The organism is Alcaligenes sp. LTN-3, assembly GCF_059735605.1.
The window spans coordinates 57672-171578 of the sequence record NZ_JCAPDN010000002.1 but is presented as its reverse complement, the minus strand read 5'-3'; the positions used below and the strand labels follow the sequence as shown (position 1 = coordinate 171578).

At 57.1% G+C, this 113907-nt stretch carries 108 protein-coding genes, 1 tRNA gene and 2 riboswitches (2 of these 111 running past the window's edge); of the genes, 51 read left to right on the top strand and 58 right to left on the bottom strand.

Annotation, left to right across the window (positions count from 1 at the left end):
* Window positions 1-412 carry the 5' portion of a dihydroxy-acid dehydratase gene (ilvD, locus tag AC6I6N_RS09020; protein WP_094195484.1) on the bottom strand. The gene continues 1448 nt to the left of window position 1, outside the view, so 412 of the gene's 1860 nt are visible here — the first part of the coding sequence; it begins with the start codon at window positions 410-412; the stop codon falls past the left edge of the window.
* Window positions 413-575: 163 nt separating this feature from the next.
* Between ilvD and ppc the strand changes: the two genes are divergently transcribed.
* Window positions 576-3410: a phosphoenolpyruvate carboxylase gene (ppc, locus tag AC6I6N_RS09015; RefSeq protein WP_497943434.1), complete on the top strand. Its 2835-nt coding sequence runs from the start codon at window positions 576-578 to the stop codon at window positions 3408-3410.
* A gap of 139 nt (window positions 3411-3549) precedes the next feature.
* Entirely contained in the window at window positions 3550-4332 is a 783-nt protein-coding gene (locus tag AC6I6N_RS09010) for a sulfite exporter TauE/SafE family protein (RefSeq protein ID WP_321267568.1), read from the top strand.
* Between the two features lie 89 nt (window positions 4333-4421).
* Here the strand turns inward: AC6I6N_RS09010 and AC6I6N_RS09005 are convergent, their stop codons facing one another.
* The gene (locus AC6I6N_RS09005) at window positions 4422-4991 is read right to left on the bottom strand and encodes a class I SAM-dependent methyltransferase (RefSeq protein ID WP_230018928.1); all 570 of its coding nucleotides are present in this window, start codon (window positions 4989-4991) and stop codon (window positions 4422-4424) included.
* Between the two features lie 118 nt (window positions 4992-5109).
* On the opposite strand from AC6I6N_RS09005, the gene AC6I6N_RS09000 reads away from it, so the two are divergent.
* Window positions 5110-5331 carry a hypothetical protein gene (locus AC6I6N_RS09000; protein WP_121737825.1) on the top strand — a complete coding sequence of 74 codons (222 nt, stop codon included), beginning with the start codon at window positions 5110-5112 and terminating at the stop codon, window positions 5329-5331.
* Window positions 5332-5335: 4 nt separating this feature from the next.
* Window positions 5336-6550, top strand: coding sequence for a class I SAM-dependent methyltransferase (locus tag AC6I6N_RS08995; protein WP_346549227.1), 1215 nt, complete (start codon window positions 5336-5338; stop codon window positions 6548-6550).
* A 210-nt stretch (window positions 6551-6760) separates the two neighbouring features.
* Here AC6I6N_RS08995 and AC6I6N_RS08990 read toward each other — a convergent pair whose 3' ends face one another.
* Both AC6I6N_RS08990 and AC6I6N_RS08985 read right to left on the bottom strand, forming a co-directional pair.
* On the bottom strand, window positions 6761-7903 hold the full coding sequence (locus AC6I6N_RS08990; protein WP_238988592.1) for a tRNA nucleotidyltransferase/poly(A) polymerase-related protein: 1143 nt from the start codon (window positions 7901-7903) through the stop codon (window positions 6761-6763).
* Window positions 7904-7914: 11 nt separating this feature from the next.
* Complete coding sequence (locus AC6I6N_RS08985; RefSeq protein WP_230018922.1) at window positions 7915-10017, bottom strand: lytic transglycosylase domain-containing protein; 2103 nt, start codon at window positions 10015-10017, stop codon at window positions 7915-7917.
* Here AC6I6N_RS08985 and AC6I6N_RS08980 point away from each other — a divergent pair.
* Complete coding sequence (locus AC6I6N_RS08980; RefSeq protein WP_094195478.1) at window positions 10016-10645, top strand: 5-formyltetrahydrofolate cyclo-ligase; 630 nt, start codon at window positions 10016-10018, stop codon at window positions 10643-10645. The two genes, AC6I6N_RS08985 and AC6I6N_RS08980, sit on opposite strands and share 2 nt — an antisense overlap.
* Window positions 10646-10822: 177 nt before the next feature.
* On the opposite strand, the gene metF is transcribed toward AC6I6N_RS08980, so the two are convergent.
* The 4 genes from metF to metK all read right to left on the bottom strand — a co-directional run bounded on the left by metF (window position 10823) and on the right by metK (window position 14963).
* Window positions 10823-11662: a methylenetetrahydrofolate reductase [NAD(P)H] gene (gene metF / locus AC6I6N_RS08975; RefSeq protein WP_108728208.1), complete on the bottom strand. Its 840-nt coding sequence runs from the start codon at window positions 11660-11662 to the stop codon at window positions 10823-10825.
* A complete protein-coding gene (locus AC6I6N_RS08970; protein WP_094195476.1) occupies window positions 11659-11997 on the bottom strand; it encodes a phage holin family protein in 339 nt (112 codons plus the stop codon). Before AC6I6N_RS08970 ends, metF begins: the two co-directional genes overlap by 4 nt.
* A gap of 42 nt (window positions 11998-12039) precedes the next feature.
* Window positions 12040-13437, bottom strand: a complete 1398-nt coding sequence (gene ahcY / locus AC6I6N_RS08965) for an adenosylhomocysteinase (RefSeq protein ID WP_094195475.1) — start codon at window positions 13435-13437, stop codon at window positions 12040-12042.
* A gap of 74 nt (window positions 13438-13511) precedes the next feature.
* Window positions 13512-13603, bottom strand: a riboswitch (S-adenosyl-L-homocysteine riboswitch).
* Window positions 13604-13799: 196 nt separating this feature from the next.
* Complete coding sequence (gene metK, locus AC6I6N_RS08960) at window positions 13800-14963, bottom strand: methionine adenosyltransferase (protein ID WP_108728209.1); 1164 nt, start codon at window positions 14961-14963, stop codon at window positions 13800-13802.
* 237 nt (window positions 14964-15200) lie between these two features.
* Here metK and AC6I6N_RS08955 point away from each other — a divergent pair, with 237 nt between their 5' ends.
* From AC6I6N_RS08955 to AC6I6N_RS08935, 5 genes are read left to right on the top strand one after another with little or no spacing between them, the layout of a single operon-like run.
* Complete coding sequence (locus tag AC6I6N_RS08955; protein WP_497943433.1) at window positions 15201-16055, top strand: lysophospholipid acyltransferase family protein; 855 nt, start codon at window positions 15201-15203, stop codon at window positions 16053-16055.
* Window positions 16052-16942, top strand: a complete 891-nt coding sequence (locus AC6I6N_RS08950) for a lysophospholipid acyltransferase family protein (RefSeq protein WP_094195472.1) — start codon at window positions 16052-16054, stop codon at window positions 16940-16942. The genes AC6I6N_RS08955 and AC6I6N_RS08950 overlap by 4 nt, the downstream gene beginning before the upstream one ends.
* Window positions 16943-16949: 7 nt before the next feature.
* Entirely contained in the window at window positions 16950-17873 is a 924-nt protein-coding gene (gene dapF / locus AC6I6N_RS08945; RefSeq protein ID WP_123050935.1) for a diaminopimelate epimerase, read from the top strand.
* 2 nt (window positions 17874-17875) lie between these two features.
* A complete protein-coding gene (locus tag AC6I6N_RS08940; protein WP_094195470.1) occupies window positions 17876-18553 on the top strand; it encodes a DUF484 family protein in 678 nt (225 codons plus the stop codon).
* On the top strand, window positions 18541-19581 hold the full coding sequence (locus AC6I6N_RS08935) for a tyrosine recombinase XerC (RefSeq protein WP_395013708.1): 1041 nt from the start codon (window positions 18541-18543) through the stop codon (window positions 19579-19581). The genes AC6I6N_RS08940 and AC6I6N_RS08935 overlap by 13 nt, the downstream gene beginning before the upstream one ends.
* A gap of 1 nt (window position 19582) precedes the next feature.
* Here the strand turns inward: AC6I6N_RS08935 and AC6I6N_RS08930 are convergent, their stop codons facing one another.
* From AC6I6N_RS08930 to AC6I6N_RS08915, 4 genes are read right to left on the bottom strand one after another with little or no spacing between them, the layout of a single operon-like run.
* Window positions 19583-20605, bottom strand: a complete 1023-nt coding sequence (locus tag AC6I6N_RS08930) for a metal ABC transporter substrate-binding protein (protein WP_497943432.1) — start codon at window positions 20603-20605, stop codon at window positions 19583-19585.
* Window positions 20605-21504 carry a metal ABC transporter permease gene (locus AC6I6N_RS08925; RefSeq protein ID WP_094198243.1) on the bottom strand — a complete coding sequence of 300 codons (900 nt, stop codon included), beginning with the start codon at window positions 21502-21504 and terminating at the stop codon, window positions 20605-20607. Before AC6I6N_RS08925 ends, AC6I6N_RS08930 begins: the two co-directional genes overlap by 1 nt.
* Window positions 21504-22226: a metal ABC transporter ATP-binding protein gene (locus AC6I6N_RS08920; protein WP_094195467.1), complete on the bottom strand. Its 723-nt coding sequence runs from the start codon at window positions 22224-22226 to the stop codon at window positions 21504-21506. The genes AC6I6N_RS08925 and AC6I6N_RS08920 overlap by 1 nt, the downstream gene beginning before the upstream one ends.
* 4 nt (window positions 22227-22230) lie before the next feature.
* The gene (locus tag AC6I6N_RS08915) at window positions 22231-22380 is read right to left on the bottom strand and encodes a hypothetical protein (protein ID WP_162988085.1); all 150 of its coding nucleotides are present in this window, start codon (window positions 22378-22380) and stop codon (window positions 22231-22233) included.
* Between the two features lie 81 nt (window positions 22381-22461).
* Here AC6I6N_RS08915 and AC6I6N_RS08910 point away from each other — a divergent pair, with 81 nt between their 5' ends.
* The 6 genes from AC6I6N_RS08910 to hslU all read left to right on the top strand — a co-directional run bounded on the left by AC6I6N_RS08910 (window position 22462) and on the right by hslU (window position 27423).
* The gene (locus AC6I6N_RS08910) at window positions 22462-22953 is read left to right on the top strand and encodes a Fur family transcriptional regulator (RefSeq protein WP_094195466.1); all 492 of its coding nucleotides are present in this window, start codon (window positions 22462-22464) and stop codon (window positions 22951-22953) included.
* Window positions 22954-23152: 199 nt separating this feature from the next.
* Window positions 23153-24247 (top strand): CobW family GTP-binding protein, encoded by a 1095-nt coding sequence (locus AC6I6N_RS08905; RefSeq protein ID WP_094198242.1) that lies wholly within the window; start codon window positions 23153-23155, stop codon window positions 24245-24247.
* A gap of 82 nt (window positions 24248-24329) precedes the next feature.
* Window positions 24330-24767 carry an RNA polymerase-binding protein DksA gene (gene dksA / locus AC6I6N_RS08900; protein ID WP_026484112.1) on the top strand — a complete coding sequence of 146 codons (438 nt, stop codon included), beginning with the start codon at window positions 24330-24332 and terminating at the stop codon, window positions 24765-24767.
* 248 nt (window positions 24768-25015) lie between these two features.
* Window positions 25016-25363 (top strand): hypothetical protein, encoded by a 348-nt coding sequence (locus tag AC6I6N_RS08895; protein WP_159063889.1) that lies wholly within the window; start codon window positions 25016-25018, stop codon window positions 25361-25363.
* A gap of 171 nt (window positions 25364-25534) precedes the next feature.
* On the top strand, window positions 25535-26068 hold the full coding sequence (gene hslV / locus AC6I6N_RS08890) for an ATP-dependent protease subunit HslV (RefSeq protein WP_094195464.1): 534 nt from the start codon (window positions 25535-25537) through the stop codon (window positions 26066-26068).
* A gap of 17 nt (window positions 26069-26085) precedes the next feature.
* Window positions 26086-27423 (top strand): ATP-dependent protease ATPase subunit HslU, encoded by a 1338-nt coding sequence (gene hslU, locus AC6I6N_RS08885; RefSeq protein ID WP_108728214.1) that lies wholly within the window; start codon window positions 26086-26088, stop codon window positions 27421-27423.
* A gap of 282 nt (window positions 27424-27705) precedes the next feature.
* On the opposite strand, the gene AC6I6N_RS08880 is transcribed toward hslU, so the two are convergent.
* Window positions 27706-27963 (bottom strand): copper-binding protein, encoded by a 258-nt coding sequence (locus AC6I6N_RS08880; protein ID WP_234354420.1) that lies wholly within the window; start codon window positions 27961-27963, stop codon window positions 27706-27708.
* 159 nt (window positions 27964-28122) lie between these two features.
* Here AC6I6N_RS08880 and AC6I6N_RS08875 point away from each other — a divergent pair, with 159 nt between their 5' ends.
* Window positions 28123-28647 (top strand): GNAT family N-acetyltransferase, encoded by a 525-nt coding sequence (locus AC6I6N_RS08875; RefSeq protein ID WP_094195461.1) that lies wholly within the window; start codon window positions 28123-28125, stop codon window positions 28645-28647.
* An 8-nt stretch (window positions 28648-28655) separates the two neighbouring features.
* Window positions 28656-29219 (top strand): cob(I)yrinic acid a,c-diamide adenosyltransferase, encoded by a 564-nt coding sequence (locus AC6I6N_RS08870; RefSeq protein ID WP_321267546.1) that lies wholly within the window; start codon window positions 28656-28658, stop codon window positions 29217-29219.
* Window positions 29220-29285: 66 nt separating this feature from the next.
* On the opposite strand, the gene AC6I6N_RS08865 is transcribed toward AC6I6N_RS08870, so the two are convergent.
* On the bottom strand, window positions 29286-30323 hold the full coding sequence (locus tag AC6I6N_RS08865; RefSeq protein WP_094195459.1) for a C45 family autoproteolytic acyltransferase/hydrolase: 1038 nt from the start codon (window positions 30321-30323) through the stop codon (window positions 29286-29288).
* A gap of 5 nt (window positions 30324-30328) precedes the next feature.
* Complete coding sequence (locus tag AC6I6N_RS08860) at window positions 30329-31189, bottom strand: MurR/RpiR family transcriptional regulator (protein WP_094198241.1); 861 nt, start codon at window positions 31187-31189, stop codon at window positions 30329-30331.
* 181 nt (window positions 31190-31370) lie between these two features.
* Here AC6I6N_RS08860 and AC6I6N_RS08855 point away from each other — a divergent pair, with 181 nt between their 5' ends.
* Window positions 31371-32696, top strand: coding sequence for an aspartate aminotransferase family protein (locus AC6I6N_RS08855; protein WP_497943431.1), 1326 nt, complete (start codon window positions 31371-31373; stop codon window positions 32694-32696).
* Window positions 32697-32816: 120 nt separating this feature from the next.
* Entirely contained in the window at window positions 32817-33341 is a 525-nt protein-coding gene (locus AC6I6N_RS08850) for a carboxymuconolactone decarboxylase family protein (RefSeq protein WP_460196452.1), read from the top strand.
* Here the strand turns inward: AC6I6N_RS08850 and AC6I6N_RS08845 are convergent.
* The gene (locus AC6I6N_RS08845; protein ID WP_094195456.1) at window positions 33338-34279 is read right to left on the bottom strand and encodes a LysR family transcriptional regulator; all 942 of its coding nucleotides are present in this window, start codon (window positions 34277-34279) and stop codon (window positions 33338-33340) included. The two genes, AC6I6N_RS08850 and AC6I6N_RS08845, sit on opposite strands and share 4 nt — an antisense overlap.
* Window positions 34280-34365: 86 nt before the next feature.
* Between AC6I6N_RS08845 and AC6I6N_RS08840 the strand changes: the two genes are divergently transcribed.
* Together AC6I6N_RS08840 and AC6I6N_RS08835 are read left to right on the top strand one after the other, a co-directional pair.
* Complete coding sequence (locus AC6I6N_RS08840; RefSeq protein ID WP_125277369.1) at window positions 34366-35004, top strand: alanyl-tRNA editing protein; 639 nt, start codon at window positions 34366-34368, stop codon at window positions 35002-35004.
* Between the two features lie 394 nt (window positions 35005-35398).
* Window positions 35399-36058: a LysE family translocator gene (locus AC6I6N_RS08835; RefSeq protein WP_321267539.1), complete on the top strand. Its 660-nt coding sequence runs from the start codon at window positions 35399-35401 to the stop codon at window positions 36056-36058.
* 142 nt (window positions 36059-36200) lie between these two features.
* On the opposite strand, the gene AC6I6N_RS08830 is transcribed toward AC6I6N_RS08835, so the two are convergent.
* The 5 genes from AC6I6N_RS08830 to AC6I6N_RS08810 form a co-directional block, all read right to left on the bottom strand.
* Window positions 36201-36323: a putative transporter small subunit gene (locus AC6I6N_RS08830; RefSeq protein WP_094195454.1), complete on the bottom strand. Its 123-nt coding sequence runs from the start codon at window positions 36321-36323 to the stop codon at window positions 36201-36203.
* Window positions 36324-36355: 32 nt separating this feature from the next.
* Window positions 36356-38053 carry a sodium:solute symporter family protein gene (locus AC6I6N_RS08825; protein ID WP_497943430.1) on the bottom strand — a complete coding sequence of 566 codons (1698 nt, stop codon included), beginning with the start codon at window positions 38051-38053 and terminating at the stop codon, window positions 36356-36358.
* A 511-nt stretch (window positions 38054-38564) separates the two neighbouring features.
* Window positions 38565-39377, bottom strand: a complete 813-nt coding sequence (locus AC6I6N_RS08820; RefSeq protein ID WP_125277367.1) for a winged helix-turn-helix domain-containing protein — start codon at window positions 39375-39377, stop codon at window positions 38565-38567.
* A gap of 653 nt (window positions 39378-40030) precedes the next feature.
* Window positions 40031-40810 carry a response regulator transcription factor gene (locus tag AC6I6N_RS08815; protein WP_125277366.1) on the bottom strand — a complete coding sequence of 260 codons (780 nt, stop codon included), beginning with the start codon at window positions 40808-40810 and terminating at the stop codon, window positions 40031-40033.
* Between the two features lie 347 nt (window positions 40811-41157).
* Complete coding sequence (locus AC6I6N_RS08810; protein ID WP_497943429.1) at window positions 41158-42033, bottom strand: ATP adenylyltransferase family protein; 876 nt, start codon at window positions 42031-42033, stop codon at window positions 41158-41160.
* Between the two features lie 116 nt (window positions 42034-42149).
* Between AC6I6N_RS08810 and AC6I6N_RS08805 the strand changes: the two genes are divergently transcribed.
* From AC6I6N_RS08805 to AC6I6N_RS08790, 4 genes are all read left to right on the top strand, one after another.
* Entirely contained in the window at window positions 42150-42527 is a 378-nt protein-coding gene (locus tag AC6I6N_RS08805) for a RidA family protein (RefSeq protein ID WP_094195448.1), read from the top strand.
* Window positions 42528-42619: 92 nt separating this feature from the next.
* Window positions 42620-43117, top strand: a complete 498-nt coding sequence (locus tag AC6I6N_RS08800) for a RidA family protein (RefSeq protein WP_125277364.1) — start codon at window positions 42620-42622, stop codon at window positions 43115-43117.
* Window positions 43118-43263: 146 nt separating this feature from the next.
* Window positions 43264-43614, top strand: coding sequence for a CidA/LrgA family protein (locus AC6I6N_RS08795; protein ID WP_108728227.1), 351 nt, complete (start codon window positions 43264-43266; stop codon window positions 43612-43614).
* Window positions 43614-44348: an LrgB family protein gene (locus AC6I6N_RS08790; protein ID WP_121737795.1), complete on the top strand. Its 735-nt coding sequence runs from the start codon at window positions 43614-43616 to the stop codon at window positions 44346-44348. Before AC6I6N_RS08795 ends, AC6I6N_RS08790 begins: the two co-directional genes overlap by 1 nt.
* A 21-nt stretch (window positions 44349-44369) precedes the next feature.
* On the opposite strand, the gene AC6I6N_RS08785 is transcribed toward AC6I6N_RS08790, so the two are convergent.
* The 4 genes from AC6I6N_RS08785 to metX all read right to left on the bottom strand — a co-directional run bounded on the left by AC6I6N_RS08785 (window position 44370) and on the right by metX (window position 48113).
* Window positions 44370-44987 carry a trimeric intracellular cation channel family protein gene (locus tag AC6I6N_RS08785; RefSeq protein WP_094195444.1) on the bottom strand — a complete coding sequence of 206 codons (618 nt, stop codon included), beginning with the start codon at window positions 44985-44987 and terminating at the stop codon, window positions 44370-44372.
* An 8-nt stretch (window positions 44988-44995) separates the two neighbouring features.
* A complete protein-coding gene (locus AC6I6N_RS08780; protein ID WP_108728229.1) occupies window positions 44996-46225 on the bottom strand; it encodes a muropeptide transporter in 1230 nt (409 codons plus the stop codon).
* A gap of 17 nt (window positions 46226-46242) precedes the next feature.
* Window positions 46243-46872, bottom strand: a complete 630-nt coding sequence (gene metW, locus AC6I6N_RS08775; RefSeq protein ID WP_094195442.1) for a methionine biosynthesis protein MetW — start codon at window positions 46870-46872, stop codon at window positions 46243-46245.
* Window positions 46869-48113: a homoserine O-succinyltransferase MetX gene (gene metX, locus AC6I6N_RS08770; protein ID WP_125277363.1), complete on the bottom strand. Its 1245-nt coding sequence runs from the start codon at window positions 48111-48113 to the stop codon at window positions 46869-46871. The genes metW and metX overlap by 4 nt, the downstream gene beginning before the upstream one ends.
* Window positions 48103-48181: riboswitch (SAM riboswitch) on the bottom strand. (Overlaps the previous gene by 11 nt.)
* 203 nt (window positions 48182-48384) lie before the next feature.
* On the opposite strand from metX, the gene AC6I6N_RS08765 reads away from it, so the two are divergent.
* A complete protein-coding gene (locus AC6I6N_RS08765; protein WP_094198239.1) occupies window positions 48385-48660 on the top strand; it encodes a response regulator transcription factor in 276 nt (91 codons plus the stop codon).
* Here AC6I6N_RS08765 and AC6I6N_RS08760 read toward each other — a convergent pair.
* Complete coding sequence (locus AC6I6N_RS08760) at window positions 48590-49120, bottom strand: hypothetical protein (protein WP_346549222.1); 531 nt, start codon at window positions 49118-49120, stop codon at window positions 48590-48592. The two genes, AC6I6N_RS08765 and AC6I6N_RS08760, sit on opposite strands and share 71 nt — an antisense overlap.
* Before the next feature lie 194 nt (window positions 49121-49314).
* Between AC6I6N_RS08760 and gshA the strand changes: the two genes are divergently transcribed.
* The 3 genes from gshA to AC6I6N_RS08745 all read left to right on the top strand — a co-directional run bounded on the left by gshA (window position 49315) and on the right by AC6I6N_RS08745 (window position 54080).
* Window positions 49315-50898 carry a glutamate--cysteine ligase gene (gene gshA, locus AC6I6N_RS08755; protein WP_094195439.1) on the top strand — a complete coding sequence of 528 codons (1584 nt, stop codon included), beginning with the start codon at window positions 49315-49317 and terminating at the stop codon, window positions 50896-50898.
* A gap of 360 nt (window positions 50899-51258) precedes the next feature.
* Window positions 51259-53307, top strand: coding sequence for a TonB-dependent receptor domain-containing protein (locus tag AC6I6N_RS08750; protein ID WP_497943428.1), 2049 nt, complete (start codon window positions 51259-51261; stop codon window positions 53305-53307).
* Window positions 53304-54080: a class I SAM-dependent methyltransferase gene (locus AC6I6N_RS08745; RefSeq protein WP_497943427.1), complete on the top strand. Its 777-nt coding sequence runs from the start codon at window positions 53304-53306 to the stop codon at window positions 54078-54080. Before AC6I6N_RS08750 ends, AC6I6N_RS08745 begins: the two co-directional genes overlap by 4 nt.
* 429 nt (window positions 54081-54509) lie before the next feature.
* Here AC6I6N_RS08745 and AC6I6N_RS08740 read toward each other — a convergent pair.
* A tRNA-Arg gene (locus AC6I6N_RS08740) sits at window positions 54510-54584 on the bottom strand.
* A 243-nt stretch (window positions 54585-54827) separates the two neighbouring features.
* Between AC6I6N_RS08740 and AC6I6N_RS08735 the strand changes: the two genes are divergently transcribed.
* The gene (locus AC6I6N_RS08735; RefSeq protein WP_094195436.1) at window positions 54828-55721 is read left to right on the top strand and encodes a c-type cytochrome; all 894 of its coding nucleotides are present in this window, start codon (window positions 54828-54830) and stop codon (window positions 55719-55721) included.
* 250 nt (window positions 55722-55971) lie between these two features.
* Here AC6I6N_RS08735 and AC6I6N_RS08730 read toward each other — a convergent pair whose 3' ends face one another.
* Together AC6I6N_RS08730 and AC6I6N_RS08725 are read right to left on the bottom strand one after the other, a co-directional pair.
* Complete coding sequence (locus tag AC6I6N_RS08730) at window positions 55972-57507, bottom strand: 3-hydroxyacyl-CoA dehydrogenase (protein WP_497943426.1); 1536 nt, start codon at window positions 57505-57507, stop codon at window positions 55972-55974.
* A 31-nt stretch (window positions 57508-57538) separates the two neighbouring features.
* Window positions 57539-58771, bottom strand: a complete 1233-nt coding sequence (locus AC6I6N_RS08725) for a CaiB/BaiF CoA transferase family protein (protein ID WP_395029214.1) — start codon at window positions 58769-58771, stop codon at window positions 57539-57541.
* Between the two features lie 245 nt (window positions 58772-59016).
* Between AC6I6N_RS08725 and AC6I6N_RS08720 the strand changes: the two genes are divergently transcribed.
* From AC6I6N_RS08720 to AC6I6N_RS08700, 5 genes are all read left to right on the top strand, one after another.
* Complete coding sequence (locus tag AC6I6N_RS08720) at window positions 59017-59988, top strand: NAD(P)H-dependent flavin oxidoreductase (RefSeq protein WP_094195433.1); 972 nt, start codon at window positions 59017-59019, stop codon at window positions 59986-59988.
* Between the two features lie 14 nt (window positions 59989-60002).
* Window positions 60003-60746 carry an enoyl-CoA hydratase/isomerase family protein gene (locus tag AC6I6N_RS08715; RefSeq protein ID WP_108728238.1) on the top strand — a complete coding sequence of 248 codons (744 nt, stop codon included), beginning with the start codon at window positions 60003-60005 and terminating at the stop codon, window positions 60744-60746.
* A gap of 220 nt (window positions 60747-60966) precedes the next feature.
* Window positions 60967-65700 (top strand): glutamate synthase-related protein, encoded by a 4734-nt coding sequence (locus AC6I6N_RS08710; RefSeq protein ID WP_094195431.1) that lies wholly within the window; start codon window positions 60967-60969, stop codon window positions 65698-65700.
* Window positions 65701-65733: 33 nt separating this feature from the next.
* Entirely contained in the window at window positions 65734-67206 is a 1473-nt protein-coding gene (locus AC6I6N_RS08705) for a glutamate synthase subunit beta (RefSeq protein WP_094195430.1), read from the top strand.
* Between the two features lie 741 nt (window positions 67207-67947).
* Window positions 67948-68184 (top strand): hypothetical protein, encoded by a 237-nt coding sequence (locus AC6I6N_RS08700; RefSeq protein ID WP_230018900.1) that lies wholly within the window; start codon window positions 67948-67950, stop codon window positions 68182-68184.
* A 325-nt stretch (window positions 68185-68509) separates the two neighbouring features.
* On the opposite strand, the gene AC6I6N_RS08695 is transcribed toward AC6I6N_RS08700, so the two are convergent.
* The 13 genes from AC6I6N_RS08695 to AC6I6N_RS08635 form a co-directional block, all read right to left on the bottom strand.
* A complete protein-coding gene (locus tag AC6I6N_RS08695; RefSeq protein ID WP_230018898.1) occupies window positions 68510-70585 on the bottom strand; it encodes a UvrD-helicase domain-containing protein in 2076 nt (691 codons plus the stop codon).
* Between the two features lie 307 nt (window positions 70586-70892).
* Entirely contained in the window at window positions 70893-72986 is a 2094-nt protein-coding gene (locus tag AC6I6N_RS08690; protein WP_497943425.1) for a primosomal protein N', read from the bottom strand.
* Window positions 72987-73271: 285 nt separating this feature from the next.
* Entirely contained in the window at window positions 73272-74348 is a 1077-nt protein-coding gene (hemE, locus tag AC6I6N_RS08685) for a uroporphyrinogen decarboxylase (RefSeq protein ID WP_094195425.1), read from the bottom strand.
* Between the two features lie 31 nt (window positions 74349-74379).
* Window positions 74380-75183 carry a hypothetical protein gene (locus AC6I6N_RS08680; protein WP_094195424.1) on the bottom strand — a complete coding sequence of 268 codons (804 nt, stop codon included), beginning with the start codon at window positions 75181-75183 and terminating at the stop codon, window positions 74380-74382.
* Window positions 75184-75298: 115 nt separating this feature from the next.
* Window positions 75299-76249 (bottom strand): AraC-like ligand-binding domain-containing protein, encoded by a 951-nt coding sequence (locus tag AC6I6N_RS08675; protein WP_108728242.1) that lies wholly within the window; start codon window positions 76247-76249, stop codon window positions 75299-75301.
* A gap of 117 nt (window positions 76250-76366) precedes the next feature.
* Window positions 76367-76867, bottom strand: a complete 501-nt coding sequence (locus tag AC6I6N_RS08670) for a cytochrome c family protein (protein ID WP_108728243.1) — start codon at window positions 76865-76867, stop codon at window positions 76367-76369.
* 139 nt (window positions 76868-77006) lie between these two features.
* Window positions 77007-77558, bottom strand: a complete 552-nt coding sequence (locus tag AC6I6N_RS08665) for a methylamine dehydrogenase light chain (RefSeq protein ID WP_108728244.1) — start codon at window positions 77556-77558, stop codon at window positions 77007-77009.
* Window positions 77542-78183, bottom strand: a complete 642-nt coding sequence (mauD, locus tag AC6I6N_RS08660; protein ID WP_094195420.1) for a methylamine dehydrogenase accessory protein MauD — start codon at window positions 78181-78183, stop codon at window positions 77542-77544. The genes AC6I6N_RS08665 and mauD overlap by 17 nt, the downstream gene beginning before the upstream one ends.
* A 9-nt stretch (window positions 78184-78192) precedes the next feature.
* Entirely contained in the window at window positions 78193-78735 is a 543-nt protein-coding gene (locus AC6I6N_RS08655; protein WP_094195419.1) for a MauE/DoxX family redox-associated membrane protein, read from the bottom strand.
* Window position 78736: 1 nt separating this feature from the next.
* Entirely contained in the window at window positions 78737-79909 is a 1173-nt protein-coding gene (locus tag AC6I6N_RS08650) for an amine dehydrogenase large subunit (protein ID WP_125277354.1), read from the bottom strand.
* A gap of 31 nt (window positions 79910-79940) precedes the next feature.
* Entirely contained in the window at window positions 79941-80813 is an 873-nt protein-coding gene (locus AC6I6N_RS08645) for a transporter (RefSeq protein WP_108728247.1), read from the bottom strand.
* A gap of 91 nt (window positions 80814-80904) precedes the next feature.
* Window positions 80905-82395, bottom strand: a complete 1491-nt coding sequence (locus AC6I6N_RS08640; protein ID WP_125277353.1) for an aldehyde dehydrogenase family protein — start codon at window positions 82393-82395, stop codon at window positions 80905-80907.
* 125 nt (window positions 82396-82520) lie between these two features.
* Window positions 82521-83078, bottom strand: coding sequence for a methylated-DNA--[protein]-cysteine S-methyltransferase (locus AC6I6N_RS08635; protein WP_125277352.1), 558 nt, complete (start codon window positions 83076-83078; stop codon window positions 82521-82523).
* Window positions 83079-83707: 629 nt separating this feature from the next.
* Here AC6I6N_RS08635 and AC6I6N_RS08630 point away from each other — a divergent pair.
* Window positions 83708-83848, top strand: a complete 141-nt coding sequence (locus tag AC6I6N_RS08630; RefSeq protein WP_497943424.1) for a hypothetical protein — start codon at window positions 83708-83710, stop codon at window positions 83846-83848.
* Between the two features lie 76 nt (window positions 83849-83924).
* Here the strand turns inward: AC6I6N_RS08630 and AC6I6N_RS08625 are convergent, their stop codons facing one another.
* The 6 genes from AC6I6N_RS08625 to AC6I6N_RS08600 form a co-directional block, all read right to left on the bottom strand.
* Window positions 83925-84830 (bottom strand): dihydrodipicolinate synthase family protein, encoded by a 906-nt coding sequence (locus AC6I6N_RS08625; RefSeq protein ID WP_125277351.1) that lies wholly within the window; start codon window positions 84828-84830, stop codon window positions 83925-83927.
* 14 nt (window positions 84831-84844) lie between these two features.
* On the bottom strand, window positions 84845-85513 hold the full coding sequence (locus tag AC6I6N_RS08620) for an amino acid ABC transporter permease (RefSeq protein ID WP_094195413.1): 669 nt from the start codon (window positions 85511-85513) through the stop codon (window positions 84845-84847).
* Window positions 85514-85525: 12 nt separating this feature from the next.
* A complete protein-coding gene (locus AC6I6N_RS08615; RefSeq protein WP_108728251.1) occupies window positions 85526-86197 on the bottom strand; it encodes an amino acid ABC transporter permease in 672 nt (223 codons plus the stop codon).
* A gap of 8 nt (window positions 86198-86205) precedes the next feature.
* On the bottom strand, window positions 86206-86937 hold the full coding sequence (locus tag AC6I6N_RS08610; protein WP_108728252.1) for an amino acid ABC transporter ATP-binding protein: 732 nt from the start codon (window positions 86935-86937) through the stop codon (window positions 86206-86208).
* An 86-nt stretch (window positions 86938-87023) separates the two neighbouring features.
* Window positions 87024-87983: a substrate-binding periplasmic protein gene (locus AC6I6N_RS08605; RefSeq protein WP_497943423.1), complete on the bottom strand. Its 960-nt coding sequence runs from the start codon at window positions 87981-87983 to the stop codon at window positions 87024-87026.
* Between the two features lie 245 nt (window positions 87984-88228).
* A complete protein-coding gene (locus AC6I6N_RS08600) occupies window positions 88229-89137 on the bottom strand; it encodes a LysR family transcriptional regulator (RefSeq protein WP_094195409.1) in 909 nt (302 codons plus the stop codon).
* A gap of 150 nt (window positions 89138-89287) precedes the next feature.
* Between AC6I6N_RS08600 and AC6I6N_RS08595 the strand changes: the two genes are divergently transcribed.
* From AC6I6N_RS08595 to AC6I6N_RS08555, 9 genes are all read left to right on the top strand, one after another.
* On the top strand, window positions 89288-90301 hold the full coding sequence (locus tag AC6I6N_RS08595; protein ID WP_497943422.1) for an ABC transporter substrate-binding protein: 1014 nt from the start codon (window positions 89288-89290) through the stop codon (window positions 90299-90301).
* 62 nt (window positions 90302-90363) lie between these two features.
* Window positions 90364-91125, top strand: a complete 762-nt coding sequence (locus AC6I6N_RS08590) for an ABC transporter ATP-binding protein (protein WP_108728254.1) — start codon at window positions 90364-90366, stop codon at window positions 91123-91125.
* Window positions 91125-91949 (top strand): ABC transporter permease, encoded by an 825-nt coding sequence (locus AC6I6N_RS08585; RefSeq protein ID WP_094195406.1) that lies wholly within the window; start codon window positions 91125-91127, stop codon window positions 91947-91949. The genes AC6I6N_RS08590 and AC6I6N_RS08585 overlap by 1 nt, the downstream gene beginning before the upstream one ends.
* Complete coding sequence (locus tag AC6I6N_RS08580; protein WP_108728255.1) at window positions 91946-93454, top strand: amidohydrolase family protein; 1509 nt, start codon at window positions 91946-91948, stop codon at window positions 93452-93454. Before AC6I6N_RS08585 ends, AC6I6N_RS08580 begins: the two co-directional genes overlap by 4 nt.
* Window positions 93455-93576: 122 nt before the next feature.
* Window positions 93577-94944, top strand: coding sequence for a hydantoin-5-propionate amidohydrolase (ertD, locus tag AC6I6N_RS08575; RefSeq protein ID WP_094195404.1), 1368 nt, complete (start codon window positions 93577-93579; stop codon window positions 94942-94944).
* Window positions 94941-96197 carry an N-carbamyl-l-glutamate amidohydrolase ErtE gene (gene ertE, locus AC6I6N_RS08570; protein ID WP_497943421.1) on the top strand — a complete coding sequence of 419 codons (1257 nt, stop codon included), beginning with the start codon at window positions 94941-94943 and terminating at the stop codon, window positions 96195-96197. The genes ertD and ertE overlap by 4 nt, the downstream gene beginning before the upstream one ends.
* A gap of 1 nt (window position 96198) precedes the next feature.
* Window positions 96199-96837: a flavin reductase family protein gene (locus AC6I6N_RS08565; protein WP_249460953.1), complete on the top strand. Its 639-nt coding sequence runs from the start codon at window positions 96199-96201 to the stop codon at window positions 96835-96837.
* Between the two features lie 7 nt (window positions 96838-96844).
* Entirely contained in the window at window positions 96845-97510 is a 666-nt protein-coding gene (locus AC6I6N_RS08560) for an aspartate/glutamate racemase family protein (RefSeq protein WP_497943420.1), read from the top strand.
* Window positions 97511-97516: 6 nt separating this feature from the next.
* The gene (locus AC6I6N_RS08555; RefSeq protein ID WP_497943419.1) at window positions 97517-98287 is read left to right on the top strand and encodes a fumarylacetoacetate hydrolase family protein; all 771 of its coding nucleotides are present in this window, start codon (window positions 97517-97519) and stop codon (window positions 98285-98287) included.
* 170 nt (window positions 98288-98457) lie between these two features.
* On the opposite strand, the gene AC6I6N_RS08550 is transcribed toward AC6I6N_RS08555, so the two are convergent.
* Both AC6I6N_RS08550 and AC6I6N_RS08545 read right to left on the bottom strand, forming a co-directional pair.
* Entirely contained in the window at window positions 98458-98895 is a 438-nt protein-coding gene (locus AC6I6N_RS08550; protein WP_497943418.1) for an acetyltransferase, read from the bottom strand.
* Window positions 98896-98943: 48 nt separating this feature from the next.
* Entirely contained in the window at window positions 98944-99555 is a 612-nt protein-coding gene (locus AC6I6N_RS08545) for a TetR/AcrR family transcriptional regulator (RefSeq protein ID WP_199827852.1), read from the bottom strand.
* A gap of 76 nt (window positions 99556-99631) precedes the next feature.
* Between AC6I6N_RS08545 and AC6I6N_RS08540 the strand changes: the two genes are divergently transcribed.
* Both AC6I6N_RS08540 and AC6I6N_RS08535 read left to right on the top strand, forming a co-directional pair.
* A complete protein-coding gene (locus AC6I6N_RS08540; protein ID WP_108728263.1) occupies window positions 99632-100738 on the top strand; it encodes a DUF418 domain-containing protein in 1107 nt (368 codons plus the stop codon).
* Between the two features lie 112 nt (window positions 100739-100850).
* Window positions 100851-101693 carry a branched-chain amino acid aminotransferase gene (locus AC6I6N_RS08535; RefSeq protein WP_108728264.1) on the top strand — a complete coding sequence of 281 codons (843 nt, stop codon included), beginning with the start codon at window positions 100851-100853 and terminating at the stop codon, window positions 101691-101693.
* Between the two features lie 92 nt (window positions 101694-101785).
* On the opposite strand, the gene AC6I6N_RS08530 is transcribed toward AC6I6N_RS08535, so the two are convergent.
* Genes AC6I6N_RS08530 through AC6I6N_RS08515 form a run of 4 tightly spaced genes read right to left on the bottom strand, consistent with a single transcriptional unit; the run spans window position 101786 to window position 106295 of the window.
* A complete protein-coding gene (locus tag AC6I6N_RS08530; protein WP_125277340.1) occupies window positions 101786-102718 on the bottom strand; it encodes a DUF6999 family protein in 933 nt (310 codons plus the stop codon).
* Between the two features lie 3 nt (window positions 102719-102721).
* Window positions 102722-104632 (bottom strand): beta-ketoacyl-ACP synthase III, encoded by a 1911-nt coding sequence (locus AC6I6N_RS08525; RefSeq protein ID WP_094195394.1) that lies wholly within the window; start codon window positions 104630-104632, stop codon window positions 102722-102724.
* Between the two features lie 14 nt (window positions 104633-104646).
* Window positions 104647-105561, bottom strand: coding sequence for a fatty acid desaturase (locus AC6I6N_RS08520; protein WP_094195393.1), 915 nt, complete (start codon window positions 105559-105561; stop codon window positions 104647-104649).
* Window positions 105558-106295, bottom strand: a complete 738-nt coding sequence (locus tag AC6I6N_RS08515) for a sterol desaturase family protein (protein ID WP_094195392.1) — start codon at window positions 106293-106295, stop codon at window positions 105558-105560. The genes AC6I6N_RS08520 and AC6I6N_RS08515 overlap by 4 nt, the downstream gene beginning before the upstream one ends.
* Window positions 106296-106556: 261 nt before the next feature.
* Between AC6I6N_RS08515 and AC6I6N_RS08510 the strand changes: the two genes are divergently transcribed.
* Window positions 106557-106907 (top strand): hypothetical protein, encoded by a 351-nt coding sequence (locus tag AC6I6N_RS08510; protein WP_159063888.1) that lies wholly within the window; start codon window positions 106557-106559, stop codon window positions 106905-106907.
* Between the two features lie 71 nt (window positions 106908-106978).
* Window positions 106979-108538, top strand: a complete 1560-nt coding sequence (locus AC6I6N_RS08505; RefSeq protein WP_094195391.1) for a TerC family protein — start codon at window positions 106979-106981, stop codon at window positions 108536-108538.
* Between the two features lie 34 nt (window positions 108539-108572).
* Here the strand turns inward: AC6I6N_RS08505 and AC6I6N_RS08500 are convergent, their stop codons facing one another.
* The gene (locus tag AC6I6N_RS08500) at window positions 108573-109547 is read right to left on the bottom strand and encodes a FecR family protein (protein ID WP_108728266.1); all 975 of its coding nucleotides are present in this window, start codon (window positions 109545-109547) and stop codon (window positions 108573-108575) included.
* Window positions 109548-109717: 170 nt separating this feature from the next.
* Window positions 109718-110614 (bottom strand): LysR family transcriptional regulator, encoded by an 897-nt coding sequence (locus AC6I6N_RS08495; protein ID WP_497943417.1) that lies wholly within the window; start codon window positions 110612-110614, stop codon window positions 109718-109720.
* 89 nt (window positions 110615-110703) lie between these two features.
* Between AC6I6N_RS08495 and AC6I6N_RS08490 the strand changes: the two genes are divergently transcribed.
* Window positions 110704-111273 (top strand): DMT family transporter, encoded by a 570-nt coding sequence (locus AC6I6N_RS08490; protein WP_125277333.1) that lies wholly within the window; start codon window positions 110704-110706, stop codon window positions 111271-111273.
* Between the two features lie 6 nt (window positions 111274-111279).
* On the opposite strand, the gene AC6I6N_RS08485 is transcribed toward AC6I6N_RS08490, so the two are convergent.
* Together AC6I6N_RS08485 and AC6I6N_RS08480 are read right to left on the bottom strand one after the other, a co-directional pair.
* Window positions 111280-112473 carry a multidrug effflux MFS transporter gene (locus AC6I6N_RS08485; protein WP_094195387.1) on the bottom strand — a complete coding sequence of 398 codons (1194 nt, stop codon included), beginning with the start codon at window positions 112471-112473 and terminating at the stop codon, window positions 111280-111282.
* Window positions 112474-112645: 172 nt separating this feature from the next.
* On the bottom strand, window positions 112646-113907 hold the final stretch of the coding sequence (locus AC6I6N_RS08480) for a helicase-related protein (protein ID WP_497943416.1). The gene runs 1939 nt beyond the window's last position; only the last 1262 of its 3201 coding nucleotides appear in the window; its start codon lies off the right edge, out of view; the stop codon is at window positions 112646-112648.

The following is a 113907-nucleotide window of genomic DNA, read 5'->3' as shown; positions in this document are numbered from 1 at the left end:
TATTCAGGCGCATGGCGGCCATCAACATACCGGGGGTGATTTTGTCGCAGTTGGAGATACACACCATGGCATCCGCACAGTGGGCATTGACCATGTATTCCACCGAGTCGGCGATCAGTTCGCGCGAAGGCAGGGAGTACAGCATGCCGCCGTGGCCCATCGCGATTCCGTCGTCTACCGCAATGGTGTTGAACTCTTTCGCCACACCGCCGACCGCTTCAATTTGACGGGCAACCAGTTGGCCCATGTCTTTCAGGTGTACGTGACCCGGTACGAATTGCGTAAAGGAGTTCACCACCGCAATGATCGGTTTGGAGAAATCCTCGTCTTTCATACCGGTGGCGCGCCACAGGGCACGCGCGCCGGCCATATTACGACCGTGGGTCGAGGTACGGGAGCGATATTGGGGCATGACTACTCTCTGAACAGGAAAATTATGTAAAGATACCTATCATAAACGTCCCAAGGCGCTTTGTGCGCGTCAAGATCGGGCAGGCGTCTTACCGTCGGGCGGCTACCGATCTGGCACCCCGAATCCTTTGCAGCAAAACCCCTTAGTTCACAGGAGATATCTTATGCCGCAGGCCGTGCCTGACCTTTCCAACCTGCTCAGACAGGACATCCGCTTTCTGGGCAAGGCCCTGGGAGAGGTGATTCGTGATAGCGAGGGAAAGGCGACCTTCACGCTGATTGAAGCCCTGCGCCGGGCTGCTGTCAGTTTCAGACGTGAACACGATCCGCAACAAGCACGGATTCTGGAAAAAGACATTCCCAAGCTGAACGATGCGCAGGCCCGCTCCGTGGCCCGTGCCTTTGCCTACTTTTTGCACCTGTCCAATATTGCCGAGGACCGCGACCAGAACCGTCGCCGCGAAGAGCAGGACCCCGAGCAATTGCTGGGCAGCCTGCAACACGCTATTCAGACCTTGATGGATCAGGGCCTGAGCGCCAAGAAAATTCGCCGCTATTTGCAAGAAGCGTGTGTGATGCCGGTGCTGACGGCCCACCCCACCGAGGTCCAGCGCCAAAGTACGCTGGCCGTGCATATGGCCATTGCCGATGAGCTAAACGGTCTGGATCACAAGGCCAGCGCCACACAATCGGCCCGCACCCAGGAAAAGCTGACCGGTCTGGTGTCCCTGCTGTGGCAAACCCGCATGCTGCGCGATCACAAGCTGACCGTGATGGACGAGATCGACAATGCGTTGGCCTATTACGGGTCCACTTTTCTGCCTACGATTCCCCAGCTCTACCACGACCTGGACCGCTTGCTGGAGCCCGGCAAGAAAAGCCTGCTGGATCAGAAAACCCGCGCTTTGCCCGCCTTTTTGCGCATGGGCAGCTGGATTGGCGGTGACCGCGACGGCAACCCCAATGTAGGCCCTGAAACGGTTGAGCAAGCCGTGCTGCGTCAATCGACACGCGCGCTGCAACACTATCTGGAGCAGATTCGTTTGCTGGGTACGGAAATCTCCGTATCGGACGCATTGAACCGCGTCAGCAAAGACCTGGCGGCCTTGTCCGCCAGCAGCCAGGACCCCTCGCCACACCGCGTAGACGAGCCTTATCGCCGCAGCTTTATTCATCTATACGCCCGTATGGCAGCCACGGCGCAAACCTTGCTGGGCCGTGATCTGGCCGATCGCCCCACTTACACCGCCCCGCCCTACACCAGCCCACAAGAGTTCAAGGCTGATCTGCAAATCATTGCCGATTCCCTGGCAGAGAACAAAGGTGGTGCCATTGCGGGCCTGCGCTTGAATGAATTGATTCAAGCCGTAGAGGTTTTTGGCTTCCACCTGGCTACCTTGGATCTGCGCCAAAGCTCGGACGTACACGAGCGCGTGCTGGACGAGTTGTTCCGTGTGGCGGGCACACTGTACAAAGACGAACCCGTCAATTACCGCCAGTTGTCCGAAGAAGACCGCATCACATTGCTGCGCTCGGAGTTGCGTCACCATCGCCCCCTGGTTTCACCCTGGTATCGCTACTCGGAAGAAACCGAGAAAGAGCTGTCTATTCTGCGCAAAGCCGCCGACTGCCGTCGCCGCTTTGGTGCGCGTGCGCTGGAGCAAACCATTGTGTCGCACACCGAAACACTTAGCGACTTGCTGGAAGTGCTGGTGCTGCAACAGGAAACCGGCCTGATCGTGCCCAACTCCAACGAGCCGGAGCACCAAGGTCTGATGGTCGTGCCCTTGTTCGAGACCATCCCTGACTTGGAGCGTGGCCCGCAAATCATGCAGGAATGGCTGGACATGCCTGAAATCCGCCAGCGTGTGCGTCACGCCCAAAACAGCGTACAGGAAGTAATGCTGGGCTACTCGGACAGTAACAAGGACGGTGGCTATCTGACCTCCAACTGGACGCTGTACCGTGCTGAACGTGAATTTGCACAGGTGTTCTCGCGCCGTAAAGTACGTCTGCGTCTGTTCCATGGCCGTGGCGGCTCGGTAGGCCGAGGCGGTGGCTCCAGTTTCGACGCCATTCTGGCGCAACCTCCCGGCACCGTGAACGGACAGATTCGTCTGACCGAGCAAGGCGAGATGATTCAAGGCCGCTACAAAGATGCGGACGTGGGTCGCTGGCATCTGGAGCTATTTGTCGCCGCCATGCTGGAAGCCAGCCTGGGTTCACGCAAAGGCTCGCCCAATGACGACGAACACCTGGCAGCCTACGGTGAGGCCATGGCCTGGATGTCCGAGCAGGCACACCAAAGTTATCGCCAGTTGGTCTACGGGACGCCAAACTTTGACCAGTACTTCTTCCAGTCCACCCCTATCAAGGAAATTGCCGGCCTGAATATCGGATCGCGTCCCTCGTCACGCAAGGCGACACAAAGCATTGAAGACCTGCGTGCCATCCCCTGGAGTTTTTCCTGGGCGCAATGTCGTCTGCCTATTCCAGGCTGGTACGGCATGGGCACGGCCTTGAACCGCTATCTGGAATCAGGGCTGCCCAACGACGGGCTGAACCGCAAAAAACGCTTGGCCCAACTGCAAACCATGGCGCGTGACTGGGCTTTCTTCCGTACCCTGCTGTCCAATATGGAACAGGTACTGGCCAAGACCGATCTGGATATCGGCCTGAAATACGCCGGCCTGGTCGAAGACGAGGAACTACGCGAAGGTATCTTCACGCAAATCCGGAACGAATTCGAGCTGACACACCGACTGTTCCGTGAAATTACCGGCCACGAGCTGCTGGCACACGATCAGGCCTTGCAAGATGCCCTGGCCGAACGCTTTGCCTACATTGACCCGCTGAACCACTTGCAGGTGGAGCTGCTGCGCCGCCATCGCCGTCAAGGTGACAAAGCCAGCAAACCGACTCGCAGCGGTGTCAACAAGCAGCACGTCATTCACCTGACAATCAACGGTATTGCAGCTGGCCTGCGTAACTCGGGCTAACGCAAAACCATAAAAAGCTTGTCCGTTAATTACTTTTATACATAAGCTAATTTCCAAAAGAAGTTAGGAGAGTACAATAAGCCATTACTACGCTTTTTGAAAAAGGCGTGATCCCCACCGGGGTCACGCCATCTAGCTTATGGCACTCGCAATTATTCTAGGAATTCTGACTGGCCTGTCGCTGGGTCTGACAGGCGCGGGGGGCGGCATTTTGGCCGTGCCCGCTCTGGTGCTGGGCATGGGTTACACCATGACGGCGGCCACGCCTGTGGCCTTGCTGGCGGTGGGTGCAGCCGCCCTGGTGGGCGCACTGGATGGTTTATACAAACATATCGTGCGCTATCGGGCCGCCCTATTTATGGCCGTCACGGGCGCTTTGGTGACGTCCTTGGGGGTACGCATCAGCCATGCCTTGCCGGAAAAAGTACTGGTGACCTTGTTTGTCGTCATCATGCTGTGGATTGCCACCAAGATGCTGCGCCGTCCTACGGACACAGTACCTACCCATACCCCCTGTTGCCTGAATCCAGAAACCGGCCGCCTGCGCTGGACACCAGTGGGCACAGCCACCCTGGCCTCCATCGGAGCGGTAGCGGGTTTATTTTCAGGCATGTTGGGCGTGGGCGGCGGCTTTCTGATCGTGCCTGCCTTAAAGCGTTTCAGCGACCTGTCCATGCACAGCATTGTGGCCACATCACTGATGCTGATCGCCTTGATTTCCTTAAGTGCCTCGGCCATGAGCCTGGTACACGGGGCGGTGATTCCCGTGAGCGGCTGGGTATTTGTGACCGCAGCGATGGTTGGAATGGTAATAGGCCGAAAACTGGCCCCTCATATCCCTCCCCTACGTTTGCAACAAGGCTTCAGCATTCTGACCGTTGTTGTGGCCCTGTCCATGCTGGCACGCACTTATCTGTTTTAAGCCGAAATGCGGCACGCACAATCCCGCTCCAACAACATCGGATACCTCGTTGAGCCAAGCACAGCACTTGGCTCAAAACTGAACACGCTTTATTCGCAGATACTGCCACCACCGTCCTGCGGGTTCAGGCGGTAATCGCTGAAAGAGCCACCTTCACGCGGGCGCACCGCCACAATGCGCTGAACAATATGGTCCGGATCAGCCCGGAAACCATGCTCATACGCCACGATATCCAGCTCTGCACACCAACGCAGCAACTCACCTGCTTGCAATAGAAAATCCGGGTTACGCGGCGTGTTGTACTGCTCGTTGCCCACCCCAAAGGTTTCGTAAACCAGCACCCCGCCCGGCTCCAGGCTTTCCAGCAAGGTAGGCATCAAGGGACGCCACAAATACTTGGTCACCACCAGGGCATTGAACTTGCGCCCGGCAAAAGGCCAGGGACCGTTTTCAATATCAGCCTGGATGATTTCCCCATAAGGTGATGTCGCTGCCACGGCTTCCGGATCCCGATCCACGCCAATCACGGTATTGCCGCGCTCGGCCAACCAGCGGGCATTGCGCCCCCGGCCACAGGCCACATCCAGGACCGTGCCCGGATTCGGAATCAAATGGGCCCAAGCCTGTAACCAGGCGCTGGCCTGTCCCCTGTCGTTCATCCCCACCCCTTTGCTAAACAGACAAAACGCTCATGGTAACGCAGCAGTGGGCAAGCTCAAGCACGCCACTGGCCTAGGCTACAATTGGCCCCGGTTCCACGCTATTTTTTGAGGGTGTATGAAAGTTCTGCTGCAAAAACCCATATTGCTGATGGCCGTTCTGTGTCTGCCTTTATGGTTTATCTACGGCAACTTCATCCTGGCCGCTGCCACCAGCATCCTGATCGGGATGCTGGTGGGCATGATCCGCACCCTGCATCAAGTGACTGAGGCCAAAAAAGCCAGCGCCAAGAGCGCCACCCCGGCTTCTTCCGAGACACCTAACGACGAGCCCAACTGACGCCATGAACGTACTGTCTGCCCCTGCCTTGCCACACGGTTTACCTCCCCTGTCAGACGAGCTGAAAGAACATGTCGCGCAGGTCAACCATTACTTGCTGGATCGCATTGAGGATGAAGGCGGTTTCTTGCCTTTCGATCAATGGATGCACCATGCTCTGTACGCCCCGCATCTGGGCTACTACAGCGGCGGCAGCACCAAGTTTGGCAGCACCCTTCCTACCGGTGACTTTACGACGGCACCTGAACTCTCTCCCCTGTTCGCCCAAACCTTGAGCCGCCAGGTGATGGAAGTGCTGGAAGGCAGCCAAACGCTGAACATTCTGGAATTTGGCGCGGGCAGTGGCGCTTTGGCCCAAGCGCTGATTACCGAGCTGCGCCAGCAAGGTATCGAGCCGCAATACTCGATTCTGGAAGTATCGCCTGACCTGCGTGTGCGTCAGCAAGAGCGTCTGGCGCCCCTGCAAGCGCAAGTGCAATGGCTGGACAGCACACCACACAGCTTCAAGGGCTGCGTGGTGGCCAATGAGGTTCTGGATGCCATGCCAACCAGCCTGTTCACTTTTGATGTGGAAGGCAAGGTGCTGGAAGTGGGTGTTATTGCGGCGGACGACAGCACAGCCCACGGCCTACCGGCGCCTTTTTATCTGGCCACTCGCCCAGCACCCGAGCATCTGGCCACGCTGGTGGCCGAGCGTGTTCAAGCCCAGCCTTTTTACCTGTCGGAAATCAATCTGCAGGCCGAAGCCTGGGTGCGCAGCATAGGCTCTTGGCTGAAACGAGGTGCAGCAATTTTGATTGACTACGGTTTTCCGCAGCGCGAGTACTATCACCCGCAGCGTGACAAAGGCACCTTGATGTGCCACTTCCGCCATTTTGCCCATGCCGAACCGCTGGTTCTGGCTGGCTTGCAGGATATCACCGCCCACGTGGATTTCACGGCCATGGCAGATGCCGCGTTGGAAGCCGGATTGGATGTGCTGGGCTACACCAGTCAGGCACGCTTTCTGATGAACTGTGGCATTACCAATTTCCTGGCCTCGCCCCCAGAAGACCCATCACCCGCCGTCCAGCAGCAATGGGCGCAAACCATGAGTGCCGCCAACAAGCTGCTGTCCGAAGCAGAAATGGGGGAACTGTTCAAGGTAATGATCATTGGGCGTGATGTTTCTGCCCCTATGCTGGGCACGATGAGCGGAGACCGACGCGAACGTCTGTAAGCACATTGCCTGTTTCGGGCGACGGCCACGCTACAAAGGGAATTGTGCCGATCACCCTTCACCTTGCCTGGAAGGCAAGACAGCAAGCTGAATGGCCTATCCACTTCATAATCTAAAGCGGGAACCCGCACACGGCCTCAAACGAAGGAGCAAAAGATAAGCGGCCAATAGGCCGCTTATCTACTTTTGAGCTATCGGTAGCACACAAAACTAAACCGACTGCTCCAGGGCAGCCAATCTAGCCGCACGCACCGCTTCCCGAATTCTGCCGGGTTCAGCCTTGAACTGCGCGGCAACGGCACCGGCATCCACACTGGCCATGACTGCCCGCAATTGATCCCACTCACGCTCTGGAACCGCCCTCAGACAGGCCGCCGCACTGATCAACTGCATGAAACGCTCAGGCTTGCGCAAGGCATCCAGCGACTCCATGACTTGCAAGGCAGACTCCACGTCGGCACGAGGCTGCAGCAAAGCAGGGCTGGCCAACAGCACAGGCAATAAGCGAGCCTGATCCCGCCATTCCGAAGGAGCGCGAATCTGCTCCGCCACCTGCGCAGGTGCTTCCGAGAGATGGCACAGAACAGCAAAGCAGCTTGCCAGATCCAAGCGTCTGTCTTTGGCGATCTGTACTTGCTGACCTACCTGATCGTTGTAATTCAAGCTAGGCATGACACGCTCCAGCGCGCCCACTTCCCGTAGCACGTCGAACATGCGAGCGGGCTGCTTGGCAGACAAGCCTTTGCTTACTTCCAGATAGATGCGCTCGGGCACCAGTTCGTCCACTTCACCCTGCTCGACCAGTTCACGCGCCAGGGCCCAGGTCTCGTTGGCCACAGTGAACTCGGTAAAGCGGGCCGCAAACCGCGCCAGCCGCAGCAAGCGCACCGGGTCTTCGCTAAACGCCACGCCCACATGACGGAACAGCCGAGCCTGCAAATCCGCCAGACCATTCAAGGGGTCGTGCAAATTCCCTGCCGCATCCACGGCCATCGCATTAATAGTCAGATCACGGCGGCGTAAATCATCCGCCAAGCTCACGTCTGTACCGGTGTAAAAGGTAAAGCCCTTGTAGCCACGGCCAGACTTGCGCTCGGTGCGGGCCAGCGCAAACTCTTCTTTGCTATGAGGATTCAGAAAGACCGGGAAGTCACCGCCCACAGGCACAAAACCTCGGGCAGCCAATGCTTCGGGCCTGGCTCCCACAACAACCCAGTCCTTGTCGCCCGCAGGCAAACCCAGCAAGGCATCGCGCACCGCGCCACCCACCACATAGACCTGCAAACCTTCCAAAACAGGATCTGGCGGCCCCATCAGGGCCGCCAAGGCTGTTTGCTGTCTGTCATCAAGCATGGACGAATTCATCAAGGCGAAATCGTACCCAAACGCCCTTTCAGGGACTGCGGCCGACCACTGAACATCATGGAGTAGTAAGTCGCGTTAGAGAGCACATTCTTTACATACAAGCGTGTTTCGGTAAAAGGGATGGTTTCGGCAAAAATGGCCCCTTCAACCGATCCATTCAAACGCGAGCGCCACTGCCGGGGGCGACCTGGACCGGCGTTATAACCTGCCGACGCCAGCACCTGGGAGCCATCCAACTGTCCCAGCACGATGTTCAGGTAGTTGGTACCCAGCACCGTATTGACCTCGAATTCGTTCACACGAGACGGCGAGAAATCGTGCATATCAATCTTTTTGGCGACCCATTTGGCCGTTGCAGGCATCAGTTGCATCAAGCCCGACGCTCCGACACCCGAACGCGCATCGGTAATAAAGCGCGACTCCTGGCGGATCAGGCCATAGACCCAGGCTGGATCCAGATTGATGGACTGGGCCTGCTCGGTCACACGACCTTCAAAAGGAGCGATAAAACGCTGGCTGAAATCAATCTCGTTCTTGGTCAACAAGGAGGTATTCACCACCCGGTCGTAAATATGCTGCTCACGGGCGAACTCGGCGGCGGCCCGCAACTGCCGGTCGTTCATGCCGCGCAAGGCAAAGTTCCACTCCGGTACGGCCTCTGGACGCCAGCCCAGCTTGAACAGTTCCACCGCGCGCAGCAAGCCCGCATTGGTACGCGCATCCTGCATATCCAAAGGCGTCAAAGGCTGTGGCTGAGGAGGCAAGGACGGGGTCAGACCCAATTCTTCTGTTGCCAACTGACCATAAAAGTTCAAATCGCCCACAATGGACTGGAACTTGGCACGAGCCTGATCTGTGTGACCCAATGCCTGATGCGCACGCCCCGACCAATACACCCAGACTGGTTCAGCCTTTTGCGCATCGTTCATCTTGTCGATAGCGGCAGAGACATGCTTCCAGTCAATGGTGGCCTGGCGCAATTCGGCGCGCACTTGCCAAGCATTGTTGTAATCCGTCATGGGGGTACGGCCAGAACGTCGATACCATTTAGCCGCGTCATCTTCTACCCGCAGGGCACTGATCAGACCGAACTGGCCCCAGACCCAGTTCAAGTTTTCCTGAGGGATTTTGCCAGCCCAGGTACGGTCAATATACGCCGCTGCGACATCACGCTGACCACGGCCCAGACGGGACAAGGCCAAGGACACCAGCTCCGGATTGACCGAGCTGTTGTTTGCGTTGCGATCCAGCCACTTCTGCGGCGAGGCCATCAAAGCGGTGTAATCCTTCATTTGCGACGCCGTGAAGATAATCGCAGCCAGACGACGCGCCTGGGCTGTACGGTTACTTTCCAAGGCATCACGCATCAGGTCGCGGACTTGATTCTTGCTGACCACTTTACGGTCATACAACTGATCCAGTGCCGACCAGCAAGCCTGGCTGGGTGAGAAAGACGCCAACAAGTCCTGCACATCCACAGCTTGCCCTGCCGCATTCTGCGCCGAAGCCACTGCACATTTCACGGCCGAAGAGGGGGCGTAAACCGGAGCCAGCTCACGCACCAGCGCATAGTTGCCGCTACGCGCGGCCGCCACAATCCAGTCGGACTTCAAACGGTTTTCCAGGTATTCGTCTTGATTGCTGCTCAGGAACAAACGAACTTGCTCATCGGGCACGGGGGTGGTCGTATCTTGCAAAATCCGTCGCAAGCGCCAGTATTGTGCATAAGAGCCCAGGACAGGGTCATTGGCCGCAATCGGAGCCAAGGCATCCAGCGTCGACCAGCGCTTGGCCTGCATGGCATCACGAGCGTCAATCAAAGCCTGACGAGCAGTTGGCGGCACAGGCGGGACGCGGTCCCAGCGACGTACGGCCTCTTTGGCTGGCTGCAAAACAAGGGCTTGCTTGGCGACGACGGGATCCGGGGAATGAGTCTGGGCTTGAGGAGATTGAGACCCCGCACAGCCGACCAAACCCAGTGCAAACACCATCAAGGCGCTCAAGGACGGACGAGGCAGCGCGGGCACCATGCCCCAAGCTGGTGTTTTCTGGTACTTTAGCTGGTTGATACCCATAGTGACGGCCTTTAGAAAATCACCCATGATTCAGAACGTAGAGCATAACGCAGCCGCGCTGCGCACGCGACTAAAAGACCTGCGTGCAGGACAGCCTGCCATCGACACCAACCGGGGCGCTTTGCTGATCCGGGGCCGTCTGTTCACCTGGCTGGCCACCAATCGCAGCCGCCTGCGTGAACAAGGCCGTACCGAACCGACCACCATTGCCGCTTTCTGGCCTATGGCCGAAGAACCGGACCTGCGCCCCTTGCTGCTTCAATGGGTGGAAGAAGAAGGCATCAATGTCTGTCTGCCTGTAGTTAAAGAAGCCGATGCCCCATTGAGCTTTGTCGAATGGACACCCGAGACCAACATGGAGAAGGGACGCTACGGCATCGAAATCCCGATTTCCAACAAGACCCTGCAACCGGACATTGTCCTGGTCCCCACCCTGGGCTATACCCGCCAGGGCGATCGCCTGGGCTACGGCAAAGGATACTACGACCGGACTTTGGCGGCGCTGAAAGAGCAGAACCACACGTTTACCAGCATTGGGATTGCCTGGGCCGTGGGCGACTTGTCGGGCCAGTCCTACCAGCCCGCCCCGCACGACCAACGCCTGGACAGTATTCTGACCGATAAAGGCTGGGCAGTGCCCGCGCCGGAACTGTAAATCTTCTTTCCTGGCAACCCAGCGTTGGGGCACCATGCTGTTCCTTCTGAGCGGCTCTGGCCCGCAGATACCGGACAATCGGCATGCGCTGGCCTTCGAATAAACGATCAGTTCTATCACGTCCCAGTAAAAAACCCGCCAATACCTTGGCGGGTTTTTGCTGAACACCAGCGGTGACTAACGCCAGGTCAGATTTGGCAAGATAGCCATGCTCGCGTCTGCCCCATTCAGGGTGTACATGTGAATACCCGGCGCCCCGCCATCGAGCAGGTCCTGGCACAAGCGTGCCACCACATCGATCCCAAAAGCACGAATCGACGCGCGATCATCACCAAAGTCAGCCAGACGCAAACGAATCCAGCGCGGTACTTCTGCACCGCACATGGTCGAGAAACGCAGCAACTGGGACGAATTGGTAATGGGCATGATGCCCGGAGTGATCGGAATCGTAACGCCTTGGGCCTGGGCCCGTTCAACAAAGCTGAAGTAGGAGTCCGGGTTAAAGAAATACTGCGTGATCGCCCCGTGCGCCCCCGCATTGACCTTGTTCACAAAGTGAGCCAGATCATCCCCAAAACCTGTGGCCTGGGGGTGCATTTCAGGGTAAGCGGCCACTTCGATATGGAAGTGCTCGCCGTAGTTTTCACGAATGAAGGCCACCAGATCGCTGGCGTAGCGCAGCTCGCCTGCATCCCCCCCCATCCCCGAGGGCAAATCACCACGCAGGGCCACGATACGTCGTATGCCCTGGTCGCGGTAATTGTCCAGCATCTCGCTAAGCTGTGCGGGTGCCGTACCAATGCATGACAGGTGCGGCGCCACATCAAAACCCAGTTTTTGCAGCAATGCCACCGCATCGACTGTGCCAGCCCGCGTGGAGCCACCGGCTCCAAACGTCATGCTGACATAGGCGGGGTTCAAGCCCATTAAGGTCTTGGCGGTACGCACCAGTTTTTCCTGCGCCGCGATGTCTCGCGGCGGGAAAAACTCCAGGCTCAAGGTTTGCTTGTTACTCATTTAATTAATAGTCCCGACAGCAGCCCGGAGACCAGACTGTAGACGATAGCCCCAATCACGGCCCACCAGAATCCCTCAACCTGGAAACCTTTGAGGATAGAGCCGGCAAACCAGAACACTAAAGCATTGAGCACCAACAGGAACAAACCCAAAGTCACAATGGTGATGGGCAAGGTCAGCACAATCAACAAGGGTTTGACCAGGGTATTGAGCAAGCCCAGTACCAGCGCAGCTATCAGGGCCGAGCCAAACGACGCCACGACAATGCCGGGCAGAATGTAGGCAACAACCAGCAAGGCAACAGCATTCAGGATCCAGACGAGTAGCAAAGTCATAATAGGGCTCCAAGAAGTGGCGTCCGAAGACGCCAGTGCGTTTTAGTAGCGGTAGTGCTCGGCCTTGAATGGTCCTTGCACAGGCACGTTGATGTAATCCGCCTGCGCCTGGGACAAGGTCGACAAATTCACACCCAATTTCTTCAAGTGCAAACGAGCGACTTTTTCGTCCAGGTGCTTGGGCAGTACATATACTTTACCCGTTTCATAGTGATCACCACGAGTGAACAGTTCAATTTGTGCAATAGTCTGGTTCGTGAACGAAGCCGACATCACAAACGAAGGGTGGCCAGTGGCGCAGCCCAGGTTCACCAGACGACCTTGAGCCAGCAAGATGATGCGCTTGCCGTCAGGGAAAATAACGTGATCAACCTGAGGTTTGATCTCTTCCCACTCCAGATCCTCAATGGAGGCCACGTCGATTTCGTTATCGAAGTGACCGATGTTGCACACGATCGCCTGGTCTTTCATACGCTCCATGTGCGAGCGGTCAATCACGTGGTAGTTGCCGGTAGCGGTCACGAAGATATCGGCTTTGTCAGCGGCTTCTTCCATGGTCACCACGCGGTAGCCTTCCATCGAGGCTTGCAGGGCGCAGATAGGGTCAATTTCAGTCACCCAAACCTGGGCACGCAAGGCAGCCAGTGCCTGGGCACAACCTTTACCCACGTCGCCAAAACCGCACACCACGGCGATCTTGCCAGCGACCATCACGTCGGTCGCGCGCTTGATACCATCGACCAGGGACTCGCGGCAGCCATACAGGTTATCGAACTTGGACTTGGTCACCGAATCGTTGACGTTGATGGCAGGGAAAGCCAGCTCACCTTTATTGGCCATCTGGTACAGACGGTGCACGCCGGTGGTGGTCTCTTCGGTCACGCCCTTGATTTGGGCCAGACGGGTGGAGTACCAGGTTTTGTCATTTTGCAAACGGGCGCGGATGGAGGCGAACATGACGCGCTCTTCTTCGCTGCCGGGTTTGTCCAGAACGGACAGATCTTTTTCAGCACGGGCACCCAGGTGCAGCAACAAGGTTGCGTCGCCACCGTCGTCCAGAATCATGTTGGCCTGCTCACCGGGCCAGTCAAAAATGTCGTGAGCGTACTGCCAGTACTCTTCCAGGGTTTCGCCCTTGACGGCGAACACAGGCACGCCAGAGGCAGCAATAGCCGCAGCAGCGTGGTCTTGAGTGGAGAAGATGTTGCACGATGCCCAGCGCACTTCAGCGCCCAGGGCCGTCAGGGTTTCAATCAGAACCCCGGTTTGAATCGTCATGTGCAAACTGCCGGCAATGCGCGCGCCCTTCAAGGGCTGGGAGGCAGCAAATTCCTCGCGAGTGGCCATCAGGCCAGGCATTTCGGTCTCGGCAATGGTCAGCTCGCGGCGGCCCCATTCAGCCAAGGAAATATCGGCAATTTTGTAATCGGTAAAAGTCACAGTCGGGCTCCGTTATACGGCACGCAGACTGCACGGAGAGCAAATGAATTCTCACCAGCAGCCCGCCATGCAGGTCGTGGTGAGCGTCGTTCTCCAAGGTGGATACCACCTATCCATGCCCCGAGCCTGGCAAGACGAGTGTCTTGTCGCAACGCCCCTCGAGGATGGCAAATTAATGTGGGTGATTGTACCCGTTTGGATCGTCTTGGGAAGACGGCTCCCGGGGTAAAAATCATAATTTCTTCTTGCGAGACGGGCCGGGGCCTGCCTCTTTCAGCGTTGCGGGCAGCCCGGTTTTCCGGCCCCGACAACGCTGTATCACTGCTGCAAAGCGCCGCCCGCAAGCGGCCTTTGCACACTGCTTAGATAGCCTGACGCAAAGCCTGGGCCTTGTCCGTGGCTTCCCAGCTGAACTCGGGCTCGCTGCGGCCAAAGTGACCGTAGGCAGCAGTCTTGGTGTAGATGGGACGCTGCAGATCCAGCATTTCGATGATGCCGCGTGGGCGCAGATCGAAATGTTGGCGCACCAGCTTGGCGATCTCGGTATCCGAAATCACGCCGGTGCCTTCGGTGTAGATGGTGATATTGATTGGCTCAGCCACACCAATGGCGTAGCTCAACTGAACCTGACACTGACGGGCCAGACCGGCTGCCACAATGTTCTTGGCCACGTAACGCGCCGCATAAGCAGCGGAACGATCCACTTTGGAGGGATCCTTGCCGGAGAACGCACCACCGCCGTGAGGGCATGCGCCACCGTAGGTGTCCACAATGATCTTGCGGCCAGTCAGACCACAATCGCCTTGAGGGCCACCAATCACGAACTTGCCAGTGGGGTTCACGAGGAAGCGGGTCTTTTCGGTCAGCAGGTCCGATGGGAAGCATGGACGAATGATGTGTTCGATCACGGCTTCGTGAATGTCTTTCTGGGACATTTCAGGAGCATGCTGCGTGGACAGAACCACGGTATCCACTTCGGTAGGACGGCCATCCACGTAGCGGAAGGTGACTTGAGACTTGGCGTCAGGACGCAACCAGGGCAGACGGCCATCTTTGCGCAGTTCGCTCTGACGCTGCACCAGACGGTGGGCGTACCAGATAGGAGCCGGCATCAGATCAGGCGTTTCGTCGCAGGCGTAGCCAAACATCAGACCCTGGTCGCCAGCGCCTTGGTTCAGCAGCTCTTCAGGGCTGCGATCCACGCCTTGGGCGATATCGGGTGATTGCTTATCGTAGGCCACCAGCACAGCGCAAGACTTGTAGTCGATGCCGTAATCGCCATTGTCATAGCCAATGCGCTTGATGGTGTCACGGGCCACCTGGATGTAATCCACATTGGCGTGCGTGGTGATCTCGCCAGCCAGCACCACCAGCCCGGTATTGCACAAGGTCTCGGCAGCAACACGCGCCTGAGGGTCCTGCTCGAAAATAGCGTCCAGGATGGCGTCGGAAATCTGGTCGGCAACCTTGTCGGGATGGCCTTCAGAGACAGATTCGGAAGTAAAGAGAAAGTCGTTGTTGCTCACAGCGTAGCTTCCTTGAATAAGGGCTGATAATCAGCACGAGGTTGAACAAACTGCGTTGCACCTCGAAGCCAGCGATGTGGATACGATAGACGGGGCGCGACGCTTTAGCGGTTTATAGTGGGCAGCTCGCTGCCTGATCGCTCCGCAAGTTGTCGTTTAACTCAGCGATACAATCTATTTTAAGCGAAAATACATATTTGTTTCAGCAAAACTTCACACTAAAGGATTGCCTGGCCCATGCTAGTGGCTCTTTTGCGCTTGATGGCTCGCCTGCCCTTACCCGTCCTGCATGGCCTGGGTAGAGCCGTAGGCCGACTGATTTACGCCTTTCCCGGACGCTATCGCCGTCGTCTGCAAAGCCACTGTCGCCAAGCGGGCTACGATTCGCCCGCTTTCTTTCGGCACGCTGCCGCAGAGACTGGCGCCATGATTATGGAAACCCCGCGCGTCTGGCTGTATCCACAAGCCTGTCTGGATCGCTGCACGATCGACAACCTGCCCCTGGTCCAGGAAACGCTGGCCGAAGGTCGCGGCATACTTTATCTGACCCCGCACCTGGGCTGTTTTGAAATGATTGCGCGCTATTTTTCCGGCGTGGATCCAATGACTGTCATGTTCCGCCCGCCTCGCCAAGCGTTTCTGGAACCCTTGATGGTCGAGTCCCGTGAGCTACCAGGCCTGCATGCCGTACCGGCCAATATCAAAGGCGTGCGCGAACTGGTCCGTGCTTTTCGCCGAGGCGAGTCAGTTGGCATGCTGCCCGATCAAGTCCCTAGTGGTGGCGATGGTGTATGGGCACCTTTTTTTGGCCGCCCCGCGTTGACCATGACGTTGGCCGGCAAACTGGCCCGTCAGTCCAATGTGCCCATCATCGTGACAGCCACCGAGCGTTTGCCCAAAGGTCGTGGTTTTCACATTCACACCCTGCGCCTGCCCGAGCCTTTGCCCGAGGACCCCACAGAGCTTGCCACCCTGATTAACGCATCCATGGAAATCATGATTCGGCGCTTTCCAACCCAGTATCTCTGGGCCTATAACCGCTACAAGATTCCGCATGACGCGCCCCCTTTGCCTGGCGATGCCACACCATGAGTTTTAATTCTTACCCACTGCTCAAATCCGTTTTTACCTACTTTGGCCGTGCCTCGGTGCGCTCGCGCCAGCGTTGGGGTGCCGTGTTGGGCGCACTGGTGCATCGCTTTGCCTCCCGCCGCCGTCACATTGTTCGTACTAACCTGGATTTGTGCTTTCCCGACACACCCGAAAGCACCCGGCGCGAATGGGAAAAGCAGCACTTTCGCCTGCTGGCCCAATCCTATCTGGATCGGGGCCTGCTCTGGTTTGGTCTGCCCAGCACCATTCTGAACACGCTGCACCTGACAGGCGAAGAACACATTACCCAGGCGCTGGAACAGGGTCGCAAGGTCATGCTACTGGTGCCTCATTTCCTGGGTATGGATGCCGCTGGCACACGGCTGTCCATGTCCATCTCGCCTTTGGTCGCTTTTTACACACCGCAGCGCGATCCTCATGTAGATCGCCTGATGTATGAAGGCCGCAGCCGCTTTTCCTCGGTCCCGCTGATTTCCCGCAAAGACGGGATCCGTGGCCTGATGCGCGCGCTGCAAAAGGGCCAGCCAATTTATTACCTCCCTGATATGGACTTCGGCGCCAAGGGCTCGGCCTTTGTGCCTTTTTTCAATGTCCCCGCCGCCACCCTGCTGTCCACTGCCCAGATTGCCCGCAATCAGGATGCGCTGGTCATTCCCGTGATTTCCCGCTTGGATGCCCAGACCGGCCACTACCATATTCAGGTGCTCGAACCCATGACCGACTTTCCCGGCGAAGGCACTCTGGAAGAGGCCACCGAGCGCATGAATGCCCTGATCGAAAAATATGTGCGCGAAGATCCGCCGCAGTATTATTGGGTACATCGACGCTTCAAAACCCGCCCTGAAGGTCAACCTGGCATCTACTAGACCCATCATGCACAGTCCCACCGCCCCCCAACCCGTTTCCTCCCTTTGGCGTTTCAGCAAAATGCACGGAGCGGGCAATGACTTTGTCATGCTCGACGGTGTGACGCAGCCTATTGAACTGACACCGGAACGCGCCCGCGCCCTGGCAGATCGCCACTTCGGAATTGGTGCCGACCAGATCTTGCTGGTCGAGGCCGCCACCGACACAGAGGCCGACTTCCGCTATCGCATCTTCAATGCAGACGGCAGCGAGGTTGAACATTGCGGTAACGGTGCTCGTTGTTTTGTCCGCTTTGTACACGAACAAGGTCTGTCATCAGCCAACCCTTTACGGGCGCAGATCCGTACCGGCATCATCAGCCTGTATAACGACCCACAACGCGGCGTGGACGTCATGATGGGCACCACCCGCTTTGCGCCAGCCGATGTGGGTTTTGACCATACCGGACTGGAAACGCGCGACCAAGGCGACGACACCTTGTGGCTCTTGCCTGTGCCCGGTCAAGCGGCCCCCGTGGCCTTGTCGCTGGTCTCGATTTCCAACCCGCATGCCGTGCAGGTCGTGGACGATGTTAAGCAGGCTCCCGTTGCTACGGTAGGCCCCTTCATCGAATCCCACCCTCGTTTTGCTCACAAAGTGAATGCGGGTTTCATGCAGGTGATTGATCCCCACCACATCAAGCTGCGCGTCTACGAGCGCGGGGCCGGTGAAACCCTGGCCTGCGGTACAGGCGCGTGTGCGGCTGTGGTAGCGGGCATACGGCGGGGATTGCTCCAAAGCCCGGTTGTCGTTGATACTCGTGGAGGCAGTTTGCGCATTGAATGGGACGGGCAGGCGCTACGCATGAGCGGCCCGGCCCAAACTGTCTTTACCGGACAAGTCGATATCGATGCACTGTGTGCATCCTTAGCCAGAAAGGAAATCTTCTAGACATGGATACCCCCAACAGCCTTAGCGCCGTGGAAGTGGCCCAGTTTTTGAAAGCCAACCCTGATTTTTTCGACGCACACGCCGACGTTTTTGCCAAACTGATGGTGCCTCATCCACACCAAAGCCGCGCCATTTCCCTGGGCGAGCGCCAGATCATGTTGCTGCGCGAGCGCGGCAAAAAAACCGAGCGTCAACTGGCTACGCTGGTCGCCAATGCCCGTGGCAATGAAAAGATTTCCCGCCAACTGCATCAATGGAACTGCCAGATGCTGGCCGAGTCCGATCCCGACGCCCTTCCCGCCCTGATTTGCAGCAGCCTGGAGCGCATTTTTGAAATGCCCGTGGTGCGCCTGCACTGCTGGAACCCGGACGAAGTCCTGGCCGATGACGCACTGGCCAGTTGGGCTCACACCTTGATCACCCCCTATTGCGGGGCCCGACGCGAACAGGAATTTCTGGCCGATTTGCAACAAGACGCGCAATCGGTAGCCATCGTGCCTTTGAAATCCCCCGAGTCAAACATCTTGTTTGGTCTGCTGGTTTTGGGCTCGCCCGAAGCCACGCGTTTTACTGCCGATATGGGTACGGATTTCCTGGAAGGCGTTGGTGAATTGTGCAGCGCCGCCCTGCAGCGCTTACACAAACCCAGCAGCGTTAATCAAAGCGAATGTCCGGCCTGAAGAAACCAGACCGTCCCCCCGCCGGGGAAAAGCCCAAAAAGCAGCCAGCCGCCTCCCCGGCCCTTAGCCCGGCCATGCAAAGCTGGCTGCATCAACTAAGCCACGAAAAACGCTATTCGGAACACACACTGAGTGCGTACCGCAATGACCTGCGCCATTTGCTGGCGCAATACCCAGGCACCGACCCCGACACACTCAATCAAAGTCAGTTGCGACAAGCCGCCGCCCGTTTGCATGCCCAAGGCCTGGCCCCACGCAGCCTGGCCCGCATTCTGGCGGCCTGGCGTGGCTACTATCAATCGCGCACCAAAGAACTAGGCTGGCCCTTGAACCCGGCTGCCAGTCTGAAAGCACCCCGGATAGGCCGCCCGTTGCCCAAGGCCTTGTCTGTGGACCAGACCCAGCAGCTACTGGACCGCTCTACGGCCCCGATTCAGGACGATCCGGTCAGTTGGCGCAATCAGGCCATGTTTGAATTGTTTTATTCCAGCGGGCTGCGTTTGGCTGAGCTGGTCAGCCTGGACACACACTATCACCAGGATCCGCAATACCAGTCTAAAAGCTGGTTACTGCTGGATGATCGTGAACTGGTGGTGAGCGGCAAAGGCGGCAAGACACGCCGCCTGCCGGTAGGCGAGAAAGCCTTGCATGCCTTGCAACAGTGGCTGCAAAAACGCCCGGCCCTGGCCTCATTGGCGACCAGCGCCGATGCCAGTGCGGCGCTGTTTCTGGGAGCCCGTGGAGCCCGTATTCACCCGCGTGTTGTGCAGCAAGAGCTGGAAAACTACGCCCGAGCCAGTGGCCTGCCTGTGCATGTACACCCGCACAGCCTGCGCCACAGCTTTGCCAGCCATTTGCTGCAATCGGCACAAGATTTACGGGCGGTGCAGGAACTATTGGGCCACACCAATATTTCCACGACCCAGATTTATACCCGTCTGGATTTCCAGCATCTGGCCCAGGCTTACGATCAGGCCCATCCTCGGGCACAACGCAAGAACCGGACCAGCGACAAAGCGGATGACTGACTCAGGGCTGTAAAGCCTTGATCAGTTGATCGGTATTCGAGCGCATCATGCCCAAATAGGTATCCACGCCGGATCCGGGCACACCCAAGGCGTCGGAATACAAGGTGCCGCCCACTTTCGCACCGGTTTCCCGAGCGACTTGCTCAACCAGTTTTGCGCTGACCGTGTTTTCGACAAAAATGGCCTGAATCTGCTCGCTGCGCGCTTGCTGGATGATCTGTGCAATATCGCGTGCCGAAGGCTCCGCCTGACTGGACACCCCCACCAAAGGAATAAAGCGGATGTTGTAGGCCTTGCCCATGTAGGAGAAGGCATCGTGCGAGGTAATGACCTTGCGCTTGTCTACTGGCACCGCTTGCAGGCGAGTCTTGATGGAGTCGTCCAGTTCCTGAATGCGCTGGACATAATCCTTGGCACGGCCCTGGTAGTACTGTGCATTGGCCGGATCAGCTTGCTCAAGACCTTTGCTGATATTGCGAACATAGATCTGCGCCAGATCCAGACTTTGCCAGGCATGCGGATCCTGACTGCCATGCTGATGGCTGTGCTCATGGCCGCTGTGGTCTTTCTCGGGCGCGTGTTCATGATCCTGGGCGTGGTCATGCGCAGGCTCATGGTCGTGGTCGTGGTCGTGGTCGTGGTCGTGGTCAGCATGATCGTCAGCCCCGCCTTCAAACGCCAAAGGCGTAATGCCTTCCGTCGCCACGACCTGCGGGCCCTTATAGCCCGCCGCCTGCTGCAAGCGCGGCAGCCAGGATTCAAACTCCAGGCCATTGACCACCAGCAACTGCGCCTTGGCCAAGGTCTTCGCATCGCTGGGACGCGGCTCAAAAGAATGGGCATCCCCATTGGCAGGCACAATCGTGCTGGCCATGACCTTGTCGCCCCCAATCTCCTTGACCATATCGTTCAGGATCGAAAAGCTGCTGACCACTCGCAAGGGTTCAGCCTGTACCGACAGGCTGGCCGCCAACAAACCCAGGGCCAACACCATACGGCCTGAATACATGCCTCGCATTTTCATCAATCGTGCTCCAAGAGAGAGGCCATGCGCCGACGCCGTGCACGCCATTGGGAATAAGCACGCAGCAAACCGCCTTGGGGGCCAAAAGTGATAGAAAGAAAATAAAACGCGCCCGCCGCCAGGATAATCGCGGGCGAAGCCGGAACGTTGTAGTAATACGAGAACAGCAGCCCCAGATAGGCGCTGATCATGCCCAACAAGGCCGCCACCAACATTTGTCGACCTACGGAATACACCCAGAACCGGGCCGAGGCGGCGGGCAGCATCATGATCCCCACTACCATCAAAGTCCCCAAAACCTGGAAGCCAGCCACCAGCGTGATGACCAGCATGAACAAAAACAGCATGTGAACCACGGAGCCGCGCCCACCCTGGGTACGCAAAAAAATCGGGTCCATGCACTCCAACACCAACGGTCGGAACACCAGAGCCAGAATAAGCAACGTAATCGTTGTGCTGCCGGTAACCAGCAACAAAGACGCATCATCCAGCCCCAGCACCGTGCCAAACAGCACATGGATCAAATCCATATTGGAGCCACGCAACGAAACCAGCAGCACTCCCAGCCCCAGCGACACCAGATAGAAGGCCGCAAAACTGGCGTCCTCGCGTTGTGGTGTCAAACGAGCAACCAGCCCGGCCAGCAAAGCGACGACCAGGCCGGTGATCATGCCGCCTATGGCCATCGCACTTAAGGACAAGCCCGCCGTCAAAAAACCGACTGCCACACCAGGCAGGATGGCATGGGCCATCGCATCACCCATCAGGCTCATGCGGCGCAGTACCAGAAATACACCCAAGGGCCCTGCCGCTGCGGCCAAAGCAAAAGACCCGGCCAGCGCGCGCTTCATGAAACCGAAATCGATGAAGGGGCCAAACAGCACATCCATCAGCGCCATCATAGGTAGTCACCCGCACACAAATGGCGAGCCAGATGCAGGTTCTCCGGCGTCAGCACTGCTTCGGTTTGCCCCCAACCCACTACTTGTCCGGCAAGCAGCACGGTTTGCGGAAAACAGCTACGCACCATATCCAGATCATGCAGCACGGCCATCACGGTACGGCCCTGCTTGTGCCAGTCCAGAATCAGGTTCATCAACTCATCCGAGGTTGCGCGGTCCACCGCAGCAAAAGGCTCGTCCAGCAAGAGGATTTGGGCATCCTGCATGATCATGCGAGCAAACAAGGCGCGCTGTAATTGCCCACCCGACAAGGTACCAATGGAGCGACGCGCAAAATCAGCCAGCCCCACCTGCTCCAGCGCATGGCCAAGGCGTTCATGCTCTGCTTTGGGAAAGCCGCCCCAGGCGCCCACGCGCTTCCAGGCCCCCATGGCCACCAGATCATGCACCGTCACCGGAAAGCTTTTATCCAGATCGCCCATTTGCGGCAGCAAGGCCAACTGATCCAGAAAGCCACTATCGACAGCAATGCGCCCTTTCAGGGGATTGATCTGTCCGGTCAGCCCTTTGAGCAAGGTGGATTTACCGGCTCCGTTAGGCCCGACAATGGCGGTCAAGGAGCCTCGGGTAAAACAGCCGCTGATATCACGCAGGGCGATTTTGTCTTTCCAGCCCAGCGCCACATGATCCAGCTCGATCAAGGTTTGAGTGGAGGTCATACCCTTACCACGCGCCCAATGCCCAGGCAGTTAGCAACCACAGGGCTGCTGCCACGCACAAGGCGCCCAGTACGCGCTGCCCGGCCGAGGCCAGCAAAAGCGAACGGCGCGGCACCGGACTACGGGAAGTCGAGGAAAATTGAGAACAGGACATGAAACAGGGATAATGCGGCTAGATTGGGAATTTAATTTTTTCCAAAGATGTTATAACATAACAAACAGCCTATCAAGCGCCATGCCTGTACATATTCTTACGCCCAACGCTATTGAAGATCAGCTCGCTATCGCTGAACAGCTTTGTCTGGAACGCGGTAAACGGCTGACCTCCATTCGCCGTCAGGTACTGGAAATCCTGATTCAGGCCCAGCGCAGCTTGCGCGCCTACGAACTGCTGGATCTGGTTCGCGAATTTCAACCCGGCGCCAAACCCCCTACCGTTTACCGCGCCCTGGACTTTCTGACTGAAGAAGGGCTGATCCACCGCCTGGATGCCGTCAATGCCTGGACCGCCTGTGTCGATGCCGGTGGCCACCCCCACGACTTGCTGATTGTCTGCACTCAATGCGGCACCGTGGTGGAACTGTGCGCTCCGGACTTGAGCCAAAGGCTGGCTGACTGTGTGCGCGGAGCCGGCTTTGCCCTGTCCGGCCACGAGACCGAGTTGCGCGGCCTGTGCCAACGTTGCGTTGCCGCTAAAAACGAGCGAAAACCCTTATCTGCCCCCTAAAACGTAGTATTTTGCCGCCAATCGGTATATATTCCCCGATCTATTGGCAAACCTCTGTGAATTTTTACAGATCACCGTTTGCCCAACAGGCAAGGCTGTGATGTAATCGCACGTTGTTTTCGTGCGGAGCAGATGGGTGCAGGAAGCCGCGGTTGGTGCCGTGCCTTGTACCTTTCGCCCGCCACTGCGAGGCATGTTTATGAACGCGGCATCAGATCTGAACAACATGGTTCCAGTCACTGTGCTGACTGGTTTTCTGGGCGCTGGTAAAACCACGCTGCTCAAGCGCATCCTGAGCGAATATCACGGTCGACGCATTGCCGTCATCGAAAACGAGTTCGGGCCTGAAGGCATCGACAACGAATTGTTGGTGCAAGACTCCCAGGAAGAAATCGTCGAGCTGAGCAACGGTTGCGTGTGCTGCACCGTGCGCGGCGACCTGATGCGCACCCTGAACGATTTGCGCGTTCGCCGCCAAGCGGGCGAGCTGAAGTTTGAGCGTGTCATCATCGAGACCACCGGCATGGCTAACCCCGGCCCGGTCTGCCAGACCTTTTTCATGGACGATGATATTGCCGACTACTATCGGCTGGACGCGGTCATTACCGTCGTGGATGCCAAACACGGCATGGCCACGCTGGACCAACAAGAAGAAGCCCAAAAACAGGTTGGCTTTGCTGACCGCTTGCTGATCTCCAAAAAAGATCTGGTCAACGATGTAGATTACGAGGCCCTGCGTGCCCGCCTGATCCGCATCAACCCGCGAGCCACCATTACACCGGTTCACTTTGGTGAAACGGACATCAAGGATTTGCTGGAAGTCAGCGGTTTCAACCTGAACTCTATTCTGGACATTGATCCGCAATTTCTGGCAGAGCAACACCCCGATGCGGCGGACGGCCATGATCACCACCACGACCATGGCGATGACGGCGAGTGTGGTCCGAGCTGCGGACACGATCACCACCATCATCACCACGAGCACGCCGCTCACAATGACGAAATCGGGGCTTTCGTGTTCCGCTCGGACCGTCCTTTCGACCCCGAGCGACTCGAAGACTTCCTATCGGGAATTGTCCAGGTATTTGGACCAGATCTGATGCGCTATAAGGGCATTTTGTATCTGAAGGGCATCAATCGCCGTATGCTCTTTCAAGGCGTACACATGATGATGAGCGCCGAGCCTGGCAATGCCTGGCTGGCCAAAGATAAAAAAGGCACCAAGCTGGTCTTTATTGGCCGCAAATTGCCACAAGACATATTCACCCAGGGCCTGGAGAATTGCCTGGTTTGAATTAATAATTATTCAGTAAATGCGGAGCGATTGCGCGTGACGACAGTTACAGGCTCCCAGACGTCAACAAGAGGTAAGCATCATGGCAACTAAGTCACATGACAGTACTACAACCCTGCTGACCGAGCAGGAGCTTTTGGCGATGCCTGAGTCAGACTACATGAACGCCGCCCAGCTGGAGTTTTTCAAGCATCGCTTGCGCCAGCTAGAGCAAGACATTCTGGCCAATGCGGGCGCCACAACGGAAAACCTGCGTGAAACCCAGTTCGTTCCTGACCCGGCTGACCGTGCCACGATCGAAGAAGAACACGCTCTGGAGCTGCGCACCCGCGATCGTGAGCGCAAGCTGCTCAAGAAAGTGCAACAGTCCATCGCCCTGATCGATTCGGGCGAATACGGCTGGTGTGAGGAAACCGGCGAGCCCATCGGCCTGCCCCGTTTACTGGCACGTCCCACGGCCAACCTGTCTCTGGAAGCCCAGGAACGTCGCGAGAAGCGCCAAAAAATGTTTGGGGATTAAACCTCTGACACCCGCGTTTGAAGTACGTAAAACCCTCCCGTAAGCAAATAGGCAATGGGAGGGTTTTTTACTTCCTGGACCACGAGTCGCTTCATAACAATGCACGTTATCGCCTGGCCTGCGTCGCCAGTCATCTCGATGGAAGAAAGAGAGCCCAAGCGCCAGAACCAGGCAAAAAATGATACAAAGAACATGTCTTGAAACTATGTGTTTATTAGCCTAGCCGGTAGCCAACGCCACCTTCAGCCATGTCCACCAAACGATCATTGAACAAATGCGCCCAGTGCTCCCATACTTGGTACCCACGCGGCAAAGAGCTATCTGTACGATGCCCTGAGTGCGCCAGTAAAGATGTCAGCTACGTCAGCTACACGAGTAATGGCTTCTGGTGGAAAACATTGGCAACCATCCTATTCTTTGGCATTTTTATCGCGACGTGCGGCAAAACAAATCAGCCTCCCAAGGCGACCAGCAATGAAGAGCAAAAAGTTCTTCACTTGCAAACACCAACCTCCGAGACACTGCTCAACCAGCAACTGGAGAGCAATAAATCGATGCAAACCCCGTCCCTGAAATTCGAGCTGAACAAAAACTGACCTAAGCTTTCTTTCACCCAATCAGCCCTCACTCCAGCCAGCTAAAAACATTGCCCTCAAACAAAAAACTGTTCGGCTACACCAGCTGCATCAACAAATTTACAGGCTTGCATATTGATCCTTGAAATTTCCTGCTGGGCCCCCAAATGGGAACCTTAAAGGAAGGAAATCATGGAACAATTTCACGCCACTACTATTGTCTGTGTACGCCGCGGAGATCAGGTCGCCATTGGCGGCGATGGTCAGGTCACCCTGGGCAATGTTGTCATCAAGGGCACAGCCCGCAAGATTCGCCGTTTGTACAACGACAGCATCCTGGCCGGCTTTGCCGGTGCAACGGCCGACGCATTCACTTTGCAAGAGCGCTTTGAAGCGAAGCTGGAGAAGTACCAGGGCAACTTGCTGCGCGCTGCCGTCGAACTGACGCGCGATTGGCGCACCGACCGCGTTCTGCGCCGTCTGGAAGCCATGCTGCTGGTGGCGGACAAGGAACACACGCTGGTGCTGACCGGCAATGGCGATGTGCTCGAACCCGAGCATGGCTTGGCTGCCATCGGCTCGGGCGGCTCCTACGCACAATCTGCAGCGCTAGCGTTGCTGCAAAACACCGATATGGCTCCTGCCGAGATCGTTAAAAAGTCCCTGGAGATCGCAGGCGACCTGTGTATCTACACCAACCAGAACCATATCGTCGAAACACTCTGACAGCCGGATACCCCACCATGTCTACACCTAATATGACTCCCGGAGAAATCGTCTCCGAACTGGACAAGCATATCGTTGGCCAGGGCAAGGCCAAGCGTTCTGTCGCCGTGGCCCTGCGCAATCGCTGGCGCCGCCAGCAGGTTGCCGAGCCTTTGCGCAGCGAAATCGTACCCAAGAACATTCTGATGATCGGCCCCACCGGCGTGGGTAAAACCGAAATCGCCCGCCGTCTGGCCAAACTGGCCAATGCGCCTTTCATCAAGGTCGAAGCCACCAAGTTCACAGAAGTGGGCTATGTAGGCCGCGACGTTGAAACCATCATCCGCGATCTGGTGGATATTTCGGTCAAGCAGACTCGCGAGATCGAAATGCGCCGTGTACGCACCCAGGCCGAGGAAGCCGCTGAAGACCGCATTCTGGACGTGCTGGTGCCCCCTTCGCGCGATGCCCACGGCCAGCCCCAACGTGAGGATAACTCCGCACGCCAGGTATTTCGCAAGCGCCTGCGTGAAGGCAAGCTGGACGATACCGAGATTGAAATCGAAATGGCCCAGGCCATGCCTCGCATGGAAATCATGGCCCCTCCCGGCATGGAAGAGATGACCGAGCAACTGCGTGGCATGTTCTCTGGTCTGGGACAGGAAAAAACCAAGGCTCGCAAGCTGACCGTCAAAGAAGCCTTCAAGCAACTGACCGAAGAAGAAGCGGCCCGTCGCGTCAATGAAGACGATTTGCGCACCGCTGCAGTGGCCAACGCCGAACAGAACGGCATTGTGTTCCTGGACGAAATCGATAAAATCACTGCCCGTGGCGAGAGCCAAGGCAGCGGTGGCGACGTGTCCCGCCAAGGTGTGCAACGCGATCTTCTGCCTTTGGTGGAAGGCACCAGCGTCACCACCAAATACGGTGTGGTGCGTACTGACCACATCCTGTTTATTGCGTCGGGTGCCTTTCACTTGTCGCGCCCATCCGATCTGATCCCTGAACTGCAAGGCCGTTTCCCTATCCGCGTGGAACTGGAATCGTTGAGCGCCCAGGATTTCGTACAGATTCTGTCGACCACCGATGCCTCCCTGACCAAGCAATACGCGGCTTTGCTGGGCACCGAAGACGTCAAACTGGATTTCCGTCCCGACGGCATTCAGCGTCTGGCCGAACTGGCTTTCGATGTCAACGAGCGCACCGAAAACATTGGTGCTCGCCGCTTGTACACGGTCATGGAAAAACTGCTGGAAGAGCTTTCCTACAGTGCTGGCAGCCACGGTGAACAAAGCGTGGTCATTGATGCAGACTACGTGAACAAACAGTTGCAGGAAACAGCGGCCAGCCAGGATCTGGCACGCTACGTGCTGTAAGTTCAGCACTAGACTCAAGGCTTATTCCGCTTGTTGTCGGACACGAAAAAGGGGCAGAAAAATCTGCCCCTTTTTCCATTCTTGTTCGGATAAGAACCAACACCGTACCAAGCAGACGACTGTACCAAGTTTTCAACAAACTCTGGCTTGGCAAAACGAATCAGGCTTACTGATCGCCAGATCACCAAACAATTCCGCCGACCAGAGCATACTGATAGCTCCCCTGTATAAGACATAAAAAAACCGGGCGAACCCGGTTTTTCTCCACTTGCTGAATCCGCCTTATTTGCTGATCTTGGTGACCACGTAATCACCCCCATCGCGCTTGGCAGTAAATTTCACCTTGTCACCCGGTTTGATATCGGCCAGCAAGGCAGGATCAATTTTGTACACCAATGTCATGGCGGGTAGCTCCAGGTCGCTGATCTCACCATGCTTGATGGTAATTTTGCCGGCCTCGGCGTCCAGTCGACGCACTTCACCGGACGCACTGGCTTCCTGAGCCTGGGCAACCACGACATATGCCGAGCCAGCCACCATACCCAAGGTCCCCAACGCCAAGGCCGTGCCTCGTTTCGTCCACGTCATTTTTCACTCCTGCAAATTGTGCAGAGCCAGACAATTAGCTCATAATGCCTACTTTCGGACGCCTGATGCGTCTGTTTCCGATCAAGCATAACGCTAAACCTTTGCAAAAGCATGAGTGAATTTATTAAAGGGTATGTGCTGCGCCCAGCCACCCCCGCCGATATTCCGACCATTTTGGGTCTGATGCGCGACATGGCCGCCTTTGAGAAACTGGAGCATATTTTCAAGGCCAGCGCCGAGTCGCTGCGCAACAGTTTCTTCTCCGACGCCCCCAGCGCCTACTGCCTGGTGATCACGCCACAAGACCAGCCCAACACAGCAATCTCTTACATTATGTGGTTTTACAACTACTCCAGCTTTCTGGATCGCCGTGGCATCTATCTGGAGGATTTGTATATCGACCCCGCCCACCGCAAACACGGTCTGGGCGCTGCTGCCCTGCGTCATCTGGCTCAGTTGGCTGTCGCCCAGGGCTGTGGCCGCCTGGAGTGGGTGGTGCTGGACTGGAATCAGAACGCCATCGACTTCTACAAACATCAAGGCGCGCAGGTACTGGATGACTGGCGCGTGGTGCGCGTCACGGGCGAGGCCTTGCTCAACATGGCCCAAGGCACTCCTGTTCCTGCTGAGATATAAAACCCATCATGTCCACACGACTTTCCATTATCAGCACCCGCACCGGCGACGACGGCACCACGGGCCTGGGTGATGGCAGCCGCCTGCCCAAAACCGCTCCCCTGATCCACGCTCTGGGAGATGTGGATGAACTGAACAGCCATATCGGTGTCTTGCGCAGCATGACGCTACCAGAGGATGTCGATACCTTGCTGTCCGACATCCAGCACGACTTGTTCGATATGGGGGCCGAATTGTGCATTCCTGGCCATCAGGTCATAGACAGCACGCATGTGGAACGTCTGGACCAGGCGATTGGTCATTACAACGAACCTTTGGGCATACTCCAAGAGTTTATTTTGCCTGGCGGCAGCCCGGCAGCGGCGCAAGCGCATGTGCTGCGTTGTGTAGCGCGTCGAGCAGAGCGCAGTGTTGTTGCAGTGCCCGCAGAGACACTGCCGCAGGACGGTCCGCGCTTGTACCTAAATCGCCTGTCGGATTTGTTGTTTGTATTGGCGCGTACCTTGAACCGTTACGCAGACCGCTCTGATGTGCTTTGGGAGCCCAAGCGCAACGCCCAGCACAAAGGCTGATTACCCACATCACGCCTGCCATAACCGCGACAGGAACAAGGCCCTGCTTGGCAGGGCCCTATTTTTTCAAACAAGGTCAATGCGGGTTGTGTCCGCAAACCTGAACACAGGCTGATCCGTAGGATCTTCGTACACCTGCCATTTCAAGGACAAGCTGCCTACCTGGATATCCACGGTCGCCAAAGTGTTTTCCCTGTCACTGTCGTCCGGGTCACAACGCCAGATCGGGAACCTTGCATGGTGCTGATCCGCCAGGACTTTTAAAGGATCAAGCTTGGCACCGGCTTGCGCCAACAACTCATCGCCCCGCTCCTGCCGCAGCTCGGACGAACGAGTCAGACGCTGTTCAAAGCCTTGCATGGCCTCATGCACTGCATGGTTGGCATGCAAACGGTTTTGCTCAATCGTTTGCACGGACACGGCCTGGGCACTGAACTCCACGCTCAGCAAACGCGGATCACCTCGCTGGGCCAGACTCAGATGAAATGCACCGGAACGGGGGTGATCCTGCAAAATGCTCACCGCCTGATCCAGGTCGGGCTGATCGAGCATGGCACGGGTCAGAACCATGCGCGGCACGCCTGGGGCCACGTGACGCGCTCGCACGTTATTGACCGTCATGGCCAGGCCTGCCTGTGTCACCGCAAAGCTGTGGCCCGGTAAAGAGGCGGGATACAGAAAGGAGACAAAGGACATGCCACTATCGGGGATGAATTTAGCCACCCCGCAGTACCCGGCCAAGCCTGGATCGCCGTCCTCGTTATGCACCAGGCGGGGTTCCCCTTGATCAGGCATTTGCACGGTTGTGCAACCATCAGGCGCCATGGCCCATAAGTCGCCACGGCAATTCCACAAGAACACATCCTCAAATGGGAGCTCCAGGCCTAATGCCAGGCCCTGGAGCTCGGTCCATATTCGGGGAAAATAACGCTCGGTGTACTGGGCCAGCTGACTGGCTACAGCCGTTCCTTTTGATTGCATGATGCCCTGCCATGCTGTTGAGTTCAGCAAATAGGCATGCACTGCAGAGGCTCCGAAACGTCCCAAAGAATGGCCAATTTCTTTGGGACCACCACTTAACTCCAGATAGGACAACTTAGCCATTGCGTCTATTTCCAGTAGGCACCGGACTGGTGCAATTGATTTTCAAGCAACTCGATACCGCTTACCGCACGACTGCCCGCCTTGGCCAGAACCTGCTCCAGCAACACCTCCACCAGCGCCTGTGCAGCAACTAACGAAGGGAAAAAAGACGGACTGTCGGTTCCAAACAATAATGTGGCATCTGCCTGCTGCGCAATAGGGGCAAGCAAGCTGTCGCAAATCGCCAGAATGTGTGCATCTGCCCGCCGAGCAGCCTGATGCACCAGTACGGCTTCTTGCGAATACGGCGCAAAACCGAACAAAACCAATACATCGCCCTTTTGCAACGCCCGCACATCCATATCCAGGGTCCCTGACTCACCACGCAGCAAGACAATGGAGGGTCGAAACAAACGGTACTGATAATGAAAAGAAAAGGCAGGCGCAAAAGAGGCTCGAAACCCGGCCACAAAAACCCGCTTTGCCTTGGCAAGCAGGCTGACAGCCTGCGGAAGACGGGCTTCGTTCACCTCGCGCAACAGTGCCAGATTATCCATTTGCGCTGCCAGAACCTGTGCCTGGCGATCTTCTTTGTTTCGGTTACGAACCACCGCCCGAGCCTGATCGGCATAGCGGCGGGCACCCTGGCCATGCAGAGCCTGGGTGAAGACGGCCTTGAATTCTGCCCAACCGCCAAAGCCCAAAGACTGTGCAAAACGCAGCAAAGTGGCAGGCTGTACCTGCGCCTGGGCTGCCAACTGACGCATGGACAGCAAGGGCACCTGATCAGCGTGATCAAGCACATAACGTGCGCTTTGCTGGAACTGGGGCGACATGGCGGCAAACGCCGCTTGAATACGCTCCGTCAGGTTACTCAAGGAGTTCATGGGCCAACGCGCTTTTAAAGGGGACACCAAGTATATATCGGCCGCAAATGCTGCCAAGACGCAACAGTGCGATCTTTATCCATCTGTACCGACCACCCAATGATGATTTATTTGTTGAAAGTATTATTATATATTCAACATACGTTGAAAATATTTTGGGACTACTTTCTGGATCTGCGCCATGACACATGTTTTTCATCGCAACCCCAAGCACATGCTGCCCTATGCCGTTAAAGGGGATGGCATCCGCATTGTGGACAAGGAAGGCAAATCGTATATAGACGCCAGTGGTGGGGCGGCCGTGTCCTGCCTGGGCCATAGCCACCCTGCCGTCATTGCCGCCATCAAGCAGCAACTGGACCAGATTGCCTACGCCCATACCTCTTTTTTCAGCAGCCAGGCTGCCGAAGATCTGGCGGATTTTCTGACCAGCCGATCCCCTGGAGATCTGAATCACGCTTACTTTCTATCCGGCGGCTCTGAAGCAGTAGAGGCCAGCCTGAAACTGGCTCGACAATACTTTGTAGAAATTGGCCAGCCTGAGCGCCATATCTTCATCGCCCGCCGTCAGAGCTATCACGGCAATACGCTGGGTGCCTTGGCCATTGGTGGCAATGAATGGCGCCGCAAACCCTTTATACCGCTGCTGGCGCCAGCCCAGCACGTTTCCCCTTGCTATCCCTACCGCGATCAGCGCAGCGATGAAAGCGCCGAGCAATACGCGGACCGTCTGGCCCAGGAGCTGGATGACACGATTCAAAACCTGGGCCCCCAACATGTTGCTGCCTTTGTCGGCGAGACTGTGGTGGGAGCCACCGCCGGTGCCTTAGCCCCGGTAGGCGACTACTGGAAGAAAATCCGCCAGGTCTGCGACAAGCATGGTGTGCTCCTGATTCTGGACGAAGTCATGTCCGGCATGGGGCGCACCGGCTATCTGTTTGCCTGCGAAGAGGACGGCGTGGTGCCGGACATCATGGCTATTGCCAAGGGTCTGGGTGCGGGCTATCAGCCGATTGGGGCCATGCTGGCCAGTGACCGGATTTATCAAGCCATCCTGAATGGCTCGGGCTTTTTCCAGCACGGCCACACCTATATGGGCCACGCCACGGCCTGCGCCGGTGCGCTTGCCGTGCAGCAAGCCATTGAGCAGGACCAGTTGCTGGAAAACGTCCGCCAGCGTGGCGAACAATTACGCCAGGAACTGCATCAGGCATTGGACAGCCACCCCAATGTAGGCGATATACGCGGTCGAGGACTGTTTGTTGGCGTCGAGCTGGTACAAGACAAGGCCAGCAAGCAAGCCCTGGACCCAAGTCTGAAAACCCACGCCAAGATCAAACAACATGCATTTTCCCAAGGTCTGATGCTCTATCCTATGGGTGGCACGATAGATGGGGTGCATGGCGATCATATTTTGCTGGCGCCGCCCTTTATCTGTACCGAGTCCGACATTCAGGAAATCGTGAAACGTCTGACGCACACCCTAGAGCACATCCTGCCCCGTTAAATCTCGTCTTGCCGAGCAATGAGCGGACAGCCAGCATGGGCTGTCCGCTTCAGGAATGCCCTGCTGATCGTCCTGCAGCAAACCAGCCGCAAGAAGCACCGCCATACATAAAGGAGAATCATGGCCCGCCTACCTTATGCTGACCTGAACGCCCCCGAAGCTGCCCCATTGGTAGAACAAATCATTGCAGAGCGTGGCAGTGTCTTGCACCTGTACCAGATGCTGCTGCACAGCCCACCCATTGCAAAAGGCTGGCTGAATCACCTGACGGGCATACGTCACAACAGCAGCCTGCCGGGTGATCTACGCGAGCTGGTCATCATGCGTGTAGCCTTGTTGAATCGTGCCCCTTACGAGGCCGATCAACATGCCCCTATCGCTCTGGCTGAAGGCCTGAGCCAGGTTCAACTCGATGCCCTGCCCGACTGGCAGGATTCGGATGCGTTCACGCCCATCCAGTGTGCGGTACTGGCCTACACCGATGCCATGACCTTGAAGGTGCAAGTGGAACCCGCCGTTTTTCAGGATGTACGTCAGTATTTCGATGAGCGCCTGACTGTCGAGCTGACCGCTACCATTGCTACCTACAATATGGTGTCGCGCTTTCTGGAGGCCTTGCACATCCACTCAGACGACTCGCGTTAAACCGGCACCCTAAGTACATTCGTCCTGCTGCCTCCCAAGCGCCCCGCCAGAAACTCCACAAACAAACGTAGTTTGGGAGGCAGATGGCGGGTGGGCGGATACAAGGCCCACAAAGCACCACAATATTGAGTGCGGAACTCCCAATCGTCCAGCACACGCACAATGCGCCCTTCCTGCTCGGGCTCCCTGGCCACAAAACAGGGCAAACTGCCTATCCCCAAGCCACGCTCGACCGCATCCAGACGCACACCCGTATGATTAGCCGCGTAACGCCCACTAACCGACACATTCAGCACCCGCCCTCCTTTATTGAAGCGCCAGCGTGAATCGCTGGGCGCCTCGCCCAGATAAATGCAGCTATGTTCGCGCAATTGCTGTGGATGCACGGGCAGGCTGTGCTCGGCCAGATAAGCGGGGCTGGCATACAAGCCATGTCGAATATCGGTCAGATGACGGCCCATCAAACCCGGTGGCGGCTGATCGGTGATTCGTATCGCCAGATCCAATTGATCGTCGATCAGATCGGCGTAGCGATCATCCAGATTCATCAGGACATTCACCTTGGGATGCGCCGCCAAGAAGTCCGGCATATGAGGATGGATCAGAAAATGCCCCACTGCTTTGGGAACACTCAAGCGAATCTGCCCCTCTGGCTCGGTCTGGAACTGTCCCGAAATTTCCATCGCGGCCTGGGCGCAAGACAGCATGTCACGCGCATGCTCATAAATTGCCTGCCCACTATCACTTAAACGCAATTTGCGTGTCGTGCGCTGCAGAACGCGCGTTCCCAGACCTTTCTCCAAACGCGCAATGGAACGGCTGACCGCCGACGGGGTATAGCCAAGCTGGCGAGAGGCTTCGGAAAAACTGCCTGTCTCCACCACTTTGACAAAAACCACCATGTCACTCATCAGGGAAGTGAGATTACTTGTGCTCATAGGGAATAAATCATTTCAATGAATTGCAATTACCAGGACTGCTGGCAATGCCTACAATGCTTTAAAGCCAATCGACCGATAATAAAATGCAAGATAAATTATATTTGACCAGCCACAGCCTTACCTGCACAGCGGAAATCCTGGAGGGTTATCACTCCGAGAATGAACGCTACGCTGTCAGGCTGGATAAAACCTTATTTCACCCTCAAGGTGGTGGTCAGCCCTGTGACAAAGGCACGATAAATGGGAACGAGGTTCTGCACGTGGCACAAAACCGCGATGGCCATGTCCTGCACTACCTGCACAAGTACCTGCCTTTGGGCCCAGTGGAACTACGTATCGACGGCAACCATAGACGGGAAAACGCTCGCTTACACACCGCAGGCCACATGATCGGTCATCTGCTGGAGCGCATTGGTTGGCAAGCGGTAAAGGCGCATCATTGGCCGGGTGAGTCGCGTGTCGTGTTTCGCAGCTCCGCAAATGCCCTGCCCCCACTTCTGGACGATTTATCGAACCACTGTGCCGAACAAATCCAACTGGCCCAAGCTATTTTCATCAGTTTCCAGGCTGGCCGACGCCAAGTTGCAATTGGCAATCTGGGTCAATACCCATGTGGCGGCACCCATGTTGAAAACACATCTGAATTGGCTGGATTGAAAATAATTCGCATCAAAAACAAAAAGGATGAACTTAGCGTTCACTATGAAATGATGACCGAATAAACAATAAAAACCAGGATAGTTGATTAGCACCGTCTATCAATGGGAAAAGACAAGAGCCTTTTAAAAACACCAAGAACATGAGGGATGTATTGAGAGGCTGAACGATTACAGATTGGACATATGCAGTCCCTGCAAATAGCGAACGTCTGGCTACCCGACGTTCCCGCTGCATTGATGCGTCCACCTCACAAAAGCTGGGCGACGCTATCCTCGGTCAAAACGCCCTCGATCACTACCCGCCCAGCAGCCCGCAAGGGCAACGTAACAATGGCCAAGCCGGAAGGAGAGCTGCAGAGCATCTCGTCACCCCAAGCAAGGGCAACTTGCGCCTGAGCCCGTCTTGCCTTGTGGGATATCGCAGACCTGCCATGCCGCTGATTTTTTGGAGTGAATAGTGTTGCAAACCTATTGGCCAGAGTTCACTACTCTGGCGTTGATTCATTTTTTGGCCGTTATTGCCCCTGGGCCTGACTTTGCGGTCACCATCCGCCAAAGTGTGCGGCTGGGCCGCCAGGCCGGCATTGCCACCGCTATTGGCATCGGGGCGGGAATTTCCGTTCATGTGATCTACACCTTGTTGGGCGTAGGCGCTTTACTGCACTCCACTCCCTGGCTGATGAGCGTGGCCGAAATCTTGGGCGGCGCTTACCTGCTGTACATAGGCTGGGGATTTTTACGACAGGCCAACTCTCCCATGGAGGTAAGCCTAACCGAGTCCAGCAATGGCGAACCCGCTGCCGTCAGCGTGCGTCAGTCTCTGGCGCTGGGCTTTATGACCAATGCCACCAACCCCAAAGCCACCCTGTTCTTTCTGGCAGTATTTACATCAATAGTCAGTGCCAGCACCCCGCTCAGCACCCAAATGCTCTACGGCGTCTGGATGTGCCTGGTCAATGCGGGCTGGTTTATTGTCGTTAGTCTGATCTTCACCAATCCTCGCGTGCGCCAGCGTTTCTTACGCATGGGAACCTGGTTTGAACGGATAACAGGCGTCTTGCTACTTGGTTTTTCACTGCGCCTGCTGGTGCATGCCGGGCAGCGTCTTTTGATCTGAGCAGACAAAAGCCGAACAGTGTCAAAGATCGCAGCTTACCTTTGCACTCTGGCCTGCATAAGCGATAAATAGCAGCAAGCATGATTGCTCTAGCGCCATAAAAAAATCGCCCCGCCTTGTGAAAAGGCGGGGCGATTTTTCATTAGACCATGGATTGGCCCGTCTTACGGGCTCTGCGCCAATCCCGGATCAGGTTGCCAACCAGCAAGACTAAAATGATGGCCGACATGACAGGCCAGATCATAAAGTAAATCGTCATCAACATAAGATTCTCCTTTGCTTTTTTCTATCGTGAGTTCAAGCGCGGGCCGAAACCGGCTCACCTTTCACTTCACGCTGTTTCTTGCCCGGTACGGGAGTCTCGTCATAGTGAAAAGACTGCACGCGCTCGGCCAGGACGGAAAAATCAAAACGTTCCTGACTACGCAAACTGATGGCCACACAAACCACAGCGCTAACGCCGTAAGCCGTCAAGGACCCCAGCAAAACAATGTACTCACGCAGAAAACCAATGAAGTTGGGAAGCAAGATAGCGGTCGCAATCACACCAATCGCAATGGCAATACGGCTGCGGAAAAACGCAAAGGTCATCAAACCAGCAACAACACCACCGCCAATCGATGCAGTCACTTCGTAGAACAAGGCCACCACACCCTCGATAGGGATCAGCTCAAAGCGGACGATCGTAAACAGCACAACAGCGCACAACACCGACCAAGTAAACGCTTTGTTGGTAACACGATCCCAGTAAAAACTGACAATGACCGGGAACACAATCGCGCCCCACAAGGCACCGACAAACACCAGCATCACCAGAATATCCAGACGCAAACTGGCGAAGATCACCCCCACCATCGTGGCAACGACCATCGTGACACGGCCCCACCACAGCATACGAGCGGGTTTTGGGCGACCACGAGCAATGTTCTTGGCGTAAATATCCGTCATCACGATCGCTGACAAGGCGGCCAGGTCCGAGTCCGCAGTGGAAGACAAGGAGCCCACCACCAGAACGAAAAACAAGGCAATGCCAACGGGTGGCAGATACGTAGACGCCATCTGCGGGATGATGTTGTTCATATTGCCATTCACAGGCTGCAAGCCGGTGAACAAAGCCAGCAGACCCAACATACCCAAACCAATGACAACGGCACCGTAACCAATCGTGGCCGTCAGGAAAGTGGGCTTGATCAGATCCTCTCGCACTGCAAACAGGCGTTGGGCAATCGTCTGGTTACCAATCGCGTAAGCCAGTACCGCCACAAAGTACGGCGCACCTTGCTCCAAAATGGCCTTGGTCGAATAGAAGTTGGCTTGCTCGGAATCCAGACGCCACCAATTGGCCTGAATCATCTCTGTGCCACCAGCGTTAAAGAAAATCAGCGGAATAATGACGACGGCTGACAAAATCATGGCAACCAGTTGAGCAAAGTCCGTCATCACCGAGGCGCGAAAACCTGACCACAAGGTATAGGACAGCACTCCCAGACCCGCAATCAGCACACCTTGAATAAATGTCAGAGGGCTAAGGACCGAGACCAACGCACCCGCGGCGGTGAAGTTCACCATCAGGCTGATGCTACTGCCCACCACGTTGGAAATCGCCATAATCATCTGACTGGACGAGCCGTGCCGTGCGTGCAGCACCTCGGCCAGCGTATGTGCCTGCGGGGCAAGTTGGCGAAAACGTCGCCCAAAAGGGTAGATGAACAGAATCATCAAAGCACCCCATAGCCCGTAATGTAGAGGGCCTGATAGCCCATATTTAAAACCCGAGGTCGCGCTGGCATAAAAGGACGCGGCCCATATCCAGGTGGCAATCATGCTGGCCGCTGCAAGGCCAAAACCCACTGCACTGTTGGATACCATGTATCCATCCACGTTTTCTTTCTTTTGGCCAATCACGAGCGACATCAGAAATGTCGCACCATAAAAGCCAACCAGCAACAATATGGCCGTTGTGGTTGAAAGCGTAAAAAACTCCGCCTCTTGCATGTCTTTCCCTTTCTCTTCTGCGCGATGGCTGCTTGCAAAACAGCTCTCACTCGCATGCGTGCCGATTCCGCAGTAACGCGCTGGGCGGCACCGATCCCAAGATCAGAACCGAAACACCTGAACCGAACGCGCGCACACGCGCCTTCGCCCTTGACCAGAGCCAAAGCGAAAAAAAGCAAGACACAGCGCAAAGTGCCTCACATTACGGCAAGTCTGCGGGCCTTACAGCAAATAAACATGGCCAGAGACAAGCCGCTCTGTTGCAGGCCGAAGTCGTGTGAGACCGTCGGCTGGTTGTTCCGCGACCCAAGGGTCGGGCAAGGTGTTTCGGGCTAAAGCCGGGTTGTTGTGCAACAACCTGTTGAAGAACGGACCGCCATTTTTTTATGCAATTTTGTCGCACCTGAACGGCCTGTTCGAGAAGCTGATTCAATGAACCAGAGCGACCAATTATACATATTTAAAATTTTAGGGTCTATATCATGCTGTTTCAGCATCGAAAAAGGGGGTTTCAGGCCTTTTCAATACACTCGTAGACCTCATCAGTACTCAAACTGGCACGTGCCAGTTCTTGGCAGGCAGCAGGCACTTTGCCTACAAAAGCGTAGCCCTCCCCTCGCACCGAGCGTATGGGCAGTTCCTCTCCGATCGCCGTTATTTTACGTTTCAAGCGACTGATCAAAACGTCCACAGAACGGGCAGTCGACTCCCGCCCTTCTTCCGGAGGAAACAAACGATCACGCTCTACGGTTTGCGGACTGACCGCAAAGAGAACCTGCACAATACGTCGCTCACCGCGCGTCAACAGGACCGAGTGACCGCGTGGCGTGAGCAAGGTCCAACCGTTCTCCATCAAGTCCCATCGTTGCAGATCCGGCTCCAACTCTGTTCTATGAGGCAACATCCCCGCATTGACGGGTTCCGCCAAATCAGTTCGCAAACTTTGCTGCAAGGCATAGCCGCGACGCCGCAAGGCCTGCACGCAAGCCACCACTTCCACCGGCAAAGCATCCTGGTCAAAGCAGGCATCAGCCCCAGCAAGCAACAAATGTCCTCGTTCCAGGCCAGCCATCTTGTCGCGCCGCACAACAAGGACACCTGCAGCAGGAAATTCCATGCGTAAACGATTGATATGCCAAAAAATCTTCTCTGCCTGACACACGAGAGCAAATACCATCTCCGCCCCGATTGAATGCGCTAAGGACAGGCATTGCTCTATCGTCTCTACCGTCTTTACCTTGACGCCCCACTGCTCCGACTCCAAGACGATCTGCTGCAAACTGGCCTTGTCGTTATGTAACAGAAACATTCGTTCTACCGTCATAGTCCTTACCCCTGTGGGCCCACACTAGGCAATTGATGTTTTTACCCTTGGACTGGCCGGTAAATTCGCCACTGGCTGCCTTGACCAGAAACGCGGCTAACAAGGAATCCATGTTGGGATCAGGATTCAGAGTCACTGGAACTGTCCCGCCCATTTGCTTTAGAGTAGTCTTGCGGACCGCAGTCAAAGAAACAGTCTCGCCAGAAATCAGATGAAAAAAGGTGGTACGGTGCCGCAAAGGCACGCCCTGCACCCATTCCAGCACAAGCCTGGCTGTCGCCAATGCCGCCGCAGCGGTATGTAGTACGCGTCTTGGGGTTTTCCGTAACTGCCATCAATGTTGTCGTTTTCTCGTTTCAAACCAACTTATAAATGCTGTTGATAATCTGTCCGCTTATAAAAGAAATTAGCCAAAATTTTCTCTGACCCTCTTGTATTGCACTGACATAACCGAGTTTTCGGGTGCAATACCTCCGCACCCCGTCACGACGATAATTTGCATGTTTTCTCAATAAACCCTTACCGAAATTTCATCCCTATTCGGTTTTTTTTATTTTCTTACCATTTTTTTATAATTGCTTTTGAATTTTTACTGAACCTGTTTGAATCACTGCAAAAAAACACCCTAATAAACCGTTTATTTCATTTTTGTTTTAAATATTAGGATTTTTGTGCTGTCGGTAAACCGAGGGAGACAGGCCGCTGCATCGACGAAATGCGGTGGCAAAATTGGCCGGATTTAGATAGCCGGACTCGGCCGCCACGTTAGTGATGGCCATATCGGTTTGCCTGAGCAAGTGCATGGCATAACGCATGCGGCTGGAATACACAAAATCGCGCACCGTTAAACCACCACTCTCTTTAAAGAGCTCGTTCAAGCGGCGAGCGGTCGTCCCGAACCTCTCCGCCAGACTGTCGACCGTCAAATAATCCGACAGATTGTCCCGCACGTACTGCTGTACTGCATCGACCAGGTAATGCTGAGCGGATGAACTAGAAAACCCCTTCCACCCCTTATTAGCACTGCTTTCTTCTCTACTTGCTTCCATCTCCCTCAGGCCCAGATGCAGGCGAATACGCTCGATCACTAATTGCACATGGGTTTGGTACGCAATGAAATCGCGAGCGCCGCTACGTAAAGCCATGAGCTGACTATCCGCGCATAAAACCGCTGACAGGAACACCACCGGAATAGAAGCGGTTTGGGGATTGGCACGCAACATCCGCATAAAAGTGTCGCCCCGCAAACCAGGCAAGTGGTATTCACTCAACACAAAATCAGGCTGCAAGGACTGGCAACGCGCCAAGCCCTGCTGTGCATCCAGCGCAAAACTAATACGAGCAAAACTAGTGCGTAACAAAGCCAGTAAATCGGCTATGCCGGCAGGTTCTGGAGCAATAAGCAAAATATGAGCTTCAGACGAGACATGCATAAGCAATCCACCTATGGGGACAAATAAGTTTGTTTTGTTCCAAGTCGACGCTAATTCTAATAATTAAAAACACTTCCAAATAATTCGCTTATTTACCCAGCCTTTATATTTCTATTTATTTCCATAAAAACAGTTACATTATTTCATTTCATTTCTTTCAAACCTAGTAAACTTCGCTTTTGAATGCAAAGATCCGAAAACAAAGCGCCATTACGTTCAAATATTTTTCTTTTGTTTCAAATGAGTAAATTAAGATTCAAAACAATACTCAAACACACAAACAGACAAATAAAAACCCCACCGTAGCGGGGCTCATCAGTAAAGCAGGGCAAACCTCAAATCAACGATTATGCGTTGCTGGCATAGCCCGCCCGCGCCAGAACGCCCAACGGGCCGATCTGGCGTACCACATCAATTTGTTCGGGAGTACGCACATAAATGCAGCCGGCATAAGACAGGGCATTGACTGAAATACCGTCAACCAACTCCATGCTGCGCGGCACCACCAGCATCCATCCCTGGCCAGCCAACATATTATGTGGCGGTAACTGTCCGTCCTGCCCTGGCACCAAACCCAACTCATTGCACGCCAGGCGGTAAGAATTCAAAAGACTGTCACTCAAGGCGACCGGATCTCGGCTATCGGACAAGCGCACAAAACAATGCTCAAAAGCCAAGGCAGGGTGTTGATGCGCGCTGCCTGCAGCAGCCTGGGCGGGGAGTCTGTCAAGATAGAGAGCCAGCGAACCATTGCTGTCCGCCTGCGGAATCCATTGCGTATGTTTGTGACGCTGGCTGGCACCTGCCGGGCCACCGCCGTTGTAAAAGCCCAAACCATTCTGCAAGGCCAGAAAGTCCGCCAGAATTCGGAAATCAATATCGCGTAGCGGGCTGAGCTGTTCGGAAAACACCTTGTCAGCCAGCACCAAATGCAGATCACAGACAGCAAACTTGTTCAGCACAATATTGTGTGTGCTGCTGGCATCATCCACCGTCAAAGCGGGGGCTGGCGGCAAGAAAGGATTGAAGTTGGGGTCGCGCGGTCCACCTGGAATCGAGACGCTGGCAGCATCCTTGGCCGCCAGAGTAGATACCCAACGCACAAAAAATGCCAGCCCTTGATCCCGCATCAACTGCTCTTGAGCTTGCACGGGCAACAAATCACCACTGGCCAACGCGGCCCGACTTAGTTGGTCCAGGCGTTGCAAAATTTCCTTGCTCACGTCGTCTCGCTCCTCATTTGAAGTTGTATAGTGACGCCTTATTGTAGGCAAGAGACGCGAATAAACGCGCATGCTGCCTAACGCAAATTTTCCACCACCTCTATCAGGAGTACTCCATGTCCGGTATCCGCCGTATTGCCAGCCCACTGCCACTGCCCTTCTCGCGTGCCACCATGGCTGGCGGTTTTTTGTTCTTGTCCGGCCAGATCCCCTATGACGCCCAAGGTGAAGTGGTGCGTGGCTCCATCCAGGACCAGACCCACGCTGTGTTTGACCGCCTGATCGAAGGTCTGGCTCTGGCTGACGCCACCTTGGCTGATGTGGTCAAAGCCACTGTCTGGCTGTCCGATATGGCCTTGTTTGCCGACTTCAATAAAGTCTATGCCGAGCGCTTTGGCGACACCTTGCCTACCCGCTCGCTGGTTGAAGCCAAACTGGCCAAAAGCGTGGACGTAGAAATTGAAGTTCAAGCCTGGCTGGGCGATCGCGCCTAAGCCGCTTTCAGACCGACGGGTCGTCACACAAATTCACGCTACCGGGCCTTGGATATGGCACACTGAATTCCTCTAGTCCAAGGAGAATTCTGATGCGTTTTTTTGCTTCGGCCCGTCACACTTTACTGGCTTGTTCTGTCTTAGGTCTGGGCACCAGCATCACCGCCTACGCAGCCACGACTGACCAAGCCGCAGAACCGACTGCGATCAAACGCTTTCTGGGCGATTCGGACCTGCCTTTTTCCCGCGCCGTGCAAGCCGGGGACTTTCTGTTCCTGTCAGGACAAATCCCGCTGAACGCGAAAGGCGAGATCGTGCGCAGCAGTATTGAAGATCAGACCAATGCCACGCTGGACCGAATTGAAGAGACGCTGAAATTGGCCGGTGCAGACCTTAGCCATGTCGTCAAAGTGACGGTGTATCTATCTGATATGGCCTTGTACGATCAGTTCAACAAAACTTATAAAGAACGCCTGGGCAGCAACTTTCCGGCACGCTCGTTGGTACAGGCCAAACTGGTGGGTGGTGTGGACGTAGAAATCGACGTTCAGGCATGGACGGGCACTAAAACCAGGCCAGCCAAGCATTGATACCAGCCCCTTGCCATAGCCGATCCCTTATAAGCGGCACGCTTACTGCCTGACTGTCTTGTATGGCACACTAGCACCCTTAGCCAGACCTTTTACCCGCGCCAGGCTTACCGCCTGGCGTTTTCGTTGCCTTTACGGACTCTCTCATGATCTACGCGATTACTGCCCTTTTCGCCTTTCAGTTAATCGGCGAAATTCTGGTGCAGACACTATCTTTGCCGCTGCCAGGGCCTTTGGCAGGCATGCTGCTTCTAGCTGCGGCCTTGCTGATTCGTGGCGGCGTACCGGCCTCGTTGGAGAGCACAGCCAGTGTCATGCTACAGAACCTGATGCTGCTATTTATCCCCGCCGTAACCGGCGTGATGTTGTATTTTGATCGAGTAGCCCAGGAGTGGCAGCCCTTTTTGATCGCCACCTTGGGCGGCACCGTCATCACCATGGTGGTCACAGCCTTGGTGCTCAATCGTCTGCTTAAAAACCACCAGGAAAAAGAGTAATGACGGACGGACTTTTTCAAATCTGGGTCTTTCTGTCCAGTTCGCCCCTGCTGTGGCTGACCTTGACCTGCTCGGTCTACGCAGGCTCGGTCTGGATGTACCGCAAATCAGGTAGTAGCCCGTTCTTGCTGCCGATTCTGGTCTCGGTTCTGGTGATTGTGTCCCTGCTCTTGCTGACCCGCACGCCCTACCCCGTCTATTTTGAAGGGGCCAAGTTCATTCACTTTCTGATTGGCCCTGCCACGGTTGCCCTGGCTGTGCCGCTCTACAGCCAGCTGCGTCAGTTGCGCAAGATCTGGAAGCCACTAACCATTGCCCTGCTGATTGGCTCGGTGACCGCTATTTTCAGTACGGTGCTGATTGCCTGGGCCTTGGGTGGCTCGTTTGAAACCATCATGTCGGTGGCACCGCGCTCGGCCACCATGCCAATTGCCATGGCTTTGGCAGAACAATTTGACGGGCAACCTTCCTTGGCGGCTGTCGCTGTTGCCATTACTGGGATCGCGGGCACCATTATGGCGCGCCCGCTGCTGAACGTGCTGCGAATTGATCGCCCCGAAGCCCGTGGCTTTGCTGTGGGCGTGACGGCACACGCCATCGGCACCGCCCGCGCCTTGCAGGTTCATGAAACGATTGGGGCGTTCTCTGCCATTGGCCTGAGTCTGAACGGGATCATGACCGCCGTGTTGGTGCCCTTTGTTCCTATTATCTTGCGCTGGTTAGGTGTGGCCTGAGCCAGGCGGGACAGCCTGGCTCTAGCGCCACTCGTCTCGATAGACGAAACGGGGCATCTGCCAATTGCGATGCAAAGCCAGCATACGGAAACCCAGACCGATAATCATGGGGCCCAACAGGGTGACATACGGGTTCCAATCCAAATGCTGGGCGCCCAAATACAAAGCGCCAGTCAGCATGGATACACTGGCATACATCTCCTTGCGTAGCAGCAAGGGGATGTCATTGCACAAGATGTCACGCAAGACACCACCTGCACAACCGGTAATCATGCCGCTGAGCAGCACCACCGTAATCGGCAGCTTCATCTCCAGCGCAATCTGGCAGCCAATCACGGTAAAGACCACCAGCCCCATGGCGTCGAGCAGCAGGAACAGGCTGTGTAAGCGCCGCATGATAGGGGCGATCAAAGCCGTAAGGATAGCCGCACCTGCCGTAATCCACAGATATTCAGGATGCTGCACCCAGGTCAACGGGTAATGCCCCAACAGCACGTCCCGCACCGAGCCGCCACCCAAAGCGGTGACACAAGCGATGGTGCACACCCCCACCCAGTCCATGTCGCGACGGCCTGCGGCCAGCGCCGCGGTCATGGCTTCGGCGGTGATGGCAATAATGTAGAGAACAAGTAAGAGCATGATATTTTTTAAGCATCAAGCTGTTGAAGAAGCCCCCGATAGCAACGCAGCATCAGCAAGCCAGGCACAGCAATAAAGACGGTACAAATAAAAAAGCCCGGCCAGCCCAGGGATTCGACCAGTACAGGTGTCAAAGGCCCAGCCAGATACGTACGCCCCACTGCCGACAAGGCCGACAGAAGTGCAAATTGAGTGGCGGAATAAGTCCGATTGCACAGGGCCATCAGCAAAGCGACAAAGGCTGCTGTGCCTAGGCCGCCGCACAGATTTTCCAGACCGACCACCATGCCCATCAGCCACATGGATGGCGCGGTTTCAATCGCAATCCACCAATAACCCAGGTTGGAGACAGCCTGCAACACACCAAAGATCATCAATGCCCGGTACAGACCCAGACGAGCCATGATTGCCCCGCCCATCAAGGCCCCAACCACCGTCGCCGCCAGGCCAAACACCTTATTGATCGTGCCAACCTCGGACAGCGTAAAACCGGCCGCACGAATCAAAAAGGTGGTGGACAAGGCACCGGCAAAGGCATCGCCCAGCTTGTAGAGCACAATCAGCGCCAGAATACTCCAGGCGCCAGGGCGCGAGAAAAAATCTGCCAACGGTGCCACGACCGCCTCAGACAAGCTACGGGGCGGACGGCTCTGTTCCTGTGGTTCTGGTGAAATCAAGGTCACCAGCGCACACAGTGCCATGAAACCACCCATCAGAAAATAGGTATTGGACCAGCCCAACCAGCGATCCGCCAGAATCAAGGCCAGACCACCGGAGACGATCATGGCGATGCGGTAACCCATGACCTTGACCGCCGCCCCCGCCGCCCGCTCCTGCGCTTGCAGCACATCGGTGCAATAGGCATCGAAGGCAATGTCCTGCGTCGCTGACAAAAAGGCCACCCACACGGCCAGCAAGGCCAACGCAGTCAGGTTTACGGAAGGAGAAAACAAACCCATGGCCGCAATCGAGGCGGCCAGCAGCAATTGGGTCAACAATATCCAGCCACGCCTGCGCCCCATGAACGGTGGTGCATAGCGGTCAATCAGGGGGGCCCACAGAAACTTCAGCGTATAGGCCGAGCCGACCAGCGTCAGAAAACCGATCTCGGTCAGCGAAACATTTTCAACCGTCGCCCAGGCCTGCAAGGTGCCTGAAACCAGGGCCAGAGGCAGGCCGCTGGCAAACCCCAGAATCAGCAAAGGCAAGACTCGGGGACTGGTATAGACACGTGACACGTCAGGCCTTATTAGCGCTAAGCAGCAAGAAAGTGGGGAGACTCGAAACGATACATGGCCAAAGTACTGCGCCAGCCCGGTAAAAAGCGCACCGTGTCGCGACCATTGAATGCGGCACGATCAAGAATGCGTACCCCCACCGCCTGGGCCAGATCTTGAAAGTCTTTCATGGTGCACAAATGGATGTTGGGCGTGTTGTACCACTGGTAAGGCATTTCGCCAGTGACCGGCATGCGTCCGCGCAAAATGCTCCAGCCATGCGGCCAATAACCGAAGTTAGGAAACGAGACGATACCATACCGCGCCACCCGCGCCATCTCGCGCAGGATGTGCTCGGTATGGTGCATGGACTGTAAGGTTTTGGACAGCACAACGGTGTCAAACTGCTGATCGCTAAATAGCGCCAGACCCTCTTCCAAGTCCTGCTGAATGACATTGACGCCACGACGCACCGAAGCGATCACGAACTGGTCGTTCAGCTCTACGCCTGTACCAACGACCTGGCGCGTATCGCGCAGATGCGCCAGCAAAGTGCCATCGTTACAGCCCAGATCCAGCACACGCGAACCTGGCTCAATCCACTGCGCAATGCGCAGCAAATCCGGTCTTAACATGACATCATCCACCTGTGTTTGCGGCTTAGTCATTCTGCCAGCACCCCTGTCGTGCGCGTGCGCGCAGGCAAGCCCAAATTAGCGGCGATCTGGTCATAGTATCCCTGCACAACGGCATGATAACGAGGGTCTTCCAGCAAAAAAGCGTCGTGCCCGTGCGGGGCATCGATTTCAGCATACGTTACCTGGCGCTGATTACGCAGCAGGGCCTGCACGATTTCACGCGAACGCTCGGGCGAGAAACGCCAGTCCGTGGTGAAGGACACCAGCAAGAACTTGGCCTGCACATTTTCCAGTGCCTTGACCAGGTCCCCCTGAGACTGGCGCGCAGGGTCAAAGTAATCCAGCGCACGAGTGATGATCAGGTAGGTATTGGCGTCAAAATAGCGCGAGAACTTCTCGCCTTGATAACGCAAATAGGATTCGACCTCGAATTCCACGCCGTAGTTGTAGTTGTATTCGCCACCTTGGGCTGGCGCACGCTGATTACGGCCAAATTTTTCGGCCATGGCCGTATCAGACAAATAGGTGATATGGCCCACCATGCGGGCAACGCCCAGACCTGCTTTAGGCACCACACCATGCTCGTAGTAATTCCCACCGTGAAACTGCGGGTCGGACAAAATGGCGCTGCGGGCCACTTCGTTAAAGGCAATGTTCTGGGCCGACAGGCGCGGGGTGCTGGCAATAACCACACAGTTCTCCACACGCTCGGGGCAACTGATGGCCCAGCTCAGGGCCTGCATGCCACCCAAGGAGCCCCCCATGACGGCAGCAAACTTGCGGATGCCAAAGTAATCGGCCAAGCGGGCCTGAGCACGAACCCAGTCTTCTACCGTCAGCACGGGAAACTCGGAGCCCCACGGTTTGCCAGTGGCAGGGTTGATACTGGACGGGCCGGTCGAGCCAAAGCAGGAGCCGATATTGTTGACGCCGATGACAAAGAAACGATCGGTATCCACTGCTTTGCCAGGGCCGACCATATTGTCCCACCAGCCTATGCTTTTAGGATCGTCGTCGTAATACCCGGCCACGTGGTGCGAGGCATTGAGGGCATGGCACACCAATACGGCATTGCTGCGTTCGTCGTTAAGGGTGCCATAGGTTTCGACTGCCAGCTCGTAGCTGGGCAGCACTTGCCCGCTGCGCAGATGCAGGGGTTCGTCAAAGGCGATGAGTTCGGCTTGTACGGGGCCCACGGAACCTTCGGGGATCAATCCGCAGGATGGGCTAAGGGCGCCAGTGTCGGCGCTAGGGACGGAATCAGTGGCCATCAGGACCTCTTTAGCTGGATTTATGGAGCGCCCGCAAGCGGATCAGGCAAATCGGCGCAAAACGTATAAGACAAAATTCTAGCATCGCTGCGGCGCGGCGTCCAAATCGACCAAGCTGGATCGATTCAGGACCCTGGGCAATGAACGCAGCCAAGAAAAGTCAATGCTTTGATTTACATCATTATTTTCATTCTCATCTGTCTGCCAGCTAAGCTAAATTTGAGTACATTGGCCCGACGTTTACCACGAATGCATGAGGAATGGCTTTACCGTGACGCATTTAACTTCACGCGAACAGTCCTGCCTGAACTGGGCTGCCCATGGCAAGACCAGTTGGGAAATCAGCATCATCCTGGGCATTACTGAGCGCACGATCAACTTTCACTTTCAAAACGCCTACGCCAAGCTTGGGGTCTACAGCCGCCAAGCGGCCATTACCCTGGCCTTGCAGCGGCGTCTGATCAGCGGCGACCCAGCTAGCGAGCTAAGCCGTCAAAGAAAACCTTTGCCTGAGCCGCATCCGGAGCCTTACCGGAATCCGTCATAACAAAGCCCTGCACTATCCAGCCTGGCTCCATACGGATCATGGCCTCCAGCCGCAAGGCGACGCCCCCCACATCGCGCGTCATGAAAAACACCTGACCTGGTGGTGGCAGTTGTATCTGGCTTTTCTCGCTGACCTGCCCATCCGGTATAAATTTCCCGCGCAAAGAGTCATGCAGCGCCTCGTACAAGCGTTGGCGGGCGGTCTCGTCCTGTTGCAGCTCCATTGGCAAAATCACATGGCCCACGGTGTAGCTTTGTCCACCCGCCGTGGCGGTCGTCAGATAAAAATCCAGTTGATACTGCTCGAAATCCAGCAATCGGTGACTGGTGGTGGGCTTACCGGGCAACATGGCCGACAGGCCAGTGTGTTCAAGCTGAACCTTGCGCCAGTTAAACTCCGGACTGCAGGCGGCCAAAGTCAAGAAGGCCGCCAGTATCGCAATAATGCGCCTGATCATCATGGTGCTAATCCCGTATCCCGTTTCATGCTTTTCATCGGCTGGTTGAACAGCCGCCTTATACTCGCCCTGCCCGATACGCCTTTTGGCGCAACTTAACAAAGCAAGTGTGGTCGGACTACTATTTATAGACGGGGCCAGGCCCCTTTGAACAGTCCCGTATCTTGCACCCGATTTCGAAAGTGGGAAACACCACCATGAACACCAGCCACGAACGCCGCCTTGCCCTGCAACAGAATCCCGAGATTTTGCAGGGAATCTTGCGCGGCATCGAAAAAGAAGGACTGCGCGTCGATGCGCTGGGCCAATTGGCAGCGACCCCCCACCCTAAAGCCATTGGGTCGGCCCTGACCAACGGCCACATCACCACCGACTACGCCGAGGCCCTGCTGGAGCTGATTACTGAACCGCAAGCCCGAGTCGAGGACGTGCTGCAAGAGCTGACTGACATCCACACGTTTGTGGCTGGCAAGCTGGATCAGGAAATGATCTGGAACCAGTCCATGCCTGCGCTGCTGCCTGCCGAAAAGGATATTGCCATTGCCTGGTACGGCACGTCCAACACGGGCATGCTCAAGCATGTGTACCGCCGTGGTCTTGCCGAGCGCTACGGCAAACCCATGCAATGTATCGCCGGGGTGCATTACAACTTCTCTCTGCCAGATGGGATCTGGCCCTTGCTCAATGTCTGTGGCGACAATTTGCAAGACCAGCGCTCCAACGGCTATTTGGCGCTGATCCGCAACTTCACGCGCTACTCCTGGCTGCTGATGTACCTGTTTGGTGCCTCGCCCGTACTGGATGCGAACTTCCTGCAAGGGCGCAGCAACAGTCTGGACAAGATCGACGAGGACACACTGACCATGCCCTGGGCGACCAGTCTGCGCATGAGCGATCTGGGCTATCACAACAAGGAAGCCCAGGCCGAGCTTCAGCTTTGCTACAACGACCTGGACACCTTTGTGATGCGCATGTATCACGCTGCCGTCACCCCTTGGCCGGATTACGAAAAGCTAGGCACCCACCGCAATGGCGAATGGATTCAGCTCAATACCCATATTCTGCAGATTGAAAACGAGTACTACTCCAGCATTCGCCCCAAGCGCACCACCCAGCGCAGCGAGCGTCCGGCCACCGCTCTGGCCCAGCGTGGTGTGGAATATATCGAAGTGCGCTGCCTGGATATCGACCCGGAATCGCCCACCGGCATTTCCGAGCAAACCTGCCGCTTTCTGGATACGTTCCTGCTGTTCTGTACCGTACAAGACAGCCCCTTCTTCCCGGATGGCGGTTACTGTCAGGACAGCAAGAACAACTTTGCGACCGTCGTACGTGAAGGCCGTCGCCCCGGCCTGATGCTGACCAATCAACAAAAGGAAAGCGTCAGCCTGCAAGACTGGGGCCATGAGATTCTGGAATCCCTGCTGCCTTACGCGCAAATGCTGGACCAGGCCCTCAATACCCACGGTCACACAGAAGCTGTGCAGGCCCAAATCCGCAAGCTGGACAACTCAGAGCTGACTCCTTCTGCCCAGTTGCTACACCATTTGCGTGAAACCGGCTTGAGTTTTCACGACTACGCATTGCAACGCAGCCGCGAGCATCACGAAACCTTGCTGGCCCATCCTTTGTCTGCCGACAAGCAAGCCGCCTTCGAGCAACAGGCTAAAGAGTCTCTGCAAGCCCAGATTGATATCGAAGCGCAAGATCAAGAGTCCTTTGAGGACTACGTCCATCGCTACGAACGCAACCTGATTCCTCCTGCGGTGGAGAACAGTTAAACCCCATCGTGATGCAATGCCGCCCGCAAGGGCGGTTTTTTTTTGCCGCCGGGCCGCCCCAAGGCAAAACCTCTCCCCGGGGGACAGCAAGCCGAAGGCGTCGCGAAGGTTTTTTTGTCGCCGGGCCGCCTCACGGCTCGGCGCCCCCGGCAAAAAGTCCTCCTAGGGCGGCAACAAGCCGAAGGCGTCGCGTGGGGGCTTTTCTTGACCGTCTTCTGCACACGAATGGGAGACCGGGCTCACATTGAGCCACACACCCGACACGCTCTTTTTTCCCCTTCCCTCAAAAAGTTTTCCCCTCTATTTTGAAAAGTTATTGTTATGTTATAACATCCGAAAATTAACAAACCGGAAGATGAGATGCGTTTCCAACCCCGTCCCTTGCCACTTGCCCTGGCGCTGCTTTTGTGTGCCTCTGCCCAAGCCAATGAACTTGAAGAACCTGTCCCTGAGCTGGCCCCTATCCGAATTTCCGCCAGCCCCCTGGCCTTGCGACAAACCGAGCTGGCCACCGCCAGCACGGTCCTGCAAGGCCCCAAACTGGATTTGCGCCGCAGCAGCACCTTGGGTGAATTGCTGGACGGTGAGGTCGGCATTCATGTAGACAGCTTCGGTAGCGGTGCCAGCCGCCCCGTCATTCGTGGTCAGACCGCGCCCCGCGTCAAAGTCCTGAGCGATGGCGCAGAGGTCATGGATGCGTCGGCCATCTCGCCCGATCACACCATCACGGTCGACACCTGGCAGGCAGACCGCATCGAGGTGCTACGCGGCCCATCAGCCCTGCTGTACGGCGGTGGTGCCATTGGCGGTGTCGTCAACGTATTGGATCGCAAAATCCCCACAACCATCCCCGAAAAGGGGTTTGAAGGTTCGGTGCGCGCTCAGGGTTCCACCGCTGACCGTGGCAGGATCGGCGCAGTGGAAATGACAGCAGGCGAAGGCAATATCGCCTTGCACGTCGAAGGTGCCTCACACCGCAGCCGCGACTATCGTGTCCCCAACTGGACCGACAGCCGTGTCAAGGACTCGGACTCCAGCACAGATACTGGCAGCATCGGTCTGTCCTTTATTGGCGACCGTGGCTACATAGGCGCGGCGTACTCTTACCGCGAGGGCAGCTACGGCCTGCCCGGTCACAGCCATGAATATGAGGACTGCCACCCACACGGTGCCACCCTGCATTGTGGCGGCCATGGTCATGACCACGGCCATGATCACGATCACGGACACGATCATGACCATGATCATTCAGCCACGGCTCACCTGCGCACCGAGCGTTTCGATATACGCGGCGAACTGCGTGATCCTTTACCCGGCTTCAAGCGTGCTCGCCTGCGCGCCGGGGCCACCGACTACCAGCACGTCGAAAAAGATGGGGATATAGCGGGCACCCGCTTTACCAATCGCGGCTACGACACCCGCCTGGAGCTGGAACACAATCCTTGGGGGCCCTTTGAAGGCGTTATCGGCCTGCAAACCAGCCAGTCTGATTTTGCTTCCCGCGACGGCACGGAAAACTTCATCCCGCCCACCCGGACTCGCAGCCAGGGCTTGTTCCTGCTGGAAAGCGTGAACTGGGACGACTGGCGTCTGGAACTGGGCGCTCGTCAGGAATGGCAAACCGTCACACCCGACTCGCAAACCCTGGAGCGCCGCAAAGGCACGGCCACCTCCTTCTCCTTGGGCACCGTCTGGGACTTTGCGCCTGAATACGCTGCCAGCCTGTCCGTATCCCGCTCGCAGCGTCTGCCCACGGCTCAGGAACTGTTCGCCAAAGGCGTACACTTTGCCACGCTCAGCTATGAGCGCGGTGATCCTAACCTGGATCGTGAGACCAGCCATACTGTCGATCTGGGCCTGCAAAAACACCTGGGCGATCTGCGCTTTGATTTGCGTACCTTCTACACCCGCAGCTCGAACTATATTTATGGCCGCAGCCTGGACCGTCACGAAGACTTCCAGCTGATTCAATACAGCCAGGACAAAGCTCAATTCTGGGGCCTGGAAGCCGAGGCCTCCTACCCGGTCACGTCCTGGGCCTCGCTGAGCGTCTATGGCGATCTGGTGCGCGGTAAACTGCAAGATCCCGGCCGCAACCTGCCCCGCATGCCTGCCGCCCGCCTGGGTATTCGCACGGATGTGAACTGGCAGAACTGGTCCGGTTTTGTGGGTTACACCCATACCTTCGCCCAAAATCGCGTGGCTGAACATGAAGAAGGCTCGCCCTCCTTCGGTTTGCTCAGCATGGGTTTAAGCTACCGCCTGCATATGGACCAAAACACCTACACCCTGTATCTGAGAGGAAATAACTTGCTGAACAAGTTGGCCTACCGCCATACCTCCTTTATTGCCCGTCAGGCCCCCTTGATGGGACGCAACATCCTGGCCGGGATACAGGTGGAATTTTGAGCAAGACCGCCCTACACACGGGTAGCCGTCTCTACCAGATCGTGGCCGACATGCAGGGCGACCGTCCCTGGGGCAACGTTCTGGATGCCGGCACCGGCAAGGGCTCGCTGCGCTGGCTGCTGACGCTGGACACAGAACGCTGGACAGCCATTACCGCCTCACCCGGTATGGCCGAACAGGTTACCCGTGAACTGGGCGACCAGAAACGTCCCGAGGACCGCCTTCTGGTGGGCAACTGGAGCGACCCGGAGTTTCTGCAAGGCGAACGCTTTGACACGGTTCTGGCGGATTATCTGCTCGGTGCCATAGACGGCTTTGCCCCCTACACCCAGGACCAGTTGTTCAGCCGCCTGCGACCGCTTACCAGCCAGCGTCTCTATATTATTGGTCTGGAACCTTACGTGCCCTATAGCAGCACGGACCCGGCGGGCAAATTGATTGTGGAAATAGGCCGTTTACGCGATGCCTGCCTGCTGCTGGCCGGCGAGCGCCCGTATCGCGAATACCCGATGGACTGGGTACTGCGTCATTTGCGGCAATCCGGCTACCGTTGTGTGGATGCACAACGCTTTGGCATTCGTTACGGCGACAGCTTTATCCACGGTCAACTGGATATGTGTGACGGGCGCCTGCGCCGTCTGAAGGACCGTAATCTGGCCTTGGCCTTGTCCGAGCATGTCCAAACCTTGCGTAAGCAGGCCCTGGCCTTGAATCAGACCTTGGGAGGTCTGCGTCATGGTCATGACTATGTGATTTGTGCCGAAGCTATTTAAAACCAGAAAGCAACACAGGAAAAAGATAAAGGGGCCTTGTCAGCCCCTTTATCTTTTCCAATACACCACTGCTTCACACCGTGTCGCAGCAAGGCCCCCGAAGCACCGCCAGGTTCCCTATTCTTATCAGGCACTGCCCTGCTTGTTTCAAACATTATCCCTAGCTGATTGACCTGAGAACACCTTGCCCCGCCTCCAGGCAAAGGCTGAACACAAGCATACAGATGAAATTAATCATTTTGCCCTAGGCCAAATGATCGAGATCAATAGTTAGCCAACCTCATCCGAATCTTTCTTGGAACCGTATTTTGGCAAACAGCAGACACAAAAAAAGCAGCCATAGGCTGCTTGCATTACGACGCGTTATAACTGAAAACTCACACCAGACCTTGAAAAACAGCCCTAAAGGGCCGTATAAACAAGGAATTCTGGCGCGTCCGACAGGAATCGAACCTGTATCGAGGGCTTCGGAAACCCTAATTCTATCCATTGAACTACGGACGCCAAGCTGGCTATTGTAGCGCGAGTTTGGAGTTTTTTTCAGCATCTATCGGGCAATTATGAGTGTGCCAAATCAAGAGTCAGATACAAGAGCGATACACTCCGCTATAATCCATGGTTGCGCGATCTGGGTCGGTGGCTTGGTAGACACGTCCTTGCGCACACCCATTAGGTAGGCGCAAGCCTTTATTGGTGGCCGTCAAAGGCCCTCCCGTCATTTCTTGTACGAACTCGCAGGATCCGATAATGAGCAACACGGAACAAAAACCCGAAGAACACAACGAGGGTCACTCAGCCATGATCAAAACCCCTAAACAATTGCTTGTGACCGTGGCTCTGGCTTTCTTGGTGCCCATCGCGATTATTGTCATGCTGGTCAGCCTGGTTACCTCCACCATGGGTGCTGGTGCTGGCTCCGCTGCCCTTTCCCCTGAAGCCATTGCTGCCCGCATTCAGCCGGTTGCTGGTTTCAAACTGGTTGACGCCAATGCCGTCAAAGAGCTGAAAACTGGCCAGAAAGTATACGAAACCACCTGTACCGCCTGTCACGGCACCGGTGTGGCCGGTGCTCCCAAGTTTGGTGATCAGGCTGCCTGGGGCGAGCTGCTCAAACTGGGCCAGGACGAGCTGATCAAGAATGCCATTCACGGCATTCGAGGCATGCCTGCCAAGGGCGGCAACCCGTCACTGGACGATATCGAAGTGGCCCGTGCCGTTGTTTACATGGCCAACGCAGCTGGCGCTGACTTCAAAGAGCCCGAAGCGCCTGCCCCGGAAGGTGAGCAAGCCGACGCCAAACCTGAAGCCGCCGCTGCTGCTGCAGATACCCAACCCGCCGAGGCCCCCGCTGCGGATGCCCCTGCCGCAACACAAACGGCTGCCGCTGACGACAGCAAAGTCGACCCGGCAGGCATCAAACTGTACGACACCATTTGCTTTGCCTGTCACGCGGCCGGTGTCGCCGGTGCGCCCAAGTTTGGGGATCAGGCTGCCTGGAAGCCCTATATCGAATCCGGTATGGACACTATGCTTCAAAAAGCGATCCACGGTGTTGGCGCCATGCCTCCACGCGGTGGTTCGCAAGCCTCTGACGACGAACTTCGCGCTGCTATCCAACACATGGTTAACGCCGCCAAGTAAGCATTGCATCAAGGCTCTGTCCTGGCACAGAGCCTGCAAATACAAAAAGCCCGATGAATACTCATCGGGCTTTTTCTTTGCCTGAACCTGTCGACAAAGAAGCGATACAGAAACAGCCCCTTACACCAATAAAAAAGCCTGAGTCCGGTGTCATCCCGAACCCAGGCTTACTCATCGCCTTGTTGACGGCTCTGCCTCTAGAACGCTTTATAAAGCCTCATAACGCGTCCAGAAAAGCAATCTGAGACGCTTACTGCGCCTTGCACTGCGCCAATGCCGTCAAGGACATGCCCAACTGCACACGGCGTTGCAACCAAGGGCTGGCGCGGTAACGCATATCACCCGTGACCGCTTGCAGCGTGTTCAGCACATCCAGCAAATCACGCGAACCAACGGCATCGCCCATGGACAGCGGACCATTGTGCGGGTAACCCAGACCCAGGCACACGGCAGCGTCGATATCCGACGGTGTCGCAATCTGCTGCTGAGCGATATCGCTGGCGATGTTCACGATGGTGGCCACCAAACGCTGGGCCACAAAACCGGCGGAGTCCTCGATCACGCTGACAGCCGTACCATCGCTGGCCAACATGGCCCAGGCTTGATCGCGCCATTCTGGTGTGGTCGCCGCCGAGCACATCAGCACACGGCGACGGCCTTTTTCCAGACCAAACAAGGTATCCAGCGCCACGGTGCGTGCAGGGTCCAGGCCGTTCAGGGACACCAAAGTCGCCACGTCTTCACCGTAAGGCGTCAATAAAATCAGAGCATCGGCAGGTGGCTGGTCACCTTCCACCACGTTCACACCCAGCTCACTTAGCAATTGCAAAGCGCGAGCCTGGCCTTGCTCGTGGTAAGGCGAGACCCACACGGGCGCCAAAGAGGCCACAGCAGGAACGGCAGGCTCTTGAGGAACCTGCTTCTTACCATCTTCATACTTATAAAAGCCTTCACCATTCTTGCGACCAAACAGCTTGCCCGCGTGACGCACTGCCGTGATGGGCGAAGGACGGAAGCGAGGCTCGTCATAGAACTGGCGGTAAATGGACTCCATCACCGGGTGAGACACATCCAGCGCGGTCAGATCCAGCAGCTCAAAGGGGCCCATGCGGAAACCAGCTTGTTCGCGCATGATGGCGTCGATCTGGTAGAAAGGTGCCACACATTCCTGGGCGATTTTCAGACCCTCGATATTCATGCCACGACCGGCATGATTCACGATAAAACCGGGCATGTCCTTGGCGCGCACAGGCGTGTGGCCCATATCACGCGACACTTGCATCAGGGCATCCCCCACTTCGGGCGATGTGCGCAAGCCATCAATAACCTCGACCACTTTCATCAGGGGCACGGGGTTGAAGAAGTGATAGCCAGCCACGCGTTCAGGGTGGCGGCAGGCTTGAGCAATGGCGGTAATGGACAGCGAGGACGTATTGGAGGCCAACACGCAATCGGCCGACACGATCTCTTCCAACTGCTGCAGCAAGCCTTGCTTGACGTCCAGACGTTCCACAATGGCTTCCACTACCAGATCGGCAGGGGCCAAGGCTTGCAGATCGCTGGCGGTCTGCAAGCATGCTTTGGCCGCATCCACCTGTTCAGCCGTCATGCGGCCTTTTTCCTGCAAACGGCTCCAGACGGCGTGTACATCCGCCAAGGCCGCCTTGACCGAGTCTGCATTCAGGTCATAGAGCAAGACCTGCTTGCCAGCCTGGGCGGCAATCTGGGCAATGCCCCGCCCCATAGCGCCTGCGCCAACAATAGCGATGGTTTGTATCTGTTTCATGATTCACAACCTGATCGAAAAGCAATAAAAATTAAGCCTGTTCCACGGAGCCGGACACCAGGGCCTCTACCTTGTCGGGCGAGAGCTCCAGCACTCGCGCCAGGACCTCGCGGGTGTGCTCTCCCAGACGCGGGGGCGCACTGCGATACTGCACGGGCGTGGCCGACAAACGCAAAGGACTGGCCACCGAAGGTACGCTCCCCCCCTGCCCGGTCGGCAAGTCCAGTCGCAAGCCGCGCGCCAGCACCTGTGGGTCCTGATAAACCTGTTCCATCGTATTGATGGGGCCGGCGGGTATACCCACGGCTTCCAGCGCCTGCAACCAGCTATCGCGGGACCGGCTCTGCATGACCTGCGCCAGCATGGGCACCAGTTCGTCCCGGTGCATGACACGTCCGGCATTGCGCGCAAAACGGGGGTCATCCGCCCACTCGGGATGGCCCAGCTCCTGCGCAAAACTGCGAAACTGGGCATCGTTGCCCACCGCCACAATCAAATGCCCGTCACTGGCCTCAAAGACCTGATAGGGCACCAGATTTTGATGAGCATTACCGGGCCGCTGTGGCGCCTGCCCGGTACACAAGTAATTCATGTTCTGATTGGCCATCATGGCCACCTGGCAATCCAGCAAGGCAATATCCAGATGCTGGCCCAGACCACTGCGATGGCGCTCCACCACGGCCGCCAGTACAGCCACCGTGGCGTACATGCCTGTCATGACATCGGCCACGGCCACACCCGCTTTTTGCGGTTCGCCACCGGGCTCACCTGTCAGGGACATCAAGCCCCCAAGCCCCTGGATCATGAAGTCATATCCTGGCCGACTTGCATAGGGGCCCGTCTGGCCAAATCCGGTAATCGAACAGTAAATCAGGGCTGGGTTGATGGCTTGCAGACTTTCATAGTCCAGCCCGTACTTTTTCAAACCACCGACCTTGAAATTTTCCACCAGAATATCGCAGCGCCTGACCAGTTGCCGCACCACTTCTGCGCCTTGTGCAGTGCCTATATCCAGGGTGATGGACTCTTTATTGCGGTTGGCAGCCCCAAAATAGGCCGCATCTTCCGTGTCCGCTCTGTGACCATCCTGTAGATACGGTGGCCCCCAGCCACGGGTATCGTCTCCCGCGCCGGGACGCTCCACCTTGATGACCTCCGCCCCCAAGTCAGCCAGGTTTTGGGTACACCAGGGCCCGGCCAGCACGCGCGTCAAGTCCAGAACACGTAATCCCGCCAAGGGCGCTTTTCGTTCAGTCGTGGTCATAGCAAACAAAAATCCTTCAAGTCGCGTATTGTGCACTACGTCTTCTTAGTCCGGTCTATGGACAGAAAAAGTGCTCAAACCATGGTCATTTTCGGGCCCGGAGGAATTTGTGCAACGCACCAGGCCGGGCGACGATAAACCGTCCTAGAATAGGTGACGATAGATTATCAGCGGCAGATCTTCCTTGCAGGACCCCACCCCTTCAAGAGGCGGGGCACATCTTTCGATAATAGGAGACCGACCTTATGCCATCGGCATTAACGCAGCAGCTTTATCAATCTATGACCCTGCCTGTGATGGCAGCACCCATGTTCATTGTCTCGAACCCGGCCCTGGTGATTGCGCAATGCGCCAGCGGCATTATCGGTTCTGTCCCCGCCTTGAACGCCCGCCCCCAGGAAAAGCTCAAGGACTGGCTGGACGAGATCGACGACACCCTGGCCGAACTGCGCGAGCGCCATCCCGAGCGCCGTATTGCTCCCTACGCCATCAATCACATCATTCATCAGTCCAACGACCGCCTGGAACAGGACCTGCGGGTGTGCGCTGACCACAAGGTGCCACTGGTGATTACCAGCCTGCGCGCCCCACAGGATATTGTGCCGCATGTACACGCCTGGGGCGGCAAGGTTTTCCATGATGTCACCACCTTGCGTCACGCCGAAAAAGCCCTGGAAGCCGGTGTCGATGGCCTGATCGTGGTGGCTGCGGGTGCCGGCGGCCATGCCGGTACCTTGAGCCCCTTTGTGCTGGTCAACGAAATCCGTCAGATTTTTGATGGCCCAATTGCCCTGTCGGGTGCCATGAGCCGTGGCCGCGACATTCTGGCCGCCCAGGCCATGGGGGCCGACATGGCCTACATTGGCACGCGCTTCATTGCCAGTACCGAAGCCAATGCCTCGGACGATTACAAGAACATGATCGTCAAGGGCCGAGCCGCCGATATCGTCTACACCCCATTGTTTACGGGTATCCCCGGCAATTATCTGAAGGACAGTATCCGCGCTGCCGGTCTGGACCCAGACAAGCTCGATAGCGAGAAAGCGGCCGACACCGCCTTTGGTTCTGGTCTGAGCAAGGCTTGGCGCGATATCTGGGGCGCTGGCCAAGGCATTGGTGGCATTGACTCAATAGAGCCAACCGCCGACATCGTTGCTCGATTGCATCGCGAATACCAGGAAGCCAAAGCAGCGCTGCTAGCCTCCCCTTTTGCCTGAACGAGGAGCCTCCCATGATACGGACTCATGACGCAGGTCATTGGCTGGAAGTCATTCTGGATCGGCCGGAACGACGCAATGCCTTGACCAGCCCCATGTACGAAGAGCTGGCCGACATCATCGACCAGGCTGATCAGAACCAGAAATATCGTGCCCTGATTCTGACTGGTGCGGGCGAGCATTTCTGTGCTGGCAACGATATCTCCGAGCTGTCCAATGTGCGCAACAACGACATGCCGCCGCCGATCAAATTCCTGCGCAGTCTGGTCAAAGCCGACATCCCATTGATCGTGGCGGTAGAAGGCCATGCAGTAGGTATTGGCGTGACCTTGCTGCTGCATGCAGACTTTGTGTACGCGGCCCGTGACGCGCGTTTACGCATGCCCTTCACGGCACTGGGCCTGTGCCCGGAAGGTGCATCCAGCCATCTGCTGGCCCAGTATGTGGGGCCACGCCGAGCCAACGAATGGCTGCTGCTCTCGCAGGCGTTCAGTGCCGAGCAAGCCATGCAGGACGGTCTGCTCACCGAACTGACCGACCATGGCAATAGTCTGGAAGCGGCCCGTGCCTGCGCTCATGCGCTGTCCGAGCAGCCTCCCATTGCCTTGCGTACCAGCAAGCGTTTGCTCCGTGAACCCCAGCGCGAGGTTTTGCTGGAAGTCCTGGAACGTGAACGCAAGCTATTTTCCAAACTGCTGGAAGGCGACGAAGCCCTGCAAATTCTGGGACAAATGAGCCAGAACCGCAGCGACAAATAGCCGCTCTAGTGGCCTGATTTCTACGCAAACCTACATGTGCAGCGATCTTGCCACACTGCACCCGGTTCAGACGGGTTATAAGGGGCCTGTGAGAGCAGGTCCCTAATTTTTTTTTGCCGTATTCGCAAAAAATTCTTGCGTACAAAAAAAAAATCGCTGTATTTTATTTTTTGCGCTGCAACAAATGCACCGCTTTAACACGTTCTTTGCGGATACGCCCATGACACACTCCTGTCCCCCCCAAGCGCAAGGCTTGTACCTTCCCGCTAATGAACACGACGCCTGCGGCGTCGGATTTATCGCACACATCAAAGGCCAGGCGAGCCACGCCATCATTACCCAAGGCCTCAAAATCCTGGAAAACCTCGATCACCGCGGCGCTGTAGGCGCAGACCCCTTGATGGGTGACGGTGCGGGCATTCTGATCCAGATCCCCGACCAGCTTTACCGCGAAGAAATGGCCGCCCAGGGCGTGACCCTGCCTCCCCCTGGCGAGTACGGCGTGGCCATGGTGTTTCTGCCCAAGGAAACAGCTTCCCGCCTGGCCTGTGAACAGGAGCTGGAGCGTGCCGTACGAGCCGAAGGCCAGCACATGCTGGGCTGGCGCGACGTGCCCGTAGACAGCACCATGCCCATGTCCCCCACCGTCAAGGCCAACGAGCCGGTCATTCGCCAGTTGTTCATTGGTCGTGGCCCGGATGTGATGGTGCCCGACGCGCTGGAACGCAAGCTGTATGTGATCCGCAAGACCGCCAGCCACGCTATCTACCGCATGGATCTGGCCCACGGACAGGAATACTTTGTGACTTCGGCCTCCGTGCGGACCATCGTCTACAAAGGCCTGCTGCTGGCGGATCAGGTAGGCCGCTACTACCGCGATCTGGCCGACCCGCGTGCCTGTTCGGCCCTGGCCCTGGTGCACCAGCGCTTTTCCACCAACACCTTCCCCGCCTGGCCTTTGGCCCACCCTTACCGTCTGATCGCCCACAACGGCGAGATCAACACCGTACAGGGCAACTTCAACTGGCTGCGCGCCCGTGAAGGTGCCATGGAATCGGCTGTGCTGGGCTCGGATCTGCAAAAACTCTACCCTATCGTGTACGAAGGCCAGTCCGATACGGCCACCTTCGACAACTGTCTGGAATTGCTGGTGATGGCCGGCTACTCCCTGCCTCACGCCATGATGATCATGATGCCCGAGGCCTGGGAACAGCACGCCGAGATGGACGAGAGCCGTCGCGCCTTTTACGAGTACTACGCAGCCCAGATGGAGCCCTGGGATGGCCCGGCTGCCATCGCCTTTACCGATGGCATTCAAATCGGTGCTCTGCTGGACCGTAACGGCTTGCGTCCGGCCCGCTATGTCATCACGGACGACGATATGATTGTGCTGGCCTCCGAGGCCGGTACTCTTCCTATTCCCGAGCACCGCATTGTCAAAAAATGGCGTCTGCAGCCCGGCAAGATGCTGCTGATCGACCTGGAGCAAGGCCGCATCATTGATGATGCCGAGATCAAGTCCCAACTGGCCAATACCCACCCCTACAAGCAGTGGATTGAACGCCTGCGCTTGCGCCTGGACTCCCTGCCCAGCGTGCCCGGCGTGCGTCCCCAATTGGCGACCCGTGACCTGCTGGATCACCAACAAGCCTTTGGCTGGACTCAGGAAGACATCAAAGTTGTGCTGCAGCCCATGGCCAGCAAAGGTGAAGAAGCAACCGGCTCCATGGGCAACGATGCGCCTTTGGCCGTGCTGTCCGACAAATCCAAGCCCTTCTACAACTACTTTCGCCAGCTATTTGCTCAGGTCACCAACCCGCCGATCGACCCGATTCGCGAACAAATGGTGATGTCGCTGGTGTCCTTTATTGGCCCCAAACCCAATTTGCTGGACATCAACAACGTCAACCCACCACTGCGTCTGGAAGTGTCCCAGCCTGTGTTAAGCCCGGCTGACATGAACCAGATCCGGCGCATTGATGCCGCCAGCAATGACAAGTTCCGCAGCCAGGAACTGGACATCGTCTACCCTAGCTCCTGGGGACCGGAAGGCATTGAGGCCAGCGTGGCCGCCCTGTGCGCCCGTGCGGCAGATGCCGTACGCGATGGCTACAACATTCTGATCCTGACCGATCGCCGTTGCGATGCCGAGCATGTGGCCATCCCCGCCCTGCTGGCGACCTCGGCCATTCACCAACATCTGATCCGCAATGGTCTGCGTACCCGCACCGGTCTGGTCGTGGAAACCGGCTCGGCCCGCGAAGTGCATCACTTTGCGCTGCTGGGTGCATACGGTGCCGAAGCCATGCACCCCTGGCTGGCTTTTGAGAGCCTGCAACACCTGGCCCAGGACCCCATCAACCAGATTGATGCCTCCCTGGCAGAGAGCCACTACATCAAGGCCATCAACAAGGGCTTGTACAAGGTCATGTCCAAAATGGGCATCTCCACCTACATGTCCTACACCGGCGCACAGATTTTCGAGACCATCGGCCTGTCGCGCTCGCTGGTGGACAAGTACTTTGTGGGCACCGCCTGTCCGGTAGAAGGGATTGACATCTTCACCGTGGCTGAAGAGGCACTGCGCCAGCATCGCGCCGCCTACAGCAAAGATCCCGTTCTGGAGAACCATCTGGAAGCCGGTGGCGAATACGCAGTGCGTGTGCGTGGCGAAGAGCATATGTGGACAGCCGACTCCATTGCCAAGCTGCAACACGCCACCCGTAGCCAAAACTACAGCACCTACAAGGAATACGCTCAGCTCATCAACGAACAAAGCCGCCGTCATATGACCCTGCGCGGTTTGTTCGAGCTGCGTCTGGACCCGGCCAAGGCCATTGCCCTGGACGAAGTGGAACCCGCCAGCGAAATCGTCAAACGCTTTGCAACGGGCGCCATGTCGCTGGGTTCAATCTCGACTGAGGCCCATGCCGTACTGGCCGTGGCCATGAACCGGATTGGCGGCAAGTCCAATACCGGCGAAGGCGGCGAGGACGAGTTGCGCTATCAGCATGAAATGAAGCACGGTAAAAGCGCCATCCGCCAAGGTGACACCTTGGCCAGCGTCCTGGGCCAGGATCGCGTATTTGCCAACATCGACCTGCAAGAGAACGACTCGCTGCGCTCCCGTATCAAGCAGGTTGCATCCGGCCGCTTTGGCGTGTCGGCCCAATACCTGTGCAGTGCCGATCAAATCCAGATCAAAATGGCACAAGGTGCCAAGCCCGGCGAAGGCGGCCAACTGCCCGGCCACAAAGTGTCCGAGTACATCGCCAAGCTGCGTTACTCCGTGCCCGGTGTGGGCCTGATTTCGCCCCCACCCCACCACGACATTTACTCCATCGAAGATTTGGCCCAGTTGATTCACGACCTGAAGAACGTGAACCCGCAGGCAGATATCTCCGTCAAGCTGGTGTCCAAGGTAGGTGTGGGCACCGTGGCTGCCGGTGTGGCCAAAGCCAAGGCCGATCACATTGTGATTGCTGGTCACGACGGCGGCACCGGTGCCTCGCCCCTGTCCTCCATCAAGCATGCCGGCACCCCATGGGAACTGGGCCTGGCTGAAACCCAGCAGACCCTGTTGCTGAACCGCTTGCGCAGCCGCATCCGCGTACAGGCCGACGGCCAGATGAAAACCGGCCGCGATGTCGTGATCGGCGCCTTGCTGGGCGCAGATGAGTTTGGCTTTGCTACCGCCCCGCTGGTCGTGGAAGGCTGCATCATGATGCGCAAATGCCATCTGAACACCTGTCCCGTTGGCGTTGCCACCCAGGATCCCGTGCTGCGCCGCAAGTTCAAGGGCAAGCCCGAGCACGTAGTGAACTACTTCTTCTTCGTTGCCGAAGAGGTGCGTGAGCTGATGGCCAAGCTGGGCGTGCGTCATTTTGACGATCTGATCGGTCGCAGCGACTGGCTGGATATGCGCAGTGGCATTGAGCACTGGAAAGCCCAGGGTCTGGATTTTTCACGCCTGCTGCACAAAGTTGATAACGACGAGTCGCCACGTCAGATCGCTACCCAGGATCATGACCTGGATCACACACTGGATCGTCAACTGATCGAGCGCAGCGCCGTCACTCTGAACCAAGGCACCCCGCTGTCTTTCATTACCCCCGTACGCAATCGAAACCGTAGCATCGGCGCCATGCTCTCGGGCGTATTCACCAAAAAATACGGTCATCAAGGTCTGCCTGACGACAGCCTGCACATTCAATGCAAAGGCACGGCAGGCCAAAGCTTTGGCGCTTTCCTGGCTCAGGGCATCACTCTGGACCTGGTGGGCGAAGCCAATGATTACGTGGGTAAAGGTTTGTCCGGTGGCCGCATTATCGTGCGCTCACCCAACGATTTCCGTGGCTACGGCCCGGACCACATCATCGTGGGCAATACCGTGCTTTATGGTGCCTTGGCAGGTTCCGCCTTTTTCAACGGCGTGGCCGGTGAACGTTTTGCCGTACGGAACTCCGGAGCCAGTGCAGTCGTGGAAGGCGTAGGCGACCACGGTTGCGAATACATGACCGGCGGCACCGTCGTGGTGCTGGGTGAAATTGGCCGCAACTTTGCCGCTGGCATGTCCGGTGGCGTGGCCTATGTGTGGGATCCCCAACGCCGCCTGCAACTGCGCTGCAACCCTGGCATGGTGGACCTGGAGCCTGTTCTGAGCAAGGCCGAGCAAGAGATGAACAGCAGCATGGCGCAATGGCACAGCCGTACTGCCGGAGGCGAACGCCAGACCGACGAAGCCATCTTGCACACCCTGGTTCAGGAGCACTTCAAGGCCACGGGCAGCTTCCAGGCCCGCGAGCTCCTGAAAGACTGGGACAGCGCCCGCGCGCAATTCGTCAAAGTCATTCCACGCGAGTACCGCCGTGCACTGAGCGAATTGTGGCAAGGTCCACAGGCAGGCAAGGCCGCACCCAAAAGCAGTAAAACCCGCCGTTCGGCTTCGGCCTGAACCCTTCCCATCACCATCAGGAAACGACACATCATGGGAAAGACGACTGGATTTCTTGAGTTTCAACGTCTGCAAGAGGCCGTAGAAGCTCCTTTAAAGCGGGTCAAGCACTGGAAAGAGTTTGTCCAGGTATTAAATGACGAGCAGGCCGGCCAACAGGCCGCCCGCTGCATGGACTGCGGCATCCCTTTCTGCCATAACGGTTGCCCGGTCAACAACATCATCCCCGACTGGAATGATCTGGTTTACCGCCAACAGTGGAAAGAAGCCCTGGACGTGCTGCACTCCACCAACAACTTTCCGGAAATTACCGGCCGCATCTGCCCCGCACCATGCGAGGCAGCCTGTACGTTGAACATCGACCGTGTACCCGTGGGCATCAAGTCCATCGAGCACGCAATTATCGATAAGGGCTGGGCAGAAGGCTGGGTAGTACCTCAAGTGCCCACCCACAAAACCGGCAAACGCGTGGCCGTGATCGGCTCCGGCCCTGCCGGCTTAGCCTGTGCTCAGCAATTGGCACGCGTCGGACACGACGTCACCGTGTACGAGAAAAGCGACCGCATTGGTGGCTTGATGCGCTACGGCATCCCCGACTTCAAGCTGGAAAAACATCTGTTGGATCGCCGTATCGCACAAATGCAGGCCGAGGGCGTACAGTTTTGCCCCTCTACCTATATTGGCCAGGCACAAGACCAGGCCGCGCAGGAACCCGGGCTAAGCGTGTTATCACCTGACGAACTGGAACTACAGTTCGACGCCATCGTCCTGGCAGGCGGCTCTGAAACCCCCCGCCTGCTCGATACCCCCGGCAGCCAGTTGCAAGGCGTACACCCTGCCATGGACTTCCTGCGCATCCAGAATCAGCAAGTTGCCGGTTCACGAGGCACCCCCGCCATCAGCGCCCAAGGCAAACATGTCGTGGTGATTGGCGGTGGCGATACCGGCTCGGACTGCGTGGGCACCAGCACACGCCAAGGCGCAAAATCAGTGACCCAGTTTGAACTGATGCCCCGCCCGCCTGAGCAGGAAAACACGGAGCTGACCTGGCCCTACTGGCCCATGAAACTGCGCACCTCGTCCTCGCACGAAGAAGGCTGCGAACGCGACTGGGCGATCAACACGGTAGAACTGGAAGGCAAGAACGGACAGGTCAAAGAACTGCGCGCCGTGCGCGTGGAATGGAAAACCGATCCAGCAACAGGCCGCATGAGCATGACACCCATTGCTGGCTCCGAAATGACCTTCCCTGCCGATCTGGTTCTACTGGCCATGGGCTTCACCGCCCCCGTTCGCCAAGTTCTGGAAGCCTTTGCCGTAGACGCCGATCAACGCGGCAACGTCGCCGCCAACACAGACGACTACCAAACCAGCCGGGCCAAAGTCTTTGCGGCCGGAGACATGCGACGCGGCCAGTCCCTGATCGTCTGGGCCATCCGCGAAGGCCGCCAGTGTGCCCGTTCCGTAGACGAGTTCTTGATGGGGAGCTCGACACTGCCCCGTTAAGTCCACTTGGCAGTACCAGTAAGCAAACAGCCAGCCGCGATAAACGGCTGGCTGTTTGTCTTTGGGTGAACAAAGCAACTCATGGCCCTGGGTGCCTTTACAAGCTCTTATTCGCTATTGATCGCTGCTGCCTGCTGCCTGCTGTCTGCTGTCTGCTGTCTGCTGTCTGCTGTCTGCTGTCTGCAACTAGCCTACGGGCGGTCCCTCCACAAGCACCAGCCTTTTTTCCAATACTGAGACACAGCCAACAAACAACCAGAACGATTGGCTGTTGGCTACTGGCTACTGGCTACTGGCTACTGGCTTCCACCATTCTGAAGCCCTTGCTGGCGGGGGGCGGGGTTGGAGCATTCAGGGAGCTTGCCGCCGTCTGGGGCGGTCGTAGGGATGCAAGCACCTTGCTGTTTGAGTTCGGCGCTTGTGATTGGTCCGGCGGACCAATCACCGAACGAGTTCAAGGTGCGCCCTACGACAGGCTCAGACAAGGGTACCGGTGCGCAGCGCCGGCAAGCTTCCGCTCCGGCCCCGCCCTTGCTGGCGGGGGCTGCCGCAAGAAAGCCCCTCACCCTAAAACCCACTCACCTAACCAACTGATTCCAAAAAACATTCCCCAAAATTCTAGGGTTTTCCCTTAAAAGCTACAAACCACCCCATGCCCTAGGGTTTTCCCTTGTTTTTAAACTAGGGAAAACCCTATAATAAGGATTCGTAACTTAGACCTTCACCTTAAAGGGACAGCAAATGTCTACCATGACCACTTACTCGCACTACATCCACTGGAGTGATGCTGTTGAGCGTGGGGTAATGCAGCATGCCCTGGAAAATGGTGAATCCGTGTCTTTAACTAGACTGACCAAAGCAGCGGCCAAACAAGTTTCCAAAGCCGCAAACGTGGTGTTCAACTACATGGTCGCACTGACCCAGGCCTTGAACGAAGCCCGCATCCGCGATTCGCGCATGTCGGCCAGCTACTGGTAAGCCACGCATCACCGTCGTAACGCTCAAGCAAAACACCGCTTGATGTTGAAAAGCCTGCTGATTTAGCAGGCTTTTGTTTTTTCTGCGTTTGCCAGTGTTGTCGACTATGCACGTTGCTGCTCAAACTACAGCCTGAACCTACCAGGCATAAGCACCTCAAAGCCTATCCCCCCTCTCCCCAAGATCAAGATGGGTCTGTGCAATAGATGCTCATCATCTCCTAAGCATGCAGACATAGAAAAGGCCAGCAAAAGCTGGCCTGCAGACCTGCGCGGCTTAAGAGCATGAACAAAGCCCCCAATCATCTGCAAGCAATGAAAACCGCTCAAGATTTGTTCAACAAGTTCTTCAGCATATCCAGCCGCTGCTTGGGACTTAAGGCCGCCTGCGCCGGATCCTCTTGAGCACCAGGGTCTTCGATCTTCATCTCATCAATAAAGCGCGACCGCTCCCGCACCAGGTTTTCGCGTGCGCGCCGGCGCTTCTTGCACCAGCTCAAGCGCAAGCTACGCTGAGCACGGGTAATACCCACGTACATCAAACGTCGTTCTTCCTGAATGCGCTGAGCCAGAATATCGGCCTCTTTATCCGGATCGATATCTTCGTCATCACGCCCGATGTGAGGCAGCAGCCCCTCTTCCACCCCCACCAAGAACACATGCGGATACTCCAGACCCTTGGAGGCATGAAGTGTGGACAATTTGACCGCATCCGGGTCTTCGTCCTCGCCACGCTCCAGCATGGTGATCAGGGCGACTCGCTGCACCAGATCATTCAAACTAAGCTCATCGTCCGCCGCTTTGGATTTCAGCCAGGTAATCAGCTCCAGCACGTTTTCCCAACGGGTCTGCGCGGGGCGTTCATCGAACATATCGTAGAGATAGCGCTCGTAATCAATCGCCCGCAGCAGCTCATCCATCAATTCGCTGACAGCCGTTTCATGCCCTTCCTGATCGCTTTCTACCCGATCCGCCCGTTGCTGGATGCGCCCTATAAACTGCGCAAAAACACGTAAAGGCTCCAACTGACGCTCGGGCAGTCGATCCGTCAGTGCAATCTGGGGCACAGCCGAGAACAGGGACAGCTTCTGTTCTGCTGCAAACTGCCCCAACACCTGCAAGGTAGCCTGCCCAATACCACGCCTTGGCGTGGTGGCAGCACGAATAAATGCCGGATCATCATCATCGTTCGCAACGACACGCAAGTAAGACAGGATGTCGCGAATCTCGGCCTTGTCAAAAAAGCTCTGCCCACCCGAGATGGTGTAGGGAATGCGAAGATTACGCAGGGCCTGCTCAAAAATACGGGCCTGATGGTTGCCCCGATACAAAACAGCAAAGTCACGCCACTCGGCCTGACGCTCAAAGCGTTCTGCCGATATGCGCATGGCAACCGAGTCTGCCTCGTTTTGCTCATCGTCCGTCACATGAACCTGAATGGGCTCACCAAAACCCAGATCAGACCAGAGCTTTTTACCGAACACGACGGGGTTATTGCCAATAACGTTATTGGCGGCCTGCAAGATGCGCTGCACCGAGCGATAGTTCTGCTCCAGCTTGACGACTTTCAGGTCGGGATAATCTTTAGGCAACTGCGCCAGATTCTCCACGGTGGCACCCCGCCAGGCATAGATCGCCTGATCATCATCCCCCACCACCGTGAACATATTGCGCTGACCGGTCAAAGAACGCACCAACTGATACTGACAAAGATTGGTGTCCTGATACTCGTCCACCAACAGATACTGCACCCGGCGCTGCCAGCGCTCGCGCACGTCCTGATTGTCCTGCATCAATTGCGCCGGCAAACGAATCAAGTCGTCAAAGTCCACCGACTGATAGGCAATCAGGGTCGCCGCATAATCACGGTAAATACGCGCGGCTTCAATCTGGCTGGGCGAGTTCGCAGCACGCTCGGCCTCATCCGGTCCCATCAGGGCATTTTTCCACAAGGAAATCTCTTGCTGCACGGATCTCAGGCGCCCCTTATCCGTGGTGGCTAGCAACTCCTGAATGATTGCCAACGCATCGTTGGAGTCCAAAATGGAAAAGCGCGGCTTCAAACCCACGTGCTGAGCTTCCTCGCGCAACATGCGCAAGCCCAGAGAGTGGAAGGTGCTGACGGTCAGCCCTCGCAGCAGCTTGGGGTCCACCAAGGCGCGAATCCGCTCGTTCATTTCACGCGCAGCTTTATTGGTGAAGGTCAGCGCGACCACTTGCCGCCCCGTGTATCCGCATTCGCGCAGCAAATAGGCGATTTTCTGCGTGATCACGCGTGTCTTGCCACTGCCCGCTCCGGCCAATACCAGACAGGGGCCGTCCATATACAACACAGCCTGACGCTGCATGGCGTTCAGGTCAGTGGGGACGGTATGGCCTGGTGTAGTGACGGAGGTGGACATGGTGAAATCAGTGAATACTAGGCAAGAAAACGAGGTTCAACGCCAAACAACCAGCAGAACTAAACGTGACATCCCGGCCAAGCCGAGTATGGTTTGATGACAAGCGAAAGGCCAACACAGAGATACAGCGGAAACGAGGTACAAGAGCATGACAGCGGCAGGGCAACAACATCGCGCCACAGCCTCATCGCTTCCTGCCTCTTGGCTCATCGCTGCATAGCTGCATAGCTGCATAGCGCACAAGGATACACCCTGCGGTACCCAAGCTACTCCTACCGCCTCTGCACGCACATGAGCCTGTGGAATTTTAGATCTCGAGGGGGTCGACCTCGATCGTAATACGCACTTTATGCTGCTTGGCCAACTGCGCGACCTGCGGCCCCCAGTATCGTACAAAGGCCTGCAGGGCCGGGCGATGAACGCTTTCCAACAACAGTTGAGCGCGCTCGACTTTGGCAACGCGCAACACGCGTAAAGGCACAGGATCGTACAGGAAAACCTGATCCGCGCCTGGAAATTCGTTCGGATAGTCTTCGGGCAAGCGTCGTGCCTGCGTCAGCAAGCGAATGGCATCGGCCAACTGCGGCGCTTCGGCCGACAGCAGCACTTGATAAGCAAAAGGCGGCAAACCCACCGACTCGCGCTCGTTCAAGGCGCTTTGGGCAAAGCCAATGTAATCGTGTTTGATCAGACTTTGATAAACAGCCTGCTCCGGGTAGCCCGTCTGGATGATGACATCCGCCCCTTCAGTATGACGGCCTGCTCGGCCTGCCACCTGCATCAGTTGCGCAAACAAGCGCTCGGGCGCACGGAAATCATGGGCAAACAAGGTGGCATCTGCATTCAACACGCCGACAACGCTCAAGCGCGTAAAGTCATGGCCTTTGGCCACCATCTGGGTGCCCACCATGATATCCACTTCACCTGCATGAACCTGCTCGAACAATTGCTGCGCACTGCCCTTCAAGCGGGTGCTGTCCGCATCAATACGCACCAGGCGAGCATTCGGAAACCGCTCACCCAAAAACTCTTCAATCCGCTGCGTACCCCGGCCCATGGGCTGCAGGTCCTGATCGCCACAATCCGGGCAAGCACGCGGCACAGGCGCTTGATAACCGCAGTGATGACACTGCAAATTATGCTTGAAGCCATTTTGCCTATGCAGCACGGTGTAAACCGTGCAGCGCGGACATTGGGACAGCCAGCCGCAAGAGGCACAATGCAGCACAGGCGCGTAGCCACGTCGGTTAATAAAAACCAGCGACTGCTCGCCCCGATCCAGACACGCTTCCAGCGCATCCAGCAGTTGAGGAGAAAAACCCGAATCCAGCCGCAAATGACGGGTGTCGACCAGGCGCACTCGCGGCAAAGAGACCTCGCGGGCACGTTTGGGCAGGCTCAGCAGGCTATAGCGCCCTTGCCGGGCATGATTCCAGCTTTCCAGCGAAGGTGTGGCGGAGCCCAGCACCACCGGCACTTTCAGATCGTAGCCACGCCACACGGCCAGATCCCGAGCGGAGTAGCGCAAGCCATCTTGCTGCTTGTAAGAGGCATCGTGTTCCTCGTCCACAATAATCAGGCCCAGCTCGGGCATGGGCGTGAAGATGGACAGCCGTGTTCCCAGCAAAATGCGAGCCTGACCACTATTGACGCGCAGCCAGGAGCGCAGCCGCTCGCCTTCAGACAAGCCACTGTGCAGGACAGCCAGCACATCACCAGGCAGCACGCGCGCCAATCGTGCCCGCAAGACCTGCTCGAACTGAGGCGTCAGATTGATTTCGGGCACCATGAACAAAACCTGCCGACCAGCGGCCAGCACGTGTTCCAGCACCCGCATATAGACTTCGGTTTTCCCGCTACCCGTTACGCCATGCAGCAATAGGCAGCTACCGGGTTTGGCCGCCACAATGCCATCGACCGCAGCCTGCTGTTCGGCATTGAGCACAGGCAGGACATCGCTGTCCACCGGCTCCACCTTCTTTTCCTTGCGCTTGGCCATGCGCAGTACCGGACCACCTGCGGAACGCTTGCCCAGATAGGCAGAAGGTTTACGCAAGGGCCCCGGCAAGGACGGCATCATGACCTCGCCCAAGGGACGGTGGTAATAGGTGGACGCAAAGCGCGCCATCCGCAACCAGTCTTCCGGAAAAGGAGGCAAGTCATCCAGCAGTTGATCAATCGACTTGACCTGCTCGGGCGGGTAGGAAGGTTCTTCCGGCAAGGCCACCACCACCCCTATCATCTGCCGCCGCCCAAAATGCACAATGACCCGCTGTCCGACCAGAACAGGTTCGTGGTGCTGATAATCAAACACCCCATCCAGGGGGACGTCCAAAGCCACATGCAGCCAGAAAGGTCCGGTGCTTGCCGATGCAGAAATAGCGTCAGGAGTGGCGGTCATGGATGGCGATTCGCAAAAGGGCTGGCCTGGCTGAAAGCCTGATAAGTCAAGAGCTTAGCGGCCTGTGGATAACTTTGGGGAAAATGACATTAACAAAAAACACAAAGAAGCAAGCACAGATACAATTTAATTTTCAATGCCTCTGAAACAAGAATAAAACTCAGAGAAATCAAATAATTAAAACTTGCTATTAAAATTAAACCTTAAATATAAAGACCACAAACTTCTACCCATCTGTGTGCATAACTTTGCGCACAAGCTGCCATAGCCCGTGCGCAAAGACAATCAAACGCTGTGGTGACGACGGCTGTAGGAATGCACTTCATCGACCAGAATGCCTACGGCTTCCGGATCAGTGAAACGCGAAATACCGTGACCGAAGTTGAACACGTGACCGCCCTGACCCACGGGGCCAAAGTCGTCAATAACACGGCGGGCTTCGCGACGGATGGCCTCTTCGCCACCAAACATGGTCATGGGGTCCAGATTGCCTTGCAGGGCCAGCTTGTCACCGATACGCGTGCGTGCACGGGATAGGTTTACCGTCCAGTCCACACCCATGGCATCAGCACCACAGCCCGCGATATCTTCCAGCCACATGCCGCCACCCTTGGTAAAGACAATGACAGGGACACGCTTGCCGTCATGCTCGCGAATCAGGCCATCAACCACTTTACGGGTGTAGGCCAGGGAGAATTCCTGGAACAGGGAGTCGGACAGTACACCACCCCAGCTATCGAACAACATGACCGCCTGTGCACCGGCACGAATCTGGTTGTTCAGGTATTCGCAGGTGGTTTGGGCATTGATTTCCAGCATGCGGTGCATCAGGTCTGGACGCTGATACATCATGCTTTTCACCAAACGGTAATCGTCCGAACCTTGACCTTCGACCATATAGCAGGCGATGGTCCAGGGGCTGCCGGCAAAGCCGATCAGCGGCACTTTGCCGTCCAGTTCCTTGCGGATCAGCGAGACAGCGTCGAACACGTATTGCAGCTTGGACATGTCCGGCGCTTGCAGCGCCATGACATCGGCCTCGTTGCGTACAGGACGGGCAAAACGCGGGCCTTCACCCGCCACGAAATCCAGACCCAGGCCCATGGCATGCGGTACGGTCAGGATGTCCGAGAACAGAATAGCCGCATCCAGATCGAAACGACGCAGGGGCTGTAAGGTGACTTCACACGCAAATTCGGGATTCTGAGCCAGTTGCATGAAAGAGCCAGCCTGGGCTCGAGTGGCATTGTATTCAGGCAAATAACGCCCGGCCTGACGCATCAGCCAGATGGGGGTGTAAGGCACCGGTTCGCGCAACAGCGAACGCAGGAAAACATCGTTTTTTAATTGAGGTAAAGACACGGCAATCCCTATTGAAAAATGCCTGTTAATTTTAACCATCGTGTTCGTCGTCTGGGTTTGACGCGGATCGAAAGCGCGCTGCATCGATATGGTGTTTGCGCATCAGTGCCCAGAAAGCACGCCGGTGCTTTTGTGCGGAGCGGGCCGCCATGGCGATATTGCCGCTATGGCGATCAAGGGCGGCATGGATATAAGCCTGCTCGAAGCGGGCCACGATCCGTCCCTTGGCAACTTTGAAAGATTCCTGGCTGCTGGCGTAGCGCGAGGCTACCGCAGCGGCATAGGCTTCCAGCGTTGTCCCCTCCTGTTGCAAGATCGTTTGCGACAGGCGCTGCTCCGTTGGGCCGGGATGCAGGACCAGATCCTGGTTTTCCTGCACCCTATAGTGTATCCGACCGGACAGCCCCGGTTCATTCAAAGCGTGGGAGGCCGTCTGCAAACGATGCCGATTGATGCGGGCACGCAAATCGTCCAGGCACAAAGGCTCACGGACATAGTCGGCCAGCCCCAGTTCCAGAAGGTCTGTCAGGGCGGCGGCTTTGATGGCGGCACGTACCAGACCAAAGACCGGCACCGGCAAATGGCCCTGGGCCGCCGACAGAGCACGACGCACCTGAATCAGGGTAGAGGCCTCAACGGGAATCAGACAGGCGTCAAACCGCAGCAGCAAGGCAGCCGAACGGCGCAAAAACAAATAGTCCTGATCGGCATGGGCAGGCGGCGGAGCCTGCAAGGCGTGCAGTTGCAAACGCTCGCACGGCGGGATGATGGCCAGCACGTTCTGGGCCCATGTTGGCTGGGCATGCAGCAAAGCGCAATCGAGGTGGAGACGCATAAGACTATCCTTGAGAAGCTAGGCGGGCCACACCGGCCGCCCCAGAATCATGAGCTTCTAGGATAGGAATCCGAGCGGTTTGCGATAAGTCGGATTTGCGTCTACGTAGCTGTACTTAATCGCCCAAAAGGCGGCTGCGACGCCATTCACTGGGTGATACGCCATAGCGTCGGCGAAAGGCGTGGCTGAACACGGCCGCATCGGAAAACCCCATTTGCCAGGCCAATTCACTGATCTGCCGGCCAGGTTTGCCATCGACCAGCAATTGACAGGCGCGCTCCAGACGGGCGGCCATGATGTAGTCGGCGGGGGCTTGTCCGCACAGCTCGAACAGCTTATAGAGATAGCGGCGTGAAATACGAAACTGCAATGCCAGGGACTGTGCATTCAAACCGGTATCACCCAGATGATCCTGTACGTATTGCTGAATTTGCAGCAGTTGCCCACGCCGCACTTCGTCCAGGGCCGACTCGGTCGTCACCGGACGGCCATCGGCCAGACTCAACGCCATCATGCGAATGACGGTTTGGGACAGTTCGCTCAAGGCCGAGGGCGACAAGTGCCCGCGCTCCTGCAAGCCCAGACGCAGCATGTCCATGGCAATCCGGGCCGGACCGGTGGTGGCCGAGAACGACCGGGCTACGGCATCGCTTAACCAAGGCAGCCAAGGCAGCAGGCGCTCTTCCTCGAACTGCAAGACCAGAAAATGGGATTGATCCTGCACGGCTACTTCGTAAGGGCGGGTGGTGTCATAAATGCCCCACTGCCCAGCCTGCAAAATGCTGCTGCGATTGTTCTGCTCAATCTGGCTACTGCCACTGATTTGCAAGGTGACCTTGTACAGCGCCTGCTCGGAACGGTTGGCCAGGGCCTGGGTGCGGCGCACACGCTGCGCGCTGGTACACAGCTCCATCACATCGACCGAACCCATGCGGTCGGTTGCTGCCCGGTTAGAGAAGCCACGGCGCGAGTCCGGCTGGACTTCCAAGGGCACGAAGTACGCACACACCACTTCCTGCCAAGCAGCCAGGCTCTTGAAAGAAGCAGAGGGAGTGCGCAATAACATAGACATTGCCTGAGGGGCCCTTGCGGCCAACGCTATTGATCGGGGTAAGGAGCAGGATATGCCCCTTTTCTTATAGCCCTAAAAAATTCAAGCGTCTACGGTCGTTAACCCGCTATCTCAGCGCTCCATGGAGCCATACAGATAAGGAGCGGGCTCCAAACCCATGCTGTTCATCTTGACGGTTAACGCTGTACGCGCCTTGAGCACATCATCAAAACGGTGATGACGTGCCGCCCCTACCTCAGCCGAGGTAAAGGGCCGGTAATCGGGTGTCATTTCTTCGGGGCTGAATTTGGCCACAATCCAGTTCAGCACACGAGCCAGATCCGCATTATCCAGTTGCGACTGCGCAGCACCGGGCACCCGAATCATATAGTCCCGTCCCGCCGGCAAGCGGGTAAACAAGCCAATGGACTGGTTGAAGTCGGGGATTCCACGCTGCGTCAGGCCCTGACCATCGTAGCGATGGCAGCCAGCACATTGCAGCATATAGTCTTTAAAAGCCTGGGAGCTTTGCAGGTAGTCGCCCGTTCCGGTCATCTCTTCCTGGGCATGGGCCCAAGGCGTCAACGCCAGCAGTACGACGCCCAAACAGGCCAGGCGCAAAGATGTCCACACAGTGATACCTCCTTGAGTGACCGGACGCCATCCTGGCCGCCCGGCACCTTATTCCAACCCTGAGGTCTGCCAAGAAGGAAGAGAACTGACATCCAATGGGCCGTTCTTTCCGCAACCCTGACAGCCTTGCGAGCCGTTTTTAGTTTTTAGCCAAACCCACCAATACCGACGTCGTGCAGTGGAAGGTACTGTTCTCGTTCGCCATGCACCAGTTCACATCATTGTGCAGGAAGAACTCGTAACCAGGACGCTCACGAGTCTGCGTATTGCACTGGCAGCGGCCGCAAGCGGTCTTGCCGCAGCAGTCGTGATAGCTGATCAAGTAGTCCTTGCCATCATGCGGGTTATGGCAAGTGCCAATCCACGAGATGGGCGACGGCGTCGAGCCCGGAGGGCACGTCGTGGTGGTGCCGCCGCAGCAAGAGCACAGGAAGCCGTCCACCGCGCAGTGACGCCAGTAGTCGCAGGAGTTCACCTCGTCTTCACTGGCCAGATCGGGATTCAGACTGATGTGATCGGCACCACTACTGCTGCTGCCACCACCACCGGCAGCGCGAGCCACGGGCAATACGGGCAGCACAAAGGCCGAACCGACCATTAATTTACCCACCGAGCGCAGCACGCTGCGACGCGAAGTCTTGTGGGCCACAGAACGGGAGAGGCTCTCCCCAAATTTATCCAGCCAACGCATTGACGTTCTCCTTTCGTGATACCTGCACTTGCTTCATGCCCGAGTCACCGGCCAAGTATTCCTGCGCCGACGCAACACCCAGGTCTTTAGCGGTAAACAGGCTTTCGAGCTGTTCACGCGAATTGACCAGACCCTTGCCGCGCACGATGCCGTTCTCGTCGATCAACACGGCATAAGGCAGTTTGCTGATCTGAAAGCCCATGCCCAATTGCGTGGACAGGACGTAGGGGAAGCTGTCCAGTTGTGCTTTCTGGTAGAAAGCCAGATGCTCGGGCATCTCGCCATCACTGGCCAGCACAATATCGACCCACTGACCTTCCGCGCCCTGAATAGACTTCAAAATAGGCAAAAGCTTCTTGCACACCGGGCAGGTAGGCGACATGAAGAAAATCAACTGGCTACGCGGGCCAGCCACCCCTACGGTAAGGGCACGACCACGCAGGTCTTGCAGTTCCATGACGGGTGCGGCATCACCCACTTGCGGGCCTTTGTCCATGGTCAGGGCACCCATGGGGGCAACCCGTTCGTACAACACGCCAATCTGGCGCGACAGGGCAAGTACCAGCACCACCAGGGCCAGTACGATTACCCATAAAATGACGTTGGAAATCAGTAAAGCGGTCATTGAGGTCTCCTAAGAATTCTGCATTTTCTGGAATTTCAGATGGGATTCGATCAGTTGGTTAGCCGCGTAGTACAGGCCCAGCAAGGCCAAGGTGGCACCAAAAAAGGTCAAACCATCCACCCAGACCAGTTCGCGGGCACTGCTGATAGCCCAGTCACCGCTGGCCACGGCCAACGCAGCCAGCAAAGCATTGCGAGCCACCAGCCACCAGGACAAACCACCGGAGGACTCACCCAACCCCGAGCAACCGCAATCGACATCGCGGCGGCCGCGCAGCAGGTTCATCACAATGCCACTGGTGGCGACCAATAGGACGCACAGGGCCAGAATCGCCCCTAGCGAACGGCTGGCTGGCCACAGCAGCAAAGGCGCACTCAAGGCCTCGGCAGCGACAAACAGCACACTGAATGGTCGTAACACCATTTCCGGCAGCAATCGATAACCGCCAACGGCTGCCTCGAACAGGCTGAAGTGACGCAATTTATCCAGCGCCCCCAGCCCCATCAGCACGGCCAAGCAAGCCAGGCTGGCATAAGTCAGGACCGGGTCCATATCAGACACCCCCAACTGGGTGAAACTGAACTTGCAAGGACGCTTCTGCCGCACCTTCGATCGTGCGCAGCAACTTGGGTTCAGGCTGGCTGATGTCGTAGACGTTCACATTGCCACCGTCCAGCGTCAGCAACAGATTGCGTTGCTGATCAATGGTCATGGACAAGGCATCACGTCCGGGGATACGGGCTAGGCGTTTCTTCGTCTTGGTATCCATGACCCAGATTTCGGCCGCAGGGAACTTGTGCGTGCCCTCTTTACCATCCGGGTGCATGAACACGTACATGCGGCCACTGGCACGATGCAGACCCACCAGGTTGTAGCCACCGGGCACCCAGTTCTTGGCCTTGTCCTCGTCATTTAACATGGACCAGGGACCATCCACCTTGACCTCGTCACCGCTGAAATCCGCACTGTAGACATTGCCGTAGTAGGACACGAAGTACGCCTTGTCCTTATCCAGAGCGGGCGCGATAAAAATCGGGTCGTCCTTCACAGAGAACATCTGCTTGCTGCGCGACTGGCTGGCCACCTTGCCGTCTTCGCCCAGATTGATCGTCAACAGGCCACCATCACCACAAATGGTCATGAAGCTGCGTGGACGGTTGGGCTGAGGGATCACGCTCCAGCAACCGGCTGCGGCGGTGACGTCTTCCACATAATCGCCCTTGGCCACGTCCACAATCCCGATAGAAGTCGCCGGCGAGGCGTTTTGCAGCACGATGAACTTGCCGTCCGTGGTCTGACGGAACAGGCCATCGTAGTTCAGACCTTGAACACGCTTGGGTGGCAAGGAAATTTCTTTTTCAAAGGTCAGCTTGTCGGCATCCCACACTTCCACCACGTCCGAGCGCTTTCCACGCGTAATGCGCTCGTGGTAGGTGGTCATGGTGTAGATTTTCTTGCCGTCGTTAGACAACTGCACGTGGCCGTTAAAGGCCGTGGGCACCATGCCCAGGAACTTGCCGTTGGTGTAGTCATAAACGTGTACACGGCTTTCGGTCAGGTGGTTGAACACCGAGTCCATGACATAGATGCGGTTTTCCTGGGGGGCAGACACGCTGTGCCCGCCAGTCAGGACCTCGCGCGGTTTATCCTGGGCTTGTGCTCCACCGGCCAGCACCATCAGCCCCAGCAATGCGGCGGCGGTCGTTAATGTAAATGTAGACTTCATTGGATGTCTCTCCTCATGGGCGTCCAGGCTGTCAGAACGCATAGGCATAACGGAATTGCAGGCCGCGCATGCGCGGGCCATTTTCGACTTTCAAATCATGGATGTACTGCAATTGCACCTGGTGAGCGTCAGTCAACTGGTGCGTGATCTCGGCGGCCAATTGATGGTTACGCGCCCGCGTCACCGTGGTTTGACCATTGACCCGCTCGCGCCCGCCCGTTTCGTAGCGATAGCGCATACCTACATACGTCTTTTCAGTCAGGTTGGTGGACACCAGGGCCATCAGACGAATTGCCGTGTCTTTTTTCAGGGTCTGACCGTAGTAGTTCTTGTTATTACCAAAGAACTCGAACTCCGCCACACCTTCCACAAAAGAGGACTCGCCAAAGCCTTTCACAATCGCGAAGTCCTGAATCGTGCTCCAGCGGTTCTTGCCAGCAGACACATCCGCATGCGAGCCGTGGTAGCGACCCGTCGGTGCAGTGATGAAAGGCTCCCAGGCAAACCAGAAACGGTTTTCCGGATCGTTGTGTAACCACACGGCAGCACCGGCAGTCACATCACCCATCCCTGTCATGCGATCACGGTCTTGCCCTGGAACATCCAGCGTGGTGCGAAAGCCGGGCACGATCAGCTCGTACTGCACCGTTTTTCCGGCCAGCTCACGAAAGTGCATCTGGCGGTAAACCATGCCTTGCACATTCAGCTTGGGGCTATCGCCAATGCGTGAACCCTGATCATAAAAACCATGCGACTTCAGGCCCATCATGTAGACGGCCACGATATTGGTGCCCACCGGAGCAGGTATCCAATCCCGGGCACTGGGGTCGCCCGCATGGGCCAGTCCGGCACTGACGCCGCTCAAAGCCAAGGCCAGCGCGGTTCGCTGCAAAATTGCATACATTATTGTTGTCTCCTCAAAGAGGCGCGAACGGTATCGTTATTGTGTTCGCGCCCTTGTACTGAACCTGATCAAGTCCTTGATCAGGTTCTTACTAGGCTGCCGGATAGGCCATGCAGACCGATTTGGTCTCCAGGTAAGCCTCTACCGCCGCACGCCCGTGTTCCCGACCCAGGCCAGACTGCTTGTAGCCACCAAAGGGCATGCTGGGGTCCAGCATGTTGTGGGTGTTGACCCACACCGTGCCCGCCTTGATACCGGCGGTCAGACGTTGCACCCGGGCCAGGTCCTGACTCCAGACGCTGGCACCCAGGCCAAAGTCTGTATCGTTGGCCAATGCCAATGCCTGCGCCTCGGTGTCAAACGGGGTCGCCACCACCACAGGGCCAAAGATTTCTTCACGCATGATGCGGGCATCAGGTGCCACGTCGGCAAACACGGTAGGACGTACGAAGTAGCCCTGCTCGGGGCGTGCGCCCTCGCCTGCCAACATGCGCCCGCCTTGCTGGCGACCCGCCTCAATGTAGTTCTGCACACGCTGCTGATGACGTGCCGAGATCAGCGGCGCAATCTGGGTAGACTGTTCAAAGCCCGAGCCCAATGTCATGGAGGAAGCCAAGTCAGCGACACCCTGCACCACGCGCTCGTAAATGCCTTTTTGAACAAACAGACGCGAACCGGCGGTACACACCTGACCCTGGTTAAAGAAGATGGCGTTGGCTGCACCTTGAATGGCCATGTCCACATCGCAATCGTCCATGATGACCACGGGGGACTTGCCGCCCAGCTCCAGAGACATACGCTTCATATCGTTGATGGCTTGATGGCCAATCAACTTGCCCACTTCCGTGGAGCCAGTAAAGGAAATCTTGTTCACGTCGGGGTGAGCCGTCAACGCCGCACCCGTGCTTTCGCCACGGCCCGTGATCACGTTGATCACACCGGCGGGGAAACCGGCTTCCAGAGCCAGTTCGGCCAGACGAATGGCGGTCAGCGGAGTCTCTTCAGCAGGCTTCAGAACCACGGTGCAACCCGCTGCCATGGCAGGGGCGATTTTCCACACGGCCATCAGCAGCGGGAAGTTCCAGGGCACGATGGCGCCCACCACACCCACAGGCTCTTGACGGGTGTAAGCGTGGTAATTGATGCCGGGAGGAAAAGCGATAGAGGGCGACAGCAGTTCACCGCTGATCTTGGTTGCCCAGCCAGCCATGTAACGCAGCCATTGCGCGCTGGCGGCCACTTCCAGACCGTAGGAGAAGAACAGCAGTTTGCCGTTGTTCAGGGTTTCCAGACGAGCCAGCTCGTCGGCGTTGGCTTCGACCAGATCGGCCAAACGCAACAGCAGGCGCTCGCGTTGGGCGGGCAGCATCTTGCCCCATTCACCCTGTTCCAAAGCCTGGCGGGCGGCACGAACAGCAAGATCTACGCCTTGAGTACCGGCCTCGGGCTGGTGCGCAATCACCTGTCCCGTTGCGGGATCGTAGACGGGAATGGTGGGTCCTTGAGACTCACTGACGGGCTTGCCGTCAATAATCATGTGTTCGCGAATCGCGTTGCGCTCGGGTTGTACGTCTTGCCCCATAGTCTGTCTCCACACGGAATAGTTGATTCTTAACGAATCCAGTATAGGGACGAGGACAAGCCCGGACTTGTGATTCTGTGCACGGGGGCTTGTTGATTTGGGTACGGAGTGGACCCTGGCCTGCGCTAGAACAAATCCAACTGGGCGGGCATGCTCAGTTGAAAGTCTGCCTCACCGGTCAAATACACGCGGCGCTCAAAGTCCAGCAAGCTGGCTTTGCGGAGCAGGCCGGAGCTAAAGCCGGTCAACATGCCATTGGCACCCTGCACACGATGGCAAGGCACGATGATACTGATGGGGTTCAGGCCGCAAGCCTGGCCTACGGCACGCACCGCTTTGGGGCGGTCCAGATGCTCGGCCATTTGCCCGTAAGTCCAGGTTTGGCCGTAGGGAATCGTCAGCAAGGCCTGCCAGACCTGTTGCTGAAACTCGGTGCCTTGCAGGCTGAAGGGCAGATCAAACTGCTGCCGCTTGCCGGCAAAATACGCGTCCAACTGTTCCTGCACAGGTTCGGCCAACGCCGGTTCAGGGATCAAGCCGGCCAGTTGCTCGGGCGTCAGGCCATGCACAGTCTCTTCCTCGAAGTCCAGGCGCAGCAAAGCACCTTGAGCATCGACCAGCAAACGCATCACCCCTAAAGGCGTATCAAAGCAGGCAGTACGCAGCCCGACATAAGCAAACATGGCAATCCCGATCCAAGGGCAGAATGCTTGATCATACTGCGCGACTCTAGCCACTTCAAAAACCCTGGCAACACCCAGACAGCTTTGGCTCTAGCGTCAAAGACAAACGACAAACTCCAGATTACGCACGACAGCTTGTTGAGCGGGATATTCCGAGCAAGGTTTATGCTCCCACAAAGCATCAGACACTCAATAGCTAGTAATTCGCTCCTACTTTTGTATCTCCCCACACCCACCGCTAACAGTTAAGAGCGACGATCAACACGCAAACCTCGACACCCTCAAGCCTCTAAGCATTTACAGCAGCCCAAAGAGCCACACACAGCCAGTCCAAAAAAGGAAGAATGCCTCATATTTATAGTCTTTGTGAGCCGGTCTGGGCCGGGGGGCCGTCCTCTGGGCGATTCAGGCTTCTTGCCGCAGGCGGGCTTGCTATTCGGGGTACAAGCGCCCTGCTGTTTGAGCGAAATGCTTGTGCTTTGTCCTGCGGACAAGGCACTTTCGCGAGTTCAGGGCGCGCCCGAATAGCAAACCTGACCAGGGCACCGGTGCGCAGCACCGGCAAGAAGCCAAGCCCGGAGGACGGCCCCCCGGCCCAGACCGGCGTTTTCACGAGACACTATCTAACCATGCAGCCACTTTTGCGCTCCTTGTTTCCTTATCTCGCCAGCCTCCTGCTTCGGACACAGCTCCGCTCTACAAGGGCCAAAGAAGAAGAAGAAGAAGAAGAAGAAGAAGAAGAAGAAGAAGAAGCAAAAAAAACCGGGTAAACAACGCCGGGGCCCCCCAGACGCTATTTACCCGGCAAATCCAACAAATGCAGCAATTACTCAAGAACAGCAAGGTTTAAACGGTTTGCACGCCCTTGACGGACAAATCCAGGCCCACGCGGCGTACCACGGCCTCGAACTCGTCACGGCTGATGTGATCCAGCGCCGTGGCCGGATCGCGGGTAGCGTCGCAGGCGATGATGCCACGGCGCATATAGGAATATTTGCGCAACGCCAGCGCCACCAAGGGCTGGAATTCGTAGCGAATCAGCGAGCAATAACGGTCAAAGACACGGGCGGCTTCTTCTTGATCGCCCTGGCGATGCAGCTCATACACTTTCAACAGAATTTCCGGGAAGGAAAAGCCGGTAACCACACCATCGGCCCCCCGTTGCAGTTCCTCCAGAAAATGCATGCCGCCCAGGCCACTCAAGATAGGCAGTGCATCACCGGACAAGCCACGCACGGCGGTAATTTTCTGACCAACAGGCGGATCTTCAGAGTTCAAAATGGACACGCCCGCCTCGCCTTTCAGGCGCACGGCCAAGGCGGGGCTGATACGGGCGGCAAACAGTTCCGGGAAGTCATGAATCACCACCGGAATACGGATCACCTGCACGATCTGGCGGTAATAGGCCACCTGCATGTCCTCGTCGGCCCCGGCCAAGGGGGCCACAAAGATCGCATCCGCGCCCAGATCCTCGGCACTGCGAGCCTGTTCCACGGCGGCGGCTGTGCCCAGAGCACGCACGCCCACCCAGACCGGCACCGCGCCCCGCACCGCGGCCACCACAGTTTCAATGACACGACGGCGCTCGAAGGTGCTGAGCTTATGCAGCTCGCCCATCACCCCCAAGATTGCCAGTCCGTGAATACCGGCTTCAAGCTGGAAATTCACCAGACTGACCAGGCTTTGCAAATCCAGCTCGCCACCCGGTTTGAAGGGGGTGGGGCAAATGGAAAAGACACCTTTATTTTTCATAGTTACGCTTAGGCTCAACGTGGAATGACAAACGGCTTTTGCATACGCGAAATCATGCGTACCAAGGGCCACAGAAGAAGGAAGTAAATCAGCGCAGCAGCTATCAGCGGTGTCTGGCTGTAGGTCTCGCCCTGCATGATCTGGGCAGAACGCAACAGCTCGGGCAAGGCCACGGCCGAGGCAATCGAGGTCTGCTTGATGGCTTCCAACGTGTTGCTGGCCAGATCCGGAATCACATTGCGCACACCCTGGGGCACGACCACATAGGCCATGGCCTGACGGGCATTCAGGCCAGTCGAGCGTGCCGCCTCGTTCTGCCCGGGCGAGACCGACTCCAGCCCAGCGCGGAAAATCTCCGCAAAATAGCCACTGCTGTTGAGCACCAGCGCCAGCACCGTGGCGGAAAATTCATTCAAGGGCAGGCCCAGGAACGGCAGGCCGTAGTAAATGAAGATCAGCAACACCAAAGGCGGGAAGGCACGAAAGAAATCCACATACAGCAAGATCAATCGGTTCAGCCAGCGATGCCGCTGATAGTGCAGGCAGGCAATAATCAGGCCCAGCAACGCGGCCAGCGGCACAATAATGACGGCGAGCTTGACCGTCAGCCACAGGCCCTGCATCAGCAACGGCCAACTGGCGGCAAGAATGGTCGGATTCAGAAACGTATCGATCAGTTCCATAGCGCATCACTCCTACGACTTGATCGCATAGCGCCGTTCCAGCACCCTCGTCAGATGAACGAAGGGGAAGAAAATCAGGCAGAACAAAATGGCCCCGGCCGTAAAGGCGGTGGGGTTGGCGATGTTGGACTGGATGTTGCTGGACACATTCAGCAGCTCGGGCACGGCGATGACTGAACCTAGCGTGGTGCCTTTGGTAATCCCGATGGCACGATTGGTCAGCGGCGGAATCGCCAGGCGCACAGCCTGCGGCAAGATGATGGCAAACAGCGTCTGGCTGAAACCCATGCCGGTAGAGCGGCCCGCCTCCCATTGCCCTGTCGGCACCGCCGCAATGCCGGACCAGAAGATTTCTTCGGCAAAGGCAGACAGCACCAGGCTCAAGGCCAGCACGGTGGCCGGGATCGGTTCAATCACAATGCCTACTGAGGGCAAGGCAAAGAACACCAGCACAATAATGACCAACTGCGGAATCGCACGAAATACATCCACATACAGCGTCATCAGAATATTGACGGGACGCCAGCCATAGCAGCGCAGCACGGCCAGACCCAGGCCCAGAACGGTGCCCAGAATCACGGTCATCACAGCCATTTGCAGCGTGACCCAAAAGCCCTGCATGATCTCGGGCAAATGGGGGCTGATCAGCGTCCAGTTAAAGAAGTAATAAACAATCTGATCCATGGCCGACCTCAGTTCATGCGGCTCAGAAAATCCTGAATCCGCTTGTGACGCGGTTTACACAGAATTTCATCGGGGCTGCCCTGGTCCAGGATCACGCCCTGGTCCATGAACACAATACGGTCCCCCACTTCGCGGGCAAACTGCATCTCGTGCGTGACAATCACCATGGTCATGCCCGCATCGCGGGTACGTTTCATGACGTTCAACACTTCACCGACCAGCTCGGGGTCCAGGCCCGAGGTAGGCTCGTCAAACAGCATGACTTTGGGTTCCAGCGCCAAAGCGCGGGCAATGCCCACACGCTGCTGCTGGCCACCGGACAACTGGCTGGGATAGTGCTCGATACGTTCGGCCAGGCCCACTTGTTCCAGATGGTGGCGAGCCTGCTCTTCAGCCTGCGCCTTGGGGACTTTTTTCACCTTGCGCAGCGCGAGCATCACATTGCCCAGCGCCGTCATGTGCGGGTACAGGTGTATGCCTTGAAACACCATGCCTATGTTCTGACGCACCTGATTCAGGTCGGTGCGCGGACAAGTCACATCACTGTCTGCCACCACAATCGTGCCACTGGTAGGGGTCTCCAGACGGTTGATGCAGCGCAAGCAGGTACTTTTGCCCGAGCCCGAACCGCCAATCATCACCACGACTTCGCCGGTGCTGACGCTCAGGTCTATGCCTTTAAGAATTTCGGCTTGCCCAAACGACTTGCGCAAGCCCTGGATGCGGACAATTTCACTCATGGTCGCTCCTTGACCGCCTGCCCGACGGGCAGGCGGGGACCGGCCCCTGCAGGGCCGTATAGCTAGAGAAACAGCGCGATGGCGCTTTAAGGACGGGAGCAGTCGGGGGTGTGCTCGGTGGGCTCGTAACCAGGGTAGTCAGGCGCGCCATAACCGGGAAAAACGACTGTCATGGCGGTACCGGCATTGGGTTCCGTACCAAACCATTTCACATGCAGCTTCGATAGCGAGCCATCCTGCTTCATGCATTCCAGCACTTCATCTACACGGTTACGCAAGGCGGTGTCGTCTTTGCGAAAGGCAAAGGCATAGTTGGCCTCGGTGGTCATGTCGTAGACCGGGGCCAGAGCGGGGGTTTTTGTGGCGATGTAGCGGGCCAAAGGAGTTTCGGACATATTGGCAAAAGCACGACCAATGGCCACAGCCTGCACCGCATCCGTGTTCTTGTTAAAGCGCTGAATCTTGTAGCCGTACTTTTCCTGGTTCTCTTGCAACCAGCGATCCGAGAAACTACCGTTATTGACGGCAATGGTCTTGCCTTTCAGCTCTTCCAGCGCATTGACGGTGGCACCTTTTTTAGCCAGAAAGCTCAGGCCGCCTGCCATATACGGTTCGGCAAACAGCATTTGCTCGGCACGTTCCCGCGTGGTGTTGGTGGGGGCGGCCACCATGTCATAGCGGCTGGAAAACAAGCCTGCAAAAATAGCGGAAAACGGCGTATCGATGACCTCGACACCGTCATAACCCATGCGCTGGGCCACTTCCTGGGTCAGGTCGTTGGAAAAACCATCCATCTTGCCGTCGGTGCCACGCATGAAGAACGGCACCAGGCCCACGTCAGCCGCGACTTTGAACTTCTTGCCCTGATTGGGATTGTCTGCATGTGCTGGCAGGCTCAAGGCCAGGCCAGCGGCCACGGCAGCCAGCATCAAGCCAGCCTTGCGTCCCAAACGGGCACGTCCCAGACGGGCATGTCCCAATCGGAACATATTGTGTTTGCGAGAAACAGCCGCAACCATCGCGGCGATAGTGTTTACGCCTTGCATAAGGTCTCCTTGCCATCATTTTCTGTTTGTAGTGCTTTAATTCTAGGGGTGGCAAAACCTTGATGTCATATGCTTTTTTATTAACTCTTCATAACACAGCGTTAAGCGAATTTCCGTGTCCCCTGTACACGGCGGACTCCACGAACACAGCGTGTTTTCCCGCCGGCCCGCCCTAAGGGTAAGTCCCCCCTTTGAAGAGGCAGTCAAACGACGGGACAGCGCGGGGGGCGGTATTGTTGAGTCACTCAGGCCCAGCCTGCCCGCATCCCTCGGGAGGCCGTGGAAATCACCACGTCCATGAAGTCGTGCGCCAATTGCGAAACCGGCACGACATTGGAATGCAGCATGTGCAAGGGCATGGTGGTGCGCGGATTGATGGGGCGTACCACCACATCCGGCCAGACTCGGCCTGCCACGGCCAGTTCGTCCACAATCGCAATCCCGGCTCCGGCCTGCACCATGGCACAGGCAATATGCGTCAAACGCACTTCTACAGACAGTTGCGGCACACCCGGACGGTTACCAAATAGCTGCTGCACCATCTGCCCATAAGGCGTGTCATTGCCATAACCAATCAAGTCCAGCCCTTCCAGATCGCTGGCGTCCAGCTCCTGCTTGTCAGCCAAGGGATGACTGGCGGGCAACACCGCCACCAGATGGTTTTCGTAGATGGATTGGGCATGCAGGCTGGGATGGGTCAGCGGCACAATGGCCACGCCCACTTCGGCCTGTTGGGTGACCAAAGCCTGCACCAGATCACTGGAGATCAGGGTGCGCACATACACCTTCACATCCGGGAATGCTTTGCGAAAACGCGTCACCGCCATGGGGATCAAGGTTTGCCCTAGACTGGGGCTGACAGCAATGTGCAAGCTGCCGTGGCGCTTTTCGATCAGGTCGGTCGCCACCTCGTTAACCCGCTGCACACTGTTATGGACTTGCTCCACTTCCTGATAGAGCCGACGCGCCTCCGGCGTGGGGTACAGACGTCCCTTGATGCGCTCGAACAGCACCAGACCAATGCGTGATTCCGTATAGGAAAGCAGGCGACTGATGGCCGGTTGCGATACGTTGAGCAACTGTGCCGCCTTGCTGATAGAACCGGTCAGCATGATGGCGCGAAAGACCTCGATTTGACGAAGATTGAGCAGCATCCCTTAACGTAGCCTTATGTTTCGAGCACAAATAAGCATAAGACATTTTGATTTGCCTATGTTTCAATTTTTTCAAGCTGCCATCCCGCTGCACCTTGATCGCAACGGGCCCAAAGAGCGGCTTCATAACTACGACACGGAGACAAAATCATGCAAACCCTGCTTGCGCGCACCCTTGCGGTGCTGGGCTTGGGACTGGCCGCCGCTGCGCCCACCGCCCACGCCGCTGACAACGTCCATCTGATGCTGGACTTCATCCCCACCGGCGACTATGCCCCCTACTATTCGGGCATTGCCAATGGGATTTACGACAAACACGGCATAGACCTGAAGATCACCCGAGGCACCGGTTCGGGCGATACCGTTCTGAAAGTAGCCGGTGGCGCTGCCGATATTGGCCTGGCCGATATTTCTGCCATTCTGACCTCGCGCCAGAACAGCCAGACTCCCGTCAAGGCCATTGCGTCCACCTTCTCGCACTCGGCCCACTCCCTGTTTGTGCTCAAGGACTCGGGCATCACCAACTTCTCCGGCCTGGAGGGCAAGAAAATTGCCGTCTCGCCCGGCAACAGCCACAAGCTTTACTTTCCCATGGTGGCACGCAAAGCCAATACCGACCCCGACAAGATCCAATGGGTGACGGTAGACGGCTCCTCTATGGCCCCCTTGCTGATCAACGGCAAAGTGGACGCCGCTCCCTTCCTGGCCACCAACTACTACTACCAGAACAAGCAGGCCAAGCGTTTTGGCAAGGAAATCGTGGTGCTGCCCTTTAGCGAGCAGGGTTTCAACATCTACGCCCTGTCCGTTCTCACCACCGACAAGACCTTGGCTGAACGCCCACAAATGGTGCAGAACTTCCTGAACGCCACCATCGAAGCCTGGGAAGCCGCCCGCAAGGATCCGGACGCCGCCTGCCAGGCCCACGTCAAGGCCAATCCAGAAATTGATCTGGATGATTGCATGGGCAACCTGAACGCCGTGCTGGGCTATATCTACACCGATTTCAGTGCCCAGCACGGGGTAGGCAGTCTGGAAGAAGGCCGCATGAAAACCACCTACGAGGCCGTTGTTGAAGCTCAGAGCCTGGACCCTGCCTGGGACTACCACCAAGCCTACGACCCGCAGTTCATCGTCAAAGCCAACGGCACAGCCAAGCCCTGAGCTGATTTTTGCGCGCGCACTGGCTTGGCCCAGGCGGGTCAGCGCGCGCCTAGGAGCGCATTGTGATACGCATTCAAGACGTGAACCTGATCTACGGTCGTCATACCGAGCGCGAGACTCAGGCACTGAAACAAATCAATCTGGACATCCAGGACAACGAAATCATTGCCATCGTCGGCGCCTCGGGCTGTGGCAAATCCACGCTGTTGCGCCTGATTGCAGGCTTGTTGATGCCCACCAGCGGCACCGTCAGCATCGATGATGAAATCGTTGCCCACCCTCGTCAGGACACCGGCATTGTGTTCCAGGCTCCCACCCTGGTGCCTTGGGCCAATATTCTGAACAACACGCTCTTGCCCTCCAGCATCATGGGGCGGCTGGATGATCAGGCTCGCAGCCGCGCCACACGCCTGCTGACCACCGCCGGTCTGGGCAATTTTCTGCACCATCACCCCAAGCAATTGTCCGGCGGCATGCAACAACGCGTGGCCATTTGTCGCGCGCTGGTCCACAACCCCAAAGTGGTGCTGATGGATGAGCCTTTCGGCGCACTGGACGCGCTGACCCGCGAAACCATGACACTGGAACTGCTGCGCCTTTGGTACGAAGACCCCAAAACCATTGTGTTTGTGACGCACTCGATTTCCGAAGCCGTCATGCTGGGCCACCGTATTGTGGTGATGTCGCCACGCCCCGGCCAGATTAGCGAAATTCTGGATGTGAACCTGCCCCGCGAACGCGACTTTTCCCTGGTGGGCACGCTGGAATTCACACGCTGTGCCGCCGCCGTGCGTGAACTTATTTTCCAACACGAGGTGGCTTGATGAGCGAGCAAACTCAAACCCTGGTCGCCGCGCCCGTGCGCAAGCGACGACTGCGCCTGCGCGATTTCAATGAAATTACCGTCCCGGCCATCACCCTGATTGCCGTGGTCATTCTGTGGGAACTGGCCAGCCGCCTGTTTGATATCCCTGAATACCTGGTGCCTGCCCCCTCGCGCATCTGGGCCGATTCCATGCAAATGAAAGAGGCCATGCTGATGCACACGCTGGTGTCCACGCGCACCATCATGCTGGGCTTTTTGCTGTCCATTGTGGTGAGCTTCCCGCTGGCCGTGCTGATTACCTACTCGCGTTTTTTCGAGCAGGCGATTTACCCGCTGCTGATTCTGACTCAGTCCATCCCCAAGGTGGCCCTGGCCCCGATTCTGGTGATTATCTTTGGACCTACTGAGCTGCCGCGTGTCGTGGTGACTTTTTTGGTCGCGTTTTTCCCGCTGGTGATCTCCATGACCGCTGGCCTGCTGGCCGCCCCGCCCGAGCTGATCGAGCTGGTCCGTGCCTGCCGTGCCACCCGTATGCAAGAGTTCTTCCGTATCCGTCTGCCCTTTGCCGTGCCCTTTATTTTCTCGGGCCTGAAGGTCGCCATCACCTTGTCCGTCGTCGGCGCGGTGGTGGGTGAGTTTGTAGCGGCCGACCAAGGCCTGGGCTACCTGATCACCACCTCCACCGCCTTCTTCAAGACGCCAGTGGCCTTTGGCGCCATGGCCATCTTGTCGGTGCTGGGTATTGTGTTCTTCCAGGTGATCTCTGCCGCCGAACGCATCCTGTTCCCTTGGGCAATCAAAGACAATCGGAGCGGATCATGACATCCCCTTATACGGTCATCCGTGGGGGCCTGGTGCTGGCTCACGCTCACGCCAAAGCCGAGCTTTTGGACATTCTGATCAAGAATGGCGTGATCGAAGCCATGGGACCGCCCGGCCTGCCCGCCCCCTTTGACACCACGGTAGTGCAAGCGGATGACCAACTGCTGCATCCCGGCCTGATCAACGCCCACACCCACGGCCACGGCACCTATGCCAAGGCCATGGGGGATCGCTGGTCACTGGAACTGTTGTTGACAGCAGGCCCCTGGATCAATGGCGACCGTCATCTGGAAGACAAGTACCTGAGCACGCAGCTAAACGCGGCAGAAATGCTGCTCAAAGGCTGTACCGCCAGCTACGACCTGTATTCTGAGGTCCCCGTCCCCACGGCGGAAGGCATGAATGCCGTCGCCCAGGCCTATATGGATGCCGGTATGCGGGCCACCGTCGCCCCCATGATGGCGGACCTGTCTTTTTACCAATCCGTGCCCGGCCTGATCGACGCCCTGCCGGAAGAACTGCAGAAGTTTGTGGCCCAACTGGCACCCCAGTCGTTTCGGGCCACGCTATCGGGTCTGACAGACTTTCTGGACCAGCAGCGCAACCCCGAGCGCATTCGCGTGGCTTTGGCGCCAACCATTCCCATGCTGTGCTCGGACGAGTTCCTGCAAACCTGCGGTGAAATCAGCGCAGAACGCACTATCGGCCTGCACAGCCACGTTGGCGAGTCCTATGTGCAAGCCCTGACCGGCATGAAGCGTTATGGCACCACTATTGTTCAGCATCTGGACACGCTGGGCCTGATCTCGCCCCGCTTCACCCTGGCGCACGCCATCTGGCTGGACGAACGCGATCTGGACATTCTGGCCTCGCGCGGCGCCATGGTGGCCCACAACCCCGGCAGCAATATGCGTTTAGGTAATGGGATTGCCGATGTAAACGCCATGCTGGAACGCGGTATTACCGTGGGCCTGGGCACGGACGGCTCAAACAGTGGCGATAACCAGAACATGTACGAAGCCATGCGTCTGGCCTCTTTCTCGTCCAAGGTGCGCGGCCCGGATACGGAACGCTGGGTCACAACCGAACAAGCGCTGTATGCAGCGACGGAGGGCAGTGCCCGCTGTCTGGGCATGGGCGAGCAGTTGGGGCGTCTGGAACCGGGCCGCAAGGCCGACATCGTGTTTCTGGATCTGGGCCATATCAACTGGATTCCGCGTAACAACACGGTCAACCAATTAGTGCATCTGGAAGACGGCCTGGCGCTGCGCCATGTGATGGTCGACGGCCAGTTTGCCGTGCGCGACCGACAGTTAACCCAAGTGAATATGCCGCACCTGCGCCAGCAAGTGGAGCAGGCCCAGGAACGCATCACGCGCAACACCTATGACAAGCGTCACATCACGGAAAAACTGGCCAAGGCGGTGGGCTCTTTCTGCCTGTGCCTGGGCCATGACCGCTATCACGTACAGCGCTGGGCGCACTCCAAGCAAGACTTAACATGACGTTATGTTTTACCGATAAATAGGCATACGACATTCATGATTGAATTTGCTTCAATCATAGAAACGAACACGATTACGGACACGCGACATGCGCGGGCCCGAGCCATCCAAGGAGGAAAATAATGAGCGACTTCGATCTGGTAGTACGAGGAAATATTGTTGAGCGCGACCGCATCATCACGGACGGCTGGCTGGCCGTGCGGGAAGGTCGCGTAGCAGCCCGTGGCGTTGGCGCGGCCCCCTCGGCCCGCGAGCACGTAGATGCGCGTGGCATGTGGGTGATGCCCGGCGTGCTGGACGGCCAGGTGCACTCGGGCAGCCAGGCCAATCAGGAAGGGCTGGGCTGGGCCTCGCGTGCGGCCGCCGCCGGTGGCGTGACCACCATGGTGGAAATGCCTTACGACGATCCCGAACCCGTTGCCTCCCGTCCGCAACTGGACGACAAGATTGCCCGCATTGAAAGTGACTGCCACGTGGACGTGGCCTGCTACGGCACCCTGAACGACCAGCATGGTTTGGAAGCGGCGGCAGGCCTAATTGAAGGCGGCGTGTGCGGCTTCAAATTCTCTACCTTTGAAGCCAGCCCCAACCGCTTCCCGCGCGTGGAAGAAGACATCCTGATGGAAGCCTTCCGCCTGATCGCCCCCTCCGGCCTGGCTTGCGGTGTGCACAACCAGGACCAGGAACTGACTCGCAAGAACATCAAGCGCATGGTCGAAGCTGGTGATACGGGCTGGGACGCATTCTTGCGCGCCCACACACCTTTGATTGAAAACCTGGCCACCAGCGCTATTTACGAAATCGGTGCCCAGACCGGTGCCCGTGCCCACGCCGTGCACGTGTCCCTGTCGCGCGGTTTTGAAATCTGCAATATGTACCGTCAGGCAGGCCACAAGGCCTCGATTGAAACCTGCGTGCAGTACCTGATGCTGAACCACGAAGAGCACACCCGCCGCTTCGGTGCCAAGACCAAGCACTACCCACCGATTCGCCCCAAGGCGGAAATGGATCTGCTCTGGACCCACATTGCCAACGACGAATGTACCTTCGTGTCCTCCGACCACGTGAGCTGGGGCCTGGAGCGCAAGCAGTTTGACAATGTGTTCCAGAACTCCTCCGGTGGTCCTGGTCTGGAAACCCTGCTGCCCGCCTTCTGGACAGGCTGCGCCGAGCACGGCATTTCCCCCACCATGGTCGTCAAACAGTTGTGCTGGGGCCCTGCTCAACACTTTCTGCTGGAACACCGCAAGGGCTCGCTGAATGTAGGAGCAGACGCCGACATCGTGATCGTCAAACCCGAAACCTACCGCTTTGACCCGTCCAACAGCCTGTCCGCCGTGACCTGGAGCTCCTTCGAGGACCGCGAGTTCCAAGTACGTGTGGAAGCCACCTATGTGCGCGGCCAACTGGCCTGGGACGGCAAAACCGTGCGTAACGCGGCGGGCGACGGTCAGTTCATCCGTCCGCACAAAGCAGGCGAACTGTCATGAGTCTGGCCATGCCCTTGCTGAACCAGGAGCGTCTGTGGCGCAGCACTCAGGAGCTGGCCGCGTTCACGCTACCCGACCAGCCCTGGACCCGTCGCGCCTTCTCCGATCTGTTTCTGCAATCGCGTCAGTGGTTGCTGAAACAGTTCGAGGAAGCGGGCCTGACAGTACGCGTGGATGCCGCCGGCAATCTGATCGGTCGCCGCGAAGGACGCAAGCCCGGTCTGGCACCGATTACGACCGGCTCGCACTGCGACACCGTGATGTATGGCGGGCGCTACGACGGCATTATCGGCGTACTGGCCGGGCTGGAAGTCGCCCGTTGCCTGAACGAGCAGAACATCCAGCTAGACCACCCTTTTGAAGTGGTGGATTTTCTGTCTGAGGAACCTAGCGACTATGGCGTGTCCTGCGTAGGCAGCCGCGCCATGGGCGGAGTTCTGTCCGAGGCCATGCTGGCCGAACGCAATCCACAGGGCGAAACACTGGCACAAGGCATTGCCCGTATCGGTGGCCGCCCCCAGGAACTGGCCCAGGCCCGTCGTGCACCCGGTGATACTGCCGCTTTTGTCGAGTTGCATATCGAACAAGGGCCGGTGCTGGAATCGCGCAGTCTGCCCATTGGTGTGGTCAGCAATATCGTGGGCATTTGCCGCCACCGCATCATCATCACGGGTCGTCCAGACCATGCTGGCACCACACCCATGGACATCCGCCGTGATGCCCTGGTCGGTGCCAGCCTGATCATCAATGCAGTGGACCGCAAGGCTCGCCGTGCGCTGGGTGGGCCAGACTATCTGGTCGCTACCATTGGCAACCTGAACCTGACGCCCAACGCCTCCAATGCCGTTCCCGGACGCGTAGAAATGATGGTGGAAGTACGCAGCGACCGTCAGGAGCTGATGCAGAACTTTACCGAAGAACTGCTGGCCCAGCTGCGCCCGGAAATCGAGGCCATGGGCCTGGGTCTGGACGCGGCGCAAGTCAGCCTGGCCAAGCCCACAGACTGCACGCCGGATGTGATGAACATTATCGAGCAGGCCGCCAGTGCGTTGGGATACCAGAGCATGGTCATGCCTAGCGGAGCCGGTCACGATGCGGTGTACATGGCACCCAGCGGCCCCATGGGCATGATCTTCATTCCTTGCCTGAATGGCCGCAGCCATTGCCCCGAAGAATCCATTACTTCCGAGCAGCTTTTGGACGGTACGCGGGTTCTGTATCAGACCGTTGTCATGTTGGACCAGAGGAACTGACATGGACTGGTCCTGTGATCAGCTCAGCGAACGCGAACGCTACCGCTTGTTGGTCAACACCGTGTTGCCGCGCCCCATTGCCCTGGTCACAAGCTGCGACCAGCAGGGGCGCGTGAACACGGCCCCTTTCAGCTTTTTCAATGTGATGGGTTCAGCGCCTGCCGTGCTGGCACTGGGCCTGGAAAACGATGCGCACTCTGCCGATGGCCTGAAGGACACCACCCGCAATATTCTGGCCACCGGCCAGTTTGTGGTGAACCTGATCAGTGCCAAGCTGGCACACGCCATGAATATCTGCGGCATTGCCTACCCGACCGGGCAGGCCGAGCATCTGCAAGCGGGCCTGGATCTGGCCCCCAGCGTGCAGGTGCAGCCGCCCCGTATCGCCCAATGCCCAGTGCAGTTTGAGTGCCGTTTGCACACCGCGCTGGACCTGGGCCCGCTACGCCATATCGTCATTGGCGAAATTCTGCATATGCACTGCGATAACACCATCCTGACGCCTGAAGGGCGCATTGATATAGACGCGTACGACCCGATCGGGCGCCTGCATGGTTCTGACTGGTATGTCGGCCTGCAGGGCCGCTTTCAGTCAGAAAAATTAAGCCACCCAAACGGGCCACCGCCCACCCAAACATAACAACATCATGAACCGTCGCCCTCATATCTACGTTCTGAACCCCAATTCCAGCCAGATCGTAACGGACGGCCTGGACCGTGCTGTCCAGCCTTTGCGTCTGTCTGATGGCCCGGCCATCTCCTGCCTGCGCCTGCCTCAAGGCCCGGCAGGTGTACAAAGCCAAACCGATATCGACTCCCTGATTCCCCACCTGCGCGCCCAGGCCCTGAGTGTCAAAGAAGACGCCGCTGCCTATGTGGTGGCCTGCTTTAGCGACCCCGGCCTATACACCTTGCGCGAAACGGTGAATGTGCCTGTATTGGGCATTGCCGAAACCGGCGTGCTGACCGCCTTGTCGCTGGGCCAGCGCTTTGGCGTGCTGTCCATTTTGCAGACCTCCATCCCGCGTCACCTGCGTTACTTTGGCGCGATGGGTGTGACGGACCGTTTGGCAGCCGATCTGGCTATCAATATGGGCGTGTCGGAACTGGCTGATGAGAAAAAAACCCTGCAATGCCTGACGGAAGTGGGCCAACGCCTGCGTGATGAGCACGGTGCCGATGTTGTAGTGCTGGGTTGTGCTGGTATGGCCAATCAGCGCGAGGCGTTGGAACAGGCTTTGGGCATTGCTGTCGTGGAGCCTACGCAGGCCACTGTTGCAGCTGCCTTGGGCCGTTGCTTGTTAGGCTGGTAAACCTTGATGAGCAATACACAGCAAGCCGGCTGTCTGGCAACCGCGCAGCGGCTGCTTCAGGCACGATACGAGAATCGCCCTATCGAGGACTGGCCCGAGGCGCTGCGCCCTGTGTCTTTTGATCAGGCTTATCGCGTTCAAGCCATGCAAATGGACGCCTTGGGCCCCCTAGGTGGCTGGAAAGTCGGCGCGGCCAATAGCGTAGCCCCGCCTACCTGCGCCCCCCTGCCCCAACGCTTTCGTTACGCCAGCCCCAATGCACCTGCCGCTGAAAGCCTGTCTTTGCGAGGCATAGAAGTGGAAATCGGCCTGATTCTGGGCCAGGACTTGCCACCCGGCCAGACACCCTATTCCTTAGAGCAAATCTGGCAGGCGATCAGCCAGGTTTGTGTGGCAGTCGAGATTGTCGAATCGCGTTTTGTGCAGCGTGACACCGTGGGTCGTCTATCCACCCTGGCCGACCTGGCCAGCCACGGTGCGCTGGTCCATCAGGCGCAAGGGATCGCCGCGCAGGATATGACACTGCTGCAACCTGAATGGGCGCGCCTGCAAGTGGGCCAACAGCCCGCGCTGCAAGGCCCGAACCAGAATCCGGCCGGCGAGCTGACACGGCTGCTGATCTGGCTGGCCAATCAGGGCAGCCACCATCTTGGCGGGCTGCAAAAGGGTCAGGTCATCATTACCGGCACGTGCCTGCCCATGCTGTATGCCGCTCCCGGCGACCGGATTCAGGCCGCCATTCAAGGGGTTGGTGAGCTGGACTTTATCTGTGCATAAAAGCACAAAGCCAGCGTCCAAAACGGCGCTGGCTTTGCCTGACAGAGCCTCTCATCAGGCAGCACAAGCCCTGCACTGCTGTTGCAGGGAATGCCGCGTGCAAAGCCGATTTGCCAATAGTGACGGGCCTTGGGAGACAAAGACCCAAGCATCAGACCATGCGATACACATCAAGCCTGATATTGCAGATGAATCAGTGGATAAGGCCTGCCCTGATCGTCCACAGGCGAGCGGCCAACCCGCTTGAAGCCCATTTTTTCGTAGAAGCCCACGGCTTGCCCATTCTGTTCATTCACATCGGTGGTCATGGTGGGATGCAGGCTCAAGCCGTGCAGTACCAAAGCCTTGCCCATACCCGTTCCCCGGCTGTCCGGGTCCACAAACAAGGCCTGCATATGGCCTTCATCAATCAGCATGAAAGCCAGCGGGTAGTCCGTCTCGTCCACCGCCAGCCACAAGCTGGCCTGAGGCAGAAAACCGCAGACCAGTTCATCAATTTCCTGACGATCCTGAGCGGATAAAAAGTCGTGTGTAGCATCAACGGCCTTGCGCCAGATTTCAACAGCACGTTGCCCGTCCTCCGGGCGCGAATGGCGAATATTCATCATCTTTCCCTTTTAGGGGTTCATCTGGTTTTCACAGCAGGGGGATCACGCCTAACAACCACGCACTGGCTCTGCCTGGCCTGTACTGTCCGCCGAAACCGGCCGGGCTTCCAGAAAAAACAGACGTCGCAAATGCTGCTCGGCTTGTTCCGGGCTCAGTTGCGTAGACTGGGTCAGCAACATATTGGCTAGGCCGTCATACAAGGCGGACAGCCGCAACGCGGTACCTTCAGGATCGGGCGCTTGCCACAGTCCTTGTTCGGTCCCGAGTCTCAGGTAGGAGGCCAACTGTTCCAGCATCCGGCGTTGTACCCGTGTCATCACCACCGCCAGTGCCGCATCGGTTTTGGCCAGGTCGGCAGCCTCCAGCCACAAGAACCAGTAAATGCGATTGTTCTGTTCAAAGGCACTGTTCAGGTAACTTTCCATCAAGGCCTGCGGTTCTTGCGAGGCTTGCGCCTCCTGATCCAGCAACTGGTCAAAAATCTCGCCCCAGGCATCGGCCCGTAATTCGGACCAACGAAAGTAATGATTTAACAGCCCACGGCCCACCCCCGCCCGCTCGGTCACCATGCGGGTGGTCGCAGCACGTACCCCCACTTCCATCAAAATCTGGGCAGCGGCCTGTCGAATTCGCGTGGCACTGTCTTCTTTTTCACTCATCACCTGTCCCCTATTGACACATTGAGCAATCGCTCAATATTATGACATTGAACAAGCGCTCAAACAATAAACACCTATGTCTTCGGCCTCTCGCAACTCCTCCATCGACCTGATTCGCACCGCTGCCCTGATTGGCATTTGTGTCGTGAACCTGCCCTATCTGGCACTGAGCGACAGTGACCCGATAAACATCTCCACCACCTATGACCATACCGCTGCCTTCCTGATCGAATTTCTGTTTCAGGGCAAATTTTTCCTATTGTTCTCGCTGATTTTTGGCTGGGGCATCGAAATCCAGGCACGCTCTGCCGAACGTGCTGGCGTTCCCCTGAGCCGCCGTTATTTTCGTCGCATGCTCGGCCTGGCCGTGCTGGGTTGCTTGCACGCAACCCTGGTATTTACTGGCGATATCCTGCTGCTTTACTCGGTGTTGGGTGTGCTGATCTGGCCGCTGCGCACGCTCTCTGCGCGTGGGCTGGTCAAGGTCGCCTTGCTGATGGTGCTGATAGAAATTATCAGTATTGGACTGATCGTTTACCTGCTCTCCAGTACAGAGGACATGGCCCCGGTTTACTCCCTGGGTGGAGCCTTCTCCGAAGCCACGCTGGCGCGCCTGAAAGAATGGCCGAATGCCTTCGCTTTCATGTTCCTGTATCAAGGCCCTTTGGCGTTCGGAGCCATGTTGCTGGGACTGGCTGCAGCCAAAAGCAATTTCTTTACACATCGTAGTGCAGGACAACACAAGCTGGGACGCGCCCTGCCCTGGCTCTTGCCGCTGGCTTTGGCCATCAATTGTTTTAGCGCCCTGGTGGCCTACGAAACCAACCTGATGGGACTGATTGGCCTGCTCAGCATTGCGATAGGTGCCCCCATGCTGTCAGCCGTGTATCTCTATCTATTGCTGCGCTGCGGGCAATGGTTCAGACTGCCCAATGTCTTGATTGAAGCAGGCCGCAATTCGCTGAGCGCCTATGTGACCCAAGGCATTTTGGCCGGGCTGATTTTTAGCAGCTATGGCCTGAATCTGTTTGATGTTTTTGGCAATGCCGCACTATTGCCAATCGCCATTGCACTGGCTCTGCTGGCCATGATTTTGACGGGCCTGATTGCCCAGCACTGGGGGCGCGGCCCGCTGGAAGCGGTGCTACGACGCATCACCTACGGTGCCCAAAAAATCAGATAGCACGCTGACACCACCCCAAATCGTTTTTTGCTCTCTATTATGTGTACTGGAAATACGAGGACGGCAAAAATGAATTGCCACTACGCCACAATAAAATCAGGAGTGATGTCCCATGAGTAACAATGAAATCACTTGGTCCAATGGCCAATGGAGCGACACCAGCGCGCCTTTGATTGGCGCCACAGATCATGCTTTCTGGATGGCCACGACCGTATTTGACGGTGCCCGTTCCATCCACGGCCATACTCCGGATCTGGATCTGCACTGTGAGCGCCTGAACCGCTCGGCCATCACCCTGGGTATGGAACCCGTGATGACGCCCCAGCAAACCGTGGACCTGGTGCATGAGGGCCTGAAAAAACTATCCCACTCCACGGATTACTACATCAAGCTGCTATATTTCGCGCCCGGCGGTTTCATCCAGCCCGATCCAGCCACCAGCCAATTGGCCATTCATATTTTTGAATCCCCCATGCCGGAAGACAGCGGCTTTAGCGCCACGTTCAGCGAATTCCTGCGCCCAGACCCCTCCATGGCTCCCACCGATGCCAAGGCGTCCTGCCTGTACCCCAACACCCAACGTATCTTGCGCGATGCCAGCGCACGGGGTTTTGACAACGCCATCGTGCTGGACTCCAAAGGCAAGGTAGCCGAGTTTGCCGTCGCCAACTTGTGGATTGTGCGTGACGGCGTCGTGCTGACGCCCGAACTAAACGGCACATTTCTGAACGGCATTACCCGCCGACGTGTCATGCAACTGCTGCGCGACGATGGCCTTGACGTACGTGAAGTCAGCCTGACACCGCAAGACGTGCTGGATGCGGACGAGATATTCAGTACCGGCAATTACGGCAAGGTCCTGCACTGCAATCGCATTGACGATCGCCACTATGCGCACGGCCCGGTTGAGACCCGTGCTCGCGAGCTGTACATGGCTTATACCGAGCGCAACTAAGTCTCAAGAGGTAGCCAAGCGGCCACCTACATTACTGAAAAATAGGCAGTGCGCCCAATGAAAAACGGCTCATTATTGAGCCGTTTTTATTTTTATACGACGGGAGAAACCGGGCTATCGCCCTGCCCCAAATCCGGCGCTTGGTCCCCTTCTGCTTGCGCTTGTGCCTGCTTCATCTGATTGAGCAGGCTATGCAGCATCTCGGTCGACAAGCCGTGCAGCACCAAGCGGTAGCCTGCTCGCAAGGTCGACATAGGCACCAAAGGATGGCCATTGTTGAGCAGAATCAGGTGCTCGGGCGCCTGCAGGATCTTGGCAGCATAAATCCCGATCGTCTCGTCCAACTGCAAGGAATTGGCCGCACGCCAGAAGTCGTTATCGGTCAGCAGCAACTGATACAAGGGCGTGAACAGTTCAATGGCGCTTTGCAGATCCATCTTGTTCAGCGGGCCTTGCGGCATGTCGTCCAGCGCCAGGGGTATGGGCTGGATCATGGAAAAATCCACCCGCTCCGGCGGGCCGATTTCCTGATTATTGTCCCGCAAGGTCTGATTGAGCCGGATCACGAAATTGAACAGATTCAAATCGTGCTTCACAAAAGTGTGATCACGCAATTCGTCGATGTTCATGGGCGTGAGCGGCGAAGTCGGCACCTGGGTGGGCGAGTTGGCGGCGATAAAGGCCAGCACCTGTGAACCCAGATGGAAGTGGCGCAGAATCAGCCAGTTGGCCTGTGGCGAGACAAAACGCTTCAGGCCCCACACCAGAATGCGGTGCAGCAGGCCCGAGTGCGACCATTTGCGTGGCAAAAAGGTTTTAACGACTTGAATCAGCACAATCATCAGGCGTGCCAATGGCCGCAAGAACGGCAGCAGATACTGACGCGATGAGGAACTGGAGTCGGTCAGCCAGGCCTGCTTGACCTCGTCAGGCAGGGGCGTGCTGCGATCCAGATATAGGGCCCGCCAGGGATTGGGATCCTGCGGGTCATGCGGTTTGCTTAAAAAATCCGGGATTTGATCCATGACTTAACACTCTTTCGCGTATTGGAACTGCATCAGGTACAGGGCGGCGGTGCGACGTGCGGTTTCAATAATAATCTGCTCGGCGCGGCCTGTTTCATCGCAATCCAGAGCCAATTCCACCGCCACCAACCAACGGGCCAGGTGATGCTCGTCGTTCATGCCGTGATAGTGCAGGAAACGGTACATATTCGGTTCCAGCGACAGCGAGGATTTCAGCAGGGGCAACAAAGCGGGCACAATGCGTTGGCCTGTGCCTTCAATAATATAAATCGCCCCCAGCAAACCGATCGGGTCCTGACTGGCCGCCAAGGCATGCAGGTAAGAATTCAGAGCCTGACCACCGGGATTACGAGTCAGTTGCTCGATCTCGGTCGCGGTGCCACCCGCATATTGATAATCCTCGAACAGAATCTTGAAGTCGTCCTGCTCTTCGCCTGCGTGCAGACGAATCAGCTCGGCCAGCGGTGCGTAAGTGGGCGACAAGGAGTCGCAGGCTTCGCGCATCCACTTGGCCCCTTCACGCACTTGGGGAATCCAGTCTGCCATCCACTTTTGATAGTCCTGCATGCGAATCGAGCCATCATGCAGGCTGCGCAGCAAAGGCGTACGCCACACTTGGGAACGATAGTCATGCCAGATGGGGGCCAATTGCGTCAGCAAATCGCGCAAGCCTTGCGGGGCCGTGGCCGGATCGTGCGGGGGAGCAATATCCACCTGCTCGCAGGACGCAGCTACCGCTTGCTTGGCAGACGGGTAGGACACGGTTGGGGCCGGCGCATCGCAGGCTTCCACTTCCAGCAGCATGTAGGCCGTCATGAAGCGGCCCGACTCGGGCACGTAACACAGGATTTGCTCGCCGGGCGTCAAGGTCCGATCACGCATGAACTCGGCCAGCATGATCAGAATGGATGCGGCTCCTGTATTGCCGCGCCAGCGCAGATTGCTGTACCAACGTTCGGCCGGGATACCCAAGCCAGCCTGCTCCAGCAAATCGGCCACTACAGGCATGAATTTTTCGGACGAGTAATGGCACAGGAAGTGGCTGATGCGCTCGGGGTCGACCCAGCCATCGCGCACCAGCTTCACGTACTCGTGAATGCCGATGTCAAACAAGTGCGGCAGCAGTCGAATGTCCTGGCGCAGGGACAAGGCACCGGCCTGTTCAGCGTCGGCCCAGGAGTCGTAATCCAGATGGCTGCGCGTGGAGTCGCGGGCGGCACCTAGCTGCATGCAAACGGGGTAATCACCCGAGAAGGATTTTTGATGAATCCAGCGCAGACGCAAACGCACGCCGGGCTGGGTGGTAGGCAGCACCTGATCCTGGTGGCTAAGCAAAGCCGCACCGGCGCCATCGGACAGCATCCAGCGCAAAAAATGCGCGTCGAAGTCTGCCTGATAATCTTGTGATGCAAAACGCGAGCGGCGAAACAGGCGCGAAGGCATTTCGCTGGCCACCGCCATGCCATGGCGATGCGCCCCCAACTCGATACCTTGGGCAACCGTCTGCAAAGCCGTGACTCCTGCGGCGCAAATCCCGTGTACGGAATGCACTTCCAGCGGGGGGGCCGCCAGTTCCCCTTGAATCGCATTAGCAAAGCCGGGCATCAGCAAATCCCCCCCTGATGAGCCGCTGGCCAGCAGGCCAATGTCGCTCATGCTCAAACCCGCCTGCTCCAGGCAACGGCGAATGGCATTGGCGGCCATAGCCGTATTGCTCCAACGCGTACTGCCATCTTCACCAATGGCGTAGTAGCGCTGTTGAATGCCGTTCTCGGCCAGAATGCGCTGCTTGATACGCCCCGAAATACGATTCAAGGGGGCAATAAAGTTATCCATGGCGGTGTTATCGACCGGCTCGCCGGGCATAAACCACTGGGCCTGATGGATAACAACGTGCTCAAAGGCCACGGGCATAGAAATACTCCTGATTACACGCAATCACGCCGACACTCTGTCTGGTCCACGGCGTTCAAGGATTGGCTGCGGTAGCGAGGCACAAACAGGCCCAGCACAAAAACACGCAGCATATAAGGCACCAGTCCCCCTTCGTTCAAGACGTCCGGGGTGCGGGCTCGGTATTCAGTGTCGTGCAGCCCGGTCAACTCGGACCAGTGCGTGCGCGGATGTTCATGGTGGGCCACATGCAGGCCGATATTAAAGAGCAAGGGGTTGACCAGGCCCTCGAAATTGCGGGCATAGGCCAACTGTTCGCCATGTCGACCCTCATGACTGCCGTCAGCATGGGCATGCTGCAGATAATTGGTGGTCAGCAGCCAGTGCAAACCATGCAACTGCGGCACGATGACGTACAAAAAACCTTTCCACGGGTCCAGCGCCAGGGCCAGCGTCCAGCTAGCCAGCCACACACCATACTGCGCCATGCAATAGGCCCAGACGCCCGGCCAATGCCGGCGCAAGCTGCCCAGCCAGCTAAAAATCGTGGGGTACAGCGCAGGCACAGCCTCAAAGGGGTGCATCAGCCAGCCCAGCGTGTCGTTGGTGTCCCCCCGCCAGAAACGGTAGGTGCGGGCCACATCTTTTTCACCATGCTTGTAGCGATGGTGGTTGCGTCCATGCGCAGGCCAGAACACGCAAGCGGGGTGGCCTTGTACCAGAGTCAGCCAGAAATCCGTCAAGCGATTGGGGAGACGGCCGCGCCACATGCGCAAATGGTGATGGTTGTGGTTGATAACGCCTATGCCCAGCGTCAGAAACAGCAGCACGCCGTACAGCATCCAGGAGAAACCGCCCCGCCACAGCGCGACCACCAGCACAGGGTAGGCAATCAGGTACAACAGGCTTTGCCAATCACGCGGGTGACGCAAACGCCAGGCAACACTCATCCGCGCGCCTCCTGGGGGCGATCGGGCAAGCGGGTGCCAAAAAGGCGGTCCATAAAGCTGAATTGAAAGCCATAATTGCCGTTGTACTGCGCGTGATGGCGCTGGTGACGACGGCTGGCTGCCAGCCAGTTGCGGCTGGAGACATGGGGGAAAAAGTCGTAATTGGAGTGGCCGATGCTGTTGAAAAACAGGCTGAACAAAGGCACGGACAAGAGCGACCAAAAACTGAAATCATGCACCACCATGGGCAACAAGATCACATTGCCCAGCATGAGCGACTCCAGCGGGTGAAAACTGTAGGTAGAGAACGGCGTCACCACAACGGAAGAATGGTGCGGGCCATGATACCGGCGCAACCAACGGGTATGCAGGAGGCGGTGATTGATCCAGAAGTGCACATCGTTCCAGATCACCAGAGCCAGAATTTCCAGGGCAATACGGGTCGCGCTGGCATCGGGCGTCAAATGCGCCCAGCCCAGTTGCAAGAAGCCCCAGGGAAAAATCATGCCTGTGCCGAAGATCAGAATGGCCGTACCGGATTGCTTCAGTTCCCGGCGCAGTTGCCCAGGGCGCAAAGGACGTGTGTCCAAGGGACGTCCCCACCCCAAGGCAGGACAAAGCCAACGCGTCAGCGCCAAAGTGCCCAATGCGAACAGCAAATAAATGCCGCCGAAAAACAATAAGCCCACGCCCATGACCTGCCAGACGTTCAAGGCCTGAAAAGCCTGCCCCATTCCACTCTCTACGTAACAAAGTGCGCTCATGCTAGCGCGCTCAGAACGATTACGTTTGTTAATTTGGTTACTAATTGCTCACATTTGGTCTGCCCACCCTTGTGATACCACCGTGCGCCAGCCCAGATTAATCATAACGGGATTTCTCCAGAGCCTGATAGACTGAACGCGCCCTTCGGGGACACAGAACTTGATCAGGCACTTGTCTTGAACCTGCCCGCATACGATATACTGACTCGTCACCGACTTCCTTTAGACACTATGAGACGCTGGTTCGTCGTCGTCTTACTTCTTATCCTTCCCCTGCAGGCTTACAGCTCCCACTACCACGCAACCGTGCAAGGTGGTCAATCGGCTTTATTCGTTCAACACGAATCCGATGCAGCCGAGTCTGTGGAACATCGCGTCTCCTCCGGGAATCATCCCTTGCAGCAGCTCAGCGCCATTCTGGCGCATACGCCCATGCAACAGTACGCCGATCATGCAGACACGCCTTTGCCTTATCCGGTACAGTCTTTTTGGCTGCATGCCTGGCCGACGGCTTGCCCAGCTTATTCCCTACCCACTATTTGCTGCGAATTCGCCCCCGAGCATCGCCCACCGCGCCTCTGATCTCTGAGGTGCCTGCGCGCGCTGCTCTTTTGCTTTTTTGCACTTATTTATCTGTCTAACAGGACAACATCATGGAATGGCTACTCGATCCCAGCATCTGGGTCGGCTTATTAACGTTGGTGGTGCTGGAGATTGTTCTCGGCATCGACAACCTGATCTTTATCGCAATTCTGGCCGATAAGCTCCCTCCGCATCAGCGCGACCGTGCTCGCCTGATCGGTCTGTCTCTGGCGCTCATCATGCGCCTGGGTCTGCTTACCATCGTCTCCTGGCTGGTCACCCTGACTACGCCGCTGTTCTCTATCGGACCACTCAGCTTTTCAGGCCGGGACCTGATCTTGCTGCTGGGCGGTCTGTTCCTGCTGTTCAAAGCCACCAGCGAACTGCACGAACGCCTGGAAGGCGGCAGCCACCACGCCAGCACCAATAAGGCTTACGCCAGCTTTGGTGTGGTCGTGGCGCAAATTGTGGTCCTGGATGCCGTGTTCTCCCTGGATGCGGTCATTACCGCCGTGGGTATGGTGGACGAACTGCCCGTCATGATGACGGCCGTGATCATCTCCATCGCCTTGATGATCTGGGCCTCCAAACCGCTCACCACCTTCGTGAACAACCATCCCACCGTGGTGGTACTGTGCCTGAGCTTTTTGCTGATGATTGGTCTGACACTGACCGCCGAAGGCCTGGGCTTCAAGATTCCCAAGGGCTATTTGTACGCGGCCATTGGTTTTTCTATTCTGATCGAGTTCTTCAACCAGATTGCCCACCGCAGCCTGCTGCGCTCACAATCGCGCCGCCCTTTGCGAGACCGTACGGCTGAAGCCGTGCTGCGCATGCTCAGCAACCGCAAGAATCAAGACAAGGACGACGGCGGTAGTGACGGCCAACTGGAACTCAATGAGCAGACTTTCCGCACCGAAGAACGCAATATGGTCAGCGGTGTGCTCAGTCTGGCAGAACGCCCGATCCGCTCCTTGATGACTCCTCGCCAGGAAATTACCTGGCTCAATATCGAGGACTCCACCGACACCTTGCGCCAGCAATTGCGCGCGACTCCGCACAGCTTCCTGCCGGTGTGTCAGGGCGATCTGGACCAGGTAGTGGGTGTGGCCCGCGCCAAGGACTTGCTGGCCGATCTGGACAACTACCCCGAGGTGAAAGTGTGGCCAGACTTGCGCGAACCCATCATCGTGCACGAGCACACGGATGTCCTTAGCGCGATTGCCATGCTCAAGCAGTCCAATGGCCAGTTCGTGCTGGTCACTGACGAGTACGGGGCAATTGAAGGTCTGCTGACCCCTATCGACATTCTCGAGGCCATTGCCGGTGAATTCCCCGACGAGGACGAACAGCCCGCCATTCAGCAAATTGGCCCCAATCTGTGGCAGGTGGACGGCAGCACCGACTTGCTCTTGCTGGCCCAGGCGGTAGAGGCAGACGATTTGCTCTTGAAAGACAGCAACTTCAACTCCGTAGCCGGCTTCTTGCTTGAGCGTCTGGACTCCCTACCTACGGTAAGGACCGTTGTTGAGGCCGAAGGCTTGCGCTTTGAGATCACCGAAGTCAGCCAGCGTCGTATTGCAACGGTACACGTCAGCCGTTTGCAAACACCCGCGCAGACACAAGAGTAAAGAAATGGCCCGCTTCACAGCGGGCCATTTTCAATCAGGCACGGCTCAAAAGAGCAATTCCACCCGGCAAACACATCACCTGTACGCCGTATACCTGCTGCAAGACCTCCAGCACCTCGGGCAAGTTATCCAGACTGACCGCAAAGCTGACCAATACAGAGCCCAACGTGGCGTCTCGCAAAATCAAATGTCCTGCCCAATAGCGGTTCAGCTCAGCCAGCACCTGTGACAAGGGCTGCTCATGAAAAGCCAATCGGCCCTGCCGCCAGGACGGCAAGTTCTCCGCTGCAACCGTCTGCACCGAACTGATGGCATGGCGTCCATACACCAACTGCTCTCCGGCCCCCAAACGATAGCCTTGCCCGCCAACGTCCACCTGCGCACTGCCGGACAAACAGGTCACCTGAGTTTGGCCATTCAGATAGCGAATATTGGTACGGCCATTAAAAGTCTGAATGGAGCCTGCGCCAGCGAACACCGTAGCTACCGAGGCCGACCGCTCGGACTGACGCACCTCCACCTCTCCGTCCAGCAGAGCCACAACCCTGCCCAAATGCGGGTCGTCACTGACATTCAAACGACTGCGGGTATTCATATCCAGCCAAACATGGTCCATCAGTTGGACGCGCCGCTGCTCGCCTGCACCCGTGCGATAGTCAGCACGTAAATCGGCCAAGGAGGGCCACAGTTGCAGAGGGGGTTTGGCGAGCAAATACAGTCCACCCCCCACTAGCAAACCACCCAGCAAGGCACGGCGCAAAGGCTGATGACCGCGTTTTTTCATCAACTTGGCCTCGCGCAGCCATTGTTCACGGTCTTGAGGTGTGGCATCCCACATTTCGCGCGCGTGGGCGAAAGCGGCCGCATGAGACGGGCTGCGCCCACACCAACGACGCAACTCCCGAGCCTGACGAGAGGTCAGCGAGGACGTTTTCAGGCGGCTGACCCAGGCTCGTGCCTCCTTGTGCAAGGTGTCTTCATCCAGATTCACGGCATTAGCAGGGTTCATCAACAAATCAATTCAAAAAGCACGACACAAGGACTGAAAATCGCAATCCAAAACGTTTTGCCTATCCGTTTAAACGGATAAAAATTAAATTTCAAGGGCAAGCGTAAATTGTCGGAAACTGCAGGCCCTACCGTCAAGCCACAGGCAGTCATAAAGGGTAAAGTCCAGTGTTAACAGCACTGCATCATCTGCCGACGCAGCCAAGCATGGCCCGGGTCGGCATGGCGACGGCTATGCCAGACTTGCTGAAACAATACCGAGGGAATAGGCAGCGGCGGCTGGAAAAACACCAGTTCGGCCTGCTCGCGCAGATGCTCGGCACTGCGGCTGGACACTGTCAAAATCAGGTCCGTGCCAGCCAGTACTTGAGCGGCAGCACTCCAATGCGGCAAAGACAACACGATTTGCCGTTTAAGACCGCGTCGATTCAAGACATTGTCGACTTCACTTTCCCCTCCCGGACGCATGGCCAGCAGTACATGCGGGCGCTGTAACCATTCTGCCAAAGCGGGCGCTTGCCCCTCAGCCAGGCTGGCCCGATCCGCAATACAGATCAGATGTTCCTCAAACAAGGTCTGCGCCTGCAGACTGGTCGGGATTTCCGAAAACACCCCCAGGGCCAGATCAATCTCGCCATCGTGCAACTGCGCCAACATGGCTTCCCGGCTGGCCTGGCTGACCGCCAAGCGAATCCCCGGCGCTTCTTGCCGTAGGCAGCGCATCAAGGGAGGCAAAACGATTTGTGCACCGTAATCCGACATGGCAAGACGGAATTCACGTTGTTCGCTGGCCGGGTCAAAACCGCCCGTATCCAGCAAACCATTTAATTGCTCTAAAGCCTGTTCCAGCGGGCGCTGCAATTGCAAGGCCAGCGCGGTTGGTTCCAAGCGGGAACCCCGACGTATCAGCAAAGGATCGTTGAACACTTGGCGCAGATGCGCCAAAGCATGACTGACGGCGGGCTGACTTTTATGCAAACGCCTGGCAGCCCGCGTCACATGCTGTTCGGTCAACAAGGCATGCAGGCTCAGCATTAAATTCAAGTCTATACGGCGTAGCTCATTCATAGAACGAATAATGACTGTGCACACTATTAATTTCAATAAGAATTACGAATAGTGCAAGATAGAGCTTTGATTCTTAGGGAGATGCGCTTATGCCGGGTACCGTTTTATTCAGTATGTTGGTGGCTGTCTTTGCCGGATCGGCTGTGCCGTTTCAAGCCGCCAGCAATGCCGTTCTGGGTAAAGTCCTGGGGCATCCGCTATGGGCAACACTGGTCTCACTCTGTATCAGTGCGGCGCTGGTGCTGCCAACAATCTGGCTGATGCGCGCCCCCGCTCCCCTGACTGCACAACTGGCACATGCCCCCTGGTGGGTATGGACAGGTGGTATTGGCGGGGTGATTTACATCAGCGCCGCCCTGATCCTGACGCCACGCATGGGCGCGGCCAGCTTTATTGTCTGTGTGGTAGCCGGGCAAATGCTCAGCTCCATGCTGATCGACCACTACGGCTTGATGGGCCTGACCCCGCGCCCTGTCCATATGGGACGCATCGTGGGCGTGCTGCTGATTCTGGCTGGCATGGGCTTGGTGCAATGGTTTACGCCATCCGTGCCTGCAGCGGCTGAAAATGAAAGCGCCACTGCGGATCACAGTGGCGCTCAGCAAGGCAATCCAAGTCTTGCTCACCGTGCAGGCGCTAAAAGCAGCACCCGCTCTTGAGCCCGCTTAGGTGCAAGCCTTGGTCGATTTGGAGCGGAACTGGCTGCCCCACCAGAACCCGGCCGACAAGGCAGCCGCACACAACATGCCCAAGGCCAGCAACAGGCCGCTGTCGAACAACAGCGGAGCCACTACACCAGAAACAGTGGCAAACAAGAGCATTTGCCAGGCACTTTGTACCGAGGAAGCCAGACCGCGCATGGTGGGGAAGGTGCCCAAGGTCACCACCGTCATGCCTGGCAAGGCCATCGACATGCCAAAGGCGTACACAAAAATAGGCATCACCGCCCAAGGCACTTCAGCCTGGAACAGCAGGTTATACACGGTGTTAAAGGTTGCACCAGCCAGCATGATGGACAAGCCCAGACGAATCATGCGTGCCGGGGCCAATTTTTCGGCAAAGCGAGCATTCAGAATGGAGCCGCCCAACATACCCCCAATAAAGGGCAGGAACAGCCAGGCAAAGGCGGTTTCTGTCAGACCCAGCACACCAATCACAAAGCTGGCCGCTGACGAAATGTACAAGGCAAAACCACCAAAAGCGAATGCAATGGCCGAGATGGCCAGCACAAACCGGCCATTGCTCAAGGCGCGTGCATAATTGGCCAAAATGACCCACAGTTTCAAGGGCTGGCGCGATGCCACGGGCAAGGTTTCAGGTAGTTGTCGCCAACACAGCGCAATCAGGCCGATGCTCAGTACCGTCAGCATCCAGAACACGGAACGCCAGCCCGAATAGCTGCTTAAATAGCCTCCCATTACCGGAGCAAGAGCGGGCGCCAAACTGAACACCATGGTGATGTGGGCAAACAAGCGCTGGGCCTGCACCCCTTGTACACAGTCGCGCGCCAGGGCCTGACCGACGACCCGCCCCGCACCAGCCGAACAGCCCTGGATCAAACGGAAGAACAACAGCCAGGAAAAGCTAGGGGCCAGCGCCGAGCCCACGGACCCGATCAAGAACAGGATCAGGGAGGCCAGAATCACGGGACGCCGCCCGAAACTGTCGGACAACATGCCCCAGAACAGGCTCATGAAGGCAAAACCAAACAGATACAGACTTAAGGTCTGCTGAACCATTGACTGGTCAACGGAAAATTCAACACCGATGCGGTGAAATGACGGCAGATAGGCATCGGTAGCAAAAGGCCCCAGCATCGCCAACGCCGCCAACACCAAGGTCAGCTTGCGGTAATTCATAGATAGCTTTGGAAAACAGGAGGGCGCCAGAACTGGCGCAGGGATAGGGGCATGGTACCCCTTAACCGGACCGTACGGACATATCCGCACAAGGCGTAGTGTATCAAACGATATAAGCTGGATTAAGCCCGCCTGTTTCTGCTCTCGCTCGCTCGGTAAGGACTAAGACAACTCAGCGTCTGCCCGGCGACGGTGTCCCATAAGCCTCGCGGCTGGTCTGCCCAAAACCGCTTTGATGCAGCAGGCTGCGTTCAATAAAGCGGCTGACTTGAGAGCGCACTTCCGGCAACCACGGGCCCTGGTCAAACACTTGCGGGAACTTCATGCTGAACCAGGCATAAAGGCTGATCTGCTTGCTCAACAATTCGGCATCTTCCAGACGGGAGGGGCTGGCAGATTTCAGCCAGGACGGAGCCGGTGGCAAGGCCATGGGGCGTTGTGCCACATAGGCGGACAGGCAACGCTTGAAGTAATCCAGCTCGGTATCTTTATCCACAGACACCGGCGCACACGCAAAGGTGAACTTCTCACGCAGATCCAGCTTGGGTGCCAGACGGTCTACACAAAAGCCCAGTTCAATAGCGTCTTTCAAGCCCGCTGTCTGGAATAAGGGGCTGTCAGAGGCCACTTTTTGCGCAAAATATTGGAGCACTGCGCCAATATTGTTGTTATCCAATAAAGACGCCAGCGCCTGCACGTGCTCAGGGCTGGGTGCAATAGGCAAGCGCAAATCCACGCTGGGGGCTTCGCTCTGCAATTGGGTGCGAATATGATTCAGGTCCTGCTTGTCCATCGCCCCCACATAGCCTTTGGGGTACAGACCGTAGCGGCCTGCCCGTCCGGCAATCTGGCGCACTTCCGTTGCGTTCAGGGCACGCATGGAGCGGCCATCGAACTTGTGCACCGTCGAGAACAAGACGCGGCGAATCGGCAGGTTCAAGCCCATGCCAATCGCATCGGTCGCCACCAGCACATCGGCCTCGCCTTGGGAAAAGCGTTCGGACTCGGTACGGCGCACTTCAGGAGCCAGCGCGCCGTAAATCGTGGCAACTTTCCAGCCTTGGGCGCGGTAACGGGCGCTTAGCGTCAATACGTCCTTACGGGTAAAGGCCACCACCGCATCGCCCTTGGACACGCCCTGAGCCTCGCGTTGACGGTCTTTACGACCTCGCCACGGCGCTTCCTGACGCCCTTGCTTGCCCGTCGCACGCGGCGGGTCTACCGGATAAGGCATGACTTCCAGCGGAGTTTTGCGTTCGGTAAACTCCAGCTCCATGGTCTCTTGCATGGAGCGCACCAGACGCTCGCACGGACGCAAAACCGATGCGTCACCACAGACAAACAAAGTACGGGCTGGCACACCGACCAAGGCGGCCGTCCAGGCCCAGCCACGCTGCTCGTCTTGCAGCATTTGAATCTCGTCCAGGACGGCCA

What these genes read in the sequence shown, in the direction of transcription:
- ppc (WP_497943434.1), top strand. Translation starts at nt 576, where the DNA reads ATGCCGCAGGCCGTGCCTGACCTTTCCAACCTGCTCAGACAGGACATC.
- AC6I6N_RS09010 (WP_321267568.1), top strand. Translation starts at nt 3,550, where the DNA reads ATGGCACTCGCAATTATTCTAGGAATTCTGACTGGCCTGTCGCTGGGT.
- AC6I6N_RS09005 (WP_230018928.1), bottom strand. Translation starts at nt 4,991, where the DNA reads ATGAACGACAGGGGACAGGCCAGCGCCTGGTTACAGGCTTGGGCCCAT.
- AC6I6N_RS09000 (WP_121737825.1), top strand. Translation starts at nt 5,110, where the DNA reads ATGAAAGTTCTGCTGCAAAAACCCATATTGCTGATGGCCGTTCTGTGT.
- AC6I6N_RS08995 (WP_346549227.1), top strand. Translation starts at nt 5,336, where the DNA reads ATGAACGTACTGTCTGCCCCTGCCTTGCCACACGGTTTACCTCCCCTG.
- AC6I6N_RS08990 (WP_238988592.1), bottom strand. Translation starts at nt 7,903, where the DNA reads ATGCTTGATGACAGACAGCAAACAGCCTTGGCGGCCCTGATGGGGCCG.
- AC6I6N_RS08980 (WP_094195478.1), top strand. Translation starts at nt 10,016, where the DNA reads ATGATTCAGAACGTAGAGCATAACGCAGCCGCGCTGCGCACGCGACTA.
- AC6I6N_RS08985 (WP_230018922.1), bottom strand. Translation starts at nt 10,017, where the DNA reads ATGGGTGATTTTCTAAAGGCCGTCACTATGGGTATCAACCAGCTAAAG.
- metF (WP_108728208.1), bottom strand. Translation starts at nt 11,662, where the DNA reads ATGAGTAACAAGCAAACCTTGAGCCTGGAGTTTTTCCCGCCGCGAGAC.
- AC6I6N_RS08970 (WP_094195476.1), bottom strand. Translation starts at nt 11,997, where the DNA reads ATGACTTTGCTACTCGTCTGGATCCTGAATGCTGTTGCCTTGCTGGTT.
- AC6I6N_RS08955 (WP_497943433.1), top strand. Translation starts at nt 15,201, where the DNA reads ATGCTAGTGGCTCTTTTGCGCTTGATGGCTCGCCTGCCCTTACCCGTC.
- AC6I6N_RS08950 (WP_094195472.1), top strand. Translation starts at nt 16,052, where the DNA reads ATGAGTTTTAATTCTTACCCACTGCTCAAATCCGTTTTTACCTACTTT.
- dapF (WP_123050935.1), top strand. Translation starts at nt 16,950, where the DNA reads ATGCACAGTCCCACCGCCCCCCAACCCGTTTCCTCCCTTTGGCGTTTC.
- AC6I6N_RS08940 (WP_094195470.1), top strand. Translation starts at nt 17,876, where the DNA reads ATGGATACCCCCAACAGCCTTAGCGCCGTGGAAGTGGCCCAGTTTTTG.
- AC6I6N_RS08935 (WP_395013708.1), top strand. Translation starts at nt 18,541, where the DNA reads ATGTCCGGCCTGAAGAAACCAGACCGTCCCCCCGCCGGGGAAAAGCCC.
- AC6I6N_RS08930 (WP_497943432.1), bottom strand. Translation starts at nt 20,605, where the DNA reads ATGAAAATGCGAGGCATGTATTCAGGCCGTATGGTGTTGGCCCTGGGT.
- AC6I6N_RS08925 (WP_094198243.1), bottom strand. Translation starts at nt 21,504, where the DNA reads ATGGCGCTGATGGATGTGCTGTTTGGCCCCTTCATCGATTTCGGTTTC.
- AC6I6N_RS08920 (WP_094195467.1), bottom strand. Translation starts at nt 22,226, where the DNA reads ATGACCTCCACTCAAACCTTGATCGAGCTGGATCATGTGGCGCTGGGC.
- AC6I6N_RS08915 (WP_162988085.1), bottom strand. Translation starts at nt 22,380, where the DNA reads ATGTCCTGTTCTCAATTTTCCTCGACTTCCCGTAGTCCGGTGCCGCGC.
- AC6I6N_RS08910 (WP_094195466.1), top strand. Translation starts at nt 22,462, where the DNA reads ATGCCTGTACATATTCTTACGCCCAACGCTATTGAAGATCAGCTCGCT.
- AC6I6N_RS08905 (WP_094198242.1), top strand. Translation starts at nt 23,153, where the DNA reads ATGAACGCGGCATCAGATCTGAACAACATGGTTCCAGTCACTGTGCTG.
- dksA (WP_026484112.1), top strand. Translation starts at nt 24,330, where the DNA reads ATGGCAACTAAGTCACATGACAGTACTACAACCCTGCTGACCGAGCAG.
- AC6I6N_RS08895 (WP_159063889.1), top strand. Translation starts at nt 25,016, where the DNA reads ATGTCCACCAAACGATCATTGAACAAATGCGCCCAGTGCTCCCATACT.
- hslV (WP_094195464.1), top strand. Translation starts at nt 25,535, where the DNA reads ATGGAACAATTTCACGCCACTACTATTGTCTGTGTACGCCGCGGAGAT.
- hslU (WP_108728214.1), top strand. Translation starts at nt 26,086, where the DNA reads ATGTCTACACCTAATATGACTCCCGGAGAAATCGTCTCCGAACTGGAC.
- AC6I6N_RS08880 (WP_234354420.1), bottom strand. Translation starts at nt 27,963, where the DNA reads ATGGTGGCTGGCTCGGCATATGTCGTGGTTGCCCAGGCTCAGGAAGCC.
- AC6I6N_RS08875 (WP_094195461.1), top strand. Translation starts at nt 28,123, where the DNA reads ATGAGTGAATTTATTAAAGGGTATGTGCTGCGCCCAGCCACCCCCGCC.
- AC6I6N_RS08870 (WP_321267546.1), top strand. Translation starts at nt 28,656, where the DNA reads ATGTCCACACGACTTTCCATTATCAGCACCCGCACCGGCGACGACGGC.
- AC6I6N_RS08865 (WP_094195459.1), bottom strand. Translation starts at nt 30,323, where the DNA reads ATGGCTAAGTTGTCCTATCTGGAGTTAAGTGGTGGTCCCAAAGAAATT.
- AC6I6N_RS08860 (WP_094198241.1), bottom strand. Translation starts at nt 31,189, where the DNA reads ATGAACTCCTTGAGTAACCTGACGGAGCGTATTCAAGCGGCGTTTGCC.
- AC6I6N_RS08855 (WP_497943431.1), top strand. Translation starts at nt 31,371, where the DNA reads ATGACACATGTTTTTCATCGCAACCCCAAGCACATGCTGCCCTATGCC.
- AC6I6N_RS08850 (WP_460196452.1), top strand. Translation starts at nt 32,817, where the DNA reads ATGGCCCGCCTACCTTATGCTGACCTGAACGCCCCCGAAGCTGCCCCA.
- AC6I6N_RS08845 (WP_094195456.1), bottom strand. Translation starts at nt 34,279, where the DNA reads ATGAGCACAAGTAATCTCACTTCCCTGATGAGTGACATGGTGGTTTTT.
- AC6I6N_RS08840 (WP_125277369.1), top strand. Translation starts at nt 34,366, where the DNA reads ATGCAAGATAAATTATATTTGACCAGCCACAGCCTTACCTGCACAGCG.
- AC6I6N_RS08830 (WP_094195454.1), bottom strand. Translation starts at nt 36,323, where the DNA reads ATGTTGATGACGATTTACTTTATGATCTGGCCTGTCATGTCGGCCATC.
- AC6I6N_RS08825 (WP_497943430.1), bottom strand. Translation starts at nt 38,053, where the DNA reads ATGCAAGAGGCGGAGTTTTTTACGCTTTCAACCACAACGGCCATATTG.
- AC6I6N_RS08820 (WP_125277367.1), bottom strand. Translation starts at nt 39,377, where the DNA reads ATGACGGTAGAACGAATGTTTCTGTTACATAACGACAAGGCCAGTTTG.
- AC6I6N_RS08815 (WP_125277366.1), bottom strand. Translation starts at nt 40,810, where the DNA reads ATGCATGTCTCGTCTGAAGCTCATATTTTGCTTATTGCTCCAGAACCT.
- AC6I6N_RS08805 (WP_094195448.1), top strand. Translation starts at nt 42,150, where the DNA reads ATGTCCGGTATCCGCCGTATTGCCAGCCCACTGCCACTGCCCTTCTCG.
- AC6I6N_RS08800 (WP_125277364.1), top strand. Translation starts at nt 42,620, where the DNA reads ATGCGTTTTTTTGCTTCGGCCCGTCACACTTTACTGGCTTGTTCTGTC.
- AC6I6N_RS08795 (WP_108728227.1), top strand. Translation starts at nt 43,264, where the DNA reads ATGATCTACGCGATTACTGCCCTTTTCGCCTTTCAGTTAATCGGCGAA.
- AC6I6N_RS08790 (WP_121737795.1), top strand. Translation starts at nt 43,614, where the DNA reads ATGACGGACGGACTTTTTCAAATCTGGGTCTTTCTGTCCAGTTCGCCC.
- AC6I6N_RS08785 (WP_094195444.1), bottom strand. Translation starts at nt 44,987, where the DNA reads ATGCTCTTACTTGTTCTCTACATTATTGCCATCACCGCCGAAGCCATG.
- metW (WP_094195442.1), bottom strand. Translation starts at nt 46,872, where the DNA reads ATGACTAAGCCGCAAACACAGGTGGATGATGTCATGTTAAGACCGGAT.
- metX (WP_125277363.1), bottom strand. Translation starts at nt 48,113, where the DNA reads ATGGCCACTGATTCCGTCCCTAGCGCCGACACTGGCGCCCTTAGCCCA.
- AC6I6N_RS08760 (WP_346549222.1), bottom strand. Translation starts at nt 49,120, where the DNA reads ATGATGATCAGGCGCATTATTGCGATACTGGCGGCCTTCTTGACTTTG.
- gshA (WP_094195439.1), top strand. Translation starts at nt 49,315, where the DNA reads ATGAACACCAGCCACGAACGCCGCCTTGCCCTGCAACAGAATCCCGAG.
- AC6I6N_RS08750 (WP_497943428.1), top strand. Translation starts at nt 51,259, where the DNA reads ATGCGTTTCCAACCCCGTCCCTTGCCACTTGCCCTGGCGCTGCTTTTG.
- AC6I6N_RS08735 (WP_094195436.1), top strand. Translation starts at nt 54,828, where the DNA reads ATGAGCAACACGGAACAAAAACCCGAAGAACACAACGAGGGTCACTCA.
- AC6I6N_RS08730 (WP_497943426.1), bottom strand. Translation starts at nt 57,507, where the DNA reads ATGAAACAGATACAAACCATCGCTATTGTTGGCGCAGGCGCTATGGGG.
- AC6I6N_RS08725 (WP_395029214.1), bottom strand. Translation starts at nt 58,771, where the DNA reads ATGACCACGACTGAACGAAAAGCGCCCTTGGCGGGATTACGTGTTCTG.
- AC6I6N_RS08720 (WP_094195433.1), top strand. Translation starts at nt 59,017, where the DNA reads ATGCCATCGGCATTAACGCAGCAGCTTTATCAATCTATGACCCTGCCT.
- AC6I6N_RS08715 (WP_108728238.1), top strand. Translation starts at nt 60,003, where the DNA reads ATGATACGGACTCATGACGCAGGTCATTGGCTGGAAGTCATTCTGGAT.
- AC6I6N_RS08710 (WP_094195431.1), top strand. Translation starts at nt 60,967, where the DNA reads ATGACACACTCCTGTCCCCCCCAAGCGCAAGGCTTGTACCTTCCCGCT.
- AC6I6N_RS08705 (WP_094195430.1), top strand. Translation starts at nt 65,734, where the DNA reads ATGGGAAAGACGACTGGATTTCTTGAGTTTCAACGTCTGCAAGAGGCC.
- AC6I6N_RS08700 (WP_230018900.1), top strand. Translation starts at nt 67,948, where the DNA reads ATGTCTACCATGACCACTTACTCGCACTACATCCACTGGAGTGATGCT.
- AC6I6N_RS08695 (WP_230018898.1), bottom strand. Translation starts at nt 70,585, where the DNA reads ATGTCCACCTCCGTCACTACACCAGGCCATACCGTCCCCACTGACCTG.
- AC6I6N_RS08690 (WP_497943425.1), bottom strand. Translation starts at nt 72,986, where the DNA reads ATGACCGCCACTCCTGACGCTATTTCTGCATCGGCAAGCACCGGACCT.
- AC6I6N_RS08680 (WP_094195424.1), bottom strand. Translation starts at nt 75,183, where the DNA reads ATGCGTCTCCACCTCGATTGCGCTTTGCTGCATGCCCAGCCAACATGG.
- AC6I6N_RS08675 (WP_108728242.1), bottom strand. Translation starts at nt 76,249, where the DNA reads ATGTTATTGCGCACTCCCTCTGCTTCTTTCAAGAGCCTGGCTGCTTGG.
- AC6I6N_RS08665 (WP_108728244.1), bottom strand. Translation starts at nt 77,558, where the DNA reads ATGCGTTGGCTGGATAAATTTGGGGAGAGCCTCTCCCGTTCTGTGGCC.
- mauD (WP_094195420.1), bottom strand. Translation starts at nt 78,183, where the DNA reads ATGACCGCTTTACTGATTTCCAACGTCATTTTATGGGTAATCGTACTG.
- AC6I6N_RS08655 (WP_094195419.1), bottom strand. Translation starts at nt 78,735, where the DNA reads ATGGACCCGGTCCTGACTTATGCCAGCCTGGCTTGCTTGGCCGTGCTG.
- AC6I6N_RS08650 (WP_125277354.1), bottom strand. Translation starts at nt 79,909, where the DNA reads ATGAAGTCTACATTTACATTAACGACCGCCGCCGCATTGCTGGGGCTG.
- AC6I6N_RS08645 (WP_108728247.1), bottom strand. Translation starts at nt 80,813, where the DNA reads ATGTATGCAATTTTGCAGCGAACCGCGCTGGCCTTGGCTTTGAGCGGC.
- AC6I6N_RS08640 (WP_125277353.1), bottom strand. Translation starts at nt 82,395, where the DNA reads ATGGGGCAAGACGTACAACCCGAGCGCAACGCGATTCGCGAACACATG.
- AC6I6N_RS08635 (WP_125277352.1), bottom strand. Translation starts at nt 83,078, where the DNA reads ATGTTTGCTTATGTCGGGCTGCGTACTGCCTGCTTTGATACGCCTTTA.
- AC6I6N_RS08630 (WP_497943424.1), top strand. Translation starts at nt 83,708, where the DNA reads ATGCAGCCACTTTTGCGCTCCTTGTTTCCTTATCTCGCCAGCCTCCTG.
- AC6I6N_RS08625 (WP_125277351.1), bottom strand. Translation starts at nt 84,830, where the DNA reads ATGAAAAATAAAGGTGTCTTTTCCATTTGCCCCACCCCCTTCAAACCG.
- AC6I6N_RS08620 (WP_094195413.1), bottom strand. Translation starts at nt 85,513, where the DNA reads ATGGAACTGATCGATACGTTTCTGAATCCGACCATTCTTGCCGCCAGT.
- AC6I6N_RS08615 (WP_108728251.1), bottom strand. Translation starts at nt 86,197, where the DNA reads ATGGATCAGATTGTTTATTACTTCTTTAACTGGACGCTGATCAGCCCC.
- AC6I6N_RS08610 (WP_108728252.1), bottom strand. Translation starts at nt 86,937, where the DNA reads ATGAGTGAAATTGTCCGCATCCAGGGCTTGCGCAAGTCGTTTGGGCAA.
- AC6I6N_RS08605 (WP_497943423.1), bottom strand. Translation starts at nt 87,983, where the DNA reads ATGCAAGGCGTAAACACTATCGCCGCGATGGTTGCGGCTGTTTCTCGC.
- AC6I6N_RS08600 (WP_094195409.1), bottom strand. Translation starts at nt 89,137, where the DNA reads ATGCTGCTCAATCTTCGTCAAATCGAGGTCTTTCGCGCCATCATGCTG.
- AC6I6N_RS08595 (WP_497943422.1), top strand. Translation starts at nt 89,288, where the DNA reads ATGCAAACCCTGCTTGCGCGCACCCTTGCGGTGCTGGGCTTGGGACTG.
- AC6I6N_RS08585 (WP_094195406.1), top strand. Translation starts at nt 91,125, where the DNA reads ATGAGCGAGCAAACTCAAACCCTGGTCGCCGCGCCCGTGCGCAAGCGA.
- AC6I6N_RS08580 (WP_108728255.1), top strand. Translation starts at nt 91,946, where the DNA reads ATGACATCCCCTTATACGGTCATCCGTGGGGGCCTGGTGCTGGCTCAC.
- ertD (WP_094195404.1), top strand. Translation starts at nt 93,577, where the DNA reads ATGAGCGACTTCGATCTGGTAGTACGAGGAAATATTGTTGAGCGCGAC.
- ertE (WP_497943421.1), top strand. Translation starts at nt 94,941, where the DNA reads ATGAGTCTGGCCATGCCCTTGCTGAACCAGGAGCGTCTGTGGCGCAGC.
- AC6I6N_RS08565 (WP_249460953.1), top strand. Translation starts at nt 96,199, where the DNA reads ATGGACTGGTCCTGTGATCAGCTCAGCGAACGCGAACGCTACCGCTTG.
- AC6I6N_RS08560 (WP_497943420.1), top strand. Translation starts at nt 96,845, where the DNA reads ATGAACCGTCGCCCTCATATCTACGTTCTGAACCCCAATTCCAGCCAG.
- AC6I6N_RS08555 (WP_497943419.1), top strand. Translation starts at nt 97,517, where the DNA reads ATGAGCAATACACAGCAAGCCGGCTGTCTGGCAACCGCGCAGCGGCTG.
- AC6I6N_RS08550 (WP_497943418.1), bottom strand. Translation starts at nt 98,895, where the DNA reads ATGATGAATATTCGCCATTCGCGCCCGGAGGACGGGCAACGTGCTGTT.
- AC6I6N_RS08545 (WP_199827852.1), bottom strand. Translation starts at nt 99,555, where the DNA reads ATGAGTGAAAAAGAAGACAGTGCCACGCGAATTCGACAGGCCGCTGCC.
- AC6I6N_RS08540 (WP_108728263.1), top strand. Translation starts at nt 99,632, where the DNA reads ATGTCTTCGGCCTCTCGCAACTCCTCCATCGACCTGATTCGCACCGCT.
- AC6I6N_RS08535 (WP_108728264.1), top strand. Translation starts at nt 100,851, where the DNA reads ATGAGTAACAATGAAATCACTTGGTCCAATGGCCAATGGAGCGACACC.
- AC6I6N_RS08530 (WP_125277340.1), bottom strand. Translation starts at nt 102,718, where the DNA reads ATGGATCAAATCCCGGATTTTTTAAGCAAACCGCATGACCCGCAGGAT.
- AC6I6N_RS08525 (WP_094195394.1), bottom strand. Translation starts at nt 104,632, where the DNA reads ATGCCCGTGGCCTTTGAGCACGTTGTTATCCATCAGGCCCAGTGGTTT.
- AC6I6N_RS08520 (WP_094195393.1), bottom strand. Translation starts at nt 105,561, where the DNA reads ATGAGTGTTGCCTGGCGTTTGCGTCACCCGCGTGATTGGCAAAGCCTG.
- AC6I6N_RS08515 (WP_094195392.1), bottom strand. Translation starts at nt 106,295, where the DNA reads ATGGGGCAGGCTTTTCAGGCCTTGAACGTCTGGCAGGTCATGGGCGTG.
- AC6I6N_RS08510 (WP_159063888.1), top strand. Translation starts at nt 106,557, where the DNA reads ATGAGACGCTGGTTCGTCGTCGTCTTACTTCTTATCCTTCCCCTGCAG.
- AC6I6N_RS08505 (WP_094195391.1), top strand. Translation starts at nt 106,979, where the DNA reads ATGGAATGGCTACTCGATCCCAGCATCTGGGTCGGCTTATTAACGTTG.
- AC6I6N_RS08500 (WP_108728266.1), bottom strand. Translation starts at nt 109,547, where the DNA reads ATGAACCCTGCTAATGCCGTGAATCTGGATGAAGACACCTTGCACAAG.
- AC6I6N_RS08495 (WP_497943417.1), bottom strand. Translation starts at nt 110,614, where the DNA reads ATGAATGAGCTACGCCGTATAGACTTGAATTTAATGCTGAGCCTGCAT.
- AC6I6N_RS08490 (WP_125277333.1), top strand. Translation starts at nt 110,704, where the DNA reads ATGCCGGGTACCGTTTTATTCAGTATGTTGGTGGCTGTCTTTGCCGGA.
- AC6I6N_RS08485 (WP_094195387.1), bottom strand. Translation starts at nt 112,473, where the DNA reads ATGAATTACCGCAAGCTGACCTTGGTGTTGGCGGCGTTGGCGATGCTG.